Below are 115,343 nucleotides of genomic sequence, written 5' to 3'. Positions count from 1 at the left end.
GGCCAGATGAGCGTGCAGGAAGCGCTGCCGCTCGCCGCCGCGCCGTTTCGCCATTTCATGCTCGAACAGACCCGCGACCCGGACCTGCAGCTGTTCACCAAGCTCGCCGGCGAGCAGCCATACGCTGACAGGGATGGCGTGCCTTACCGCGTGGCGTTGCCGGCGTTCGTGACGAGCGAACTGAAAACGGCTTTCCAGATGGGCTTCCTGCTGTTTATCCCGTTCCTCATCATCGACCTCGTCGTCGCCTCGGTGCTGATGTCGATGGGCATGATGATGGTTTCGCCGATGATCATCTCGCTGCCGTTCAAGATCATGCTGTTCGTGCTGGTCGATGGTTGGACACTGCTGCTGGGGACGCTTGCGGGGAGCTTTTTCCAATGACTCCGGAAACGGTCATCGGCTTCGGCCAGCAGGCCCTGCACATCGCGATGCTGATCGGCGCGCCGCTGCTGCTCACCGCGCTGGCGGTGGGCCTCCTCATCGGCATGATCCAGGCCGCGACGCAGATCAACGAGCAGACGCTGAGCTTCATCCCGAAGCTCATCTCCATGGCGCTGGTGATGATCATCGCCGGCCCCTGGATGCTGCGTACGCTCGTGCAGTTCACCCGCACGCTGATCGAAAACCTGCCCCAGGCGGTGCGTTGATGCCGATCGACCTCGGCCAGCTCGAAGCATGGGTCGGCGGGGCGTCGTGGGCGCTCGCCCGGGTCTCGGGCCTCCTGCTCGTCGCGCCGGTGCTTAGCGCGACGATGATCCCGGTGCGCATCCGTCTCGGCCTGGCGCTGCTGCTGACCATGGTCCTGGCCCCCTTGGCGCCGCTGGACATCGCGCCGATGTCCGCGCAGGGCGTGGCCACGCTGGCGCAGCAGATCCTGGTCGGCGCCTCGCTGGGCTTCGTCCTCAAGCTGGTGTTCGAAGCGGTGTCGTTCGGTGGGCAGCTCGTGTCGCAGGCGATGAGCCTGGGTTTCGCCGAGACGGTGAACCCGGGCGTCGGCGGCACCACGCCGGTGCTGAGCCAGTTCTACACGATGCTCGTGACCTTGCTGTTCCTGGTGATGAATGGCCACCTGCAACTCGTTTCACTGCTCGCCGACAGCTTCCGCACGCTGCCGGTGGGTGAGCAGGGCATCGGCGCGAACGGTATCTGGGGTGTGCTGACCTTCGCCAGCCACCTGTTCGGCGGCGCCGTGCGCGTGGCGCTGCCCGCGCTCACCGCGACCCTCGTGGTCAACCTGGGCTTCGGCGCGATCAGCCGTTCGGCACCGTCGATGAACCTCTTCGCGGTGGGCTTCCCCATCACGATCTGCCTCGGCCTGCTGGCCGTATGGCTTGCGCTGCGCGCCCTGCCGGGTGCGTTCGATTCGCTGCAAACGGCCGCATGGGACACCATGCGCCAGCTCATGGGGAGGTGACACGCCCATGAGCGAGACCGACAAGGAAGACCGCACCGAAGCGCCTAGTGAAAAGCGCCTTCGCGAAGCGCGCGAGAAGGGCGACCTGCCGCGTTCGCGTGATCTTTCCACCGCCGTGGTGGTGCTCGCGGGCGTGACCACCCTGATCGCCGCGCGCGACCAGATGTCCGTGCACGCGGCCAACATCATGCACGTGGGCCTGCGCTACAGCCGTGACGACCTCTTCGCCAGCAATGGCGTGTATCGCGCACTGGCCACGGCCGCCCTGGAAGGGTTCAAGCTGCTCGGTCCCGTGTTCGCCGTGACCGCGGTCGCCGCGATCGCCGCGCCGGCCCTCATGGGCGGATTGAATTTTTCCACCCAGGCGCTCGCTCCAAAATTCGACCGGCTCGATCCGATCAAGGGATTTTCGCGCCTGGTCTCGGTGAACGGCCTGGTGGAGCTGGGCAAGTCGCTGCTCAAGCTCGTGCTTATCGGCGGCGCGCTGGTCTGGTTCCTGCTTCGCTCGACGAGGGACATGTACACCGTGGGCACCGGTCCGGTCAGCGTCGGCATCGCGCAGGCCTTCTCCATCTTCGGCCAGGCCTCGCTCGTCTTCGCCTGTGCGCTCGGTGCCATCGCGCTGGTCGATGCGCCATGGCAGAAGTTCAGCTTCACCAAGAAGATGAAGATGAGCAAGCAGGAAGTGAAGGACGAGCACAAGGAAAGCGAGGGTAGCCCCGAGTTGAAGTCGAAAATCCGTCAGATGCAGCACCAGATGGCGCGCCGGCGGATGATGGAAGACGTCCCCACGGCGGACGTGATCGTGACCAACCCGACCCACTTCGCCGTGGCCCTGAAATACGACGAAAACCGCATGGGAGCGCCCCGCGTGGTGGCCAAGGGCGTGGACGTGATCGCCCAGCAGATCCGCGATGTGGCGGGTGGGGCGAAGGTTCCGGTGGTGGAAGCCCCTCCGTTGGCACGCGCCTTGTATCACACGACGGAAATCGGACGCGAGATCCCCGCGGCGCTGTACATCGCCGTGGCCCAGATCCTGGCTTACGTGTTCCGGCTGAAGCAGGCGATCGCCGTCGGCGACCTCCCGCCCGATCTACCCGAGCAGGACATCGATCCGGATTTGCTCGGCCCTTACCGCATGGATAACTGACGATGGCAGCTTCCTCCAACTTCATGGGCACGTTCCGGCAGATCGGCCGGCGCGGCATCGCCGCGCCGGTGGCGATGCTGATCATGCTCGGCATGATGATGCTGCCCCTGCCGCCGTTCATGCTGGACCTGCTGTTCACCTTCAACATCGCGTTGTCGCTGGTGATCCTGCTGGCCACGATGTACGTCATGCGGCCGCTGGAACTGGCCTCGTTTCCGACCGTGGTGCTGTTCGCCACCTTGCTCCGCCTGGCCCTGAACATCGCCTCCACGCGCGTGGTGCTGCTGCATGGGCACAACGGACCGGGCGCGGCGGGCAAGGTGATCGAGGCCTTCGGCGAATTCGTCATCGGGGGCAACTTCGCCGTCGGCTTCGTCGTGTTCGCCATCCTCACCATCATCAACTTCGTGGTGGTGACCAAGGGCGCCACGCGCGTCTCCGAGGTGACCGCCCGCTTCACCCTCGATGCCATGCCCGGCAAGCAGATGGCGATCGACGCCGACCTCAACGCCGGCCTGTTGACGCAGGAGCAGGCCCGCGAGCGGCGCCAGGAAGTGCGCGAGGAAGCGGATTTCTACGGTTCGATGGACGGTGCCTCGAAGTTCGTCCGTGGCGACGCCACCGCCGGCATGCTGATCCTCGCGATCAACATCATCGGTGGCTTCTTCATCGGCATGTTGCAGCACGGGCTTTCCGCCGCCGAAGCCGCGCGCACCTACACGCTGCTGACCATCGGTGACGGCCTGGTCGCCCAGGTGCCGGGACTGATGCTCTCGATCGCCACCGCGGTGATCGTCACCCGCGTGTCGAAGTCCCAGGAAATGGGCAAGCACGTGATGGGGCAGTTGTTCGGCCAGCCGAAGGCGCTCGGCGTCGCGGCGGCCGTGCTGGGCACGATGGGCCTGATCCCGGGCATGCCGAACATCCCGTTCCTCATCCTGGCGGCGCTCGCGGGCTTCGCCGCATGGAAGTTGAGCCAGGCAAAGCAGGAGCGCACCGCCGCCGCGGCCGGCACGGGCGCACCCGGCACCGAGCTGGCGCTGGAGTCGGCGCCGCCGGCGGAACGCCTGGAGCTCTCGTGGGAAGACGTGGCCCAGGTGGACACGATCGGCCTCGAAGTGGGCTACCGGCTCATCCCGCTGGTGGACAAGGCCCAGGGTGGCGAACTGATGGCGCGGATCAAGTCCGTGCGCCGCAAGCTTTCGCAGGAACTCGGTTTCCTGGTTCCCTCGGTGCACATCCGCGACAACCTGGACTTGGCCCCACACGGCTATCGCATCTCCCTGATGGGCGTGCCGATGGGCGAAGCGGAGATCCACACCGAGCGCATGCTCGCGATCGACCCGGGCCGCGTGCACGGCACGATCAACGGCATCGCCACGCGCGACCCCGCCTTCGGGCTGGATGCGGTCTGGATCGAGCCGGGCATGCGCGAGCATGCGCAGACCCTGGGCTACACCGTGGTCGATCCGGCCACGGTGATCGCCACCCATCTTTCGCACATCCTGCAGAACCACGCCCACGAACTCATCGGCCACCAGGACGTGCAGCAGTTGCTCGATCGTCTCGCGCAGCAGACGCCCAAGCTCGTCGAGGACCTGGTACCCAAGCGTCTCTCGCTGGGCGTCGTGGTCAAGGTCCTGCAGAACCTGCTCGCCGAACGCGTGCCCATCCGCAACTTCCGGGGCATCGTCGAATCGCTGGCGGAGCACGCGGGCCAGAGCCAGGACCCCGGTGTCCTCGCCGCCGCGGTACGCGTCACCCTCGGCCGACAGATCGTGCAGGAGATCGCCGGCCTCGGTACGGAAGTGCCTGTCATTACTTTGGCGCCGGAACTCGAGCAGATCCTGCTGCAATCCCTGCAAGGTGGCGGTCCCGCCGGCGCTGCGGTCGAGCCGGGTCTCGCGGACCGCCTGCAGCAGAGCGTCGCCGACGCGGCGCGCCGCCAGGAAGCGGCGGGTGAACCGGCCGTCCTGCTGGTGTCGCCGGCACTTCGTCCGTGGCTTTCGCGCTTCACCCGGCATGTGGCCCAAAACCTGCATGTACTTGCGTACAACGAGGTTCCGGACAACCGACGCGTCAAGCTGGTGACGGCCCTCGGGCGATAGGAACGAGATACCGCGCGGGGAATCGCCGTGTGGACCGAACGAACGAAGACAGGATCGAACGCATGAAAATCAAACGATTCGTTGCTCCGGATATGCGCCAGGCCATGCGCCAGGTCCGCGACGAACAGGGTCCGGACGCCGTGATCCTGTCCACGCGCCGGCTGGACGACGGTATCGAGATCATCGCCGCGCTGGATTACGACGAAGCGCTGGTGCGCGAGGCCGGTTTCGGCTTCGACACCCCGGCCCGCGAGGAAGCGCCGATCCGCGCCACGCGCGATGAAGCCGAACGCGCCGCCCGCATCGACCAGGCACGCGCCGCCACCGCCGCCGCGGTGGAGCGCGCGACGAAATCGGGCACGCCGCCGAACACGAACGCGCCGCAGCGCCAGTCGAGCGCCGCGCTCGCCGCCAGCGTCGCCGACGTGGTGCGCGCCGCCACCGCGACGCCGGCCAACGATGCCGCCGTAAATGGCGTGCGCGCCGAGATCAACAACCTGCGCGAGATGCTCGAAGTCCAGCTCTCGACCCTCGCATGGAACCAGATGGACCGCGAGCAGCCGCTGCGTGCCCGCGTGCTGCGCGAGATGACCCGCCTGGGCATCGACGGCGACGTGGCCCGTGCGCTGTGCGCGGAACTGCCCGCCGACATGAACGCCGAACAGGCGCGCTACCTGCCGCTGGGCATGCTTTCGCGCAACATCCGCACCAGCGGACGCAATTTCGACACGGTCGGCGGCGGCACCACCGCCCTGGTCGGCACCACGGGCGTGGGCAAGACCACCACCATCGCCAAGCTCGCCGCCCGCGCCGTGCTGCGCCATGGGGCATCGAACGTCGCCTTGATCAGCGCCGACCAGTACCGCATCGGCGCCGGGGCGCAGCTGGAACATTACGGCCGCCTGCTCGGCGTGCGCGTGTTCAACGCGCATGACGCGACGAGCCTGCGCAACGTGCTGCTCCAGTTGCGCGGCAAGCACACCGTGCTGGTCGACACGGCGGGCCTCGCCGGCAACGACCCGAAGCTGCAGCAGCAGTTCGAGACGCTGCGCGCCACCTCGGACGTGCGCGTGTGCCTGGTGCTGGCCGCCAACGCGCAGGCCCAGGCCATCGACAACGCGATCCGCGCCTACGCGCCGCTGGCGCCGCAGAGCGCCATTCTGACCAAGCTCGACGAGGCGCCGCTGATCGGCGGCGCGCTCTCGGCCCTTATCCGGCACCGGATGCCGCTGGACTACACCACGGATGGGCAGCGCGTGCCCGAGGACATCGCCTCGGCCGATGCGCGCAAGCTGGTCTGCCTCGCGGCCCAGTTGCTCAAGCAGCGCAATGATGAACCCGACGACGCCCTGCTTGCCGAGCGCTTCGGCATCGCCGCGCCGGCCCTGGCCTGACCACGCACGCACCCCTTCCCGGCAACCGCAACCGCAAACACTTACGGCAGTGACTTCCTTCATGAGCACACACGTCGATTCCACCCAGGCCGCCGGACTCAACTGGCTCGCCGATCGCCGCCCCACCCGAAGCATCGCCGTCGCCGGCGGGAAGGGTGGCGTGGGCAAGACCACGGTGGCGGTCAATCTCGGCATGGCGCTCGCGATGGGCGGCCGTGACGTCGTCCTCCTCGACGCCGACCTCGCCATGGCGAACATCGACGTCCTGCTCGGCCTCCAGCCGACGCGCCACCTCGGCCACATGCTGGAGGGCGAGTGCGGCATCGAGGACCTGATCCTCCAGGCCGCCCATGGCCTCAAGGTGATCCCCGCCACCTCGGGCACGCGCCGGATGGCGCAGTTGCCGAACATCGAGCACGCGGCCGTGATCCGCGCCTTCGACGAATATCCGTTGCCGCCCGAGTACCTGATCGTGGATACGGCCGCCGGCATCTCGGACAGCGTGTCGATGTTCGCCGCCGCCTCGGACGACGTCGTGGTCGTGGTCTGCGACGAGCCGGCCTCGCTGACCGATGCCTACGCGCTGATCAAGGTCATGAGCCGCGAGTTCGGGGTGAACCGTTTTCGTATCGTCGCCAACATGGTCCGGCACGCCCAGGAGGGCCGCCAGCTGTTCGAGAAGCTGTCACGGGTGACAAACCGCTTCCTCGACGTGTCCCTGGATTTCATGGGCATGGTTCCGCACGACGAGTACCTGCGCCAGGCCATCCGCCGCCAGTCGGCGGTGGTCGATGCCTGGCCGAGCAGCCGGTCGGCCGTCGGATTCAAGAATCTGGCCAGGTCGGTCGATACATGGGGTGAACCCGAACCCCGGGCACAGGGACGCATCGGCTTTTTCGCCGAACGGTCCCATCTGGGGGGAGGGCTGCCACTGTGAGCGTCGCGACCGAATATCTCGAGATCACGCGTATCCCGGCGGATCAATTAGTCAAGAACCACGCGCCGCTGGTGCGCCGGATCGCCTATCACCTGATGGGCCGGCTCCCGCCAAGCGTGGATGCGAACGACCTCATGCAGGCCGGGATGATCGGACTGCTGGAGGCGGCAAGGAATTACTCGCCGACTCGCGCGGCCAGCTTCGAAACCTATGCGGGCATCCGCATTCGTGGCGCCATGCTGGACGAACTGCGCAAGACGGACTGGACCCCGCGCTCCGTCCACCGGAAGTTGCGCGAGGTCGCGGAGGTGACGAGGCAGATCGAAAACGAGACGGGTGGCGACGCCGAAGACGCGGAAGTGATGAAGCGGCTGGGCATCGACGCCATGGAATACAACCAGATCCTGGCCGACGCGGCGAGCGCGCGGTTGCTGAGCCTCACGGCGCCGGAAGGCGACGAGGGCGCCGCGATCGACGTGGTCGACCCGGATGCCGCGGGCCCGGACGGATTGTTCGAGCAGCAAGGCCTGCGTGACGCGCTGGCGCAGTCCATCGACGGACTGCCCGAGCGGGAGAAGCTGGTCATGTCGCTGTACTACGATGAAGAGCTCAACCTGAAAGAAATCGGTGCGGTGCTGGGGGTGAGCGAATCGCGGGTGTGCCAGATCCATGGCCAGGCCCTCATTCGACTCCGCGCACGCATGTCGGGTTGGAAAGACAAGCATTGACGAACGCGCGGTAGCAAGGCGGAGACGAGTTTTGGACAAGAACATGAAGATCCTCGTGGTGGACGATTTCTCCACCATGCGACGCATCGTGAGGAACCTCCTGGTGGAGTTGGGATTCACCAACACCCTCATCCAGGAGGCCGAGGACGGCAACGCGGCGCTCGTGCTGCTGCGCGCGCAGCCGTTCGACCTCGTCGTGACGGACTGGAACATGCCGAACATGACCGGCATCGACCTGCTCCGGGCGATCCGCGCCGACGCGGCGCTGAAGGCCATGCCGGTACTGATGGTCACGGCGGAGAACAACCGCGACCAGATCATCGCGGCGGCGCAGAGTGGCGTGAACGGCTATGTCGTCAAGCCATTCACGGCGGTCACGCTGAAGGAAAAACTCGACAAGATCTTCGAACGACTCGCCGCGGCCGCGGGCTAAGGAACGACGATGAACACCATGCTTTCCAGCGGCCACGACGTGGCCCCCGAGTTGCGCGCACTGCTCGACGCCGACGACAGCGTCTCCTTCGAGCAGGCGCTCGACCAGCTGCTGCGCAACCGCGAGCAACACCTGTTCATGGCGCTCGGCCACCTCGCGCGCGACCTGCACGAGTCCGCCCGCCGCCTCGCCGCCGATATTTCGCACGACGGCGTGCCAGGCAACATGAGCGACGCGCGCAAGCACCTGCGCGACGTGCTCGAGATGAGTTCGCAGGCCGCGCACCGCACGCTCGATTTCAGCGAGAAGCTGCGTCCGCAGGCACAGGCCCTCGCCCGCCAGGCGGACGAGGTGCTGGTGCTCGACCACGCCGATCCGGCCTTCGCCACCCATGCCACCGCGCTGGCCGTGCGCGTGGGCGACTTCGCGCAGAGCTGCGATATCGGCTTCGGCGAGATGGTCGAGGCACAATCCTGGCAGGATCTCTCCGGCCAGCGCGTGGCCCAGGTCGAGGCCTTCATGGCCAAGGTCGAGTCCTCGCTGGTGGAACTGGTTCGCCTGACCGGCTCACTGGCGGGCGGTGCCGCGCCGGCCGCCGACAAGGTCAGCCAGGACGAAGTGGATCGCCTCCTCAGCGAATTCGGGTTCTGAGCGCCGTATGAGCGTGGAGCTGGACAACGAGCTGCTCAACGTCTTCCTGATCGAGGCGCGGGAGTTGCTCGAGAGCCTGGGCGAACAGCTCGTGGACCTCGAGGCCTCGCCGAACGACATGGAACTGTTGAACGCGGTCTTCCGCGCGTTCCACACCGTGAAGGGCGGTGCGGGCTTCCTCGGTCTCAATCCGATGGTCGAGCTCTGCCATCGGGGCGAGGACCTCCTCAACGAGGCCCGCAACGGCTCGATCGTGCTCGACGCCGGCTTCATGGACGCGTTGCTGGAGTCGCTCGACCTCCTTAACGACATGATGCGCGCCGCCGACGGCGGTTTGCCGATCGAGGCGGCGCCCCGTTCGCTGCTCGACCGCCTGCTGATTCCCGGTCGTGCGGTCTCCGCGCCACCCGCGGCCTTGGCCATGCCTGCCAGCGCGCCCGCCGCCGCTACCGCGCAGGCGCGGCCGCACGACCCGATCGAAGACGAATTCGAAGCGATGCTCGACGCCGCGCGCAGCGATCGCGAGCCTGCTTCCGTGCCGTCGGGCACGATATCCGACGACGAGTTCGAGGCCCTGCTCGATTCACTCTATGGCACGGGCGCCCCCGGTGCCGAGGCGTCCGCCGACACCTCGTCCGCCTCCGAGATAGTCGCGTCGGCCGCCGCGAACCCCCCGCCGGTGGTGGCCGCCGCGCCCGCCGACGGAAACGCGATCAGCGACGACGAATTCGAAGCGCTGCTCGACAGCCTCCATGGCACGGCCGCCCCCGGTGTCGCGAGCGGTCCCGCCGTGGTGGGCTCGACGTCCTCCGCGCCGGTTTCGCCGTCTGTCACACCGATTGCGCTTTCCGCCGCCTCATCCGGGCCCGCCCCGGCAGTGTCCGCGGCGCAGGCCACAGCGAAGCCGGCCCCGGCGGCCGCCGAGAAACGCGGCGCCTCCACCGCCGACACCACGGTCCGCGTCGATACCCATCGCCTCGATGGCCTGGTCGATGCCGCGGGCGAGCTGGTGCTCGTGCGCAACCGTCTCACCAGCCTCGCCCCGCGCGGCACGAACGATCCGATGGAACGTGCCATCGGCGAACTCGAGCGGGTGGCGGAAGACCTGCAAAACGCCGTGCTGCGCATGCGCATGCAGCCGGTAGGCAAGTTGTTCTCGCGTTTTCCGCGCATCGTCCGTGACCTCGCCCGTCAACTCGGCAAGGAAATCGAACTCGTCACCGAGGGCGAGGAAACCGATATCGACCGCACGGTGGTGGAAGCCCTGGCCGATCCGCTGGTGCACCTGCTGCGCAACGCCGTGGACCATGGCATCGAGATGCCCGACGTCCGCACCGGCGAAGGCAAATCCCGCGCGGGTACCGTGCGCCTGGCGGCCGGACAGTACGGCGACCGAATCGTCATCACCGTCACCGACGACGGCAAGGGCATGGACCCCGAGGTCCTGCGCCGCAAGGCCGTCGAGAAGGGCCTGATGGACGAGGACCAGGCCGCGCGCCTGGACGAGCGCGAATGCTACGAGATCGTGTTCCGACCGGGTTTCTCCACCGCCAGCCAGGTCTCGGACATTTCCGGCCGCGGCGTCGGCATGGACGTGGTGAAAACCAAGATCGTCGAACTCGGTGGCACGCTGTCGATCGATTCGCACGTGGGCCATGGCAGCACCGTGCGCCTGTCGGTGCCATTGACGCTGGCCATCCTGCGCGTGTTGATGGTGCGCGTGGGCAACCGGTTGCTGTCGCTGCCGCTGTCCAACGTGGCCGAGGTATTCGAACTCGTTCCCGGCCAGGTCCAGGAGCTCGACGGTCGCATCGTCGCGGCGCATCGCCAGCGCGCGCTGCCGCTGGTCGATCTGGGCCGTTGGGCCGGCACGGCGGGGAAGGGCGGTCACGTGGTCGTGGTGCAGATCGGCCACCAGACGCTCGGCTGCCTCGTCGACGAAGTGCTTGGCCGTGAAGACGTCATGGCCAAGCCGCTCGGGCCTTTCCTGAAGGATGTTCCGGGCGTGGCGGGCGCCACGATCACCGGTGACGGGCGGATCTCGCTCGTGCTCGACCTCGCCGGCCTCGCCGACGACAGCGGGCAGGTGTTGCCTACACTGAGGATGGCGGTCTGACATGGATATCGTGAGCGTCGTCGGAACGATCCTGGCCTTCGTGGTCATCATCGTGGGCACCATCCTGAAGGGCTCGAGCCTCGATGCCCTGTGGAACCCGGCCGCGTTCGTCATCGTCTTCCTCGGCACGTTCGCCGCCTTGCTGGTGCAGACGCCCGGCGCCGTGCTCAAGCGCGCCTTGAGCATGTTGCCCTGGGTCTACCGTCCCCCCGACATCGAATCGGAAAACCTCGTCAGCCGTATCGTCGGCTGGAGCGAGATCTCCCGCCGCACCGGCTTGCTCGGCCTGGAGCCCGCGATCGAACGCGAATCCGATCCCTTCATCCGCAAGGGGTTGCAATTGTTGGTGGACGGCACCGAGCCGGACGCGATGCGTTCGGTGCTCGAAGTGGAAGTGCTGGCGCGTGAGCACACCGATATCGAGGCCGCGAAGGTATTCGAGAACGCCGGCGCCTATTCGCCGACCATGGGCATCATCGGCGCGGTGATGGGCCTGATGTCCGTGATGCAGAACCTCGCCGAGCCGAGCAAGCTCGGCCACGGCATCGCCGCGGCCTTCGTCGCGACGATCTACGGCATCGGCCTGGCCAACCTGCTGGCGCTGCCGATGGCGTCGCGCCTGAAGGGCCTGGCCCGTCGCCGCTCGCAGATGCGCGAGATCCTGGTGGAAGGCCTCGTCTCGATCGCCCAGGGCGACAACCCGCGGCACATCGAGAGCAAGCTTCAGGGATTCCTGTCGTGAAGCGGCGGCATCACGAAGAACACATCAACCACGAACGCTGGGCGATACCGTACGGCGACCTGATCACCTTGCTGCTCGCGCTGTTCGTGGTGATGTACGCCGTCTCCGCCGTGAACGAGACCAAGTTCCGGGTGATGGCGCAGTCGATCAACGAAGCGTTCAACGGCACCGGCAAGGTCATCGAACCGATCCGAGAAGCCACGCCCGCCGCCCAGGTGCCGCTGCCGAACCAGTCGCGCGCGCCCGCGGCGGCGCCGATCGCCAAGATCGACGTGCCCATCCCGCCGCGCAACCTCCCACTTCCCGGCCACGAGGGAGCGGCACCGGATCGCCAGGAAGCGGCGAGCGTCAACACGGCCGCGGCGGCCAACACGGCCATCGGCAAGACCGAGGCCGCGAGCCTCAGCCAGATCGCCGACGAAGTGCAGCGTGCGATGAAACCGCTGATCGACAAGAACATGGTCAGCGTGCGCAAGACCCCGGACTGGCTCGAGATCGAAGTCCGCACGGATATCCTGTTCCCCGTCGGCGTGGCGAAGTTGCAGGCGCCCGCGGAGGATGTCCTGCGCAAGCTCGCCGGCATCCTCTCGCCTTTCCCGAACGCCATGCGCGTGGAAGGCTATACGGACAACACCCCGATCGCGACGGCCACGTTCCCCTCCAACTGGGAGCTGTCGGCCGCCCGCGCGGCCACCGTGGCGCGCTTGCTCACCACGACCGGTGTCGACCCGCATCGTGTCGGCATCATCGGCTGGGGAGAATTCCGTCCCACGGCCGACAACGCGACGGACGAGGGGCGCAATCGCAATCGTCGCGTACTCATCGTGGTCATGAGCGACAAGGCCGCGCCGGCGCGTTTCTATAGCGACGCCGACCGTGTCGATCTTTCCGCCGCGGGAGGCCCGTGATGCGCGTCTGGGCCATATCCAACCAGAAAGGCGGCGTGGGCAAGACGACCACCACCGTCGCGTTGGGCAGTCTGCTGGCGGAGTCCGGCAAGCGCACGCTGCTTGTCGACATGGACCCGCATGCGTCGTTGTCGGGATATATCGGCGTCGAGAGCGGAGCACACGGCAGTGTTTACGACCTCTTCGGCATCGGTGGCAATCCGCTCCCCGTACGCACGCTGGTGCATGCGACACAGTGGGATCGCCTCAGCGTATTGCCCGCATCGGCCGCGATGATCACCCTCGACCGGCAGATCGGCACGCGCCCCGGCATGGGTCTTGTCCTCACCCACGCGCTGGCCGAACTGGCCCCGGATTTCGATCACGTGCTGCTCGATTGCCCGCCGACGCTCGGCGTGTTGATGGTCAACGCGTTGGCGGCCAGCGATCGCCTGCTCGTGCCGACGCAGACCGAGGCTTTGGCGCTCGCCGGCCTGGAGCGCATGCTGCGCAGCCTGTCGATGATCGAGCGCTCGCGTGGGAAGCCGATGCTGCGCACGATCGTTCCGACACTGTACGACGCGCGCACGCATGCCTCGCGCGCCTGCCTTGCGCAGTTGCGCGAGCAGTACGGCGATGCCGTGAGCGAGGCCGTGATTCCGACCGACACGCAGATTCGCGAGGCCAGCGCAGCGGGTGTCCCGCTGGCGTCGTGGCCGGCGGCGCGGCGTGGTGGACTGGCCTACCGCCGGTTGCTCGACGAGTTGCTGGCCCTGCCCGTGTCGTCGATGACGGGAGCCGCCGCATGATGCGCGCCACACAGGAAGCGGAGCAGATCGTCGCCGATTACCTGGCGGACCTGCTGACCCCCGCGCCTGCCAGCGCGGTGGCACCGGCGGGCGCGGTGCAGGTCGTGGCCTTCGAGCCTTGGCGCACCATGCCCGGCTCCGATGCCTCGCGCGCGAGCGATCTTCGGTACCTGCTGTGCGTGGCCGCAGGCGTGAGGCTGGCCGTGCCCATGGCCGACGTCACCCACGTGTTGCCGATGCCACCGCTGACCCCGCCCAATACGAGCAACCCGATCTGCCTCGGCCGCTGGCGCCATCCCAGCGGCGAGGCGCGCGTGGCCGATCTCGCAGCGATCCTCTCGCCCGACATGGCCGGCGCGACGACCACCACCCTGGTCATCCTGCGTGACCGCACCTGGGCGCTCGCTTGCGTGGTCGACGAGGAACCGGTCGAGCTCCAGGCGGAGGCGATCCAATGGCGCACGGGCGCCGCGACACGTCCGTGGCTGGCCGGCATGTCGTTTGAACCCAAATGCGGCGTGGTAGGCACCACGGCGCTGATCGAATGGCTGGAAAAGGAACTGGGCACATGACCGATACCCCCCGCGACGGGCGAGGCGCCTGGCTCGGCTTTTCATTGAAGGGACAGCGCTACGCGCTGTCGCTCACCAGCGTCCGCGAAGTGATCCGCCCGGGCGACATCACGCCGGTGCCCGGCGCCCCGGACGATGTCCTGGGTATCGTGAACCTGCGCGGGCAGATCGTTCCCGTACTGGATGGCCGTCGCCGCTTCGGCCTCGATGGCGTCGCCAGCGCCGACGAGGAAGACGCACAGCGTGTCATCGTCTTCGACGACGGCGGCACGGTGGTCGGGATGCGCATCGACGTCATCGGCGACATGCTCACGTTCAACCCCGACGAGGTCGATCCTCCGCCCCCCGGCCGCGCCGAACGCCGCGACGATCCCGTCAGCGGCGTGATCACCCGCGACGATGGATTCATCGCCCTGGTCGACGTGCAGAAGCTCTGCCGCGCCTGAACCCCGGCGTCGAACGGGCAACCGGGAGAAGCTGAGGACATGTGGGAGCCGCTTCAGCGGCGATCCCGCGCCAGCGGGCAAGCTTGCCGCAACCATCCATCGCCGCTACCGTGTAGCGCGAACCCACGGAGCCATCCCGCATGAACGCCGCCATCGGATACGTGCTGATCGCCTTGGCCATCCTCAACCTGGCTGGCCTGCTGTTCCTGTTCCGCCGTTTCGGCGTGGCACCGAAGGTGCCGAAGCAGCAGGCCCCCGTCCCCACCGCCGAGGCAACGCAGCCTTCACCGGCCGTGTCGTCCGAGCCGGCTATCCCGAGCGAAGCGCTTGCCAGCATGCTCCGCCGCCTCGAAAACCGGCTTGGCGACATCGAGGACCAGGTCCGACGCGGCCCGACGGTGACGATGCCGAACGAGCCGGGCGGCAATACGGATCGTGCGCTTGCCCTGGCGCAGCGACTCGCCCGCCAAGGGGCATCGGCCAAGGACATCGCGGAGACCTGTGGTATTTCGCTTACTGAAGCCGAGCTGTTGCATCGATTGCACGCATCGCGCTGATACCCACTCACGGCGACCCACCAAATTCCGTGACCTACGTCTCAATGGATGAGGACGTGGCCCAAACTCAGAATGCTTCCATTTCTATCCCGGCGGAGGGCGCTTAGCCTTCCTGACCTTTTGGAAGGAATGGAAGATTCATGTCTGCAATGAATAAAGGTGCCTTGTCCGCAAAGCGCTTGGTTACTCTTGTGTTCTTCGCCGCGATGGCCTGTCTCTCGGAAAATACAAAAGCAGAGCAAAAATTAACGGTGAAGCTCGATACGCCTTATCCGTCTGACGCGTCGAGATCGTCTATCGTGCACGTCATTATTGCGAACGAAGGCGACGAGGACGTTGCCATCTATGAATGGAATACGCCGTTCGTGCAATCGGACAACCGGCTTGCCAAGCCTCTGTTCGAAGTCACCGATACGAGTGGAGCGAAGGTCCGTTACATAGGCCGGTGGGTGAACACAGGGCGCGTTCTCGCCAACCAATTCATCATCCTTCACCCCGGAGAACGGAGGGAGGCCGATGTCGATCTTCGCCTGGAATACGACTACGGTCCAGGCGGCGCCTTTGCCGTCAGTTATGTCCTGTCTCTGGAGCAGGGCCCGGACAGCGACGTGGTAACGCCCGAGGAATATGCTGCTTTTCGTCGTAACCGACAGAAAGAGAGCGAATCCAACGTCACGGCGATTTATATCAATTCGCCCGTCGAGCGTGTCAGCTCCATCGGCGAAGCTGATTGTGATGGCGGACAATTGGGTGTCATCAAGTCAGCGGACTCGAAGCTCTTCGACCCGATCTATGGTGCATGGGTCCATATGTCATCTCGCTATAAGAAGGAGTACGCGGAAGATGGAACGTTGCACAACGTTTTTGTCCCGCACCCCAGGTACACGCGATGGTTCGGGCAGAAGGCCTCCGCAGACCCCAATCTAGGGGAGGAAGGTTTTGCAGCGAGCAATGATGGTCACGCGTACTCGATCGTGAGAGCGCTCTTTCGTCGCCTCTTGGACCCAGTGAGCAGAAATCCTGTTCTGAAGTGCGGTTGCCCGGACTACCCGGAGACGACGCCTGCATGGAGTGAAGCGGACGCACCCTATGTAATTCACTTCTGTGACAGCTTTTTTAAGCTGCAGGAGGTAGGTCTGCCGTCTTCCCGTGTCGGCACGTTGGTGCATGAAATGTCGCATTTCAATGACGACGTAGAAGGCACTGCTGACTACCTCTACGGACGGCAATTAGCTGAGGGTCTTGCAAAAAGTGATAGATGGAAAGCCGTCAGGAACGCTGATAACGTCGAATTCTTCGTTGTAGACACCACTCCGTACGAGGAGCCCAATGTCCGGGGCGATGGTGATTCAATGCAGACGACACACGAAGCGGAAAAGTGAAACGACGATGCCGCTGAGGTTGATTCTCAACCTACCGACCGTAACGATGCCGAACGGGCCGAACGGGCCGAACGACAACACTGTACGTGCGACATGATTCTAGTCATGCCATGAAGTCAGTCATCCGGTAGAGAGCAAGAGTCGTGGCAACGGTGATGGCGACGCGTTGCAGCTTCGCGCTACCTAACATGCCGCATGCACAGGCGAAGCCAGTGGCTAAGGAAATTAGTTCTCGGGTCTCGCACATGCGGTTCTTCCGATGACCTCTTGCTAATGAAGCGGTGTTTCTTCGGGAATGGTGCGATGTTTACGAGCATTTAGCCTTGTACTAATGCCTGCCGATCCCAACGCCCAGAATCCCGCGAGGATTCCACTTACGAGTGCACTCGAAACAAGATTGGTCATTCGAGCGAACGTAAATTCGAGCCCGTCATGCTTCGTGAAGTAGCACGCCAGTGCAAATTGCGACCCGCCGTACCACAGTACGCCAACGCGAAGTACGTACCCGATCCAGCTGTCATGGCGGCAGAAGAAATTCCGTGTCAATCGGCAGGTCTTCTTCCAGAGGATGTTTAGTATGCGCATCGGCGGACTTGCAGTACCTTTGTAGCGACAATTCTTTGAGCGGTATTCTCGGGTAACGGCGATATCGCATTTCGTGTGGAAGCACATGCGTGTGTTCGCCAACTATTGGACCATCCGAGCATTTTCAACGTCAACGCGCCTGGTCCGATAACGGCGTAGGCGGTGACCCTCGTTGCTGCCTGGCATTCGCCGTCGCTTTCCTAGTCGACAGCGGAACTCAGGGGGCGCTCACTGTCGACATGCGGGCAGTGGCGGCGCTACCGCTCCAATCGATAATTGAAACTCGCCCGGCTGAAGTCGGTCGCGTTCTGCGCTTCGAAGTTCCACTTGCGGCTGAACAGGTAGCGCAGCGTGATGACCTGGCCGGGATCGAACAGGCCGACGCCATAGCTCAGGTACAGGCGCGGCGACAGGTACTTGCCAACGGTGAAGGCGGAAGTTCCGCCAAGGGCGTCGTTGTTGCTGACGCCGATGTCGTCCACGCCGATCTTCGAGCCCACGCTCTTCGCGAGCAGGTCGCCCGCCGCGGAGCCGAGCGCCTGGGCCGCGGCGCCGACCATGTTGCCTTCGCCACCCTTTACCTGTGAAAGCGGTTTGCCGGTGACGAGGTAGGAGAGGGCGTCGGACTGTTCCATCACCGGGTTCGAGAAAACGGTGAGGATGGGGCGGCGCGCCGTACCGGAAACGTAGAGACCCACTTTCTGGCCGTCGTCGATGGTGGCGTTGGGATTCAACGTGCGTGCGGCACGGATGTTGAGTCCCGGGTTGTCGATCGGCGTGCTGGCGAACAGCAGCTGACCTTGTTCGATACGCAGGTCCTGCCCGTAGGCCTTGTAGGTACCGTCCACGCCGATCTGGCCCTGGCCGGTCGTGGCGCGGCCGGGGCGTTCGCGAACATCGAGTTGACCGGTGATGCGGCCATCGATGCCGAACCCGACCAGGTGCACCTTGTTGCCGAGGTCGACGCGGATATCGGCGGTGATCGGTGCCGATTCCTCCGCGGCTTCGCGCTGCTTGTCGTCGATCACGACAATGTCGGGCGAGGCCTTGGTCGCGCCGGCACCGGGCAGGCGCTCGACATCGACGTCGGCCATGTCGACATTGAGCTTGCCGCTGACGTTCATGCCCTTGGCATCCTGCAGGATGGTCAGGTCGGGCGAGATGACGGCCTTCGCGGCGGGAATGTCCACGGCGGTGAACTTCGATCCCTCGATGCCGAGGCGCATCTGCGCGCCCGTGCCGAGTGCCGCGTTGCCCTTGATCGACAAGGTGCCGTCGCCGGAACGGATCGTGCCGTCGACGAGATAGTTCTTCGCATCGGTGGTGTCGATGCTGATCCGGCCGTCCTTGAGCTTGAGCCCCACGCTGGGCACTTCCGCCGCGAACCCGCCGACGACGGCCTGGCCGGTGATCGCGGGCGCCGCCACGGTGCCGCCGAGATTGAAGTTGGCATCCAGCGCACCTTTCACCTCGGCGAGTTCGGCGGTGAACAGCTCGATGACGGAGAGATCCTTCAGGTGCAGGGCGACCGAGCCGCCGAGCGCCTGTTGTGCCCCGCTGAGCGACACGTTGCCGTCGAGCGATCCACCGCCGTTCAACGAAGCACGCAAGGTCACGCGCTGGTTGTCGGGTGCGAGTTGGGCGTTGGCGGAGAGATTGTCGTAGACGAGCAGCGGACGGTCGCTTCGATCCGCATAGGCTATCGAACCATGGGCGGACGTGACGTTGGCCTGGCCCGATAGCGCTCCAGCCGCCGTGCGCCGGACGTTGCCGTCGCCTTCGATGATGCCCTCGGCTCGCATGGGACTGTTCGAGGCCTCGGCCGCCGTCATCAACAAGGCGAGGGGCACGCGGCGCAGGCGATAGCTCGCATCGAGGTTGCCGGCCTTGTCCTGTTTAGCAGCGACACAGAGGAGGGGATCGCCGGCGGTGAGGCAGAGATCGCTCATGCTCGCCGCGCCATCCTTCCAGGCCAGCGCGCTGGGATTTTGCAGGTGCCAGGGTGGCAGTCCCTGGTAGTCGATGTTCAACGTGGACAGCGTGCCGTTCCAGCCGCCGTTCTTGAGCGATCCGGAGAGCAGCAAGTTGGCGGCGAGCGGACGGCCCTTCGCGTCGATGCTGAGTTGATGGCGTTCCTGACTGCCTTGGGCAGCGACGTCCACCCGGCTGAAGACCAGCCCACCACTGACCAGCCCCGTGCCGACGACGTCGAGCTTTCCGCCCGGCGTGCTGATATCCGGTATGTCCGCGTCGATGGTTGCCGCCTCGATTTTCTGGTCGGCATAGACGATGGTGCTGCCGCGCAGCTTCGCCTTCACCGCCAGCTTCGGCAGGTTGCCCTTGGCCGAGATGTCACCGGTGACCTTGCCACCCGCATCGGGCAACCAGTCTCCGAGCGAAGCGATGGCGAGTTTCAACGTGGCGTCGTTGGCGGTGTCGCCCTTGGCGTCCAGGCGGATGGTGCTGCCGCCGGAGGCGAGATCGAGGTTGCCGTTGACCACTTCGCCGGGCTTCAGCGTCAGCTTGCCGCCGCCACGCAGTGGACGCTTCCGGAGCGTGCCGTCGAGCTTGCGCAGTTCGAGCGAGCCCAGCGGCTTGTCGTTCTCGAGCTTGCCTTCGGTCGAGAGATCGAGATCCAGGGCGCCCGGCCACTCGGCGAGGACCTGGCCCGGATCAAAGCGATCGCCCTTGATGTCGAGCTTCCACGCTAGCGCCGGGCGCAGCGTGAGCACACCACCCGCGGTGAGGCTGCCGTTGCGCTGTTTCAGCTGCACGGAGTGGAGGGTCACCCGATCCGGCGTTCCGTCGACATCGAGGGTGAACTTGCCGATATGGTCGGGTGGCCCGATGTCGACATCGCCTTCCGCGCTATAAGACTCGGCACTGCCCTTGAAGGTGAGCCGGCCGGTGCTGGCGAGGTCCTGGCCGGCGACGGTGGCGGGGACGAGCACGTCCTTCCAGTCGAGGGCGAGGTCCGCCGACAACGGTTGCGCGGCGATTTCGACCGTCCCCCTGGCGGTGAGAGATCCCTTGACCTGGGGCGACGCGATCGTCAGCTCGTCGAGTGTCAGGCGCTTGTACTCGTGGTCGAACGCCGCCTCGATCGGCGCAAGCCGCACCCGGTAATCGCCAAGGTCGACGTCACCGACAAGCCGGGCACTGTACCGGTCGCCCGTCCCTTGTAGCGCAAGGCCGAGCGATTCCAGGCTTCCATCGCCCAGCAGCGGCTTGGGATCGAAGCGTGGCGCGTCGATCTTCGCCTTCCATGCGTAGTCATCGCTTTGCACCAGGTCGGCATCGACCTGGGCCACGAAAGGCAGCCGCAGTTTCACCATCGCGTGGGCTTTCGCGCCATCGCTATGCGCCTCGATCTCCCCCGCATAGTCCACGTCGCCGACCTTCCATGCGAACGAAGCTTTCCCATCGCCCTTGTAGCCGTCGCCGACGGCGAGCGTGCCACCGAGGTCGGCCTGGCCATCGGGCGCTCGCAAGGCGAGGGACTTCAGCGCGATGCCCTTGGTGGTCCACGAGCCGGCCAGATCGAGCGAGTTGGACTCGAACAAGGGCTTGCCTTCCTGCGTGACACGCACGTGGCCGACCTTCACCTTGTCCAGCACGATATCCAGTGGCGGCTTCAGGGAGAACGGCTCCGACGGCGTATCCGGTTCCGGTTCGGAAGGACCGAGGGCGACATCGATACCGTCGGCGCGTAGCTCATGGACATGGGCACGCTTGCGCAGCAAGGCGCCGAAGGAAAAGTCCAGGTGTGCCGTGGCGACGCGAATGTCCATGCCCTTGCCGTCGCGATAGCGAAGCCCGGCGATATCCAGCGGACCGGCGAGCCGGCCTTCGGCCTTCTCCACCGTGAGCGCGTTGTCGGTGAATGCCTGGGCACGGGCGAGTGCGAAACGAAGGCCGGATGCACTGCCGACCAGCCACCACACGCCGAGCATGACGACGACGAGCAGGACAGCCAACGCGGCACCGATGCGGATCAACCATTTCATGCCGGTGCTCCTCACAGGTCGGGCCCGATGACGACATGCAGATGAATGCCGTGTTCGTTCTTGTCGCCGACGGGGACGGCGATATCGGCGCGGATCATCCCGACCGGCGACAACCAGCGTACGCCGAGGCCCGCGCCGACGCGCGGGCTGTAGTCGGTTCCCGTGAACGCGTTGCCGGCGTCGACGAAGGCGGCCATGCCCCAGTTGCGTGTGAAGTAGTGCTCGACCTCGGTGCTGCCGACCAGCAGGCCTTCGCCGCCGATCACGCGGTCATAGGCGTTGCGCGGGCCGATGCTCTGGTAGTCGTAGCCGCGCACGGAGCGATCGCCACCGGCGAAGAAGCGCAGCTGCGGGGGCAGGTCGCTGAAGTCGCTCGTCCACAGCTTGCCGGCGCTGCCGCGCAGGATCAGGCGGTTGCGGCCCCAGAACGACTTGATCCATTTCACGTCGCCGATCACCTGGGAGAAGCTGGCATCCGACAGGAGCGGTCCCGCAGTAGTGCGGGCGGTAACCGTGAGGGACCAGCCGTTGCGGACGAAGGTGGGGTTGTCGCCCTTCTTCCGGCTGAGCGTGATCTCGGGATACAAGAGGGTGCTGCGGCCGCGTTCGAGGCCCTCCGCGTTGTCGCCTTCACCACCGCGCTTGCCGACGGTGAACGTGCCCGACAAGGCATTGATGCCGATGGTGCGCTGCCAGCCATGCCACAGGCGCGTTTCGTTAGCGACGAGTTGCAGCGTGCGCGACTGCGAGGTGACGGTGTCGGCATCGCGGAAGTTGGCGCCGAAGTTGAAACTGCGCTGGTTGGGGCCGGGCATCGGGATCTGGTACAGCGTGGAGAGTGTTTTCAGGCGCTGCGCGAGGACCAGCTCGTTCTTCCACTTGTGTCCGCGGTCGTTGATCCAGCGTTTCTCGATGCCGCCGCGCAGGCCCGCGCCCGTGTCGGTACCGAAGAAGGGACCTCCGGTGTAGATCGTCCGCTTGGCCGGCGCCAGTTCCACCGCGATGTCGATGGTGCCGTCCTTCGCGTTGTCGGTATCGGGTATGACGTTGACCACGGCGAAATAGTCGGCGCCGTTCAATGCCTGCTGCAGTTCGAGCAACTGGTTCTGCGAGAAATAGTCGCCGCTCTTGAACGGCACGTAGCGGTCGAGGAAACCGTCGCGGAACTGCGAGTTCTTAAACACGATGTGGCCATAGCGATAACGCCGGCCCGCGTCCCACTCGAGATTCACCACGGCCGAATGTTCGGCACGGTTCACTTCCACCGTGCGGGTGACGAGGCGTGCGTCGAGGAAACCGGTGGCGGTGAGCGCGCCGCTGACCGTATCGCGCGCACCGTCGTAGACACCATCGTTGAGCACCTTGCCCTTGAGGTTTTCCACCCCACGCAGGGCACGGCGGATGGCCGGGAGCTTCGCCGCGTCCTGGTCGACCTCGACGTTGACCGCGGTCACCTGCACGGGCGTGCCGGTCACGACGTGCAAGGTCACTTGCCAGTCGTTGCCGACCTGCTTCAGGTCGCCGGTGGCCGTGGCTTCGTAGTAGCCATAGGGCCGCAGGGCCGCCTGGACTTCGTCGGGTGCTTTTTCGTAAAGCCGGCGCACTTGCGCCGCGGTGACGTCGCGCTTGGCGTACTGGCTCAGTTCGACACCGGCGACGACGGCGTTCCCGAGGTTCTCGTCGACTCCGTCGACATGGAGCACGATCCCGGCATGGGCGATCGAGGGCATGAGGAACCACGGCAGAAGCAGCAGTCCATGGCGTCTGGTAAGGCGCATGAGCGTCCCGTCCGGTCGTGATCCAAGGCCGTGTGACACGGCCGCTAGCGGAGATGCGTCCCGCACCTCCTGACGTCAGGTCTTGGCGTAACTTACCTCGCGAGGCGTGTAAGGTCGATAAGCAAACGTGAACGATTGCCCGGCTCAGCCGGCTTCGTCGCCCGCGCGATGCGCGATCCAGGCACCCGCCAGCGCCGATACATAAGGGATCGATTGCGCGCCGAGGATGAACATCCACAGGACGCTCTCGACGTAGCTGGTGCCGTAATGCAGGCCCATGCCGATCACCGCCAGGAGCAGGGCGATGGCCATGAGGCCTTCCTCGCGCACCGGCGCGAAGGCCGCGAAGCTGCTGCCGCCCATGCGGCGGCTCTTCGCGGTGACGACGAAGGCCGTCTTTTCGCGCGTGAGGCCGTGCAGGATGCCGCGGGCGATGGCATGCGACAGGCCCATGCTGGCCACCGACGCCATCAAGGTGTCGTACCAGCTGCACGGCACGCGCGCACGGTAGAGCACGATGCCGAAGATGGCCTTGGCGAAGAAGAAGCCGATCACGGGGATCAGGAACAGCTGCATCGGCAGGTTGAAGTATTCGGGCGCGTAGATCATGCCCGCGGTCCAGAGCAGGCCCATCATCGTGAAGACGAAGTGCAGGGCATCGGCGAACCAGCTGAACCAGCCGGTGAGGAAATGGAAGCGCTGACCGGCCGAGAGCGGGCCCTTCCGGGTCATCCAGCTCCAGCGACCCTTGAGGATCTGCATGGCGCCGAAGGCCCAGCGATAGCGCTGGCTCTTGTAGGCCTTGAAGTCCGCAGGGGTGAGGCCCTTGCCCATCAGTTCGTCGACGTAGACCAGCTCGTAGCCCGCGTGCATCAGGCGCAGCCCGAGTTCGGCGTCCTCGCAGATGGTCCACTCGGACCATCCACCGGTGCCTTCCAGCGCGGAACGGCGGACCATCGTCATGGTGCCGTGCTGGATGATCGCGTTGCGCTCGTTGCGATGGTGCATGCCGATGCGGAAGAAGCCGTCGTATTCCCAGGCCGTCATCCGGCGGAAACGGTTCTTCTCGAAGTCACGGTGCGCCTGCGGGCACTGCACCACGGCCACCTTCGAATCGTGGAAGTAGCCGGTGAGGGAGGCCAGCCAATCTTCGCGCACGACATAATCGGCGTCGATCACGGCCACGACGTCGGCGCGCTCGTCCGTGGCGGTGAGGCCGAAATTCAGCGCGCCCGCCTTGTAGCCCGGCCATGGCTCCAGGTGGAAGAAGCGGAACTTCGGCCCCAGCTTCTTGCAGTATTCCTCGACCGGCTGCCACACCGCCGGGTCCTTCGTGTTGTTGTCCAGCACCAGGACTTCGAAGTTCTCGTAGTTCAGCGCCGCGAGCGAATCGAGCGTGATCTGGACCATCTCCGGCGGCTCGTTGTGGCAGGCCAGGTGGATGGAGACGAACGGCTGCTTCTCCACCGGGTCGTGCGGCAGCATGCCGGCGTGACGCACCCAACTGCGCCGCCACAGCACTTCGGTGAACTCGAAGCCGTTGATCAGCAGGATGCCCAGGATGGCGATCTGCGCGGGGAACAGCAGGATCAGCATCGCCCAGTCGAACGGGCTGAGATAGAAATTGAAGGGCAGGGTGGCCGACCAGACGATCAGGCCGCAGGCGAGCTGGATCAGCGCCATGAAGAAGAGGCGGCCCATCAGCTTGAAGCGGTTGAAGCGGATGCCGAACCAGAGCATCGGGAAGAAGGCCAGGACAGAAGCGGCCAGCGCCTTCCACGGCCAGCCCACGTCCTCGGTGACGGGACCGGTGAAGGGGAACTTCAACTGGCGGTCGGCGTTGAACATGCCCCAGTACGCGCCGGTGCGCCCTTCGCCGAGGTTTTCCTTCCAGGGCTGGTCGATGGCCTCGAGCACGTAGTAATCGTCGATGCCGTCGGCTTTCGCGGCATTGAAGAAGGTACGCAGGAAGATCGCCTCGTTGGAGACGCTCGGATACGCGTATTTGAAGCGATCGCCGTTGGAAGGCCAGCCGATCTCGCCGATGACGATGTGCTTGCCCGGGAACTGCGCGCGCAGGGCCTTGTAGCTTTCGATGGAATCGTTGACGCCGGCGCGTGCCTCGATACCGTTCCAGTAAGGGAACAGATGGACGGTGATGAAGTCGACGTGGTCGGCGAGCTCCGGGTTCTGCAGCCAGATATGAAATGGCTCGGCCACGGAGACCGGCTGGCGCACGGCGGCCCGCACACGGTCGAGGTAGGACATGACCTGCTCGGGCTTGAGGTCGCCGCGGAAGAGCACCTCGTTGCCGACGATCACCCGCGTCACGGTTTTCGGGAAGCGGTGGGCCTGCGCGACCAGGGCTTCGATCTCGCGCTCGTTGTTCTCGAGGCGTGCATCGATCAGTGCACCGGCCATCACGTCGAGGCCTTCCTTGTCCGCCAGACGTATGACCTGGGGATTTTCCAGCATCGAGTAGGTACGGATGCGCGGTGAGTAACGCTTGATCAGGCGCAGGTCCGCGTCGATTTCCGGGTCCGTGGAGACGTCGCCCTTGATCGGGTTCTGGTAGCGCTGGTACGCGGTGAACGCGAAGCCGGGAATGGGACCGTGCCAGTCACTGGGACCGTTGGGCAGGTTGGCGACGAACCACAGCCCGAAATTCAGGGCCGCCACGAGGATCGCCAGGATCAGCGCGGCAAGGATCGGGTGGCTTCGTTCGGTCGTCGTGGCAGCGCTCAAAACAATCCCCGGACCGGCTGGCCCCCGAGTGGTATCAGTGAGGTAACCCGGGGAGCTTAACGAACGGTGCGTTGCGGCTCAACGCATGGCGGGCCGACCGGTCAGGCTGAACTCAGAGTAGGGGGCTGTGGCGGAAGCGTGACCCACGGAATCGAGCGGTCCGAAATGGGGCAAAACCTCAAGTTGGAAGCGATCCGGGTGGGAAGCGGCCTTGGCCGCGATGGATCTGGCCGGGAAGCCGATCGCGCGCGAGCGCGCTTCCCACCCAACCCGGGTTTCTCACCCGGGCGGGGCTTCCCACCAAAACCTCTCTTCCTGGTGGGAGGCGGTAGTCCGGACTTACTTCAGCAGCGAGCGCAGCATCCAGGCGGTCTTCTCGTGGTCTTTCAGGCGGCCGGTGACCATGTCGGCCGTGCCTTCGTCACCCACGGCCTCGGCGGCCTTGATGGTGTCGCGGGAGGTGGCGGCGGCGATCTCGTGGCCGTCCACGAGCTGGGCGACCATGTCCTTCCACTCCGGCACGCCGGCCTCTTCCTTGATCGAGGTGAGCTTGGAGAACTGGCTGTAGGAGCCCGGGGCGAAGACGTCGAGGATGCGGATGCGTTCCGCGACCTCGTCGGCGGCCAGCCACAGGGCGTTGTACTGGACCTCGAACATGGCGTGCAGGCTGTTGAACTGGGGGCCCGTGACGTTCCAGTGGAAGTTGTGGGTCTTCAGGTAGAGCGAATAAGTGTCGGCCAGAAGCTTTGAAAGGTGCTTGGCGACCGCTTCGCGGTCTTTCTTGGCGATACCGATATCGATGGCCATGTCACGACTCTCCTTGGGGTTTCTTCGATCGTTGGAGCGAAATTTTAACGGCCTGTCCGGTGCACGTGAAATGAAACCTTCCGATCCCGTCGATAGGCCCACGCTATCATTGGCGTTCCCATGAGCACCTCCACACGCCCCGCACGACCTTCTTCCCCCGATCCGCGCCTGCGAGAGTTGCGCGACGCGCTGGCGCAGGTGACCAGCCGCGACTTCGGCCGCCTGCTCGGCCGCTGGCGCGCACTTTCGCGCAAGCCCGATCCGGCCAGGGTCGAGGCGCTGGCGGCCGACATCGCGACTTCGACGGCTCGCCGGGCCGCACGGGCCGCCTCCAAGCCGCCGGTCACGGTGGACGCCTCGCTGCCGATCGCCGCGCGCGCCGACGACATCGTCAAGTTGATCCGCGAGCACCAGGTGGTGGTGATCGCGGGCGAGACCGGTTCGGGCAAGACCACCCAGTTGCCGAAGCTGTGCCTTGCCGCCGGTCGCGGCGAGGCAGGGCTGATCGGCTGCACGCAACCGCGCCGCCTCGCCGCCCGTTCGGTCGCCGTGCGCGTGGCCGAGGAACTGGGTACGCCGATCGGCGACAAGGTGGGCTTCCAGGTCCGGTTCACGGAAAAGGTCTCCGACCAGGCCCTGGTCAAGTTCATGACCGACGGCATCCTGCTCGCCGAGACGCAGTCCGATCCCTGGCTGTCCGCCTACGACACCATCATCATCGACGAGGCGCACGAGCGCAGCCTCAACATCGATTTCCTGCTCGGCTACCTCAAGCGCCTCGCCGCTCGCCGGCCCGAGCTGAAGATCATCGTCACCTCGGCGACGATCGACACGGAGCGCTTCGCGGAGCATTTCGGCGGCGCGCCGATCGTGACGGTCGAGGGACGCACGTATCCGGTCGAGGTCCGCTACCGTCCGCCGGGTGAGCGCGGCGAGGGCAACATCTCGCAGCAGATCGCCGATGCGATGGACGAGATCACCCGGGAGGACCCGCGCGGCGACGTGCTCGTGTTCCTTCCCGGTGAACGCGAGATCCGCGACACGCACTTGTTGCTGTCGCGCAAGCCGTATCGCGAGACCGAAGTGCTGGCGCTGTACGCGAGGTTGTCGGCGAACGAGCAGGACCGGGTGTTCCGGCCGGGAACGAAGCGGCGCATCGTGCTGGCCACCAATGTGGCGGAAACCTCGCTCACGGTGCCGCGCATCCGCTATGTCGTCGATTCGGGCACGGCGCGCGTGAAGCGCTACAGCCAGCGCGGGCAACTAGAGCGCCTGCACGTCGAACCGATCTCGCAAGCGGCGGCCAACCAGCGCAAAGGCCGCTGCGGGCGTGTCGGCCCCGGCATCTGCTACCGCCTTTACGACGAGGCGGAGTTCACCCTGCGTCCCGAATACACCGATCCCGAGCTGCTGCGTTCCTCGCTCGCCAACGTCATCCTGCGCATGCTCGCGCTCGACCTGGGCGAGGTGGAGGATTTCCCGTTCCTCGACGCGCCCGATCCGCGCATCGTGGCCGACGGCTACCGCCGCCTGGCGGAGATCGGGGCCATCGACGACGGCCGCCACCTGACCGAGGTGGGACGCACCGTGGCGCGCCTGCCGATCGACGTGCAACTGGCGCGGATGCTGGTCGAGGCACGACGCCTGGGCAGCCTCGCCGAGATCACGACCATCGTGGCGTTCCTGAGCATCCAGGACCCGCGCGAACGCCCACCGGAGGCACGCGGCCAGGCCGATGCCGCCCATGCGCAGTTCGCCGATCCGAAATCCGACTTCGTCGGCGTGCTGAACCTGTGGAAGGGCTACCTCGACAGCGCCGAGGAACTCACCTCGTCCAAGCTGCGCGACTGGTGTTCGCGGCACTTCCTGAGTTTCATGCGCATGCGCGAATGGCGGGAGCTGCATCGCCAGCTGGTGCTCGTCATCCGCGACCTCGGCTGGTCGACCGCCACGGCGCAAGCCGATTCGCAGGGCCAGGCCCGCTCCCGCCAGAGCACCTCCCGCGTGGCTGGAAAGCCTGAAAAGGGAAAAGTCACACCCGCGCCGTCCCCCCAGGGCGACGCTTTGTTCGAAGCGGTCCACCGCAGCCTGCTCGCCGGCATGCCCACCCAGGTCGGGCACAAGGACGAGAAGGGCGTGTTCCGCGGCACGCGCGAGCGGCGTTTCCAGGTCTTTCCGGGATCGGCACTGGCCAAGGCTCCCCCGGCCTGGGTGTTCGCCGCGCAGATCATCGATATCGGTGGCCGCATCTGGGCCATGATGTGCGCGCGTATCGATCCTTCATGGGTCGAGACGCAGGCAGCCCATCTGGTGAGGGCGACGGCACGCGATGCCCATTGGTCGCGCAAGCGCGGCACGGTGATCGCGTATGAACAGGTCACCCTGTTCGGACTCGTACTGGTCGAGCGCCGGCCGGTGACCTTCCATAAGCAGGACCCCCGGCTGGCCCACGAGATCTTCGTGCGCGAGGCACTCGTGCGCGCGGATATCGACAGTCGTGCCGACTTCGTCCGCGCCAACGCGCGCGTGCTGGAACAGGCCCACGACATCGAGGCGAAGCAGCGCCGCGCCGGCCTGCTGCGCGCGGACGAGGCATTGGCCGCCTTCTTCGACGGCAAATTGCCGGAAGAGATCGCCGATGCGCGAGCGCTGGATGCCTGGTATCGCAAGGCCTCGCCCGGCGAGCAGGCGGCGTTGCGCTGGACTCTTTCCGACGTGATGGACAATGGCGCCGGCCTGGACCCGAAGGCTTTTCCGGCCTCGCTCGACATCGGCCAGCATCGCTATCGTCTCGAATACCGCTTCGTGCCGGGCGATCCCGCCGACGGCGTCACGATCCAGGTGCCCCTGGCCTTCCTCAACGCCTTGCCGGCGGCACGGGGCGAATGGCTGGTGGGTGGATTGCTGGCGGACAAGGTGGCGGAACTGATTCGTTCCTTGCCCAAGGCGCTGCGCCGCAACTTCGTCCCCGCCCCCGATTTCGCGCGTGCCTTCGCCGAGGCTGAGAGTCCCCGCGACGAGCCACTGGCGAAGGCCTTGGCAACCTTCCTCAAGCGCACCACGGGCGTGGATGTGGACGCCGCCGCGTTCGCCGATGCCGAACTGCCGCCGCACCTGCTCATGCGGTACCGGGTGCACGACGAGGATGGCCGAGCGGTCGCCGAAGGACGCGACCTGGGCGAGATACGGGCCCGGTGGGAAGGCAAGGCGCGCGAAGCCTTTTCGCGAAAGACCGACGTCGAACTGACCCGCGAAGATATCGTCGCCTGGGATTTCGAGGCGATCCCGAGGGAAGTCCGGTCGGAAGCGGGCCTGAAGGCTTACCCCGCGCTCGTCGATCTGGGCGAGGCCGTGGCGTTGCGTGTGTTCGAACGCGCGGACGAGGCCGCCGAGGCGCACCTCGCCGGCGTGGAGCGATTGCTCCGGCAGGCCCTCGCACCCGAGTTCAAGCGTGCACGGAGGCAACTTCCCATCGCGAACGCATTGTCGTTGAAGTACGCCCCCCTGGGCAGCATCGACGGCTTGCGCGAAGACCTGGTCGAAGGAGGATTCGAGGATCTCGTCGCGGACCGCCGTCTGGACGCGCGAACGCAAGGGGAGTTCGAAGCCTTGCGCGTGGAGCTCGGACGTGAGCTGTTCGGTGCGGCCATGGCGCGGCAGAAGCTGGCCGAGCCGATCATCGAGGCACAGGCCGAACTCAAGCCGTGGATGGACCCGCCGCTGATGGGCTTCGCCAAGGCCAGCTACGACGACCTGCGCGAACAACTGGCCGCCTTGTTGCAGCCGGGATTCCTCCGCGAGTTGCCGCTGGCACGGCTGGTCCATTACCCGCGCTACCTCAAGGCCATGCGATTGCGCGGCGAGCGCCTTCGCCAGGACCCGGCACGCGACCAGTCGCGTATGCTGCAGGTGCTGCCGTACTGGCGTGCGCTGCTCAACGCGGGCGGGACCGCATTGAACGACGAGACCTGGGATGAACTGCGCTGGCTGCTGGAGGAATGGCGGGTTTCGTTGTTCGCCCAGGAATTGAAGACGGCCGAGCCGGTGTCGGCCAAGCGACTGGCACGCGCGCTGGAAACCGCACAGGCCGCCACACGATGAGGACCCCTGAGGACAGGCGATGAGCGACACCCGCTCCCCCGAGGCGAAAGCCAGCGCGATGCCGCTGACCGAGCGTGCGCGCGAGGCTTGCGCCGCGCTGTCCGCGTCGGCCCGGGCCGAGGGCGAAACGGTGATCGAGTTGCTCCGCCAGCTGGGATGCGACGACGAGACCTGCGCCTCGGCGTTGTGGTTCTCGCTGCTCAAGGCCAGCCCGGACGCCGCCGGGGAAGCGGCGAAGCATTGGGCGCCGGCGCTGCGCCGTCTTGTCGACGGCCAGGGCGAAGCGGAGAAGGTCTGGGCGCTGCATGCACAACGCGGGCCGGCCAGTGGTGCGGAAGGGCTGCGCCGGCTGCTCCTCGCGATCATCCGCGACCTGCGCGTCGTCTTCGTACTCCTGGCACGCCAACTGGCGGCGATGCGCAGCGCCATGGCCTTGCCCGACCACGAGCGGCGCGAACTGGCCCAGCTCACATCGGACATCCACGCCCCGCTGGCCAACCGCCTGGGCATCTGGCAGCTGAAATGGGAGCTGGAAGACCTCGCCTTCCGTTATCTCGAACCGGATACCTACCGGCGCATCGCGCGCCTGCTCGACGAGCGCCGCGCCGACCGCGAGCACTTCATCGCGCAGAGCCTGGCGCAGTTGCACGCGGTGTTGGAGGGTGCCGGCATCAAGGCCGACCTGGCCGGGCGTCCGAAGCATATCTTCTCGATCTGGAAGAAGATGAAGAAGAAGGGGCTCGAGTTCTCCGACCTCTACGACATCCGCGCGGTACGCATCCTGGTCGACAGCGTGGCCGATTGCTATGCCGCGCTCGGGCTCGTGCACAGCCTGTGGCCGCACTTGCCCGGCGAGTTCGACGATTACGTCGCGCGCCCGAAGGGCAACGGCTATCGCTCCCTGCATACCGCCGTGCTCGGCCCCGAGGGCAAGACGCTCGAAGTGCAGATCCGTACGCACGAGATGCACCGCGCCAACGAACTCGGCGTGGCCGCCCACTGGCGCTATAAGGAGGGTGGCAGCGCCGATTCCGAATTCGAGGCGAAGATCGCCTGGATGCGCAAGCTGCTGGAGCCGCGCGGGGAGGACGAGGCCGAACTGGCGGCCGGATTCGAAACCGAGTTGATGGAAGATCGCGTGTACGTGCTTTCGCCCAAGGGCGAAGTCATCGACATGCCGCGCGGCGCGACCGTGCTCGATTTCGCGTACCACATCCATACCGATGTGGGTCACCGTTGCCGCGGCGCGAAGATCAACGGCCGCATCGTTCCCTTGACCACCCAGCCGCGCAGCGGCGACCGCGTGGAAATCCTCACGACGAAGGTATCCGAGCCGAGTCGTGACTGGCTCTCCGTGCATCACGGTTACCTCAACACCTCGCGTGCGAAGGAGAAGGTGCGCGCGTGGTTCCGCCGCGAGGCGCACGAGGCGAACATCCTGGCTGGCAAGGCGAACCTGGAAAAGGAGTTGCGCCGCCTCGCCCTGGACGATGTCGACCTGTCGAAGCTGGCGGCGCATTTCCGCCTGAAGAACGTGGAAGAACTCTACGTGACGGTGGCCCTGGGCGAGGTCACCCTTGGCCAGGTCGCGCGCTCGTTGCAGGAGCCCGTCGAGACGGAGATCACGCAGTCGGGCAACCCGGTCGCTTCCCGTGGCGCGCAGCACGATCGGGGTGCCTTGTCGATCGAGGGCGTGGGCAACCTGCTGACGACGCTGGCGCGCTGCTGCCAGCCGCTTCCGGGCGATCCCGTCCGCGGTTTCATCACGCGCGGGCGTGGCGTGTCGGTCCATCGCTCCGACTGCGCATCGCTGGCGCGGTTGGCGCGGCGCAACCCGGAGCGTGTGATCGACGTGAGCTGGGGCAGGGTCGACGTGCAGAACTACGAAGTCGACGTGGAACTGCGTGGCTACGATCGCAAGGGCCTGCAAAAGGATGTCGCCACGACGATCAACAACGTGGGGCCGCACATCGTGGCGTCTTCCAGCCGCGTGCACGTGCGCACGGGCGAGGTGGAGATGCGCTTCACGCTACGCGTGAAGGATTACGAGCAGCTGTCGACCCTGCTGGGCCGGTTGGGGGCGCTGCCGAATGTGACGGATGCCCGGCGGTTGGGGGGGAGGTGACCCTCAACCCCCCAGCAGCAACCGCGTACCCCAATCCGAAAGCGGCTGGGCGATGAGGATGCGCGCCAGGAACAATCCCAGCAGCACCGCCGTGGGCGAAAAATCCAGCCCGCCGATGGTCAACTTGCCACGCAAGGGGCGCACCAGCGGTTCCGCCAGGCTCGACACCAGGCGAGCCACGGGGTGGTAGCGGTCGGTCGAGAGCATGCTCATCAGCGACCACACGAACACCAGCACGATCCACGTCAGCAGGAAGAAATCGAGGGTTTCGGCCACGCCGGCCACGAGGATGCCCAGCGGCGCCGGTGCGATTCCCGCCAGCGCGACGATCAGCACCACCTTTAGGCATTCCAGCACCAGCACGATGACCAGCGCGGCGGTGTTGATCCGGCGCACGGGCGGCAGCACCTTGCGCAGCGGGCGCACCGCGGGATTGGTGAAGCGATAGAGGAACTGGCAGATGGGATTGTGGAAGTCCGCCCGGTGCGCCTCGGCCAGCAGTCGCAGGACGAACAGGGTGACGAGGGCGCCGAAGGCGAACTGGAGGATCAGGGCGCCTGCGTTGGTCAGGTAGTTCACGTCTTCGATTCCATGTCTTCTGAAAGTTCGATGCCACGGCGGCGCGCGGCGTCGACCGCGCGCGCCACGATGGCGGGGAAATGGTCGGCCTGGAAACTCTCCAATGCCGCCTGGGTGGTGCCATGGGGCGAGGTGACGCGCTGGCGCAGGGTGGCGGCGCTTTCGCCGCTTTCGATCAGCATGCGGCCGGCGCCGAGGGCGGTCTGTGCCGCCAGCGCCCGCGCCGTCTCGCGGGAAAGCCCCTGGGAAAACGCGGCGTTTTCCAGTGCTTCCACCAGCAGGAAGAAATACGCCGGGCCGGAGCCCGAAAGGGCGGTGACGATGTCCAGCTGGTCCTCGTCGGGCACCCAAACGGTCAGCCCGGCGGCATCGAGCACGTGCTGTGCCTGGGCCCTTTGGGGTGCGCTCACCCGGGCGTTGGCGAACAACGCCGTGGCTCCGGCACCGATCATGGCCGGGGTGTTGGGCATGCAGCGGACGACGGGCAGGGCGGCATCGAGCCAGCGTTCGATCTGCTGGATACGGATGCCGGCGGCGATGGAAATCACCACCGGGCGATACTTCTGCACCGCGGCGCGCAGGTTGCGGCATACCTCGGCCATCATCTGCGGCTTTACCGCCAGCACCAGGATCGAGGCGCCTTCGGCGGCATCGCGGTTGTCGGTGTAGGTGGCCACGCCGTATTCGCGGGACAGCTCGTGAAGGGCCTCGGCACGGGGCTCGGCCACGGCGATTCCGCCGGGCTGGGCGCCGTGGCGGATCATTCCGGCGATCAACGCGGTGGCCATGTTGCCGCCGCCGATGAAGGCGATCCGATTCATGGGGGTATTCGCTCCGTTGGCGACGAGGTTCACATACACCGAAGCATATACGGTGCCGCGCCTTGCCGCCGACCCCCGGGCATGGTTACCTATGCCCACCAAGATAGGGGACCTCAATGGATATCGCCGAACTCCTTGCCTTCTCCGTGAAGAACAAGGCCTCAGACCTGCACCTTTCCGCGGGTCTTCCGCCGATGATCCGTGTCGACGGCGACGTCCGGCGAATCAACATCCCGGCGCTGGAGCACAAGCAGGTCCATTCGCTGATCTACGACATCATGTCGGACAAGCAGCGCCGCGACTATGAGGAATTCCTTGAGGTCGACTTCTCGTTCGAGATTCCGGGGCTGGCGCGCTTCCGCGTCAACGCCTTCAACCACAACCGTGGCGCGGGCGGCGTGTTCCGTACCATTCCTTCCGAGGTGCTCACCCTGGAAGACCTCGGCGCCCCGAAGATCTTCCGGGAGCTGATCGAGCAACCGCAGGGCCTGATCCTGGTCACCGGTCCTACCGGCTCGGGTAAGTCGACGACGCTGGCGGCCATGGTCGACCACGTCAACAAGAACGAATACGGCCATATCCTCACCGTCGAGGACCCGATCGAATTCGTGCACACCTCGCAGAAGTGCCTGATCAACCAGCGCGAGGTGCACCGCGATACGCACGGATTCAACGAGGCCTTGCGTTCGGCACTGCGCGAGGACCCCGACTACATCCTGGTGGGCGAGTTGCGCGACCTGGAAACCATCCGCCTGGCGCTCACCGCCGCGGAAACCGGCCACCTGGTCTTCGGCACGCTGCATACGTCGTCGGCGGCCAAGACCATCGACCGCATCATCGACGTGTTCCCCGCGGGCGAGAAACCCATGGTCCGCTCGATGTTGTCCGAGTCGCTGCGCGCGGTCATCTCGCAGTCCCTGCTGAAGAAGGTCGGCGGCGGGCGCATCGCCGCCCACGAGATCATGGTGGGCATCCCGGCCATCCGTAACCTCATCCGCGAGGACAAGGTGGCCCAGATGTACTCGTCCATCCAGACCGGCCAGCAGTACGGCATGCAGACCCTCGACCAGAATCTCGCGGACCTGGTCAAGCGCGGCCTCATCACGCGCCAGGAAGCCTCGACCTACGCGAAGAACAAGGAAGGCTTCCGCTAGGCAGCCTGCGTTCCATCTGGCGGGCCGTCTCCCGGGTGGGAAGCGGCCTGGGCCGCGATGGGGGCTTGCGGCAAGCACCCATCGCGCGCCAGCGCGCTTCCCACCCATCAGCTTCCCACCCATCGGCTTTCCGCCAGCCTGCTTTCAGCCCGAAGGGAGCGAAGGCCTTTAGCGTGAGGGGCGTCTCTACAGGCTCCCATCCACGGGTATATGATCACCCATAGGGGCGCCGGCCCGGTCCGGCAATGGGAATACCAGGCCATGAGCGACTTCGATTTCACCTCCTTCCTCAAGCTGATGGTGCACAAGCAGGCCTCCGACCTGTTCATCACCGCCGGCGTCGCACCGTCCATGAAGGTGCAGGGGCGCATCGTCCCGATCACCCAGAGCCCCCTTTCCGCGCAGCAGTCGCGCGACATGGTGCTCAACGTGATGACCCCGGCCCAGCGCGAGGAGTTCGAGAAGACGCACGAGTGCCAGTTCGCGATCAGCGCGTCGGGCATCGGCCGTTTTCGCGTCTCCTGCTTCTACCAGCGCAACTGCGTGGGCATGGTCCTGCGCCGGATCGAATCGAAGATCCCGACGCCCGAGGAGCTCAACCTGCCGCCGGTCATCAAGCAGCTGGCGATGACCAAGCGCGGCATCATCATCTTCGTCGGCGGCACGGGTACGGGTAAGTCGACCTCGCTCGCATCGATGATCGGCTACCGCAACCAGAATTCGACCGGCCACATCATCACCATCGAAGACCCGATCGAATACGTGCACAAGCACGAGGGTTGCATCATCACGCAGCGCGAACTCGGCATCGATACCGACAGCTGGGAAAACGCCCTGAAGAACACGCTGCGCCAGGCACCGGACGTGATCATGATCGGCGAAGTGCGTACGCGCGAGACGATGGAACACGCGATCAACTTCTCGGAAACGGGCCACCTGTGCCTGTGCACGCTGCATGCGAACAACGCCAACCAGGCGCTCGACCGCATCCTGCACTTCTTCCCCGAGGACCGTCGCCAGCAGCTCTTCATGGACCTCTCGCTGAACCTGAAAGGCATCGTCGCCCAGCAGCTCATCCCCACGCCCGACGGCAAGGCACGTCGCGTCGCGGTGGAAGTGTTGCTCGGTACGCCGCTGGCGCAGGACTACATCCGCCAGGGCGAGGTGCACAAGCTCAAGGAACTCATGCGCGATTCCAACCAGTTGGGCATGCGCACCTTCGACCAGAGCCTGGTCGAGCTCTACCACGCCGGCGAAATCTCCTACGAGGACGCGCTGCGCCACGCCGACAGTTCCAACGAAGTGCGCCTGCGTATCAAGCTCGCCCAGGGTGGCGATGCCCATACCCTGTCGCAGGGCCTGGAAGGGGTGGAGATCGACAAGAGCAACGATCGCAATACCTTCGGCGGCATGCTGCACCGCTGAACGCGGGGCACCGGAGCCGTTTTCTTCGAGGAAGCTCGCGTCGGGCGGAGACCGGAACACGATGACAAAAAGAGGGAGCCTTGCGGCTCCCTCTTCGTTTTCAGTGATGTCGCGTGGTTACTTCGCCGCGCTGGAGGAAACGGTCAGGCCGCTGGCATCGACGCTCTTCACGCCCTTGATGCCCTTGGCGATCTTCTCGGCGTGGCTCTTTTCCTTCGCCGTGGCGACCGTACCGGTCAGGGTGACGACGCCGTCGCTGGTGCTCACCGAAATATCGGTGGCCTTCACGCTCTTGTTGGCGGCGAACTCGGATTTGACCTTCGTGGTGATCCACGTGTCGTCGGCTTTGCCGGCGACGGTCTGGTTATCGGCCTTCGAGGAAGCCGCGGCGGAGTCCTGGGCATACACCTGCGCGAACGGCACCGTGCCGAGACCGGCAACGAGAGCGGCAGCGAACAGGGCCTTACGGAGGTTGGCATGGTTCATGGGTGACTCCTTCATCTCGCACTGAATGGGGCTGGCGATGGCGCCACGCACTGTGGCTGCCGTTTCGCGGGACCTATGGAAACAGTGCATCCGTGAACGATTCGTGCCGGGGAAATCGGGCCGTTCAGGTTAAGAAAGAGGTGCCGCACCAGGGTGGGAAGCGGGCTGGCCCGCGAGTCCTCAATCTCTCCGCTGGCGAAGGAGGCGTTGCGGTGATCGGGCGAGGCTTGTCACCGCTTGCTTGATGCGATGCATCGCCTCGTTCGCTTGAAACAGGGTGACGGATCGCGGGCCAGCCCGCTTCCCACCGGGGGATTTACCAAAAAAAAGCGCCCCACCAGGGGGCGCTCGTTTTTCTTCGGTGACGATCGCTTACTTGTATTCGACGGCGCCCGAGATCACCAGGCCCTTCTCATCCATGTGCGCTTCGCCGCCGACCTGCACGATGCGTGCTGCCTGCGCTTTCATCGCATCGAACTGGGCCTTGGAGCGCTGGGCGGTCGAGGTCTGCGTGGCCTGATCGTCCGGCGCGCCGTCGGCGCCCGAGGCATCGTTCATCGCATTGGCGTAGGCGGTTGCCTTCTCGGCCATCACGTCGACCCATGCGCGATACATGTCGCCATTGAGGTGCAGGCGGTTGAGCCGGCCGGCGTCGCCGATCGGGCCCATCAGCATCTCGTCGAGCTTGGCGTCTTCGCCTTCGCCCAGGCCCACCACGATCGCCTGTCCGTTCATCGCCGCCCAGCCCGGCATGCCGAGCATGGTGCCGATGTTCGGCGGCAGCGGCGCGGGCTTGCCATCGCCGGCGAGCTTGAAGTCGCCGCCGAGCATCGCCTGGCCCATCGCCAGGAGGCCGGCGGGGTTGCGCGTGGCAAGCAGGACACGACCGGTGAAGGTCGGCATCTGCTGACCCGCCGCGGCCGGCTTGAACGAATCCAGCACGATGCGCACGCCACGGATGTCGCCGAACGGGGGAATCGCCGCCTGCTGCATGGTCGAGCCGAGCTTGGCGAAACTGTCGTTCATGTTGACGAAGGCCGGGCATTCGAACGGCTTGGCCGCCACGGCCTCGGACTGCGCCGTGAAGAACGTGCGGATCTGTTCGACCGGCAGCGCGAGGCTGATGTCGAACGGTGCGCTGGCATCCTTGCCCAGACCCGGCAGTTCCACCTTCAGGCCCGAGAAGGCCTTGGCGATGTCGTCGGCCAGCGCCACGTCCACGCGCTGCTCCTGGTGGTGCAGGTCCAGTCGCGTGTAGCCGAAGCTGAGCGACGGCACGCGCGCCGCGATGCGCGAGGCTTCGGCCTGGCAACTCGGGGGCAGTTCGGGCACGGGCTCGCCGGTCTTGGCGGACTGGTGCTTCAGGAACGAGGAGAACAGGGGATCCTTGCCCGCGGCCACCAGCGGCAACAGGCGGACGAGGTCGACCTGGCCGACCGCGTAGTCCTTGTATCCCTTGTCCTTGGCGAGGTCGGCGAGGCGGCCATCGTCCTGCAGGCTCTTTTCCGGGCGATCGACGCCCAGCGCCTGGCGGACCAGCGGCTGCGCGGCATCGGCGGGGAGCAGGGAGACGACGGCCTGCTTGCCCACGGTCGCGATCACCAGCTGCACGCCGGAATCGGACAGGGTCACGTGGCGATAGGCCTGGCCGCCTGCGTCGGCGGTTTCCAGCTTCTTGCCGTAGGCGGTTTCGAGGCGGCCCACGAAGGCCTCCCAGGCCGACGGATCGGCCAACGCCACGCGAGCCACGGGGCTGAGGCCGAGGCCATAGATGGCCGAGCCGGTCTTCACGTCCAGGCCCATGTTCTTCAGCGCGGCCTCGGCGGTCTTGCCGTCGAACTCGGCGGCGAAGGCCTTGAGCAGGCGGGCGCCTTCGGCGTTGCCCTTGGTTTCGAGGTCCTGCGCGACGGATTTCATCTGCGCGACCTGGGTCGGCAGTTCGCTGTTGGCCTGCGAGATCATGGCCTCGTAGGCATCGTCGTCGAGCTTGTCGAGGTTCGACAGCACATAGGGCGTATCGGCCGGCACGAAGGCCAGCGGGGCGTCCTTGTCCTTGTGGCCGCAGGCCGCCAGCAGCACGCTGGCGACGCCGAGCGCGATGAGTCGCTTCGTCGGTCGCATTCTGTATCCCGTTGTTTGGTTGGTCCCTTGGTGCGGCCATTATGCCGGAACCGCGGCGCCGTCACGCGCCCCCGCGGCCGCCGCGGCGCAAATTCCTACGAGCCTATCGGCCCATGACTTCGGCCAGCACCGCCATCCGCACGAAGACGCCGTTGCCGACCTGCTCGAGGATGCGCGACTGCGCCCCGTCGGCGACCTCCGGGGCGATCTCGATCCCCCGGTTGATCGGGCCGGGGTGCATGACCAGGCAGCCCTTGGCGGCCAGGGCGAGGCGCCGGGTGTCGAGGCCGAAGCGCTCGAAGTAAGCGGCCTCGTCGGGCAGGTCGGTCGCGGCCATGCGCTCCTTCTGCAGGCGCAGCATGATGATGACGTTCGCCCCTTCGATGGCCTCGTCGAAGTCCTCGTGGTAGGTGACGTTGTCCAGTTCGCCTTCGGTCGGCAGCAGCGAGGACGGTCCGACGAGGCGTATCTCCTTGGCACCCAGGGCGGTGAAGGCATGGACATCCGATCGCGCCACGCGCGAATGGCGCACGTCGCCGCAGATGGCGATGCGCAGCTTGCGGAAGTCCGGGTGATGGTTGCGGATGGTCAGCGCGTCGAGCAGGCCCTGGGTGGGATGGGCCCGGTTGCCGTCGCCGGCATTGACCACCGCGACGCCACTCATCGCGTGGCGGACCAGCGATTCCGGCGTGCCCGACTCCTTGTGCCGGACGATGATCGTGTCCAGGTGCATGGCCTCGAGCGTATGCAGCGTGTCGAACAGTTCCTCGCCCTTGGCAGTCGAGGAGAAGCCGATGTCGAAGTTGATCACGTCGGCACCGAGGCGGCGCGCGGCGAGTTCGAACGACGTGCGCGTACGCGTGGAAGGCTCGAAGAAAAGATTGAGTACCGTGCGGCCGGTGAGCAGGTCGAGCTTTCGCGTTCCGTGCGCGGTGGCTTCGCGCATGCTGTTGGCGCGGTCGAGGATGCGCTCGATGTTTTCGCGCGGCAGGTTCTCGAGGGTGGTCAGGTGGCGCAGGCGTTGTGTCATGACATCCCCAAGGTGGTTATTAGATAGGACTCGAGGATGACCGCCGCCGCCTCGGCATCGATCGACTTCGCGTCCGAACGTTTGCGCGTGCCCGCGGCGCGGCCGGCGGCGAAGCGCCGGGCAGCCTCCTGCGAACTCATGCGCTCGTCGGCGAACGCCACCGGGAGATCGTACCGTTGGCCGATGCGTTCGGCGAAGCGCCGGGCCGTGCGGGTCATCGGTTGCTCCTTGCCGTCGTTGTCGAGCGGCAGCCCGACGACCAGTTCCGCCGGCAACCATTCGCGACGCAAGGTGTCCAGCGCATGCCAGTCGGGTTCGCCATCACGCACGGGCACGGCCGCCAACGCACGGGCGGTGCCGGTGAGGCGATTGCCGACGGCGACACCCACGATCTTCGTTCCGACATCGAAGCCGAACAGGCAGCTCATCGTGCCCTTGGCTCAGGCGTGACCGGCGTAGCCGGCCAACTGGGAGGGATCTTGCACGCCGAGCTTGCGTGCGGCGGCGACCCAGCGTTCGTCGATGGGAGTGTCGAAGACGATGTGTTCGTCCGCGCGCGTGGTGAGCCACGCGTTGTCCATCACTTCCTGCTCCAGCTGGCCGGCGTCCCAGCCGGCGTAGCCCAGCGTGACGACGGCGCGGCGCGGGCCTTCGCCCGCGGCCATGGCCACCAGGATGTCGCGCGAGGTGGTGACCGACCAGTCGTCGTTCACGCGATAGCTGGAGTCCCAGTTGCCGGGTTCGCGATGGAGGACGAAGCCACGTTCCTGCTGGACGGGGCCGCCGATGAGGACGGGGTAGTCGGCGATCTCCGGATCGTCGCAATGGAGTTTCATCTGGGCGAGGACGTCGCCCAGGCGGTATTCGGATATCTGGTTGATCAGCAGGCCGACCGCGCCGTCTTCACCATGCTGGCAGAGGAAGGCGACGCCGCGCGCGAAGGGCGGCTCGGCCAGCATGGGCATGGCGATGAGGAATTGCCCCGCGAAGGTGTTGGCGATCGTCATGGCCGCATTGTAGCCGCTACGAACATGAGCCGTGTGCGAATGTTCAGTGCGTCTGGCTTACCGTGTGCGCACGATCACAAGGAGATGGCATCGTGCGGAAAGTAATGTTTATCAAGGGTTTCGTGTTGATTTCCGCCGGCTTCGCGGGGGGCGCGGCGGCCTCCGCGCCGGGTGCCTGGAAGGACTACGACCAACGGCTGACCAGCGCCTGCCTCGCAGCCAGCGGCTTGAAGGACGCGAAGCCGGTGGGCGGTCCGATCCGGTACGACGACCGGGTGCCGGTCACGGCGCTGGTGCTGGCCGGGCGTTACCCGCAGAAGCACATGAACAACCGGCCCGGGCGGGAATTGTGCGTGTGGGACCGGAAGGCGGGAAAGGCGTACGTGAGTGAGGCGGACCAGTTGTTGCCGGCGATGGCTCAGTAGTTGCGCAGCACATTCCCCGGCAGGAACTGCCAGGTACGCGTGATGTACAACTCGTCCACCCGGGTCTTGTCCGAAGGCAGGGCGGGGAAGGGCGCGGCGAGGCGGACGATACGCTGGGCGGCGTCGTCGAGCAGCTTCTGCCCGGAACTCTTGATCACGTCCATACTCTTGATCGATCCATCGCGGTTCAGGCCCACGGTGAGCACCAGTTCGCCATGCAGCCCCTGGCGCCGCGCCTCGTCGGGGTAGTTGAGGTTGCCCACGCGTTCCACGCGGCCGACCCAGCCCTTCATGTAGGCGGCATAGACATACTCGCGCGTGTTCGAGGAGATGAATTTCTTCTTCGGGCGCTTCGCGTACGCCTGCGACTGGTCACGGACCTCGGCCGCCAGCTTGGCCATTTCCAGCTTGCGCTGCACCTCGTCGTCGGAGACGGGCAGGGGCCGTTCCTTTTGCTCGGTCTGCTCGTGCTTGGTATCGACCGCGAAAGCCGTTTCGCCCGAGGTGGTGAGGAGTTGGTCCGGCGTGGCCTCGCGTGGCGTGGGCGCACGGGCCTCGGTGGGCTCGGCCGCATCGCCGGGATTGCGCGTGGGCAGCGGGCCGGACGCGCGTTCCGACGGGCGTGCGGCCTTGTCCCGGTCGCCACCGCCCGAATTGTTGGCCTGGGCGAGGAAGTCCGCCTTGTCCGGTGCTTCCTGGTTGGCGACGTCCACGAGGGTGACATCGAGCGTGGGAACGCTCGGTTTGGGCTTCTCCGCCTCGAAGGTGATGCCGAGGATGACGACACCGTGCAGCAGCAGCGAGAACAGCAGGGTCGCGCCGAACAGGTCGGCGCCGGTGGTGCGGGTCGTCATCGGGCCTCGATCGCGTCGAACATCAGCCCCGCGATGTTAATGCCGAAGCGGGCGTCCAGCTCGCGCACGCCTGTCGGAGATGTGACGTTGATCTCGGTCAGGTAGTCGCCGATCACGTCCAGGCCCACGAAGCGCAGCCCCCGGCGGACCAGTTCCGGCCCGACCTGGGCGGCGATCCAGCGGTCGCGGTCGGAGAGGGCGATGCCCTCGCCCTTGCCGCCGGCGGCGAGGTTGCCGCGGAACTCGTCGCCTTGCGGGATGCGGGCCAGCGCGTAGGGGACCGGTTCGCCGTCGATCAGCAGGATGCGCTTGTCACCGGCGGTGATCTCGGGGATGTACTTCTGCGCGATGGCGAAATGGCGGGAGCCGTCCAGCAGGGTCTCGAGCATGGAATTGAGGTTGCTGTCACCGGCCTTGACCCGGAATATCCCGCGCCCGCCCATGCCGTCCAGGGGTTTCAGCACGGCCTCGCCATGGCGGGCGACGAACCGCTTCAGTTCGTCCCGGTCGCGCGAGACCAGGGTCGGCACGATGCACTGCGGGAAATCGAGGGCGAACAGCTTCTCGTTGCAGTCGCGCAGCGAGCGCGGGTCGTTCACCACCTTGCAGCCCGCCCGCTGGGCGCGCTCCAGCACCATGGTGTCGTAGATGAACTGGGGGTCGACCGGGGGGTCCTTGCGGGCCAGGACGATGTCGATCTCCCCCAGCGGGCGCCACACCGGTTCGCCGAGGGTGAACCAGCCGGACGGGTCTTCCTTCACGGTGAGCGGGCGCAGGCGTGCCCATGCCTCGCCATCGCGCAGGGCGAGGTCGCCCTGTTCCATGTACAGCAGGGCGTGCCCGCGGCGGGAGGCCTCCAGCAGCATGGCGAAGGTGGTGTCCTTGGCGATCTTGATGGCGCGGATGGGGTCCATCAGGACGGCGACGGAGAGCGGCATGGAGGTGTCCCGGTAGGCAGGAAAGGTGCCAAGTCTAGTCAAGGCGGGCAGAATTGGGGCGAATTCGGCAGGCGGAACTTTTCCTTTAAGAACAATTCATCTTGACGGCGCCCCGGCCAACCATTAAACAGCGGACGGGAGGAACGCCGAAGAGCGGACCGCTGGAGCCATGGGTTCCGGACATCGACCTGGCGCACGGAATAGTCGGCACGAAACCGGCTATCCTGCGACGGGATTTGCGGTTTTTTTGCGTGGCACGGGGGCGCAGTGAACGAAAACGGACGTGGTAACGACCTGACCGGATTGCGGGTCATGGTCATCGACGATTCGAAAACCATCCGACGCACGGCCGAGACCCTGCTGAAGAAGGAAGGCTGCGACGTACTCACCGCAGTCGACGGTTTCGAGGCCCTGGCCAAGATTTCCGACCAGAAGCCGAACATCATCTTCGTCGACATCATGATGCCGCGCCTGGATGGCTACCAGACCTGCGCACTGATCAAGAACAACGCCCAGTTCCGCGGTACGCCGGTGATCATGCTGTCCTCCAAGGACGGCCTGTTCGACAAGGCCCGTGGCCGCATCGTTGGCGCGGAGCAGTACCTCACCAAGCCGTTCACCCGCGACGAGCTACTCGGCGCGATCCATCGGTACGCGAAGGCGAACTGACCGAACACCACCGCTAGACGACGTCCAGGGGGACGTGTGGCAAACATTCTCATCATCGACGACTCGCCCACCGACGTCCGCGTGTTCACCACGCTGCTCGAGAAGGCGGGTTTCTCCGTTTCCAGCGTCGACAACGCCGAGGCCGGCCTCGATCGCATCCGTGCGAACAAGCCCGACCTGGTGATCATGGACGTGATCATGCCGGGCATGAACGGCTTCCAGGCCACCCGCACGCTGAGCCGGGACCCGGCGACGGCGGACGTGCCCGTGGTGATGATCACGACCAAGTCGATGGAAACCGACAGGGTGTGGGGCCTGCGCCAGGGCGCCAAGGCGTTCATCACCAAGCCGGTGAACGAAAAGGAGCTGCTCTCGACCATCGCCAGCCTCCTGCCGAACAAGACGCATTGAGGGCGCCATGAGCGAGAACGCCTCCCTTACGCCTTTCGAACTCCTCGCCCGCTACGAGAGGGCATGTCTCGCCCACACGGCGGACGCGCCCGAGCGCGTGGACACCCTGGGCCTGTGGCGAGGCATCGGTTTTCGCGTGGGCCGCCGCGCCTTCGTCAGTGGCATCGAGGAAATCAACGAATTGCTGGCCGTTCCGCCGCTCACCAACGTGCCCGGTACGCAACCGTGGCTGATGGGCGTGGCCAACGTGCGTGGCAACCTGGTGCCGGCGATCGATCTCGGCCGGTTCCTGTTCGACGAACGCACGCCGTCGTCGGAGCGCACGCGCTTGCTGCTCGTGCGCCAGCATGGCGGCACGGTGGGTCTGCTGGTGGATGAAGTGTTCGGCCAGCGTACGATGGACGAGGCACAGCGGGGCATGGGCGAGGAAGAGCACGATCCGCGGCTGGCGCGCTTCGTCGCGGAGAACGTGCAACTGGGTGAGCAGACCTTCGGCTTGTTCAGCATGAGCCGGTTGGTTCGTGCGCCGGATTTCAGGCAAGCGGCGTTGTAAGGCGCCTCATTGGGGGAGGGGGACGGCCGGGTGGCTGGCCCCTGACAGGACAGGCGGAGACGGCATGGCCGGCTTCGCGATGGGAACGGAGGGGCGGTCAGCGCGACCGCTTCGTCTTGCCGGCGGCCTCGTCGAGGCGCCGGTGGCTAGCTTTGCCAGGTTTGGGTGAGGTGGATATGAGTACGACAGCAGGCGGCGCAGGCCGGGAACGCGGGTACACGATCGTCATCGTGTTCCTTCTCCTGGCGATCGGTTTGGCGTCGGTCGACTTCTGGTGGCTGAACAACAAGAACGGCGAGGACCGCGAGGCCATCGCGCTGACGACCCAGGTGCAGGTGCTCTCGCAGCAGACCGCGAAGTACGCACTGGAGGCGTCGGACGGCAATCGCGATTCGTTCCGTGAGTTGTCGGCCACGCGAAACACCATCGATTCGGCCGTGCAGCGCCTGGTCAAGGGCGACGACAAGACCGGCATGCCGGCCTATGCCGACGCCAGCGCCAACGCCGCGCCCGCCGGCCGCGCGATCGGCGCGCTGGCCAACGCCTGGCACCAGCTCGACGCGGACATCGGCAAGATCCTTTCCAACAAGGACCTCGTGCTGTCCTCGGGCGAACGCGCCGACCTGTTCTCCAAGCAGATGCCGCTGTTGAACGCGCGCACCGACGAGGTGCTGAACATCGTCCAGCAGAAGAACGCCTCGGTGGAGCAGACCTTCACCATCGCGCGCTGGATGCTGATGGCCGACCGCATGATCCGCCGCGTGCAGGAGATCCTGCAGGGTGGCGACGGCGCCCAGTCGGCCGCGGATGGCCTGTCCCGCGACGCGCAGCTCTACGGCGCGGTGTTGAAGGGCCTCATCGACGGCAATCCGGACGGCGGCGTGCGTGCCATCAGCGACGCCAACGCGCGCAAGATCCTCGAAGGCATGCAGACCTCCTGGACGGAGCTGGTCGATCCGGTCGGCCAGCTGGTCACCGCCTCGCCGAACCTGCAGGACGTGAAGCGCGCCGGCAACCAGGCTTCCCTCGATTCCCAGACGGTGCTGCTCCGCGCCAACGAGTCGGCCGAGCAGATCGCCAAGCTGCCGCTGACCCGCCTGTTCCCGAACGTGTGGTGGGGCCTGCTCGGCGCCATCGGCGCGGTGCTCTTCGCCCTGCTGCTGGTCTACAACCTCGTGCGCGACCAGCGCCGCCGCTTCGAGACCACCTCCGACCTGAACCAGCGTAACCAGACCGCGATCATGCGCTTGCTGGACGAGATGGGCACGCTCGCCGAAGGCGACCTGACCATCAAGGCCACCGTCACCGAGGACATCACGGGCGCCATCGCGGACGCCATGAACTCCGCCGTCGACGAGATGCGCAACCTCGTCACCACGATCAACGAGACCGCGGTGCGCGTCTCCGCGGCGGCGCAGGAAACCCAGGCCACCGCCATGCATCTCGCCGACGCGGCGGAGCAGCAGGCGCAGCAGATCACCTCGGCCACCTCCGCGATCAACCAGATCGCCACCTCGATGGATACGGTGTCGAAGGACTCCGCCGAATCGGCCGACGTGGCCCAGCGCTCGGTGCAGATCGCTTCGCGCGGCGCGGAAGTGGTGCGCGAGACGATCCAGGGCATGGACTCCATTCGCGACCAGATCCAGGAGACGTCCAAGCGCATCAAACGCCTGGGTGAGTCGTCGCAGGAAATCGGCTCGATCGTGGAACTCATCAACGACATCGCCGAGCAGACCAACATCCTCGCCTTGAACGCGGCCATCCAGGCGGCGTCGGCCGGTGAGGCGGGCCGCGGCTTCGCGGTGGTCGCGGACGAAGTGCAGCGCCTCGCCGAGCGATCGGCGAGCGCGACCAAGCGAATCGAGACCCTGGTCCAGACCATTCAGTCCGATACCAACGAAGCGGTGAGCTCGATGGAACAGACCACCGCCGAGGTGGTCGCGGGCGCACGACTGGCCGAGGACGCGGGTACCGCGCTGGGCGACATCGAACGCGTGTCGAACGACCTGTCGGCGCTGATTCAGAACATCTCCGCGGCGGCACGCCAGCAGTCCGCGGCGGCGACCGACACCTCGGCGACGATGAACGTCATCCAGGAGATCACCTCGCAGACATCGCTGGGTGCCAGCCAGACCGCCGAGTCGATCGGAAACCTGGCCCAGCTCGCGAACGACCTGCGCCTGTCCGTCGCGAACTTCAAGCTGCCGGGCTAATGCAGTGAGACTTCAAGACCATACCGATTTCACCACGCTGCACTGGGTCAAGGCCGAGCTCGACGACGCCTTGTCCAAGGCACGCCAGGCCCTCGAGTCCTACGTCGAGGACTCGCGCGACGCCTATGTCATGCACACCTGCGCGGCGGACCTGCACCAGGTCCACGGCACGTTGCGTATGGTCGAGCTCTATGGCGCCGCGATGGTCGTCGGCGAAATGGAGCAGCTGGTCGCCGCGCTGATCGATGACCGCGTCGCCCATCGCGACGACGCCTATGCCGCCCTGATGCGCGGCATGATGCAGATGCCCGATTACCTGGAGCGTTTGCAGAGCGGTCACCGCGACGTGCCCATCGTGCTGTTGCCGCTGCTCAACGACCTGCGCGAAAGCCGGGGCGAGCAGTCGCTTCACGAGTCCGCCCTGTTCACGCCCAATCTCGACACCATGCTTCCGGCGACGGCGCCCGGCGCGGCCCATCCGGGCGTGGCCGAGGCCCATCGCGCCGAACTGGGCGACCTGCGCGTGAGGTTCCAGCAGCAGTTGCTGGCCTGGTTCCGCGGACAGGGCAACGAACGCCAGCTGCTCGGCATGCGCGCGACGCTCGACAGCCTCGCCGCGCGTTGCTACACGATCACCGGACGGCGCCTGTGGTGGATCGCCGCCGGCGTGCTGGAGGGCCTGGAGCGCGGCGTGTTGCGCGCCCACGAAAAGGACGTGCGCCAGCTCATCGGTCGCGTCGACCGCTCCATCCGCGAGCTCGTCGATGGCGGTGAGGAAGCGCTGCAGAACGGCGATTCCGACGAACTCGCGCGCAAGCTCCTGTATTACGTCGCCCAGGCCAAGCCGGGCAGCGAACGCATCGAGGAACTGCGCCAGACCTATCGTCTCGACGGCTTGTTGCCGCAGGCCGCCGAGCTCGAGCATGCCCGTGGCTCGATGTCCGGGCATAACCGTGCCCTGCTCGACACCGTATCGGCGGCGATCAAGGATGACTTGCTGCGGGTGAAGGAAGCGCTCGACCTGTTCCTGCGCCGTCCCGATGGCGATCCAGCCCAACTGGGTTTGCAGACCGACGTGCTCGACCGCGTGGGCGACACGCTGGGCATGCTCGCACTGGGCGTGCCGCGCCGTGTCGTGGGCGAGCAGCGCCGCATCCTCGGCGAGATCGCCACGGGCGCGCGTGCGCCGGACGAGGAATCGTTGCTCGACGTCGCCGGCGCGCTTCTTTATGTCGAGGCGTCGCTGGACGACCATATCGAACGCCTCGGCGCGGAGGGCGAACATCCTTCGTCGTCGAGCGATCTCGGCCCGGCGCCGCTGCCGCGCAGCGAGGCGCGGCACATCCTGGCCACGCTCATGCGCGAAGCCACCGCGAATACGTCCCGGGTGAAGGACGCGATCGTCGGTTTCGTCGAATCATCGTGGGACCACGAGCAACTCGCTGGCGCGCCCGAATTGATGGCCGAGATCGGCGGTGCGATGCGCATGCTGGGTGCGGCCCGTCCGGCCGAGTTGGCCGACGGCATCGGCCTGTTCATCCATCGTGAGTTGCTTGGCGACCGCCGCGTGCCGAACGGTACGCAGATGGATCGCCTGGCCGATGCGCTGGCCGCGCTCGAGTACTACCTCGAAGCCGCACGCGAACATCGCGGCGGCCTGGAACACATCCTCGACGTCACCCAGCAAAGCCTGGCCGAACTCGGTTACTGGCCGGTGCCGGTGGACGGCGAGGGCAACGAGGCGCTCGGCGAGGATGCGCTCGAAGGCATCGAGGCAGCCGCGATCGAGCATATCGCCGTGCCGTCGACCAGCGTCGACACGGGCGAGACGGTATCCAGCTTCGCCGACAGCTTCGATCTCGTGGACGAGCCACCCACCGACGAAGAGGTCGCCAACGCGTCCCGCGACGTCGACGCCGTGCCCGCGCCTGTCGCGGCCGCTGGCGAGGAAGACTGGATCGAGATCGAGGAAGAAGTCGAGCAGGACGTAGGCGGCCACGGCATGGCCGAGTTCGCTGGCTTCCAGATCACCGTGGACGGGATCGACGACGAGATTCGCGAGATCTTCCTCGAAGAAACCGATGAGGAAATCGCCAATCTCCGCGCCGGCCTGGGTCACTGGTTGACCGACCCCGAGCGCAGCGACGCGCTGGTGCCCATCCGTCGTTCGTTCCACACGCTGAAGGGCTCGGGCCGCCTGGTCGGCGCACGCCTGCTGGGCGAGTTCGCCTGGAAGGTCGAGAACATGCTCAACCGCGTGCTCGACGGTTCGATCGGGCCGCATGAAGGCGTGCAGGCGCTCGTGCGTCATGCCGTCGAGGCGTTGCCGCAACTCAAGGCCGCGCTCGAGGGCGACGCCACGCCCGGCGCGCCGATCGCCGCGATCATGGAAACGGCCGACCGCCTGGCCATGGGCGACGTCGCCTTCGTCGAGGACGTCGCGCGCAGTTCCATCCACCGCGTTCGCAGCAAGGTCAAGCGCCGCGTGCCGCGCGACACCATCGCCGCGGTGCCGACGGCCGGTTTCGCCGCCTATGGCCAGACGCCGGCGCCGGTGGAAGACAGCGCGGCGTCGGTGGAGGCAGCCTTCAGCGAGCCCGCCTATGTCGCGCCGCCGCTGCCTCCGGTGGATTCGGTCCTGCTGGACATCCTGCGTACCGAAGTGGCGCAGTATCTCAACGTGATCCGCGCCAACCTGGCTCGCGCCGGCGATGGCGAGCTTCATGTGGACGATGCCCTGCTGCGGGCCGTGCATACGTTGCACGGCGCGATCGGCATGGTCGACATCCCGGTGTTGATCCAGGTGCTCGCGCCTCTGGAAGGCCTGGTCAAGCGCGTGCGCGCGACGGGCTTGCCGTTGAGCAAGGACGGTGTCGACGCGCTGACCGACACGGCCGACCTGGTCGATCACGTGATGGAGCAGTTCGACGCGCCCGATCCACGCGTGCCGGACGTCGCGTCGCTGGCCGCGCGTATCGTCGCCCTGCGCGACGAGCAGCCGGAAGCGACGGTCGCGCACATCCTGTACGAGCCCGATCCGCTGCCGCTCGAGGACGAACTCGCCGAAGGCTCGCAGCCCGACGGCGCGGGTGCGGTCGACGCGTTCACGGAAACGGCGGAATCCTATCTGCCGGAGTCGGTGGAAGCCACGAGCGTTCCCACGCTCGACGAGGCGTTGATCGCGGAAGAGATCGCTGAAGACGAAGGCGAGCTTCCGGGGATCGAGTTGGCACCAGTCGAGCCGGTCGGTGGCGACGACGACTTCACCGCCGAACTGCTGGCTTCGCTCGAGAACTTCGAAAACTTCGAGATCGACAAGCCGGAAGGCGAGGTCAAGCCGATCCTGGCGTTCGACGCCGAGGAAGACGCCGCGTGGCGTGCGCTGGTGGGCGAGGGCTCGGAAGAGCCATCGTTGCCGCAGCCGATGACGCATGACGGTGAGGTGTTGCATACGGACGATGGGTTGGTCGAACCGCTCGTCGTCGAGGAAGAGATCGACGAGACGGTGTCGGAAGAGGAGGGGTTCGTTGCGGACGAGCTGCTCGCTTCGCGGGAATCGCCGACAGGGTCGGCTCCCACCGAGCCGGAACCGGTGGTTATCGAGGACCAGTCGCACGAGGCGTTGGCGGAGCCGGTGCATACGCCGGCCGACGATCCGGTCGTGGCGCTGGTACCGGAGTTGTCGCCTTACGCCGATATCGATCCCGATTTGCTCGAGGTCTTCATCGAGGAAGGGCGCGAGATCCTGGATCACGCCGATGCCGCGCTGGCGTCGTGGCGCGCCGAGCCGGAACAGGCCGAGCACGTGACCGCGCTGCAACGCGACCTGCATACCTTGAAGGGCAGTGCGCGCATGGCAGGCATGGCCGCGGTCGGCGACCTGTCGCATGCGATGGAAGCGCTGCTCGACGCGGTGGCCGGTGGCCAGCGCGAGAGCGATCGTCCCGCCATCGAGGCGACCGAGGCCGGCTTCGACCGTCTGCACGGCATGATCCAGAGCATCGCCCTGGGCAAGCCGATCTTCTTGACCGACGCCGACATCGAACCGTTCGCCCGCCTCGCCGGTGCGCCGATCGCACCCGACACGGTCACGGCCGAGACCTACCGCGAGGAACGCGAAGCCGCGATCGTCGAGTACGCGCCGATCCCCGAGCCGTCGCACGAGCCCGAGCCGGCGCACGCGATCGAACGCGACCTGCCCGACCTCCTGCCCGAGTTCGAGGAAGAGGAACTCCAGCGTGCCTCGCAGGAACAGATCCGCGTGCGAGCCGACATGCTCGACACGCTGGTCAACCATGCGGGCGAAGTGTCGATCTACCGCTCGCGCCTGGAGCAGCAGACGGCGAGCTTCCGTTCGGCGCTCACCGAGCACGAGCAGACGGTCAGCCGCCTGCGCAGCCAGTTGCGCATGCTCGAAATCGAGACCGAGGCGCAGATCATCGCGCGCTACCACCAGGAGCACCGCGATACGGGCGTGGCGGCTTTCGATCCGCTCGAGCTCGACCGCTTCTCGCAATTGCAGCAGTACTCGCGAGCACTCGCCGAGTCGGTGTCCGACCTCGTGTCGCTGCAGACGATCCTCGACGAATTGACCCGCCAGTCCGAGAACCTCCTGCTCCAGCAGCAGCGGGTGAACGCGGAATTGCAGGAAGGCCTCATGCAGACGCGCATGTTGCCGTTCGACGCGATGGTGCCGAACCTGCGCCGTACCCTGCGCCAGGCGGCCTCGGATGTGGGCAAGCGCGCGCAGCTGGTGGTGGAGGGTGCCAACGGCGAAATGGACCGCAACATGCTCGACCGCATCAAGGCGCCGTTCGAGCACATGCTGCGCAATGCCGTCGCACACGGTATCGAGCCGCCGGAGGCACGCGAGGCCGCGGGCAAGAATCCGGAAGGCACGGTACGCATCCAGGTGGCCCGCGAAGCCACCGAAGTGGTGGTGCGGCTTTCCGACGACGGTGCCGGCATGGATCGCGACGCGATCCGGGCCAAGGCGATCGAGCGTGGCCTGCTGCGTCCGGACGCCCGTGTATCCGACGACCAGATCTTCCAGCTCACCCAGGTTCCCGGTTTCTCCACGGCCGAGAAGGTCACCCAGGTGGCCGGTCGCGGCGTCGGCATGGACGTGGTCGCCAACGAGATCAAGCAGCTTGGCGGCACCCTGGGCATCGAGTCGCAGAAGGGCGCGGGTACCACCTTCGTCATGCGCCTGCCGTTCACCCTCGCGGTGACCCAGGCGTTGATCGTGCGCATCGGCGAGACCAACTTCGCCATCCCGATGACCTCGGTCCATGGCGTGGCCCGCGTGGCGCCCAATGAACTGGCCCACCGCATGGCCGACGACCAGCCCAGCTTCGAGTACGTGGGCGAGGACTACGGTATCCACGACTTGCCGCAATTGCTCGGCGTGCACGTGGTCTCGACCCCGGACGAGGGCGACATTCCGCTGCTGCTCGCACGGTCGGGCGACCTGCGTGCCGCGATCCGTGTCGATGCCGTGCTCGGTTCGCGCGAAATCGTGGTCAAGCCGGTCGGTCCGCAGGTGAGTTCGGTGCCGGGCATCCTCGGCGCGACGATCATGGGCGACGGTTCGGTGCTGATGATTCTCGACCTCGCGCCTCTGGTCCGTCACGGCGTGGCGCGCCGCGCGTTCGAAGCCGAGGCACTGGTGCCGCACGCACCGCGCGCGCAGGACGAAGTGCGCGTGAAGCCACTGGTGATGGTGGTCGACGATTCGATCACCATGCGCAAGGTGACCGGTCGTGTGCTCGAGCGCCACGAGTTCGAGGTGATGACGGCGAAGGATGGCGTGGACGCGCTCGAAAAGCTCAATGAGCGCGTGCCCGACCTGATGCTGCTCGACATCGAGATGCCACGCATGGACGGCTATGAACTGGCGACGCAGATGAAGGCGGACGAACGCCTCGCGGGCGTGCCGATCATCATGATCACCTCGCGTACCGGCGACAAGCACCGCCAGCGTGCCTTCGATATCGGCGTGGACCGCTATATCGGCAAGCCATACCAGGAGAACGACCTCATCGTGCAGATCAACGACGTGCTCGGAGTCCATCATGGGTGATCGCGAGTCGCGGGTGGCGTTGTTGTTCGATGACGGAAACCTCTCCGCCCACCTGCGTGACGCGCTCGTCGAGCAGGGGGCACGGATCGTCTATGAATCGGATCTCGGTTCGTTCGCGCCCGCCGAGCTGGTCGGCTCATCGGCGAACGTCGTGGTCGTCGATCTGGACGATCCCAGCGACGCCGACCTCGATCGTCTCTACGACACGGTGGAAGGGGGACATCCGCGCCTCGTCTTCAACGACGCGGACGTCAGCCGCAAGCTGGAAGGCTGGGACCGCGCCCGCTGGGCCCGTCACCTCGCCGCCAAGCTCGTTGGCGAAATGGCCCAGGACCCGCCGCGTCCTGAAGATGCGCGCGAGATCGAACCTCGCGTGACCGCCATGGCCGGTGTCGCCGCGCCCGTGGAGGTCGTGCTCGACGAACCGCTGGTGGACGACCTGGCGATCACCGGCAGCCATGGCTATCCGGAAACGCCGATGGCCGAGCCCGACGTGGCCACCGCCGTCCCGTCCTACGAGACAGCGGGCATCGCCGATGAATTCACCGACGAACTGACGTTCTCCACGCCTTTGTCCGATGCCGATGTGGAAGACCTGGGCGCCGACCCGGCCGACCTCGCGGCGGAGCTCGAAGCGCTGCTCGCCGATACGGACGGTGCCTCGCTCGATGAGTCCGATGGCCTCGATAGCCTGCCGTCCACGCCGGTCGAGCTGACCGAACTGGCGTCGCTCGACCTGTCCGGTTTCGAAGTGATCGAGGAAGCACCGGCCCCGGCCCCCGCGCCCGAGAACGAATTCGACGCCGGCCGTTTCAGTCTCGAATCCATGGGCGAGACACCGTCGGCGACGGTTGGGGAAGATCCCGCGCCCTTGCAGATCGAAGGGCGCGCGACCGAATACGTGCCGCCACCGGTGCCGGAATGGGACCTCGTCGATCACGACACCATCGTGGCCGAGCCGGTGGCACGCGTTGCGCCGGCCGACTTCGGCATCGAGACCATCAGCGCCGCCGAATACCTCGCACAGGATGTCGTCGACGACGGCACGCACGGGGTCGAAGCGGGCTTCACCCTCGAGCTGGTGTCGATGGAAGAAGCGGTGGCTCCATCCACCGACGGACAGTTCTCGCACGAAATGTTCCTCGAGGCGGCACCACGCGCCGTGCGCCGGGTGATCGCACTGGCCGGTGCGCGGGAAAGCGAAAGTTCGATCGCGGCCTTCCTCGCCGCGCTGCCCGAGCGCCTGCCCGGGGTCTTGCTCGTGGTGGCGCATCACGACGGCGATTCGCGGGCGTTCGCTTCGCGCCTTGGCCGCGCGCATGTCGCCGGCGACCGGCCGTACACCGCGCACGGCGAATGCCTCGTCGTGCCACGCGGTGCACACGTGCAGATCCGCCGCGACGGTAGCGTCACCGTACGCGAAGATGGCAGCGCCGCCAGCGCGACGGGGCCTTCGATCGACGGCATCCTGAGCACCATCGCCGGTGGTTTCGGCGCCGACGCGCTGGCGATCGTGTTCGCCGGGCGCGGCAACGACGCCGTGGCCGGTGCGCAGGCGGTGTACGACGCCGGCGGCCGCGTATGGGTCGAGACCGTGCCGCCGGAAGACGAGGCGGGGCACATGGTCGCCGGCATTCGCGAAGAACGCGTGGCGGGCTATGCCGGCGATGTGCACGCGCTGGCGCAGAAACTGATCGAGGAATTCCCATGAGCGAGCCGTTACCGCGTGAAATCCGCTGCGTCCTGATTCCCAGCGGTGGCGTCCGCTTGCTGCTGCCCAATGCGGCGGTGGCCGAAGTGATCACCCTCGCGGGCGTGGAGCCGGTGGCCGATGCGCCGTCATGGCTGCTCGGCCGTATCGCCTGGCGTGGCTGGAGCATCCCGCTGGTGAATTTCGACCACGTCGCGAGCCTTGCCGACGATGCACCGCCCCAGGCATCACGCGTGGCCGTGCTCAAGGCCGTCGGCCATCGCCCGGACATGCCTTACATCGCGGTGCTCACGCACGGCTTCCCGCGCCTGACCACGCTCAACGCGGAACTGCTCCTGCCCACGCACGATGGCCACGACCTGCCGTTCGGCGTTCGCGCTCGCGTGCTGGTGCGCGACGATACGGCCGTGATTCCGGACCTGGATCAGTTGGAAGAAACCCTGTCGGAAATGCTGGCGGAAGCCTGAGCCGACTCTGCTCGAGCCTACCCTGTGGGAGCCGCTTCAGCGGCGATCCCGCGGTAGCGGGCCAGGTCGAGGCAAGCACCCATCGCCGCTGAAGCGGCTCCCACAACAGCAAGACTCGTTGCCATCAAGGTTGAGTAGACCTGGTGGGAGAACGACTCCCACAAAAGCCGCCATAGGGCTTGACGTGTAATTGAGAATCATTATCATCAACTCCGCACCCTCAATCGCGGAGTCCCGATCATGCTGCTTCGAACGCTCCCCCTTTCCGATAACGGCGGCCGCGAAAAGGTCGTCCCGCTTCGTGCCGCGCCGGTGGCTACCCGCCGCATCGAGAGCACGAACCTGCTCGACGGCTCGCGCGAGCTCGTCATCGAGCACCAGGGCAGTGAGTACCACCTGCGCCTGACCCGCAACGACAAGCTGATCCTGACCAAGTAAGCGCTGCTTCTCCCCGACGCCGAGCCACGCGGGTTCTCCCCGGACCGCCCAGCCAGGCATCCCTCGACCGCTTTCGTCACCGGGAGACGCCATGTTCGGCTGGCTCGCATCCTTCGGCGTGCAATCGCGCGCCCGATCCACCGCCACCACGCGCTGGTTGGCGCTCGCGCCGCTCACCCTGTTCGAAGGGCTGGGGCAGCTTGGAGGCGTGCTCTTCCTCGCGCCGCGGATGGTGTCCTGTCCTGGTGCCGGCCAGATCGTGCATGGATGCCTCGTCGAGTCGATGGATCTCGCCCCACTCCTGGCGACGAGTCACGTCGGCCTCACCTGCGCCGTCACGGCCGAAGGCCCGCGCGAGTGGATCGACTGCGTCGACGGGCAGGGCGACACGGTAGCCCGCGTGTACCTGCTTCCCGACACCGATTACCTCGCCTGGGACGGTCTGTTCGCGGATGCCTCGCCTGTCGATGAACCCGCGCGCCGGGCTCCGGACCGGGAATGGCTGCGTGCTTCCCGTGCCCGCATCCTGTCCTTTACCCGGCGGCGCGTCGCTGGTTTCACGCTGCTGGGCGCCTGCGATGCGCCGATTTCGTCTTTGGGAAGGGGCGTCGCGCGCGACATCGCGGTATCCGAATCGGTGGGCATCGCCGTCTGAGCGGCGGCCCCCGTCCGGATCTGTCCGCGGGCCCGGGTGTCCGGACATTCTGTCCGCGGACACATGTCGTTCGACAGCGAGACATTATAAGTCGCTGATCGAACGACGAATTATGGCTTGGCACGCTGTTTGCCTGATATCCCCGCAAGCAGCCCAGGGAAGCCACCATGATCCGCGATACCTCCGCCCAGGACCGTCTCGTCGAAGTCCGTCCGAACCATCGTCGCAAGCTCATCTACGCCGCGGCCGGCCTGGCGGCGGTCGTCGCCATCGTGCTGGCGGTGCCCCGGATGGCCACGATGTTCTCGGCGGACTCTTCGGTCAGCGCGTCGCGCCTGTCCTTCGGCACCGTGACACGCGGTCCTTTCGTCCGTGACATCGCGGCGGAAGGCAAGGTGGTCGCGGCGGTGAGCCCCACGATGTACGCCGCTTCGGCGGGTGCCGTGGTGCTGAAGGTGCACGCGGGCGACGTGGTGAAGAAGGACCAGTTACTGGCCGTCATCACCAGTCCCGAACTGACCAGCAAGCTCGCCCAGGAAAAATCCGCGGCGGATGCCATGGAGGTCGAGTTCCTTCGCGCCCAGATCGATGCGAAGAAGAAGCGCTCCGAGCTGCAGAAGGCCTTCGACAACGCCACCATCGACCAGACCGCCGCCGAGCGCGACCTCAAGCGCTACCAGACGGCGTTCGACAAGGGCGCCGTGCCGGTCGCCGACGTCGACAAGGCGAAGTCCACCCTGGACAAGGCGGCCGTGACGGCCAAGCACGCGAAATCCGACCTCGCGATGGACAACGACAGCCTCACCTTCGACGTGCAGGCGAAGAAGCTCGCGCACGATCGCCAGGTGTTGCTGGTGACGGACCTGGAACGCCAGGTGGAAGACCTCAACGTGAAATCGCCGGTGGATGGCCAGGTAGGCCAGCTGTTCATCGCCGAGCGCGCGACGGTCGCCAAGGACGCGCAGCTACTCAGCGTTATCGACCTCTCCGCGCTGGAAGTGGAGATGAAGGTGCCCGAGAGCTTCGCCCGCGACCTCGCCATCGGCATGCCTGGTGAGATTTCCGGCAACGGCAAGACCTGGAACGGCAAGGTCAGCGCCGTGTCGCCGGAAGTGGTCAACGGCGAAGTCGCCGCACGCCTGCGCTTCGATGGCGAGACGCCGCAGCAGCTGCGCCAGAGCCAGCGCCTTTCGGTGCGCATCCTGCTCGACAAGCGCGACAGCGTACTCACCGTGCAGCGCGGTTCCTTCGTCGATGAAAGCGCGGGGCGCTATGCCTACGTGGTCAACGACGGCATGGCCGATCGCCGTGACATCCGCGTCGGTGCGAGCAGCATCGACAAGGTCGAGATACTCGACGGCCTGAAGGAGGGCGACAAGATCGTCATCTCCGGCGCCGACACCTTCGGTGACGCCAAGCACGTCGCCATCAGCCGCTAACAGAGGGAAAACCCATGCTCAAGATGACCCATCTCGCCAAGGTCTACCGCACGGAAGTCGTCGAGACCTACGCCCTGCGCGACTTCAACATCGACGTGAAGGAAGGCGAGTTCGTCGCCGTGACGGGCCCCTCCGGCTCGGGCAAGACCACCTTCCTCACCATCGCGGGCTTGCTGGAGACCTTCACCGGTGGCCAGTACCACCTCGACGGCGTCGAAGTGAGCCAGCTCGACGACAATGCCCGCTCGCGCATCCGCAACGAGAAGATCGGTTTCATCTTCCAGGCCTTCAACCTGATTCCCGACCTGAACGTGTTCGACAACGTGGAAGTGCCTTTGCGCTATCGCGGCATGAAGGCGGCCGAACGCAAGCAGCGGATCATGGACGCGCTCGAACGCGTGGGCCTGGCCTCCCGCGCCAAGCATTACCCGGCGGAACTCTCGGGCGGCCAGCAGCAGCGCGTGGCCATCGCCCGCGCGCTCGCCGGTTCGCCGCGCCTGCTCCTGGCGGACGAACCCACCGGCAACCTGGATACGCAGATGGCCCGAGGCGTAATGGAACTGCTGGAGGAAATCCATCGCGAGGGCGCCACCATCGTGATGGTCACGCACGATCCGGAGCTCGCCGCCCGCGCACAGCGCAACGTGCACGTGATCGACGGCCAGGTGGTGGACCTCGCCGAAGAACCGCGCTTCCACGCCCACGCCCACGTCGCCAATTCCTGATCCAGCGTCCGCCGTTCCGGGGGGAGTCCCATGTTCAGTTACTACCTGCAACTCGGCCTGCGCAGCCTGCGTCGCAACCCGATGCTTACCGCCCTGATGGTGATGGCGATCGGCTTCGGCGTCGCCGCGTCCATGACAACGTATTCGGTGTTCCGCGCCACGGCGCGCGACCCGATCCCGCAGAAGTCCAGCGTGCTCTTCAATACGCAGCTGGATGCCTTCGGCCCGGAGAATATCGAGAAAGGCGAACCGGCGGGAGCGTTGACCTACAAGGACGCCACGGCGTTGTTCCGTGCGCACAAGGCCAAGCGCCAGACCATCATCTACCCGGTGAGCGTATCGGTCATTCCCGATGATCCGGCGCGTTTGCCCAGCCGTGAAGCTGCCTATGCCGCGGGTTCGGACTTCTTCCCCATGTTCGACGTGCCCTTCATCCAGGGTGGCGGCTGGACGACGGACGACGACGAGAAGCACGCCAGCGTCGCCGTGATCACGAAGTCCACGAACGACAAGTTGTTCAATGGCGCCCCGAGCGTGGGCAGGCAGATCAACCTGGATGGCCGCCTGTTCCGCATCACCGGCGTGATCGAGGACTGGGCGCCGCAACCCTTGTTCTTCGACGTATGGAATACGGGCGGTTTCGATGAAGGCGCCTCGGTCTACATTCCGTTCACCCGCGCGGTCGACTTGCAGATGAGCACCAACGGCAATAACAACTGCGTGGCCGAGCCGGCCGAGGGCTGGGCCAATTATCTCCAGTCGGAATGCATCTGGCTGTCGTTGTGGAGCGAACTGCCCACGAAGGCCGATGTCGATGCGTATCGTGACTATGTGGCGGGCTATGCCGCCGAGCAGCAGCGTGCCGGGCGGTTCCGCTGGGCGCCGAACGTGAGGGTCCGCGACGTCGTGGATTGGCTGGACGCGGAACACGTGGTGCCGCCGGAATCGCAGGTGTCGTTGGTGGTCTCGCTGGGTTTCCTGGTGATCTGCCTGGTCAACACCGTGGGCTTGTTGCTGGCGAAGTTCATGCGCCGCGCCCCGGAGATCGGCGTACGCCGCGCGCTCGGTGCCTCCCGCAGGGACATCTATGCGCAGTTCCTCATCGAGGCGGGCACCATCGGCGTCGCCGGAGGCATCCTCGGGCTGTTGCTGACCGGCCTGGGCGTGCTGGGCGTCGGCCTGGTCTTCCCCGAAGAGATCGCCCGCCTGGCGACGCTGGATCCGGTCCTGATCCTGCTGACGCTCGTCGTCGCGATCGTGGCCTCCGTCGTCGCCGCCTTCTATCCCACATGGCGCGCCGCCCAGGTCCAGCCGGCCTGGCAGCTGAAATCCAACTGAGGACATGATCATGCAGATCAAGCCCATTCTCGCCGCCCTGCGCCGGCACAAGGCAGGCACGATCCTCATCGCCTTGCAGATCGCCCTTACCCTCGCCATCGTATGCAACGCGCTGTTCATCGTGCACGAGCGCATCGACCGCGTGAACCGGCCAACCGGTATGGACGAGTCGAACGTCGTCGTCGTGCAGAACAGGTACGTCGGCTCGCCGCCGAACTTCGTGCCGCTGATCAAGACCGACGTGCAGGCGCTGCGTTCGATCCCCGGCGTCGAGGCAGCCTATACGACCAACTCGTTTCCGCTACGCCGGGGCGGCTGGTCGACAGGCATCCAGACCAAGCCCGATGGAACCAAGGACGGCCTGCCGACCGCCCTCTACTTCGGCGACGAGCAAACCTTGAAAGCCCTCGGGGTGCGCCTCATCGCGGGGCGTAACTTCAATCCTGGCGAGGTCGTCATCGTACAGCCGCAGCAGCGGCCCGCGCCGCCGCAAGTCATCGTGACCAAGGCGATCGTCGACAAGCTGTTCCCGAATGGCGATGGACTCGGCAAGACCATCTATCTGTCGAAGGGCAAGCCGTCCACGATCATCGGCATCGTCGACAAGCTCACCGTGCCGTGGATCGATTTCGACCACATGGACAACGTGACGATCATGCCGCTGATCTTCAACAGCGGTTACCAGCACTTCGTGATTCGTACGCGTCCCGGCGAGCAGGATGCCGTCTTCAAGGCCACGGCGAAGACCTTGTACGGGGTCAACCGCATGCGTGTCCTGTCGGAAAAGACGGGTGTGCGGACGTTCGACATGGTCCGCAGCAGCGCCTACGAGACCGACCGCGGCATGGCGATCCTGATGAGCGTGGTCTGCGGCGTGTTGCTCGCGATCACCGCCGCCGGCATCGTCGGCCTGTCCAGTTTCTGGGTGGGGCAGCGACGCAAGCAGATCGGTGTGCGTCGTGCATTGGGTGCCCGGCGCAGCGATATCCTCAGTTACTTCATGACCGAGAATTTCCTGATCGCGCTGGCCGGCGTGGTATTGGGCGTCATCCTCGCGGTGGGCCTCAGCCAATGGATGTTCACGCACTTCGAAATGAAGAGGCTTTCCTTCACCTACGTGCTGGTCGGTGTCGTCGTGCTGCTTGGCCTCGGCCAGGTCGCGGTGTTCGCGCCGGCGCTGCGTGCGTCGAAGGTGTCGCCCGTGGAAGCCACGCGCAGCGTCTGATACTGGGAAATCCGATGTTCGGTTATTACCTGGAGCTCGCCTTGCGCAGTCTCCGGCGGAGCAGGGCGCTCACGGCGCTCATGATCCTCGCCATCGCCCTGGGGATCGGGGCGAGCATGACCACCCTGACCGTACTGCACGTGCTGTCGGGGGATCCGCTGCCGGGACGCAGCGGATCGATCTTCATGCCGCGTCTCGATCCGCGCGGCCTGAGGGGCTTCGATCTCTCGGCGGACTTGCCTGCCCAGGTGACCTGGACGGACGGCGTGAACCTGCTGAATGCCCGCCGCGCGCACCGGCAGGCGTTGATGACGGGAGGCGCCCTGCCGATCCAGCCGGACGACCCGTCGATCGATCCTTTCTTCGTCTCCGCCCGCTACACCAGCGCGGATTTTTTCGGCATGTTCGATACGCCGTTCCGCTACGGGCAGGCATGGAGCGCCACCGAGGACGAACAGCGCGCGCATATCGCGGTGATCGGTTCCGAATTGAACGACCGGCTCTTCCATGGCGAAAACAGCATCGGCAGGACGATCCACGCCAACGGCGCGGACCTGCGTATCGTCGGCGTGCTCAAGCCCTGGAGGCCGGTTCCCCACTTCTATGACCTGAACACCACCAACTACGGGGCGGCGGAACAGGTGTTCGTGCCCTTGACCACCTCGCGGGCGATGCGACTGACCCGCAACGGCGGCGTCGAATGCTGGGGCATGGGGTCCGGCGACGAAGATCACATGGAGTCGGCGAGTTGCGTGTGGTTGCAGCTCTGGGTGGAGCTGGACGATGCGGCTGCCGTCGCTTCCTACCGTAGGTTCCTGGAGGGCTATGCGCGTGAGCAAGTCGCGTCGGGCCGGTACGATCGTCCTGCGCGCGCCGAGCTTACCAACGTGATGCACCTTCTCGACGAGCAAGGAGTCGTTCCCGGTGACGTTCGTCTGCAGGTGTGGCTTTCGCTCGGCTTCTTCGTCGTTTGCCTGGTCAACACCGTGGGCCTGATGCTGGCGAAGTTCATGCGCCGGGCGGGTGAGGTGAGCGTGCGCCGTGCCCTGGGTGCGTCTCGGCGCAGCGTGTTCACGCAACTGCTGACCGAGGCGGGCATCGTGGGATTGGCCGGCGGTTTCGGCGGCCTGGCGGTGGCCTTGCTCGGGCTCGCGATCGTGCGCATGCAACCGAACCCGGCGGCGGAACTGGCCCACCTCGACCTGACCATGCTGGCGGCGACCTTCCTGGTCTCGCTGTTCGCTGCGCTCGCCGCCGGCCTGGTGCCGGCGTGGCGCGCATGCCGGATTCCCCCGGCATTGCAATTGAAGAGCCAATGATGCGCCTGGATATCGGACCCATCCTTTCGACGCTCGGCCGGCATAAGCTCACGGCGACGCTGATCGTGCTGCAGATCGCATTGACTTGCGCGATCCTCTGCAACGCGACCTTCCTGATCGGCGACCGGCTGCGCTGGATGCAATCGGCCAGCGGGATCGACGATGACCGTATCGTTCGCCTCATGGTCTCCGACATCGGTCCGCGCACCGACACGCACGCCCGGATCGAGGCGGACCTCGCGGCGCTGCGTGCCGTCCCGGGCGTGGAAGCGGCGACCGTGACCAACTCCCTGCCGTTCGGTCCGTCTTCCTGGAGCACTCCGGTGAGACTCACGCGCGACCAGTCGATGCCGTCCGTGGAAGCCGGCGCGTATTACGGTGAAGCGGTGGGCGAAACGCTGGGCCTTCGCCTCGTCGCCGGACGCTTCATCCGTTCCGACGAATACGTCTGGGTGGACGATCACGCCGCGAAGCAGGTGCGGGGAAGCCCGGTGGTCGTCGTGACACAGGCGCTTGCGCAACGCCTGTTCCCCGGCCAGCCAGCCGTCGGCCGGACCATCGTCATCGGCGACGAGGAGTTCCGGATCGTGGGCGTCGTCGAACGGCTGGCTCGCGCCGGCGACCAGAACCGAGCGGGTGTATACGAAACCCTGTTGCTTCCCTGGCGCATGGTCACCGCCTATGGCGGCGGTTTCGCGGTCCGCGCGCGTCCCGGCGAAGCCGGCAAGGTATTGCAATCCGCGGCGGCGGCACTCAAGGCCGTGGACCCGCGCCGTGTCATCGTCGAAAAGCGGCTGTACACGGAGGTGCGCGACCGTTACTTCGCCACGGACCGGGCGACGACCGTCCTGCTCGTCGGCGTATGCGTGGCCTTGCTCGTCGTCACCGCGCTGGGCATCGTCGGGCTGGCCAGCTTCTGGGTGGCCCAGCGCCGTCGCCAGATCGGCATTCGTCGCGCCCTTGGTGCGAGCCGCACCGATGTGCTGCGTTATTTCCAGACCGAGAACTTCCTTCTCGCCAGCATGGGCATCGTCCTGGGCATGGTGCTCGCCTATGCGATCAACCTGCTGTTGATGCGCGAGTACGCGCTCCCGCGCCTTCCGCTCGGTTACCTGCCGGTGGGTGCGTTGGTGCTCTGGCTATTGGGCCAGGCCGCCGTGCTGGCCCCGGCCCGACGGGCGGCGTCCGTGCCCCCGGTGGTGGCCACCCGTGGATAGAATGGGAAAGAGTGCCGGCGGGGATGCAACCTTTTCGCCGGGAGAGGCATCCATGGCTGCATGCGAAGGGACCAGATGCGCTGCGTATTGATCATCGACGACAACCCCGCCGTGGGCGAGGCGCTTTCACTTGCGCTCAGCTTGCGCGATATCCGCCCGCTGGTGGCCCTCACGCCCGACGACGGGCTGGCCACGCTGGCGCGCGAACGCGTTGACGTCGTCATCCAGGACATGAACTTCACCGCGGATACCACCTCGGGCGAGGAAGGCGTGGCGCTGTTCAAGGCGATCCGTGCCCGTCATACCGATCTTCCGGTGATCCTGCTCACGGCCTGGACCCACCTGGAGGCCGCCGTGGAACTGGTGAAGGCCGGTGCCGCGGACTACCTGGCCAAGCCCTGGGACGACACCAAGCTTCTCGCCACGGTGGAGAACCTGCTCGAACTGTCCGAGTCGACCCGTGAAGTGACCCGCGCGCGGGTGGAACGCCGCCGCCGCCGCGAAGCGCTGGAAAGCCGCTACGAACTCGATGGCCTGGTCTTCGCGTCGGAGGCGATGAGCCGCACGATCGAACTCGCCTGCCAGGTCGCGCGCTCGGACGTGCCGGTGCTCATCACCGGCCCGAACGGTGCCGGCAAGGAACGCATAGCGGCCATCGTGCATGCCAATTCCGCGGTGCGTCGCGGTCCCTTCGTGGCGGTGAACTGCGGCGCGCTGCCGGGCGAACTGATCGAGGCCGAGTTGTTCGGTGCCGAGGCGGGCGCATACACCGGCGCGAACAAGGCACGCGAAGGCCGCTTCGAGATGGCCGATGGCGGCACCTTGTTCCTCGACGAGATCGGCAACCTGCCGCTGCCGGGCCAGATGAAATTGCTGCGCGTGCTCGAGACCGGCCAGTTCGAACGGTTGGGATCGGGACGCACGCGACACGCCAAGGTTCGCGTGGTGAGCGCCACGAACGCCGACCTGAAGGCGATGATCGCATCCGGTACCTTCCGTGAAGACCTCTACTACCGGCTCAACGTGATCGATGTGAACCTGCCGCCGCTGTCGGAACGCAGCGACGACATTCTTCCCCTCGCTGAATTCTTCCTCGATGGGCGGGCCACGCTGAGCGAGGATGCGCGGGAAGCGTTGCTGGCCCACACCTGGCCGGGCAACGTCCGCGAACTGAAGAACGCCATCGCGCGTGCGGCACTGCTGGCCGCGGACGGCAGGATCGAGCCGGTCCACCTCAATCTTCCGCCACCGCCGGCCGCGGCCAGCCGCAACCTCGACGAGCCCAGCCGAGAGTCGGTCGAGGCGGCGCTGGCGTCGGCGGGTGGGGTGGTGAGCCGTGCCGCGAGCACCCTGGGACTTTCACGACAGGCGCTTTACCGGCGCATGGAGCGCTACGGGCTGGCGGTCTGATACGTTCACCCGCATGAAGACCCTCTCGCTCGAAGGACGCATGACCCTCGTCGTGGCCGGCTCGGCCATCGTCGGCGCGCTGGTCTTCGCCGGCGTGTCGATCTGGCCGTTCCCGCAGGTGCTGGCCTGGATACGCGCCGTGCCGGACAAGGTGGGCAAGCTGCCGGCGGTCACCCCCATCGAGCCGTTCGACGGCGGCACGGCGCTGATCATCTGCCTGCTGGTGCTCCTGCCCTTGTCGGCATGGGTGGCGCACGCGCTGGTGGAACCGTTGAGGCGCCTGATGCGCGCGCTGGAAAGCGCGGTGGCGAGCTATAAGGACGGCGATTTCAGCATGTCCATCGGTACCTCGCGGCGCGATGAACTGGGTGACCTGATCCGCATGCACAACGCGCTGGGCCAGACCCTGCGCGACCAACGCCAACATCTCGCCCAGCGCGAGCTGCTGCTCGACACGGTGGTGCAGAACACGCCGGTGGCGCTGGTCCTCACCGACCCGAGCGGCAAGGTCACCTACGCGAACATCGCGGCGCGGCACCTGTTCAACGAGGGGCGCGCGCTCGCGGGCCTGGATTTCGACACCGTGCTGGCGGCGATGCCCGAGAGCCTGCGCGAAGCGGCGGCCGGTGGCGAGGACGCCTTGTTCTCCGTCGAAATGGACGGCAGCGAGGAAACCTTCCACCTGTCCCAGCGTGGCTTTCGCCTGCAGGGGCGTCCGCACCGCCTGCAGCTCTATCGTCGTATGACGCGCGAGTTGTCGCGCCAGGAAGTGCACACCTGGAAGCGGGTGATCCGGGTGATCAGCCATGAACTCAATAACTCGCTGGCGCCGATCTCGTCGTTGTCGCATTCGGGCGCCGAGCTGGCTCGCCGTGGCGATCTCGCACGATTGCCCGGCGTGTTCGCCTCGATCGGCGACCGCGCGAAACACCTGCACAGTTTCATCGCCGGCTACGCCAGTTTCGCCAAGCTGCCGGCGCCGCAATCCCGGCCCGTCCCATGGGTTCCCTTCCTCGACGCGCTGGCGCTGCACGCGCAGTTCCGCCTCGCCTCGCCGCCGCCCGAGCAGTCCGGCTGGTTCGACCCGACCCAGGTGGAGCAGGTCCTCATCAACCTGATCAAGAACGCCCACGAGGCGGGTGGGGATGCCAACGAGGTGTCCGTGGCCGTGCACCAGGTCGGGCGCGACACACTGATCGAAGTGGCCGACCGTGGCCCGGGCATGAGCGAGACGGTGCTCGCCCAGGCCCTCCTGCCGTTCTATTCCACCAAGCGTTCGGGTACCGGCCTCGGCCTGGCCCTGGCCCGCGAAATTTCGGAAGCCCATGGCGGGCGTATCGCGCTGGCCAATCGCGAGGGTGGCGGCCTGCGCGTCACCCTGGTGTTGCCCGCCGGTTCGCCCTGAGGCGCTTCGCCTATACTCCCGGGACATACCGGGAGAGGGAGAGACAAGGCCATGGGAAATATCGTCGTCGCGCTGGTCGTGGTGGTCGTCGCCATCATCGTGCTGGCCAAGCTCATTCGTATCGTGCCGCAAGGCTACGAGTGGACGGTGGAGATGTTCGGCAAGTACACGGGCACGCTCACCCCGGGCCTGCATTTCCTCATCCCGTTCGTCTACGCGATCGGGCGCAAGATGAACATGATGGAGCAGGTGCTCGAAGTCCCCTCGCAGGACGTCATCACCAAGGACAACGCCGTGGTCCGCGTGGACGGCGTGGTGTTCTACCAGGTGCTCGACGCGGCCAAGGCCGCCTATGAGGTGGCGAACCTCGAAATGGCGGCGCTCGCGCTGATCATGACCAATATCCGTACCGTGCTCGGCTCGATGGACCTGGACGAAAGCCTGAGCCAGCGCGATGCGATCAATGCCAAGCTGCTCGGCGTGATCGACGAGGCCACGCACCCCTGGGGCGTCAAGGTGACGCGCATCGAGATCAAGGACATCTCGCCGCCACGCGATCTCGTCGACGCCATGGCGCGGCAGATGAAGGCCGAGCGCGAGAAGCGCGCGAACATCCTCGATGCCGAGGGCTTCCGCCAGGCGGCCATCCTCAAGGCCGAGGGTGAGAAGCAATCGGCGATCCTGGAAGCCGAAGGAAAGAAGGAAGCCGCGTTCCGCGAGGCGGAAGCACGCGAGCGCCTTGCCGAGGCCGAAGCCAAGGCCACCACGATGGTCTCGCAGGCCATCGCCAGTGGCGACGTGAACGCCCTGAATTACTTCGTCGCCAACAACTACGTCGAGGCCCTGAAGGAAATGGCCAAGTCGCCCAACCAGAAGACGCTGCTGCTGCCCATGGAGACCACGGGCATCCTCGGTTCGCTGGCGGGTATCGCGGAGCTCGCGCGCGACTCGCTCGCCTCGCAACAACGCGCGCCGGCGGAGACCTCCAACCGCACGCCGCCGCTGCCGCGCTGATCGCCATGGACCAGATCGCCGTGCATTACCTCTGGTGGATCGTCGCGCTGCTCTTGATCGGTGGCGAGGTGATCCTGCCGGGTTACTTCATGTTGTGGATCGGTATCGCCGCCGCGGCCATGGGCGTGGTGTTGCTGCTATTCCCGGAGATGACCGCGCTGGCCCAGGCGGTGCTGTTCGTGGTCTTCGCCTTCGTCTCGTGCTTCGTCTACTGGAAGGTGGTCAGGCCGCGCCTGGAACGGATTCCCGCCGGCAACGAGCGCCTCAATCGCCGGGGCGAGCAGTTGCTCGGACAGCGCTACACGCTGTGTGAGCCGATCGTGCAGGGGCGTGGCAAGGCCAGGGTGGGCGATGGCATGTGGCTGGTCACCGGTCCGGACCTGCCCCTCGGCGCGACGGTGGAGGTGGTCGGCATCGACGGCACGACCCTGCGCGTCAAGGCGGTGGATGTTGGCTGATGCCACGCCGCTGACCGTGCCGGTGGGTTTCGCCACCACCGCGATCAATACCCGCATCGCCTTCCTCACCGAGCTGGCGCGGCGGCTGCACCAGTACGGCACCACGGCGCCTCGGCTGGAGACGGCGATCAGCCGGTCGGCGCAACGGCTGGGCCTGTCGGCCGAGGTGTGGTCCAGCCCGACCGCGATCATCGTTTCCTTCGCCGACCTGGGGCAGGGCGAGGAAAGCGTCGCCCAGGTCACCCAGGTCATGCGGCTTCCGCCGGGTGACGTGAATCTTGGACGCCTCTGCGAGGCAGACCGCATCGCCGACGCGGTGATCGATGGCCAGATGGAGCTACGCGAGGGCTTTCACCTCTTGCGCAAGCTTGGCGCGCCGGAGACCTTCCGCGCCGAACTGGGTGTGATCGCGAGCTACGGCCTGTGTGCCGCCAGCGTCGTGGCCTTGTTGTTGCACAGCGCGTGGCCCGACCTCGTCACCGCCGGCGTCATCGGCGTGATCATCGGCCTCATCACCGTCGCCTCCGGCAGTCGCCCTCGGCTGGCCGCGGCGAGCGAAGCCATCAGCGCGATGGTGGCCACGATCATCGCGACCGTCGTCAGCGCTTACATCGTGCCGTTGGCGTTGAAGTCGGTCATCCTCGGCAGCCTGATCGTCCTGCTGCCGGGCATGGCATTGACGACGGCGGTACGCGAGATTTCCAGCCAACACCTGGTGGCCGGCGTCGCGCGCATGGGCGGCGCGGTGGCGACCCTTCTCAAGCTCACGTTCGGCACCGTCGCGGCCAGCCAGTTGTGCGAAGCCTTCGGCATCGAACCGCGCAACTACGCACTCCCTCCGCTGCCGGGCTGGGCGGATTGGCCTTCGTTGATCCTCGGCGCGTTCTCGTTCGCCATCCTCTTCCGTGCCGCCCGGCGTGACTGGCTGGTGGTGATGGGCGCGGTGGTGCTTGGCTATCTCGCCACGCGGTGGGGCGGCAGCATTTCCGGTTCGTTGCCGGGAGCGCCGTTCGGTGTCTTCGTCGGCGGCTTGCTGTTGGGCTCGTTGAGCAACGTATATGCGCGTTACGCGCAGCAACCCGGAGCGGTGGTGCGCGAGCCCGGGATCATCCTGCTGGTGCCGGGGTCGGTCAGTTTCCGCAGTGTGTCGTACCTGCTGGATCGCGACGCCTCGTTAGGCATGGACACGGGACTGCTCGGCGTGACGCTGCTCGTCTCGCTGGTGGCCGGCCTGCTGTTCGGCGACCTCATCGTGGCCCCCCGCCGTTCACTCTGACCAAGTGGTGTGCTGCCGGGTGGTTGTGGGACAGCTTAGGTGGGAGCCGACCCTGTCGGCGATGGGTGCTTGCCTCGACCTGGCCCGCTGCCGCGGGATCGCCGCTGAAGCGGCTTCCCACCCGGTAGCTGTTTCCCCCGGTAGGGGTTTCCCCAATGGGGGCCCCGCAGGTCGGGGCCCCACAAGCCGTCAGCTTGCGTATTGCGCTACGCCATCGCCGAACGACCAGTTTTCCTTCTTCACCTCCACCAGGCTCACGAAGACGTCGCCAGGCTTCACGCCGGGCGACTTGCCGAGGTTCTCGGCGATGGCCTTGTACAGTGCCTTCTTCTGCTCGAGCGTACGCGTGTCGTTGAAGGTGATCTGTACGATCACGATGTCGTCGCTGCGCTCGATGCCCAGGTAATGGGCGTCGTAAACGAGGCCTTCGGTGTCATGTTCGGCGATGACCTGAAAACGGTCGTCGGCCGGTACGCCGATACCGACGAGGGCATCGTGGACGGCATTGCCCAGGGCGGTACGGTAAGCGGCATCCTTGCCGCGACGCAGATCGATTCGGACGAGAGGCATGTGCGGCTCCTGGCGGTGAACGCGGGGTTAGACCAGCAGGTCCTTTTCCTTCTTGCCGGCCTTCAGCGCTTCGTTGAACCAATTCGGACGCTTGCCACGACCCGACCAGGTCTGGGTGGGGTCGGCGGGATTGCGATACTTGGCGGCTACGGTGGTACCGGCACGCTTCGACTTGGGCGCGCGTGCGCCGAATACGTCGTCGAAGGTGAAACCTTCAGCCTTGATGAGCGCGTTGATTTTCTCGCGCAACTTGCTGACCTTTTCCTTGCGCAGTTCGTTCTGGCGAACCTGTGCCTTGGTGATCAACTCGTTGAGCTGGTTGTGATTGAGGCTCTTGATATCGACGGCCATGGGCATCTCCGGGTTATTGCAGGATTAAGGGTTTCGCATTGGGCCATTGGCCCTTCTTGATAATGCGAACGCCGGAATTGTGACCCAATTGGCGAGATAATGGCAGTGCGACGAGGGATGTGTCGGCTAATAGGAAGCGATTATCGGATTAGCCTTACAGCGGTGAACACATATCGATCCGTGGAACTGCTCAAAGGTGGGAACTGCTCAGGGTGGGACCTGCTTCGGTGGGAGCCGACCTTGTCGGCGATCCCGCGGTAGCGGGCCGGGTTGCAGCAAGCCCCCATCGCCGCTGAAGCGGCTCCCACAACAGCATCGGGTGGACCGATCTGGAATAAACCTGGTGGGAGCCGACTTTGTCGGCGATCCCGCGGCAGCGGGCCAGGTCGAGGCAAGCACCCATCGCCGACAGGGTCGGCTCCCACCGAAGCCGGTCCTATCTCAACCTAGCAGGGCGATCAGTTCTTCGCGGGTGACATTGCGGGCTTCGCTGTCGGTGCGCGCGCGGTATTCGAAGGTACCGGCTTCCAGGCCGCGGCCGCTCACCACCACCCGGTGCGGTACGCCGATGAGTTCCATGTCGGCGAACATCGAGCCCGGGCGCAGGCCGCGGTCGTCGAGGACGGTTTCGATGCCGGCCTGCGACAGTTGCTGGTAGATCGATTCGGCGGCTTCCGTGACGGTCGCGTCGTTCTTCGGGTTGATCACGCAGACGACCACGCGCCAGGGCGCCATGGCCTCGGGCAAGATCATGCCTGCGTCGTCGTGGCGCTGCTCGATGGCGGCGGCCACGATGCGGCTGACGCCGATGCCGTAGCAGCCCATGTACATCGTGCGCATCTTGCCCTGCTCGTCGAGTACGCCGGCGCCCATGGACTCGGCGTACTTCTGGCCGAGCTGGAAGATATGGCCGACCTCGATGCCACGGCCGAGGCGGATCGTGCCCTTGCCATCCGGCGAGGCATCGCCATCGACGACCTTGCGGAGGTCGGCGACACGGTTGATCCGCGCATCGCGCTGCCAGTTGGCGCCGGTGTAATGCGTGCCGTCCTGGTTGCCGCCGCAAACGAAGTCGGCGAGTACGGCCGCGCTGCGGTCGACGATGACCGGGATCGACTCGGGCAGCCCCACCGGGCCGATGAAGCCGGGACGCGTGCCGGTGGCGGCGATGATTTCCGCTTCGCTGGCCAGTTCGGATTCGTCCGGGAGTTCGGGAAGGTGGGCGGCCTTCACCTCGTTGAGTTCGTGGTCGCCGCGCACGCACAGGGCGACGAGTCCTTCGCGGCCGCGGACCAGGATGGTCTTCACCACCTGCGACGCGGGGACGCCGAGAAAGGCCGTGATTTCCCCGACCGTGCGCTCCTTCGGCGTATCGACACGGGTGAGTTCCGCCGATGGCGCGGGACGCTCGGTGGAAGGCGCGACGGCTTCGGCCAGCTCGATGTTGGCCGCGTAGCTGGAGGCGTCCGAGAAGGCGAGGGCGTCCTCGCCCGAATCGGCGAGCACCTGGAATTCGTGGCTGGCACTGCCGCCGATCGCGCCCGTGTCGGCGTCCACCGCGCGGAATTCGAGGCCGAGGCGGGTGAATATGCGCGAGTACGCCTCGTACATCACCTTATAGGTTTCGCCGAGCGATTCCTGGGTCAGGTGGAAGGAATAGGCATCCTTCATGAGGAACTCGCGCGCGCGCATCACGCCGAAACGCGGGCGGATCTCGTCGCGGAACTTGGTCTGGATCTGGAAGAAATTGAGTGGAAGCTGCTTGTAGCTCTTCAGCTCGTTACGCGCGAAGTCGGTGATGACCTCTTCGTGCGTGGGGCCGTAGCAGAACTCCTGTTCCTTGCGGTCCTTGATCTTCAGCAGCTGGCCGCCGAACTTTTCCCAACGGCCGGTCTCTTCCCAGAGTTCGCGCGGCTGCACGGAGGGCATCAGCATCTCGACGGCGCCCGCGCGGACCATTTCCTCGCGGACGACCTTTTCCACCTTGCGCAGCACGCGCAGGCCCAGCGGCGACCAGGTGTACAGGCCCGAGGCGAGCTTGCGGATCATGCCCGCGCGAAGCATCAGCTGGTGGCTGACGACTTCCGCGTCGGCGGGGACTTCCTTGACGGTGGCGAGGTGGAACTGGCTGAGGCGCATCTGCAAGCGATCCCGACGGCAAAGCCAGGATTATAGGGGTTTCCAGCGTGCCGCCGCTTCAGCCCTGGCAGTAAAGCGTCATCTGCGCCTGGGCGGTCTTGATCTGGCTCTGCCGCGTGGCGTCGTCGACCTGCTTCACGCCACCCTTGCCGTCGTCCATGGTGACGACCTTCTCGTTGTTGAGGATGTCGAGGTTCTTACGCAACTGGTCGCAGAGCTTCTGCCGGTTGGCCGGCGTGTCGTCTGCACTGGCCGGCGCCTTCGTTCCGCTCGCGGCGGCCGTCGCGCTCGCCGCCGGAGCGGGGGCAGGAGCCTCGGCGGTGCCCGAGGTCTTGATCTTCTCGTATTTCATGCCGCCCGGCGGGGGCGCGTCGGCGTAATGGGTGACGCCCTGGGCGTCCTTCCACTTGTAGGCCTGGGCCAGGGCCAGGGGGCAGACCGACACGAGGAGTGCGAGAGCTAGGCAACGGCGCATGTGGGTTTCCGGCTGGCTGGATGAGTGGCGCAAACAAGTATCACCCGGCGTGGGGGTGCGCAAGCGACGTGGGTCGCGGTTCCCGTCAACGGCCCCGGGACGCCCCTCCGCCGGTGCCGGACTGACGCTTCACGGCGCCTGGGATACACTGTCCGCCCATGTCACGGAATGGCCCATGAGCGATCCGATCCAAGCCCGGGGGCCGCGTCACCGCGGTATCTACCTGCTTCCGAACCTGTTCACGACGGGCGCCATGTTCGCCGGTTTCTACGCGATCGTGTCCGCGATCAACGGGCACTACGGCGTGGCAGCCCTGGCCGTCTTCGTGGCGGGCATCCTCGACGGCATGGATGGCCGCGTGGCGCGCATGACCAATTCGCAGAGCGAGTTCGGCGTGCAGTACGACTCCCTCTCCGACCTGGTCAGCTTCGGCCTCGCGCCCGCGCTGGTCATGTACACGTGGGCGTTGTCGTCGCTGGTGGCCTACGGTCCCGTCTGGGGCAAGATCGGCTGGGCAGCGGCCTTCATCTACGCGGTCTGCGCCGCTTTGCGCCTGGCCCGTTTCAACACCCAGGTCGGCGTTGCCGACAAGCGCTATTTCCAGGGCCTGGCCAGCCCCGCCGCCGCCGGGCTGTGCATGTCCTTCGTCTGGACGATGGAAAAGTTCGACATTCCCGGCCCGTCCGTGGCGTTCTTCGCCATGCCGCTGGCGGTGGTCGCCGGGCTGCTCATGGTCAGCAACGTGCGGTACTACAGCTTCAAGGCCTGGCCCAAGGGTGATCGCGTGCCCTTCATCTGGCTGATCGCCGCGGTGCTGATCGTGGTGCTGCTGTTGATCGACACGGCCCGCGTGCTGTTCGCCGTGGCGGTGATCTACACCGTTTCCGGTCCCGTGATGACGCTGTGGGGCCGTGCCGCGCATCGCCGGCGCACGCGCCGCCACGCCAAGGCGTCGGAGTAAGCGCGATGTCCGCCATGCCCGAACGCCGCGAACGCCTGCTCAAGGTGATGGGCGTGACGCCCTGGCGCCTGCGGCTCGGCGGGGCATCGTCCGGATCGGCCGGCCAGCCCGCGAACGACGGGCCGGCGCCGGCAGGAGACCGCGTGTCCTGCGTGGTGATCCTTCCGGCCGGGGCGAGCGGACGTGAATTGGACCTGCTGGGCCGAGCGTTGCGCGCCTTCGGTCCGGTGACGGCACGCGCCGCACGGCTCGAAGTGGGTGAACGCGGGTTGGGCGACGTGCCCGCGGCGTCGGCGTATCTCGTCTTCGGAGAGGCGCAGGCCCGTGCCCTGGGTCACGACCTTCCTGCTGCGGTGATGAGCGCGGCGCACATCGTGCTGGTGGATACACCGGCGGCGATCGTCACCGATCCGGCCGCGAAGCGCCGGCTCTGGAATGGCTTGCGCGCCCTTGGACGTGCCCTGCGCGGAGCCTGAACCCATGGTCGCCGTGGCTCGCCCCTCCACCGAAGTACGCGCGATGCGCCGCGAAGATCTCGACGCCGTCGTGGCGATCGAGCACGCGTCATACGAATTTCCCTGGAGCGCGGGCATCTTCCGCGACTGCATGCAGGCGGGACACAACTGCTGGGTGATCGTCCATGAGGGCGACATCGCTGGCTACGGCATCCTTTCCGTGGCGGCGGGCGAAGCCCATGTGTTGAATGTCTGCATCGCCGCCGCCCATCGCGGTCTCGGTTACGGGCGGCGGATGATGCGCCGGCTGATCGACCTCGCCCGCTGGTATGGCGCCGAGCGGATCTTCCTCGAGGTGCGGCCGTCGAATCCCGTGGCGAAGGACCTGTACGATTCGCTGGGTTTCGCCGAGATCGGGAGGCGTCCTTCGTATTACCCGGCGAGGGGTGGGCGTGAGGATGCGATCGTGATGGCGTTGGACATGTTGTCTGGGGAATGAGGTGACCGGGGAGGATGAGGTAGCCGGGATCGCGGCCCAGGCCGCTTCCCACCCCTCTCCCGCAACATCGCCTACCGTCCAACATCGCCTACCGTCGGGTGGGAAGCGGCCTGGGCCGCGATCCCGCTCACCTCATTCCCACCAAACCCTCCCTCTCGACTCACCCCTCCCGCAACAACGCCATCGGCGAGGTGCGCAACACTTTCCGCGTGCCGAACAGGCCGATCGCCATCACGACGAGTGCGGCAAGCGCCGCCGCGCCGACGAGCGGCCATATCGGCGGTACGAAATTTTCGATGCGGAAGACGGCGTTGCCGAGCCACAGGCCGGCGCCTGTCGCGCCGAGCGCGGCGGTGAGGCCGGCGACCAGGCCGAGCAAGGCGAACTCGCACGCCGCCGCCGCGCGCAGTTGGGCGCGCGTCGCGCCCAGCGTGCGCAGGAGCGCGGCTTCCTTGCGCCGCTCCTGCGCGCTGGCCGCGAGCGCCGCGGCGAGCACGAGCGCGCCGGCGAGCAGGCTGAAGCCGAGGACCCAGCGCACGGCGCCGCCCACGCGATCCACGATCTCGCGCACGCGGTCGAGCAGGGCGTCGACGTCGATCAGGCTCAGGTTCCCGAAGTCGCGGGAAACCTTCGCCAGCTGGTCGGCATGGCCGCGCGGGAGGTAGAAGCTCGTGAGCCACGTATGTGGAAGCGTGTCCGCGTGCGCGGGATCGAGCATGAGGAAGAAGTTCACCCTGAACGAACTCCAGTCGACCTTGCGCACGCTGCTCACCTTCGCGTCGATCGTGCCTTCGCCGACCTCGAAGCTGAGCGTGTCGCCGATCTTCAACTGGTAGCGGTCGCGCCACGACGTGTCGACGGATACTTCCGCCTGCGCGGGCGAGGGTCCTGCCCACGTGCCTTGCACGACTTCATTGGACGGCGGCAATGCGGCGGCCCACGAAAGGCGTAGCTGGCGGTCCGCCGATTCCTTCGCGTCCTCGTTGGTGAAGGCGATGCTGTCGACGGGCTTGCCGTTGATCGCGGTGAGCTTGCCCACGGCGAGTGGCATCATGTTCGTGCGTGACGCTCCCATGCCCTCCAGCGCCCGCGCGAAGGCGTCGCGCTGGTCGTCCTGCAGGTTGAGCGCGAACCAGTTGGGCGTATCGACGGGAAGCTCGCGCCGCCAGCCTTCCAGCAGCGAGGGTGCGATCACCGCGAGCAATAGCAGGGCGCAGAGCCCCAGCGAGAGTGCCGTGGCCTGCACGAGGGAGAGGCCGCGGCGGCGGGCCAGTGCCGCGAGCCCGAGGCGCAGGGCGGGGTGCGCACCGGGCGCCACGCGCCGCGCGATCACCAGCAGCAGCGCCGAAAGCAGCGCGGCGACGACGGCCACGCCGGCGAGGGTGGCGGCGAGGATGCCCGCCAGCTTCGCCGAATCGCTCTGCACCCAGACCAGCAGCACGGCCGTGACCAGCGGCACGAGGTAGAGCGCATCGAAGCGGCGCACGCGGCGCTGCATCGATTCGCGGAACACCGCGACCGGGGGCACCTCGGCCAGCCGAACCAGCGGTGGCAGCGCGAAGCCGGCGAGCACCGCCAGACCCATCGCCGCGGCCGCGAACGCGGGTCCGAGCGGAAGGGTGGTGGGGATGTTGTCGAACAGCTGGCGCGCGAAGTACCACGCGCCCTGGGCGAGACCCAGCGCGATCGCCATGCCGAGGGCGGCGGCGGGCAACGCGAGCGCCGCCAGCGTCGTCACGAGCAGCGCGGCGATGCGCCGCCTCGGGGTGCCCAGGGCGCGTAGCAGGGCGACCTCGCCGGCCTTGCGCCGCGCATACCGCGCCGAGGCGAGGGCGATGGCCACGCCGGCCAGCAATGCCGAAAGCAGGGCGGTGAGGCGCAGGAAAGCGCTGGCACGGTCGAACGCCGTGCGCATGCGCTCCTGCATCTTTTCCGGCGTGATGAGGTCGGCGCCCGCAGGCAAGGCGCTTCCTTCGAGGCGGGTCCGCCACGCCGCGACGGCGGCCGGCGGGCCGGAGACCAGCAGGCGATGCCGCGCGCGGCTGCCCACCGAGAGCAGCCCCGCCTCGCTGGCGTCGTCCAGGTTCATCAACGCGCGCGGGGCGAGTGCGAAGAGTTCGCCGCCGTCGGGCTGGCGAAGGAGTTCGGCGGCGACGGTGAGGTCGCGTCCGCCGACCTGGATCGCCTGTCCGGCGCGTATCCCGAGGCCGACCATGGCGCGATGGTCGAGGAAGACCTGGCCGCGCGCGGGACCGTGCGCGACGCGATCGCGCCCGTCCGCCCCGCGCACTTCCAGCGTGCCGCGCAGGGGGTAGGCCCCGTCGGTGGCGAGCACGTCGAGCAACTGGCTGCGTTCGCCGACGAAGGCCACGCTGCGGAACGACGCGCCACGCGTCGCGGCCAGTCCATCGGTCCGCGCCGACCGCAGCATCGGCTCGGGCAAGGGCGCGGGTGCGGACACACCGAGATCGCCACCGATCAGTTCGGCCGCGCTGGCTAGGATGCCGCGTTCGATCCGGGTAGAGAGTGTCGCCACCACGCCCAGGGCGATGACCGCCAGGACCAGCGAGGCCGCCAGGGTGCGGAGCTCCACCAGGTGCCATTCACGCCGCAGCGTGCGCAGGGCCAGCCGGAAGACGTTCACGCGGGCACCCCGAGGCGGCCTTCGTGCAATTCCGCGGAGCGAGCGCAGCGGGCTGCCAGGCGCGCGTCGTGGGTGACGAGGATGAGCGTGGTGGCATGTTGCCGGTTCATTTCGAAGAGCAGGTCGCCGATATGTTCGCCGGTGTGCTGGTCGAGGTTGCCGGTGGGTTCGTCGGCGAACAGGATGCGCGGACGGTGGACGAAGGCGCGGGCCAGGGCGACGCGTTGCTGTTCGCCGCCGGACAGCTGGGCCGGGTAGTGCCGGCGCCGTGCGCCCAGGCCGACCGACTCCAATGCCGCGTGGGCACGCTCGCGTGCGCGGTTGTCACCCTCCAGTTCCAGGGGGAGCATCACGTTTTCCTCGGCCGTCAGCGCCGGGAGCAGGTGGAACGACTGGAAGACGAAGCCGACCAGGCGCCGCCGGATCGCCGCGCGGGCCTCCTCGTCGATGCTTTCCAGCGGCTGGCCGTCGAGGCGGATGCTGCCGGCGCTGGGAACATCCAGGCCGGCCAGCAGTCCGAGCAGGGTCGTCTTGCCCGACCCGGATGCCCCCACGATGGCGAAGCTCTCGCCCTCCGCGACGCGCAGGTTCACCCCCGAGAGGATGTCCAGCTGGCCCTCCGGGCCGAAAACCGACTTGCTAACATCCGCTACTTCGAGAAGAACACGGGAAGAATCGCTCATGCGTCGTTGCCTGGTCCTGTTGCTGTTCGTCTGGTGCGCCATCGCCTCCGCGGCGGATACGCCGCGCAAGGTGCTGGTGCTCGGGGACTCGTTGTCGGCGGCGCACAACATCCCGGTGGAGGCCGGCTGGGTGCGTTTGCTGGACGCGCGCACTTCGAAGATGGCGACGCCATGGGCGATGGTCAATGCCAGCATCAGTGGGGAAACGTCCCTGAGCGGGCGCAATCGGCTGCCCGGGCTGCTGGAGAAGCAGCGGCCGGGGGTGGTCGTGATCGAGTTGGGTGCGAATGACGGCCTGCAAGGCCTCCCCTTGGGCAAGCTCGCCGACAACCTCGATGCGATGATCGGCGCAGCCACGCGCGCGGGAGCGAAGGTGCTCCTCCTCGGCATCGAATTACCGGTGAACTACGGTCCCCAATACCGCGACGGGTTGCGCAAGGTCTACATCGACGCGGCGAAGAAACACGGCGTGGCGCTGGTGCCATTCCTGCTCGACGGCGTGGCCCTGGACCCGGCCCTCATGCAGGACGATGGACTGCACCCGACCGCTGCCGGCGAGCCTCGCGTCGCCGAGAATGTATGGAAGGCGCTAAGCCCGATGCTCCGCTAGACGACGCGGTCTCCACGTTGCGTTACCCACAATGAATCCTTGTTTTCGGTCTTCACGCTGTTCTCACCGGTCCGACCGTTAACTCTTCACATTTGTGAATCACCAGAGGAGTGGAGCGATGAGCAACGACGTACAGGCGGGTCTGATCCTTCTCGTCGAGGACAATCGCCAGATCGCCGAGATGGTCGGTGAGTTCCTCGAACGCAGGGGATATTCCGTCGACTATGCCGCCGATGGCGTCAGTGGCCTGCATCTGGCGGTTTCCAACAGCTATGACGTCATCGTGCTGGATCTCATGCTGCCGGGCATGGACGGCCTGGATGTTTGCCGCAAGCTGCGCAAGGACGGCAAGAAGTCCACGCCGGTGCTGATGCTCACGGCGCGCGACACGCTCGAAGACAAGCTGGTGGGCCTCGAGGCCGGCGCCGACGACTACCTCGTGAAACCCTTCGAGGTACGCGAACTGGAAGCGCGCCTGCGTGCCCTGATCCGGCGCGACCGTCGTCAGGTCTCGTCCGAGGTCCTCAACGTGGGCGACATGACCCTCGACACGGCCACCTTGCGTCTCACCCGCGGTGGCCAGGAACTCACCGTTTCGCCGATCGGTCTGAAGCTTCTCGCCATCCTCATGCGCGAATCCCCGCGGGTCGTAAGCCGCCGCGATATCGAACGGGAGATCTGGGGCGACACGCTGCCCGATTCCGACACGCTGCGCTCGCACCTGTACAACCTGCGCCGCGTGATCGACAAGCCGTTCGACCGGCCGTTGCTGCACACGATCCACTCCGCGGGGTACCGGCTGGCCGACCTCGATTCCGAAGTCGCCGCGTCGCAGACGGCATGAAGCGGGGGCGGGTTCGGAACTGATCGATGGAAGGCAGGGCACCGCAGGGGACCAGGCGCCGGCGCGGATCGTTCCGCGCACGTGTCGCGATCGTCTTCGCATTGCAGACGGCCGTCGTCGTCATCGCGTCGTTGATGGCGGCGAACAACGTCGCGCCCATCGGTGCGGCGATCGCGATCATGCTTTGTTCCGGGGGACTCGCCTGGCTCGCGGTGTCGCGGGAATGGATTCCCGTGGCGGCGCTGGCGCGCCTGCTGGAAGGCTGGGACCCCGACCGTCCCGACATGGAAGGCCTGGATCGCGAGAACGGGAGGCGTGCCGATGGTGACGTCTCGTCGCTGATCCATGGGCTGCATGGGCTCGCCGCGCGTATCGAGGGCTTCGGCGAGCGCGAGCGCAACTTCACCCGGGACGCCAGCCACGAGTTGCGCAGCCCTCTCACCGTCATCAAGATGTCTTCCGACATGCTTGCCGACGAGACCGAGCTTTCGGATTTCGGGCATCGTTCGCTGGAGCGCATTCGCCGCTCCACGCGCGAACTGGAAGCGCTGGTCGAGGCTTTCCTCATCCTCTCGCGCGAGTCCGACCAGGGCCTCGCGGAAGAAGACTTCGTGGTGAACAATGTGTTGCGCCAGGAAGTGGATTACGCGCGCGAACTGATCGCGGGACGTCCGGTGGAGCTGATCCTCGACGAACCGGCGAGTTTCGCGTTGCATGCTTCGCCGCGCGTCTTCGCGGTGCTTTGCGGCCAGTTGATCCGTCATGCCTTGCAGCAGACCGACCAGGGCACGATCGTCGTCACCGTGATGCCCGGCAGCGTAAGCGTGATCAACCCCGCGCTCGATACGCCCGAAGCCGGCAGCCGCCGGCACGCGTCGGTGGACCGGCATGGATTCGACCTGGCGATCGCGCGACGGCTGTCGGATCGGTTCCAGTGGCCGCTGGAGTTGCGCTCCTTGCCCGGCGCCAGCCGCATCGCCAGCGTGCGGTTTCCGCATCCGCAGCCGGTGGAGGCCTGAGGCCAGGCCGTATCGCCGACAGGGTCGGCTCCCACCAGGGTGAGGCGAGCACCCATCGCCGACAAAGTCGGCTCCCACTAGGGCGAGGCGAGCACCCATCGCCGACAGCGTCGGCTCCCACCGGGTTAGCCGTGATCGGGTGGGAAGCCGGCTAGCCGGCGATGCTCTTTGCCCTGGCCGGTGAGGCTCTTCGCTCTGGTGGGAGCCGACCCTGTCGGCGATGGGTTTGCCTCAATCCACCAGCGTCGCGATACGCCCCGCATCCAACGCCCCACTCACCGCCTCACGCGTCCCATCCGCCTTGATCGCCAGCGTGCGCGGCGTTTCCCCTCCCCATGTCGGATCGATGAGGAAATTGAGCCGCTCCGGCGTCGCATCCGCATAGGCTCGCGACGGCACGGCATCGAGCTTCGCCGCCTTCAACCGTGCCTCCAGCGCTTCCTTTTCGCCGATGGGATCGGTGGCGACGAAGACCAGTTCCACATCCGCATGGCTGCGTTGGAACGCAAGCAGCGCCGTGAGGTTCTCTTCGCAGTAGGCGCAATCCAGCGACCATAGCGCCACGATGCGCACGCCCCTGCCAGGTGGGGCGATGAGCGCCTTCGTATCGGCTGGGGTCAACACGGTGGGTTCGGCGGCGGATGTCGCCGCCGCGGCGAACAGGCAGATGAATGCGGTGAGCCAGTACTTCATAGCAGTTCCGTCGGCACCAGCCGGAAGTGCCCGTCGGGATTCCAGCCGACGAAGGCGCGGTGTCGCCATAGCAGCAGTTTCGGCCAACCCGACCCGCCATCGACATGGGCGATGGCGCGCGCCTCCGTGAAAGTCGTGCCGCCATCGGACGACTCGCGCAGCATCAGTTCCAGCCCCTTCGCCGACACCTGGTGGTAGGCGATCCACACGTGCTTCCCATCCACCGCGATATCGGCGTGGGAGGCCCCCGCTGCCGCGACCGTGGCGAGATGCGTGGGCTTGTCGCCGGGATGCAGCTGGCCGTACCAGATCGTCGCCTTGCCATCGGCTGCGCTGAACCAGACGGCGTGGCGCGTTCCCGCCGCATCGATCGCGAGCGAGGGGCCGTGGTGCGGGCAGCCTTCGATATGCCACTGGGTGAAGGTGGCACGTTCCACCTTCGGCATGTCCTTGCCGACGGAGAGGTTGGCGAAGGCATGGTCGCGGATGTTGTCACCGTAGATCGCGCGGAAGAACGCTTCGATCGTGCCATCAGGCGCACGCGCCAGGGCGATCCGGCAGCACTCGCAACTTTCGTCGACGATCTTGCGCTCGTGCGCGAACGTGGCGCCGCGGTCGTTCGACCAGCTGTAATACGTAGCGGCGCCCAGATAGGGCTTGCCGCTCGCCTTGGCCGCTTCGACATCGCGCTTGTCGATCCAGGCGACGACCACGTTGCCCTTGCCGTCGACGGCCAGCGAATCGAAGCGATGAGTGATCTCGGCGCGATCGGCATGCACCGTCATCGGCGCGTCGAAGTGCGCGCCGCCGTCGAGGGATCGCGAAAAGCGTACGAACCCCGTCCACGGAAGCTTGCGTGGCTGCGACCAGCTGACGTAAAGCTCGCCCTTGGGACCCAGGGCGATCTTCGGCCGGTTCTCTCCCTCGGCGTAGATCGGTTCGCCGGTGGGATTGACGATGGTGGACATGGCGAAGCTTCGGCCCATGTCATCGGATCGCCGCGCGCGGACATGCTCACCGACGGTGTCGACGACCCAGAGATGGCCCGTCGCATCGAACGTCGCATCGAACCCCAAGGGCGCCTCGTGGCCCATCGCCATGCCGGCCATGCCGTCGTGCGTCTGCGCCATGCTCGCGCAGGAAAAAATCGAAGCGAATACGAGGGCGAGGAACGGGCGCATGCTCAATGCTCGTCGGGACGTTCGCGCACCGGATGCTTGCTGAGCTTGCGCTGCAGCGTGCGGCGGTGCATGCCGAGACGACGTGCCGTTTCGGAGATGTTGCCTTCGCATTCGGTCAGGACGCGCTGGATGTGTTCCCACTCGAGCCGGCGCAGCGGCAACGGGGCATCGGGTGCGTCGACCAGGTCGTCGAGGTCGGCCGGACCGGCATCGCCGTCGAGCAGGGCACGGACCACGGCGTCCGCATCCACCGGCTTCGCGAGGTAATCGTGCGCACCGCGCTTGATGGCCTCCACGGCGGTGGCGATCGACGCGTAGCCGGTGAGCAGCAGCACGCGCATGTCCGGCACCAGCGACTGCAACTCCGGGATGAGGCGCAACCCGTTCTCGTCGCCGAGTTTCAGGTCGAGCACGCAGTACCGCGGCTGGTGACGGCGGGCGAGGGCCCGCGCATCGTCGGCGTTGTCGCAGCTGATCACGTCGAATCCGCGCGAGGTGAGGGCGCGGCCTAGTACCCGGGCGAAGGTGGCGTCGTCATCGACGATCAGCAGCGGGCGCCCGCCGGGTGGAGCGAGGTCGTTCATGCATGGTCTCCAATGACCGGAAGGGGCAGGCGCAGGCGCATTTGTGCGCCGTGGCCGGTATTGCTCGCGGAGAGTTCGCCATCGAGGCGTTCGGCGGTGGCTTCGGCCAAGGCGAGGCCGATGCCGAGACCGGTCGCTTTCTGCGACAGCCCGAGCGTTCCCATCTCGTCGAATTCGTCGAAGCCCGGGCCCTCGTCGGTGACCACCAGCTCGAGCCACGGCCCGACGATGCCGACCCCGAGGGTGACGGCGGTGCTTTCGTTCAGCGCGGACGCATCGGCGGCATTGTTGAGCAGGTTGATCAGGGCGTGACGCAATCCCGGCGGCGAACGGAGCGGGATACGACCGGCGCCGGGTTCGAGCTGGAGGGACACGTCGGCCTCGGGCCTGAGCAACTGGAAGCGCTCCAGGCAGCCGTGGACGAACTCGTCCAGGGTGACCTTCTCGGGTACCTGCGACAGCTGCGCCTGGCCGAAGGCGACCATCTCGCGGAGGATCGTACGGCAGCGTTCGACCTGGCCCTGGAGCAGGTCGAGGTCCTCGCCCAGGGCGTTGTCGGTGGCGTGCTCGCGGCGTATCTCCGGCAGGAGCGTGCGCATCGTCGACAGCGGCGTGTTCAGTTCGTGCGCGGCGCCGGCCGCCTGCGTGGCGATGGCCAGGATGCCCTCGTCGCGCAACGCGCGCTCGCGTACGCGCTGGACTTCACCCTGCTGCACGCGGATCGCCTTGGCGAGGTTGCTGATGAAGACGCCGAGCAGGATCGCCATGATGACGAAGTTGACCCCCATGCCCGCGACGTACAGGTCGAAGTCCAGGCTCTTGTCGCCAAGCGTCGGCAGCGGCAAGTGGTAGGGCACGAGCAGCACGTAGGCGACGCCGGTGAGGATCGCCACGAGCGACACACCGGCGATCGACAGCGCCGCCGCCGACAACGCGATCGGCACCAGCAAGAGGGTGACGAAGGGGTTCGCCGCGCCCCCGGTGAAATAGAGCAGGTAGCCGAGGACCAGGGTATCGGCGGCGATATGCACGATGGCCTCGCCCTCGCTGACCTTCCACGGCATCCCCAACCGGAACGACGCCGCCGCGGCGAACACCGCGAGCACGCACACGCCGATCATCAGCGGCAGGAGGGGGATATCCAGCTTGAGCAGGGTGACGCAGGAAAGGATCGCCACGCTCTGGCCGGCGATGGCGCAAAGACGGAGCCAGGCGAGCGTGCGCGCGAGCGCGAAGGGACCGGAGCGGGACGATGGCATGCGCAGATTGTCGCTCACGGTAAGTCTCTTCGTGGCGAAAGGGCCGCTCCGCGAGGGAGCGGCCCTTCACCGCGTCACAGGTCTTCGTTATGTACGGGCGGCACCGGCGGCACGTTGGCCAGTGCGTGGTTCAGCGACAGCTTCTTCATCAACGGCAGCATGGCCACGGCGATGGCGGTGCAGGCCAGGCCCACGAAGCCGAGCTTGTTGAACAGGCTGGTGTAGATCGTCAGCGACTCGAGCGGGTTCGTGATGTTGTCCGGGATCGCGGCGTAGTTGGCGACGACGCTGCCCATGTACTGCGAAACGCCGGACGCCACGTAGTAGGCACCCATCATGAAGCCGCCCATGCGCGCCGGCACGTAGCGGGCGATCATGGCCAGGCCGAGGCCGCTCACCAGCACTTCGCCCAGCGAATACAGGCCATAGCCCCAGACCATGTACCACGACGAGATGGCGCCATTGATGGCGGTGGTCGCACCCAGCCCGTACATGAAGAAGCCGGCGGCGACGGCGGCGAAACCGAGCGCGAACTTCGCCGCGACCGGGAAGTCCTTGCCGTGCTTGCCCAGGGAGTTGTAGATCCAGACCAGGATTGGCGAGAGGATGACGATCCAGATCGCGTTGAGCGACTGGAACTGTTCCGGAATCCAGCGGAACAGCTGGAAGCCGAACAGGTTGAAGTCGAGGTCGACGTTGCGCTGGGCGAACAGGTTCAGCGAGGTCGACATCTGCTGGTAGAAAATGAAGAAGAAGATCGTCTGCACCGTCAGCACCAGCGCGGCGATGAGCCCGGCGCGTTCGCCCGGTTCGCTGGAGCGGATCAGATGCACGAAGATGCCGAGGATCACGATGCCGGCGGCGTAGACGCAGGCCTCCGCCACGCCCTGGTTCTGCAGGATGTACGCCGAGGCGGCGATGATGACCAGGCCTCCCACGATCACGCCGAGCACGTTCTTCAGTACCGGCGGCCGCTCGTCGCAGTCCGAGCCGATGTGGGCCAGGGTACGGCGCATGAAGAAGTAGTTGACCAGGCCGAGGATCAGGCCGATCGAGCAGACGCCGAAGGCGGTGTGCCAGCCCAGCGCATCGCCGTAGTGCGCGCCGACATAGTCACGGATCCACGGGGTGAGCAGCATCGAGATCGTCGAGCCGATGTTCACCGCCATGTAGTAGATGGTGAACGCGCTGTCGATGCGGACTTCGTCGCCCTCGTAGATCTTGCGCACGAGGTTGCCGGCGTTGGGCTTGAACAGGCCGTTGCCGAGGATGATCACGCCCAGGGCGAGATACAGGAAATAGGTGTTGTTGGTCGGTATCCAGAGCAGGGCGTAACCGAACATCAGGACCACGGCGCCGGAGAGCATCGTGCGGCGCGTGCCGAGGAACTTGTCGCCGATCCAGCCGCCGATGGCCGGCGTGGCGTAGATCAGGGCGGAAGCCGCACCCCAGACGAGGTTGGCGTCGACGTCGGCGAAGCCGAGCTTCTTCACCATGTAGGTGACCATCAGCACCTGCATGCCGTAGAAGCCGAATCGCTCCCACATCTCGATGAGGAAGACCGTGCTGAAGGACTTGGTCTGTGAAACGGGCGGGTTCTGGATGGCCATGTATTTTCCGGACACATTGGAAACAGCGAACCGGGCTTTCGCCCGGTTCCCATCGCCGTGACCCTGAACGGATCACAACCGTTCAAGCGTAATACAAATGGTCCGCCCGGTTGTGCTGCGGCGCCAGAGGGGCGCGTCGATTCGCCACGGCCACCTGCCATAAGCCGGACCCAAGGTGGCCTGTGGCATGATACCGGGCTATTCCAGCCGCCAAACCCGAGCCAATGCCGCAGCGCACGCAAAATCCTGTCGTCCGGACCCCGCGTCCGGCCCTGTCCCGGGTGGCCTGACCGCCCATGGCAACGACGGAGCGGCGTGGGCCGCGGCAGATCTATGCGGCGTTCCTGTGGTCCATGAAGGGCCTGAAGGCGGCTTTCCGGCACGAAGCCTCGTTCCGGCTTGAGGTTTTTCTCGCCATCGTGGTCGTCCCGCTCGGCCTCTGGCTGGGCCAGGGAGCGGTCGAGAAGATCATCCTCATCACCTTTCCGGTCCTGGTCCTCTCGGCCGAGTTGCTCAATTCGGCGATCGAGGCGGTGGTGGACAAGGTCAGCCCGGAATTCCACGAGTTGGCCGGCCGGGCCAAGGACATGGGTTCCGCCGCGGTTTTCCTGCTGCTGACCATGGTCGTGGTGACCTGGGGCCTGATCCTCGGTCCTCGATTCCTGGGCTGAGGCCGGCGGCCCCTTTGCGGCCCCGGTCGTCCGCAAGCGCGGGCTTTAGGGTAAGTTGTTGCGGGCACACTCCAAGGAACCGTCCGCCATGAAGACACTCGTCCGCGCTTTCGCCCTCGTACTTATCGCCGGGTTCCTTTCCGGCTGCGGCTACAACGCCATCCAGCGCGAGGACGAGGGGGTCAAGGCCGCCTGGTCCGAAGTGCTGAACCAGTACCAGCGCCGCGCCGACCTGGTGCCCAACCTGGTCAATACCGTGAAGGGCTACGCCCAGCACGAGGAGCGCGTGCTCACCGAGGTGACCAATGCCCGCGCCAAGGTCGGCCAGACCCAGATCACCCCCGAACTGCTCAACGATCCGGAGGCGCTGGCCAAGTTCCAGGCCGCCCAGGGCCAGCTGACCAGCGCGCTCTCGCGCCTGATGGTCGTGAGCGAGAACTACCCGCAGCTCAAGGCGGATGGCTCCTTCCGCGACCTGCAGGCCCAGCTGGAAGGCACGGAAAACCGCATCACGGTCGCGCGTAACCGTTATGTCGCCGCCGTGCAGTCGTACAACACGCTGATCCGCTCGTTCCCGAACAACCTGACCGCCAAGGTCATGGGTTACCAGGTGAAGCCGAACTTCAGCGTCGAGAACGAGAAGGCCATCTCGACCGCGCCGACCGTCGATTTCGGCAGCAATCCGGCCCCGGCTTCCTCGGCCGGCCACTGATGCGCCGTTTCGCGGCGGGGCTGCTGTTCGCCATCGCCCTGCTGGTGCCGCCCATGGCGGCACTGGCGGACGACGCCGTCGTGCCGAAGCTCACCCGCCACGTCACCGACCTCACCGGCACCCTGACGCCCCAGCAGGTCGACCAGCTGGATGCCCGGCTGGTCGCGCTGGAGAAGGCGAAGGGATCGCAGGTGGTGGTCGTGATGGTGCCGACCATCCAGCCCGACGACCTCGAGGGCTATTCGCTCAAGGTCGCGGAGACGAACAAGGTGGGCCGCGAAGGGCCGGACGATGGCGTGCTGCTCCTGCTGGCAAAGAACGACCGGCGAGTTCGCATCGAAGTCGGCTATGGCCTGGAAGGTGCGCTGCCCGACGCCATCGCCTCGCGGATTATTCGCGAGTACATGGCGCCGAAGCTGCGCGCCAACGACTATTACGGCGGTATCGACGAGGCGCTGAATGCGATCACCCAGATCGTGCAAGGCGAAGCGCTGCCCGCGCCGGTCGCTCCCGATGAAAGCCACGAGAAGCGGCGTGGTGGCGGAAGCGGACTGCTCCTGCCGCTCATCTTCGGCGTGATCTTCCTGCGCGGCATCCTCGGTCGAGCTCCCCTGGGCGTGCGCATGCCGCTGGGTGGGGCGATCACGGGCGGCCTCGGCTGGCTGTTCCTGCATTCCATCCTCGGCGGCGTGCTCGGCCTCGTCGCCGGGGCCGTCCTGATGGCCATTCCCTTTGGCGCCGGCCGTTCGATCGGCGGTGGTGGCTGGGGTGGATTCGGCGGCGGCGGTTTTGGTGGTGGTGGATTCGGCGGCGGTGGATTCGGCGGTGGCGGCGGTGGCGGCTTCAGCGGAGGCGGCGGCAGTTTCGGTGGCGGCGGCGCGTCGGGGAGTTGGTGATGGACATGCAACGTATCGCGGCCAACCTGTTCGGAGCGTGGTTCCAGATCGGGCGGCATTTCCCGCCGGCGACGCTCGACACCATCGCAAAAACGGTGGCGGCCGGCGAGGACAGGCACCGTGGTGAACTGCGCGTGGCGATCGAATCGCGCCTGCCGTTCTCGTCGGTCGCCGCGGGCGTCACCGCACGCGATCGCGCGGCGATGTTGTTTTCCCATCTGCGCGTCTGGGATACCGACGACAACTGCGGCGTGCTGCTTTATGTGCTGCTCGCCGAACACCGCATCGAGATCGTCGCCGATCGCGGTATCGCGAAGGTGGTGACGCCGGCCGAGTGGGAAGCGATCACCACGCACATGCGCGATGAATTTATCCAGGGACGCTTCCGCGAAGGCTTGCAAACCGGGGTATCCGAGGCGGGTGACCTGCTGGCACGGCACTTCCCCGGCGACGGCAAGCCACGCGAGAACCAACTGCCGGACCGTCCCCTGGTTCTCTGAAGCCAAGCGGCTCCCACAGAGGCTCCTACAGGGGTGAGGCGACAAAAAAAGGGCCGCCCGAATGGGCGGCCCTTTTCGCGTTCGCGTCGCCGGGGCGACGCTCGGCGGGTCTTACAGGCTGAAGTCGTACTGCACCATCAGACGCAGGTAGCGCGGCGTCTGGTAGTACGTCGGCACGCGGTAGGTCGTGCTGTAGTACGTCTGGTCCGCACCGTTCTCGGCGATTTCGCTGATCGCGGTGGGCTTGTCGTTGTTGAACAGGTTGATCAGGTCGAGCTGAACGGTCAGGCCCTTGGCGTAAGCCGGGGTGTAGACGACGTTCGGGCTGACCGACCAGGTCCACGGCAGGCGCTTGGCACGGCCACGACCCGAGATCTTGCCTTCACAGTAGAAGAACTCGGAGTTGTAGCTCGGGATGCCACCAACCGTCTCGTCACCGCCGCCGAAGCAGCTGGTCGGACGACCCGATTCGAGCAAGCCGTTCACACCGACCGACCATTCCGGCGTGATCTTGTAGCCGCCGTAGATCTTGAAGCTGTGGCGACGGTCGTTCGGCAGGTAGCCGGTCGCGCCGACCATCAGTTCCGGATAGTCGAACGCACTGGTGGTGCCGGTGTCGTCCTGGCCGTTGTCCGACTTCACGAGGCCTTCGGTGTTGCCGCGGTTCTTCGACCAGGTGTACGACGCATTGACGTACCACTTGTCGGTCGCCTTCTCGGCCGAGAGCGTGACGGCTTCGTACGTGCGCTTGGCCTTCTCGCCGAACGCGGTGCCCGGGATGGACACGTTGCGCAGGACGCCGCTGCCATCGAGGTCGACGTCGATGTTGACCTTGCTGCCCGGGTTGTAGATGAAGCAGCCCGGCATGGTCGACGGCGGGGTGAACTGGTCGCCATTGGCGTCCATGTCCAGGCCGATCGACTTGCCATAGGCGTAGAACGGACGCCAGTCGCAGGTATCGTCGATGGCGTTGTTGAGCTTGCGGTACGTCGCCTTCGCGCCGACGACCCAGTCGTTGAGGAACTCGTTGTCGCTGGTGATGCGATGCTGGAAGCCGAGGATGAATTCATCCTGCGAGTACGGCTTGAGGTCCTTGGTCGCGACCGAGCGCGGGTCCGGCGTGCTGCCGTTCTCGCCGTTCACGATGGACTGGCCGCTGAGCGGCGCGCCCAGGGTCGGGACGCCCGTGACCGGATCGATCGACGAGTACGAGAAGTTCTGGATCGTGTAGTACGAGGCGGTCGCGGCGCGCAGGGCGACGTTCGCGGCGATCGGCAGCGAGTAGCGGCCGGCCGTACCGAAGATCTTCGTGGTGGAGTCGCCGAACAGGTCCCACGAGAAGCCGAGGCGCGGCTGCCAGATGTTGCCCTGGCGGACGAAGTTCTCGGCGGCGCCGTTCTTGTTGTTGAACGAGTCGTTGCGCACGCCGATGTAGGCGAGGAACTTGTCGGTCACCTGCCAGTTGTCCTGCAGGTACCAGGACTTCTGGTCGATCGCGACCGAACCGCCCGTGCGGTAGTTGTACTGCGACACGTAATCGGTGCCCGCGGCGTTCGTGCGGTAGTAGTACAGCGCGCCACCGGCGTAGCTCTGGCCGGAGTCGGACTTCCACTTCTCACGCGAGTAACCACCGGCGATGTCGTGGTCGCCGATCTTCCAGTCGAGGTCGACGCGGTAGGCCGTGCGCTGGTCTTCGCCGTTGAAACGGTCGATGGTGCTGGCCAGGTAGCACGAATGGACCGGGTCGGTCACGCCGCTGAGCGTGCTGGAGCGACGGTCGATCACGTACGGGCAACCGGAGTTGGCGCCGTTGATGTCACCGTTGTACTTGGTGACGGTGCCGTCCGCGCTGACATAGTCCGAAGAGTTCTTGCTCTTCATCTTGCCCCACTGGGCGGACAGGGTCAGGTCGTCGGTGAGATAGCTGGTGTACTTGAAGATGTTGACGTCGCCGCCGGTCTTCACATGGCGACGGCCGAGGTAATCGTCGGTGAAGGGCTTGCCTTCGCCGTCGATCTCGGAGTTGTAGTAACGATTCGTCGTGTGCTTGGTGTTGTTCATCCCCGTCCACTCGAGGATGTTCGAATCGTTGATGTTCCAGTCCAGCTTGATCAGGTAGAACGGATCGCTGTACGTGTTGCGCTGCGCGGCGGCCGAGCTGGTGGCGCCCGGATAGGCGGTCTCGGTTTCGCGGTGCGACTGGAAGATGCCGTAGAAGAACAGCTTGTCCTTCACCAGCGCGCCACCGAGCCACGCCGAATAGACGTTGTCGTTGTCGTTGTTCTTCTGGTAGGTGCGGTAGAGGTTGCCGTCCTTGGTGTGCGTGGTCGGCTGCTGCTCACGGCCCCAGGCCGGGGTGTAGACCCAGCTCGCGCCACCCTTCCACTCGTTGGTGCCGCGCTTGGTGATGACCGAGGTCACGCCGCCGGTGGAGAAACCGTACTGCGCGCCATAGCCGCCGGTCTGCACGTCGAGCTGCTGGATGGCCTGGAACGGCACTTCCGAGAACGACAGGTTGTTGTAGAGGTTGGTGACGTTGAAGCCGTTGACGTAGTAGCTGTTCTCGGCGACCGAGGCGCCACCGAACGACGGCAGGTTGCCGAAGGCGGAATCGCCCTTGACCGTGCCCGGGGTGAGCGCGGCGACGTCGACGACGTTGCGCGGCACGGGCAGGCTGTTGAGCTGGTCGGCGGTGAAGCTGGTGCGCGACTCGACGGAAGCGACGTCGATCGCGGCGAGGGCGTTGGCCGACACGGTGACGGTGTCGAGCGCCTGCGCGCTGGCGTCGGACGTGGCCGGCGCGGCGAAGTTCACCTGTGCGGACTGGCCGGCGACGATGTTGATGTCGCGGGTGGAGACGGTCTGGCCGTTCTGCTGCACGTTGATGCGGTAGCTGCCGATCGGCAGCGACGAGGCGCGGTAGCGGCCGTCTTCGCCGACGGTGACGGTGCGCGAGGCGCCCGAGCCGAGGTTCTGGATCTGGATGGTCTGCGAAGCGGCGGCGCTGCCGTAGAGGTCGCCGACGGTGCTCTGCGCATAGGCGGTGCCGGCCAGCAGGCAGGCGCCAAGTGCCGAGACGAGCGCAGTGCGCTTGAACACGCGAGAGCGCGCGAACAGGGTGGTGCTTGTCATGAGGTCAAAGTCTCCCTGGCCCTGCTTTGCGGCAAGGCTGAACAGCTTGTGTTAGCGCCGCTAGCGGCACTCGTTTGTGGGGTGAATCCGGGTCTGGGGTGTGGGGACACCCACGTCGCGCCAACCCAATAGCGCGAAGCGACGTAACGCGAACATAACGCGACCATCATGCTACTGCAAGAGTTTGAGACCGATTCCTATCCGGTCTTTCGGAAATGCGCTGGATCGTGCGAAGTAGGGAAGATCCTGCGCGCTCAGAACTTTTGCTGGTAACCCAGGTAGAAGTAGCGGTCGATGTCGAACGCCGGGTTGTAGGGCGGGCTGCCGCCGCCCGCGCTGGACACGTTGTAGTAGAACGGTCCCTTGCGGCCGAACACGTTGTTCACGCCCAGCCGGATGTTGCCGTTCCATGGCGCCTGCCAGCGAAGCTGAAGGTCGTGGAAGGCGACGCCGCCTTTCCGACTGACGCCGGTGACGCCGGTCAGCGCGTTGAGTTCGTCGGGACGGTTGCATTCCACGTCCGCCGACCAGCACGAATCCTTCAATCCGGAAAAGTAGCGTGTCGTCCACGTGGCGCCGAAGCGGCGCCACGACCAGTCGAGCGAAAGGTTCGAACGCACGCGGTAGAGCCCCTGTACGCCACTCATGTAGCCGGCAAGATGACGCGGTGCGGCGCCCGGGCTGCTGACCTGCGTGTAATCCTTCAGGTAAGTGCTGTCTGAGAGCAACGTGAACTCGCCGTAGCGGGTTTCAGGGAATCGATAGTGCAGGCCGAGATCGTAGCCCTCGGTGCGTAGCGTGCCGAGGTTGGCGAGGCTTTCGTCGAGCGCGGCGACGTGGTCGTCGGCGGCGCGCGTGAAGCGGCCGCACCAGGTGGGATCGTTGCGCACGTAGCAGAAATTGAGGATGTCGCCCGCGAGGATGGGCGTGATGACATCGCTGATGTCGATCTTGTAGTAGTCGAGCGTGACGTCGAGCCCATCGAGATATCCCGGGCTGTAGACCAGGCCGGCGGTACGCGTGATCGACGATTCCGGTTTCAGCGCCGGGTTCGCGCCGGTGCGGAAGGCGGTCGCGCTCTGCCCGCCCGTCGCCGAGCCGATCTGCGCGCCGGACTGGTCGATCTGCCGGTAGTTGGCGGGCACGCCCGCCGCGCCACAGCGTGCACGCACGGCGGCATCGGTGGCCGAGGCGCCGAAGGCGCTGTCACAGGGATCGAGGAAGCTCTCGAAGCTCTCGCTCGATCCGGCGTAGAGATCCGCCACGGTGGGTGCCCGGAATCCCTGGGCGTAGGTTCCACGCAACAGCAAGTCGTCGAACGGCTTCCAGCGGAAGCTGTACTTGTTATTCGTGCGTCCGCCGAACGCGGAGTAGTGCGAATACCGGGTGGATGCATTCACCGCGAGCTCGCGTGCCATCGGCAGGTCCGTGAGCAGGGGGACGTCGAATTCGAGGTAGGCCTCGTTGACGATGTAGCCGCCGTCGGTGGGATCGCTCGCGAGTTGCGTGGTCAGGCCGGCGGAATCCGCGGGATCGGGCGTATAGCGGCCATTCTCACGCCGGTGTTCCACGCCTCCGGCGGCGCGCAGCATGCCGGCGGGAAGGTCGAACAGGCCTCCGGTGAGGTTGGCGACGAGATCGTTGGTGCGGGTGACCTGGCGGGCCGTGGTGGTGGAGGCCACGTAGTTCCACACCGCGTCCGGCGTGCCACCCGGGCCGGCGAGGATGTTCCACGGCACGCAGCCCGCGGCACGATCGGCGGCGTCGGCGCAGGCGGTTCGACCGTCGATCGTGGTCGTGGGGCCCAGCGCCTTGCGTGCGTTCACCAGGTTGATATTGCCGCTGGTGGTCCGGCTGGCGCGTGTCTCGGCATAGGCGTAGGTGACATCCCAGTTCCAGGCGTGATCCCTCCACTGGAACGTGCCCTCGGCACCGGCATCCGCATGCAGGGTCTTGCTCCTGGCCCAGGTCATGCGTGGAAGCTCGGTGGTGCGCCGGAAGAACGATGTGGCGTAGCCGGGGAAGGGGTTGTATGCGTTCGCCGGATCGATGAACAACCCTTGCTGCCGCCCCGCGCCGCTCTCCAGCGGATAGCCGGCGGCCTGGCTGCGCGTATCGCGCACGCCATAGCTGGCCATGCCACGCAGGGTGATATCGTCGGTGAGGTTATAGCGGCCCGTGCCGAACAGGTTGCGCAACTTGCTGCCGGCGCGGAAGGTCATGTCCTGGGCGGTGGAGTACTTGTCCACGTTGCTGGCGACATCGTACGGATGGTAATTGGCGAAGTTCGCCGTATCGCCCACCACGCCGCCGGGATGGTCGATGACGTAGCGATCGGCCGGCGCACGTGGATCGACCACGCCACCGTAAGGTCCCATGCCGAAACCATCGTCCGCATGCCGCGGGCCATAGGCGCTACGGGTGATGGACCGCTTGTCGTCGCGCAGGGCATCGCCATCCTCGTAGCTCGCGCCGAGGATGATCGATCCGCGCTGGCCGCTCTTGCCCCAGGTGAACGTGCCGTTCTTCTGCGCGCCGTCGCCCTTGCCATTCACGCCGTAGAAGACGTCGGCGGAAGCGCCTTCGAAGCGATCGGTGGTGATGATGTTCACCACGCCGCCGATGGCGTCCGATCCATAGATGGACGACGCGCCATCCTTGAGCACCTCGATGCGTTCCACGATCGAGACGGGGATGGTCGATAGGTCGGTCAGGCCGCCCAGGCTGGTGGTCCAGCGGCGCCCGTTCACCAGGACCAGCGTGCGCACCGCTCCCAGGTTGCGCAGGTTGGCGTAACGGCCTCCGGCGTCATTGCTGGAAGACAACGTGTCCTGCGGTGTGACCTCCGGCATGGAGGCGGACGGCATGCGGGCGACGATGTCGCCCAGGCTGGTGAGGCCCGTGGCGCGGATGGCCTGGCGGTCCATCGTGAAGACCGGCTGGGCGGTTTCCACGTCGATCCCGCGGATACGCGAGCCGGTGACCGTGACATTGACTGGAGCCAGCATCTCGGCGGACGAAGGTGCCGTTTGCTGCGCCTTCGCGGTGGCTAGGGGCAGCGCAGCCAGGAGTGAGGTCGCGAGCACCATGCGTCGCAGCGCGACGTGGCGCCGGTGCTCCGAGCTGACGTACATACCCCGTAACCTCCCAAGCCCCGCCATACCCCATCCGGGCGCGACGATCTCGCGACCATAACGCCTGGGGTATGGCGGGCGCAACCGCCGGAAGCAACGGGTGGGCCGAATCGTTTACGGCGCGGCGGAGACCGCCGGTGCTTGTCCGCTGCCGATATTCTTCTCGAGGAACGCCTGCAGGCGGTTGTAGAACTCCTCGATATTCTCCGGCTTCACGAAGCCATGCCGTTCGTCGGGCTTGGTCAGCGTTTCATAGGGCTTGTGCGCGGCATCGAGCGCGGCGCGCATGGCCTTGAACTGGGCGAAGGGAGCTCGTTCATCGTCCTCGCCGTGGACCAGGAAGACGGGAACGCCGATCTTGTCGGCGAGGTGCGTGGGCGAGTTCGCCGCGAGGTCCGCCTGGTCCTTGCCGATCACGGTGGTGAGGTAGCTGCGTCCCGACTTCCTGTCCTTGATGTCGCCCTTGTTGTACATCATGTCCAGATCGTAGATGCCGTCGTAACCCACCGCGCACTTGAACATGCCCGGTGCGCGCACCGTGGTCATCATCGCCGCGTAACCGCCGAAGCTGGCGCCGAAGACACAGACGCGGGCGGGATCGGCGAAGTTCTCGGCGATCGCCCATTTCACGCCGTCGATGAGGTCCTCCTGGACGCGCGTGCCCCACTTCAGGTAACCGGCCCGCTCGAACTTGCTCCCACGCCCGCCCGAGCCGCGGTAGTTCACCTGCAACACGAGGTAGCCGCGGTTGGCCAGGAATTGCGCATCCCTGTCGAAGAACCAGTCGTCCGACACACCGTGCGGGCCACCGTGGGGAAGGAGCACCATCGGCAGGTTGGCCTCGCTCCGGCCCTTGGGGAAGGTGAGGATGGCTTCCAGTTCCATGCCGTCGCTGGCCTTGAAGCGCATGGGCCGGCGTTCGGCCATCTGCTTGGGATCGATCCAGGGTTGCGCGTCGAACAGCTTGCTCACCTTATAGGTCTTGGTGTCGATGAGCATGTAACGTCCCGGTTCGCGATCGCTCGCCACCTTGAACATCAGCAGGCCGCCGTCTTCGCTGAAGTCGACGAAGCTGAGGAAGTTGCCGGGGAATTTCTGCGACAAGGCCATGTGCAGTTTCGAGATCGGCGCCTGCGGATCGATGTACGTGGCCTGGGGCACGCCGGTCGTCGCGACGGTGCCGAACGGACGCAATGGCGCCGGCGTCCAGAGACCGGACGAGGCGACCTCGCTGAAGTCGTCCTTGCGGATCACACGCACATTGCCGCCATCCTCGTCCTGCTCGACGAACTCGCCGCCCTTGCCGTCCGGGCTGGAGACCGCATAGATGCGATTGCCGTTTCCGGCGACCGTCGCGACCGGCGTGAAGTTCTGGCGTTCTTCGCTTTCCGGCACCTTGGCCCAGCCGCTGCCCTCGCGGTGGAACACCACCCACTTGAAATCGTCGTCGGTACCGAAGGCGAAGCGGGGCGTCCCATCCGGCGCGATCATGAAGCTCATGCGGCCGAGGCCGATGTCGGCCATCTGCCTGCGCGCGCTCGTCTTGGCGTCGACGTCGTAGAGCGTGCTGCGGTCCTGGTCGGCCCAGGCGGTGGCACGCATGTAGAAATGGCCGTTGCTCTGCACGGGGGTGCCTTCGATCGTGCCCCAGCCGCGATCGAGCGCACGGGTGGCCGCGCGCTTGCCGAAGCTCTCGAAACCATAGAGATAGTCGGGATTCTTGCCGTCCACGTCGATCGCCATGAGCTCGCCGGTGTACGAGGCGGCGCCGATCGAGCCATCGACCTTGCCGCGCGCCACCACGAGGCGGGTGGGACTGGCCCAGACCATGTCGGCCGGCATCTCGTACGGTGGCATGCGGATCAGGGTGGCGGGTTTGCTCATGTCGCCCACGCGGTAGATCGCCAGGCCGTGGTTCTTGCCGTCGGGATCGTGGTAGGCGAGCGAGACATATTGCCCGTCCGGGGACAGGCGTGGACTGGTCAGCGGCATGCGCCGGGCGAAGTCGCTGACCGGGATGAGGTCGGTGGCGGCGGCGGTGGCCGAGGCAAGACAAAGCGCGGCCACGATGGGCCGCACGAAGCGGTACGTCATGAATTCCCCCTGGTTCGATGGATCCGTATCGTGCCGTCCCCCCGGACGGCCTCCGATGGCCGATATAGCCGATCGGTGGCTCGACGGCAAGCCGACCTTCGGTCGTGGCGGGGCGTTACACTTGGCGCTGATTTCGATCCGGGCACCCCATGGCCACTCCGTTCATCGTAAAAATCGACCCCGTCGCGTTCTCCCTGGGTCCTGTCCATGTCCACTGGTATGGCCTGATGTACCTGGGCGGGTTCCTCGGCGGGTGGGCGCTGGGTGAGTACCGCCGCCGCCAGGGCCGCCTGCCGGTGAACGCGGATCGCTTCGGCGACCTCATGTTCTACGCGATGATGGGTGTGGTGATCGGTGGCCGCGTCGGCTACATGCTGTTCTACACGGCGATCAACTGGATATGGACCGATCCCCTGGCGATCTTCCGCATCTGGGATGGCGGCATGTCCTTCCACGGCGGCCTGCTCGGCGTCCTGGTCGCCGGCTTGTGGTGGTCTCGCCGCAACGGGGTGAAGTTCTTCGACACCGTGGACTTCGTCGCACCGCTGGTGCCGGTCGGCCTCGGACTCGGCCGCCTGGGCAACTTCATCAATGGCGAACTCTGGGGCAAGCCGACCGACCTGCCGATCGGCATGATTTTCCCGAACGCTCCCGATGCCTTGCCCCGGCATCCGAATCCGCTCTACGAGTTCGCGCTCGAAGGCGTGGTGATGTTCACCGTGCTGTGGCTGTTCTCGATGAAGCCGCGTCCGCGCTACGCGGTATCGGGCCTGTTCGGGCTGCTGTACGGTTGCTTCCGCTTCGCCGTCGAATTCGTCCGCGTGCCCGACGCGCAGTTGGGCTACATCGCCTTCGGCTGGCTCACGATGGGCCAGATCCTGTCGTTGCCACTGATCGCCGTGGGCATCTTCCTTTTGCTGCTCTCGCGCCGCGCGCCCTACGCGCCGGTGGAGATCACGCCCGTCAACGCCAGCTGATATCGTCTTCGCCATGCAGCCCTATCTCGATCTCCTTCGTCACGTCCTCGAGCACGGCGCCGAGAAATCCGACCGCACCGGCACCGGCACGCGCAGCGTATTCGGCTGGCAGATGCGCTACGACCTCTCCAAGGGCTTCCCGCTGGTCACCACCAAGAAGCTGCACCTGAAGTCGATCGTCCACGAGCTGATCTGGTTCCTGCAGGGCGACACCAACACGGCCTACCTGAAGGAGCACGGAGTCAGCATCTGGGACGAATGGGCCGACGCGAAGGGCGATCTCGGCCCCGTCTATGGCGCCCAATGGCGCGCATGGCCCACCGCCGACGGCAAGACCGTCGACCAGATCGCCTGGTTGGTGGACGAGATCAAGCGCAATCCGGATTCCCGCCGCATGATCGTCTCCGCATGGAACGTCGGCGAATTGCCGAAGATGGCGCTGATGCCGTGCCATACGATGTTCCAGTTCTACGTCGCGAACGGGAAGTTGTCGTGCCAGCTGTACCAGCGCTCCGGCGACATCTTCCTCGGCGTGCCGTTCAACATCGCCAGCTATGCCTTGCTGACCCACATGGTCGCGCAGGTGACGGGCCTGGAACCGGGCGATTTCATCCACACCCTGGGCGATGCGCACCTTTACTCGAACCACGTCGAGCAAGCGACGAAGCAGCTCGCGCGCGAGCCTCGACCCTTGCCGAAACTGGTGCTGAACCCCGACGTGCGCTCCCTCTTCGACTTCCGTTTCGAAGACGTCGCGATCGCCGGCTACGACCCGCACCCTGCGATCAAGGCGCCCGTGGCGGTGTAAGTCAAACGGTCGTTAGTTCCACCCCAACCCGCGGAGGACTACTATCCGCTGCGCATGGGCCACAGGCCCGATCGTTTCCGTCTTTGACTCGCGAAGGAAGTTCCATGGCCGTTCACCTGGTTGCCGCGCTCGATGAAAACTTTGCCATCGGCAAGCAGGGAGGGCTCCCCTGGCACCTTCCCGACGACCTGAAGTACTTCAAGCGCCTGACGATGGACAAGTCGGTGCTGATGGGTCGCAAGACCGCCGAGTCGATCGGCCGGGCGCTGCCGGGGCGGGTGAACTACGTGCTCTCGCGCAAGGGCGTGGCGCCTTTCCCGGGACAGATCACGGTGCGCTCGGTGACCGAGGCCCAGGCCAGCTGCGGCCACACCGGCCTCATGGTGATCGGCGGCGGTGAAGTGTTCCGCGAGGCGCTGCCGTATGCGCGCAGCTTGTACCTCACGTGGGTCTATGCGGCCGTGGAAGGCGCGGACGTCTTCTTCCCCGGGATCGATTTCAAGGAATGGACCGAGGTGTCGCGCGTGCACCACGCGGCCGATAAGGAACACCCGCATCCGTTCGACATGGTCGAATACGTCCGGAACGTTTGATGCACGTCGCCGCCGGCGTCCTCGTCGACGACAGCGGACGGGTCCTCATCGCCCAGCGGCCCCCGGGCAAGCACCTGGCGGGCCTGTGGGAGTTTCCCGGCGGGAAACTGGAGCCGGGTGAGACCGCCGGGGCCGCGCTGGAGCGCGAACTCGACGAGGAACTGGGTATCGTCGTCGACCCGCATTCGTTCAAAGCGCTGATCCGCGTGCCGTGGAACTACGGCGAGCGCCAGATGGTGCTGGAGGCCATGGTGGTTCGCGCCTGGAGCGGGGAGCCCAAGGCGCTGGATGCCGCAGCGATCGCTTGGTGCGAGCCGTGGGCGATCGATCCGGCCATCCTCGCCCCCGCCGATCGGCCGATCCTGGCGGCGGCGCGCTTGCCGGGGCACTACGCGGTCACACCGGCCCTGGCGACGCCGGACGAGGCCATCGGCGGATTGCTCGCCGCCCTGGATCGCGGCGAACGTCTCCTGCAGCTACGCCTTCCCGCACAGCCCGTCGAGGCCGTGCGTGCGGTGGCTTCGCGCGTGCTGCCCCATGTGCGGCGTTTCGGGGCGCATCTGCTGCTCAACCGCGATATCGAAGGCGCACTGTCGTTGGGCGCTGGCGTGGGAGTGCATCTGAGCGCGTCGCAACTGCGCGACCTGGCGGAGAGACCGCTCCCGTTCTCCGGTGTCGTCGGCGCCTCTTGTCACGATGCGGAAGAACTTGCGCTCGCTTCACGGCTTGGTTGCGATTTCGCGACCTTGTCGCCCGTCCTGCCGACGGCAAGCCATCCCGATGCCGAGCCGCTGGGTTGGCCGCGCTTCGCGCGTTTGACCGAGGCGGCGTCGCTCCCCGTCTATGCGTTGGGTGGGCTTGGGCCCGGGGATATGGCCGAGGCGCGGATGCACGCGGGGCAGGGCGTGGCGGGGATTCGAGGGTTCTTTTGAGGTTCGCGATGCTCTTGTGGGAGCCGCTTCAGCGGCGATGCTTCTACTTGGACTTCAGCCGGGCCACCAACGCCTGCAAGACGGCCTGGGTTTCTTCGCCGAAGAAGTCGTCGATGAAACCGGGATCGAGCAGGTTCGACGTGTCGCCCCATACCGCGACGAGGTCGGCGCGTGCGATGGCGCGCGTGCGCAGCATCGCCTTCGGCGGCAGCTTGAGCAGGTCGGCCAACCAGTTCACGGCGCGCGTGACCACTTGTTCGACCGTGGCCAGTTCATCGACCAGTCCGATCGCATGGGCCTGCTCGGCATCGACCATCGCACCAGCCACCAGCAAGCGCTCGGCACGGTACGAGCCGACGATGCGCCGCATCGCGAACTGTATGGGTTCCGGAACCGACAGGCCCACCTGCACCTCGTTGAGGCCGATCTTGTACGGACCGTGCGCCATCACGCGGTAATCGCAGAACAGCGAAACCACCGCACCGCCTGCCGGGCTGTGACCGGTGATGGCGGCCACCGTCGGAACACGCGAGGCGGCGATGGCGCCGCACAGGGCGAAGAACTCGTCCCAGAATTCGCGCACCCCCGCGCGGTCCCGCTGGAGCAGGGCGGGGACGTCCACGCCCGCGGAAAACATGCCCTGCGCGCCCGACAGCACGATGCCGCGCGCGCCGTTGGAAGGCGCCTCGGCGATCGCGTCACGCAGTGCCCGGACCAGGGCGATGTCGAACGCGTTGACCGGCGCGCGGGCCATGCGGATCTCGTGGATGTCGCCGTCGTGCAGGAGGATGTCGAGCATGTCGTTGTCCGTGGTGTGGATGGGGCGATCGGGCCGTGTTACTTGGGCAGGTCGGCGTCGGTCCAGGTGTAGCGCACCGCGTAGTCGAGATCCGTGCTGCCGTTGGCTGGTACCTCGACCTTGAACTCCAGCAGTTCCGGCGAGACCTTCGACGGCTTCACGGAGGACGACGTCACCGTCCATGCGCGCCAGCGGCCGGGATGCTCGCGCACGACGATGGTGCGAGCGGTGTCACCGGCGTTGGTCAGGTGGATGCGCATGCCCTCGTCGATGCGGTGCGCGGCGGCATCGGCGGTGAAGGCCGTTTGCTCGCGCGTCGCGCCGAGGTCGAAGGCGTTGCCTAGCGAGATGGTGGTGTCCTTGTTCTTCGGCGTGTCGTCGAGGCGTCCCTCGCCGAGGAGTTCGGCATTGCCGTCGCGGTCGGTGGTGAGCACGCGTACGTAACCGGCGGGAAGGGCGTCGAAGGCCTTGAAACGCAGGTTCGAGACGACCGGGACGCCGTTCGTCGGGAGGCCGATGTCGCGCTCCATGCGCGGCTGTGGCGGCTGGTAGGCCATGCCGGTGTCGTAGACGGCCTCGCGCTGGCAGTCCAGCGTCCGGCTGTCGTACAACGGCGTTTGCGTGACGCTGCCATCGGGCAGGTCGACGGCCGTGGGCAGGGTATACGTGCGCAGGTCGCCGAGCGTGGCCTGACGCGGTTCCGCTGGTGCCATGTCCATGGCAGCCATGGGTGCCGGGGCGCGGGCCATGAACATCTTTTCCCGCTGCGGCGGTGCCTTCGCGCGGCGTGCGTCGCCCGCGACGAGTTTCAGGGACACGTCCTTCCAGTCGCGCCCGCTGCGGTTGGCGATGCTGGCGGCGGCGTCGAAGGCCATGCGGCAGGTGTTGCCCGGGGCGAGCGTGGCGACATAGGCGCCGCGCCAGCCGAGCCCGGAGGTGGGATAGTCGAGCTGCGCGGTGGTCGATCCGGCCGAGCCGCCATTGACGCGCACTTGCAGGGTCGAGCCACGGGCGAAGTCCGTGGCGTCCGCCGCACGCAGGGCGGCGTATTGACGGATCAGGCTGGCCTGGCCGTTCGCCTCGCGCACGACGAGCACGTCGCCGCCGCGGACCAGGGTGCCGGTAGCGATCGGCTGGCCGTTCTCGCCGATCACGCTGACGTTGCGGCCGACGAGTCCAGCCACGGCTCCGTCGAAACCCTGCCCGAGCAAAAGGCGTTGGGAGACGACACGCGTGTTCTTGCCGGGAAAGCGCAGCGACATGGCTTCGCTGTCCAGCGCGGAGGGAAGGCCGTCGATGGAAAGGTCTTGCACGCCGCCTTTCAGGTCGAACGCGCGACGCTCATGGACGACGGCGTAACCGTCTCCGGACACGGCATCGCCGCCAGTGGAAAAGAGTTGGTCGCCATCGGCGCGGTAGAGCGTGAGCGCGGTGCGCTCATCGGCGGCAAGGGCGGGCAGGGCGACGGCGCAGGCGATCGCGAGTACGAGGGAACGGCGCAACATGATTCACTCTCTCCGTGGGTGACCCTGACGGATCATACCGGTCGGATCTGAATCCGCGCGATCTTGCGAAGTGCGGCAGGCCTCACTTTCGAGACCTGCCGGCTTGACTCAGGCGTTTTCGGCTGCCTTCACCGCGTCGCGGATCACCTGCGGCACCTCGACCGGGCGACCGTTCTGCGGGTTGACCCAGACCATGGTGACGCTGCCGTCGCAATGGATCTTCGTGGCGTCGTCGCTGGTCACGATGCGGTGGCCGATGGTCATGGAACTCGTGCCGATGCGATCGACGAAAAGCTCGATCTGGATGTCCGCCGGGTATCCGATGGGCATGCGGTAGTTCAACTCGCTGCGCGCCATCACCGGTGCGCTGTTCTTGCCGTACCACTCGCCCGGCAGCTGTTGCAACCACTTGATGCGTGCCTCCTGCAGGTAGACCAGGTAGTTCGCGTTGTTGACGTGGTTGTAGGCGTCGAGGTCCTGCCAGCGCACGTCCATCGGCGTGATGAACAACGGAACGGGCGTCGGGGTGTTCGAGGCTTCAGTGGTCATGCAGTCCTTTTTTTCTTCGCGTCCGGGGCCGCTTTCGCGGCCGGTTTCTTCGTGGCGACCTTGCTGGCCGCCTTCGTCGTCGCCTTCGTCGCCACCTTGGCCACGGGCTTGGATGGTTTCAGGTGCGGGAGGAGGAAACGGCCGGTATGCGATGCCTTCGTCGCGGCCACCGTTTCCGGCGTGCCGCTGACGAGGATGCGGCCGCCACCCGCTCCGCCCTCGGGGCCGAGGTCGATCAACCAGTCGGCCGTCTTGATGACGTCGAGGTTGTGCTCGATCACGACCACGGTGTTGCCGTGCTCCACGAGTTTGTGCAGTACCTCGAGCAACTGCTCGATGTCGTGGAAATGCAGGCCCGTGGTGGGCTCGTCGAGGATGTAGAGCGTGCTTCCCGTGTCGCGCTTGGACAATTCCTTCGACAGTTTCACGCGCTGCGCTTCACCGCCGGACAGCGTGGTGGCGCTCTGTCCGAGCTTGATGTAGTCGAGGCCGACGGCACGCAGCGTTTCCAGCTTGCGCGCGATCACCGGCACGTTCTCGAACAGCTTGAAGGCGTCTTCCACCGTCATGTCGAGCACGTCCGCGATGGTGTGTCCCTTGTAGAGCACTTCCAGCGTTTCGCGGTTGTAGCGCTTGCCGTGGCACACGTCGCAGGGCACGTACACATCGGGGAGGAAATGCATCTCCACCTTGATCATGCCGTCGCCCTCGCAGGCTTCGCAACGGCCGCCGCGCACGTTGAAGCTGAAACGGCCGGGCGTGTAGCCACGCTGGCGCGATTCGGGCACCTGTGCGTAGAGCTCGCGCAAGGGCGTGAACAGGCCGGTATAGGTGGCCGGATTCGAACGCGGCGTGCGGCCGATCGGCGACTGGTCGATATCGACCACCTTGTCGAACAGTTCCAGGCCCTCGATCGACTCGTACGGGGCGGGTTGCTCGCTGGCGCCGTTGAGTTCCATCGCGGCGAGGCGATAGAAGGTGTCGTTGATCAGGGTGGATTTGCCCGAGCCGGACACGCCCGTGACACAGGTGAACGTGCCCACCGGGATACGGACGTCGACGTCCTTGAGGTTGTTCCCGGTCGCGCCCTTGAGTTCGATCCACTGGTCGTCGCGGGGCTGACGGCGCTTGGCCGGTACCTGGATGCCGCGCTCTCCGCTGAGATACTTCGCCGTGACCGACCGTGGCGACGCCAGCACCTGCTCGAGCGTGCCCTCGGCGACGATGTGGCCGCCGTGCACGCCGGCGCCGGGACCGATATCGAGGATGTGATCGGCGGCGCGGATGGCGTCCTCGTCGTGTTCCACCACGATCACGGTGTTGCCGAGGTCGCGCAGGCGCGTGAGGGTGCCGAGCAGGCGCTCGTTGTCGCGCTGGTGCAAGCCGATGGACGGCTCGTCCAGCACGTACATGACGCCGACGAGGCCGGCGCCGATCTGGCTGGCCAGGCGGATGCGCTGCGCCTCGCCACCCGACAAGGAGTCGGCCTGGCGGTCGAGCGTGAGGTAATTGAGACCGACGTCGTTGAGGAAGGTGAGGCGCTCGCGAATCTCCTTCACGATCTTCACCGCGATCTCGCCACGCCAGCCCGGCAACTTCAGCTTTTCGAAGAAGGCCAGGGCGTTGTCGATCGCCAGCGACGTCAATTCGGGGATGGCGCGATCGGCCACGAACACGTTGCGTGCCGATGGGTTGAGACGTTGCCCGCCGCAGTCCGGGCACGGATGGTCGGCGATGTAGCGAGCCAGTTCCTCGCGTACCGCGGCGGATTCCGTTTCGCGGTAGCGGCGCTCCAGGTTCGGCAGGATGCCTTCGAACTTGTGCTCGCGGGTCACCTTGCCGCCGCGCTCGGTGATGTAGCGGAACGGGATGAGTTCGCGACCGGAACCATTGAGCACGGCGTTCTGCACCGACTTCGGCAGCTCGCGCCAGGGCGTCTCCGGATCGAAGCCATAGTGCTTCGCCAGTGAAACGATCATCTGATGGTAGTAGGCATTGCGGCGATCCCAGCCGCGAATGGCGCCACCGGCGAGACTTAGCTCGGGGTGTCCGACCACGCGCGACGGATCGAAGACCTGGGTGACGCCCAGGCCGTCGCAGGTCGGGCAGGCGCCGACCGGGGAATTGAACGAGAACAGGCGCGGCTCGAGTTCCGGTAGCGAGTAATCGCACATGGGGCACGAGAAGCGCGAGGAGAACAGCTGTTCCGTCGCCTTCTTGTCGTCCATGTCGACCAGGATCACGATGCCGTCGCCAAGGCGCAGGGCGGTCTCGAACGACTCGGCCAGGCGCTGCTTGATGTCCTCGCGCGGACGGAAGCGGTCGATCACCGCCTCGATGGTGTGCTTCTGGCGCAGCGTCAGCGGCGGCACGGCATCGAGGTCGTACACCTCGCCGTCGACACGCGCGCGTACGAAACCCTGGGCGCGCAACTGTTCGAAGACCTGTACGTGCTCGCCCTTGCGCTCCCGGATGACCGGCGCGAGGAGCATCCACCGCTTGTCCGGGTCCAGCGCCATGGCCGTATCGACCATCTGGCTGACGGTCTGTGCTTCCAGGGCGATGCCGTGGGTCGGGCAACGGGGGGTTCCGACGCGCGCGTAGAGCAGGCGCAGGTAGTCGTACACCTCGGTGATCGTACCGACGGTGGAGCGGGGATTATGCGACGTCGACTTCTGCTCGATCGAGATGGCCGGCGAGAGGCCTTCGATCGTGTCCACGTCCGGCTTTTCCATCATCGAGAGGAACTGCCGCGCATAGGCGGACAACGACTCGACGTAGCGACGCTGGCCTTCGGCGTAGATCGTGTCGAAGGCGAGCGAGGATTTGCCGGACCCGGACAGTCCCGTGATCACGATCAGGCGATCGCGGGGCAGGTCGAGGTCGATATTCTTGAGATTGTGCGTGCGGGCGCCGCGGATGCGAATGCTGTCCATGTGCCGACGTAAATGGGGGAAGTCGCTGACTATACCAAGGGTTTTCGGCCTTCATTCCGTCTCGACCTTTGACAGGTCATCACATTTGTTATGCGGGACCGGAACCCTGCCGGATGTGGGTGACCCCGGTGGCCGGGCGCGGCTACCATGGCCCGGCCCCGGGGAGGGGTCGAAGCCACCCATTCGAAGAGGAAGACACGCATGCGTAAGTGGACAGGGATCGCTGCCGGCCTGGTGCTGGCGGGTTGTGCGGGCCAGGCGCTGGCGGCGCCGCCCTCCGAGCAGCAGGTGCGCCAGCTGATGGATGCCGTCGGCATGGGCCGCATGCTCAGCCAGATGAACAGCCAGATGGCGGGCGTGATGCAGAACGCGTTGCCTTGCGTGCCGGCCAGCTACTGGCAGGGTTTCGTGGACGCCAACGCCACCAACCAGCTGATCGGACGGATGGTTCCGGTCTACCAGAAGCATTTCACGGCCGAGGATATCGACGGCCTGCTCAAGTTCTACCGTTCACCCCTGGGCCAGAAGGTGATCACGCAGATGCCGGCGACCATGGCCGAAGGCATGCAGATCGGCAAGCAGTGGGGCCAGGAGCGCGGCCAGCAGATGATCGCCCAGCTGCAGAGCCAGGGCACGCTGAACCAGCAGGGCCAGTGTCCGGCGGCCGGCGCGGCGGCCAAGCCGGCCCCTGCACCCGCCCCGGCGGCGCCTGCGAAGAAGAAATAGTCCAAGCCGGCCGGTTCCCATCGAGGCCCATGCCCGGTGGGAGCCGACCCTGTCGGCGATGCCGGTCCGCCGGATGGAAGCTAAGGCCATGTTTTCAAACCAATGTCTTCCCAGGGGCCTCGCCAGGGCCCATCCCGGCATTCGGGCCTTAACCAACTGATTGACCTTGCCTTTTAGGCCCAGCTATAATTCGCGATTCGCAACACCCGCAAGACCCTAAAAAGAACTACATAATCAGCAACAGGAAACAACCATGAGCTACGCAGTCATCAAGACCGGTGGCAAGCAGTATCGTGTGATGGCAGGCGAAATCCTGCGCGTCGAGCTGCTCCCCGCCGAAGTCGATTCCACCGTCCAGTTCGACCAGGTCCTCCTGGTGGGCGAGGGTGAGTCGATCACCGTTGGCGCCCCGCTGGTCGCCGGTGCCACCGTCAGCGCGAAGGTTCGCGCCCACGGCCGCGCCGATAAGATCCGCATCGTCAAGTTCCGTCGTCGCAAGCACTACAAGCGCACGCAGGGACACCGTCAGCATTACACCGAAATCGAGATCACGGGCATCAACGCCTGAGTCGCCGGAGGATATAAGTCATGGCACATAAAAAAGGCGTAGGTTCCAGCCGTAACGGCCGCGATTCGAACCCGAAGTACCTCGGCGTGAAGATCTACGGTGGCCAGGCTGTCGAAGCCGGTAACATCATCGTTCGCCAGCGTGGCACCAAGTTCCACGCCGGCGTGGGCGTCGGCCTCGGCCGCGACCACACCTTGTTCGCGCTGGTCGACGGCACCGTGTCGTTCAAGACCCGCGGCGAAAAGGGCCGCAAGTTCGTCGACGTCGTCCAGGCGTAAGCCTCTTTCGACGCGATAGCGAAGGCCCCGCCATAGGCGGGGCTTTTCGTTTGTACGGCGGCATCACTTCTACCCAGGTCATCTTCCATGAAATTCGTCGACGAAGCGCAAATCAGGGTCTCGGCCGGTGACGGCGGCAACGGCTGCGTGAGCTTCCGTCGTGAAAAATTCATCCCGTTCGGCGGTCCCGACGGCGGCGACGGCGGCAACGGCGGGTCGGTGTGGCTGGTGGCCGACGAGGGGCTCAACACCCTCGTGGATTTCCGCCACATGCGCTCGTTCAAGGCGGCGCGCGGGCAGGGCGGCATGGGTAGCCAGATGTACGGCAAGGGTGGCGAAGACACCGAAGTCCGCGTTCCCGTCGGCACCGTGGTGACCAATGTCGACACCGACGAGGTCATCGGCGACCTCACCATGCACGGCCAGCGCCTGAAGGTGGCGCAGGGCGGGCGCGGTGGCCTGGGCAATATCCACTTCAAGAGCTCGGTGAACCGGGCGCCGCGCAAGTCCACGCCGGGTACGCCGGGCGAGGTGCGCGACCTGAAACTCGAGCTCCGCCTGCTGGCCGACGTGGGCCTGCTGGGCTTCCCCAATGCCGGCAAGAGCACCTTCATCCGTGCCGTATCGGCGGCGACGCCTCGCGTGGCGGATTATCCGTTCACGACCCTGCACCCGAACCTGGGTGTGGTGCGCATCGGTACGGACCAGAGTTTCGTGATCGCCGATATCCCCGGGATCATCGAGGGGGCGGCCGAGGGCGCGGGCCTGGGCATCCAGTTCCTGCGCCATGTGTCGCGCACCAGCCTGTTGTTGCACGTGGTCGATATCCAGCCGATCGACGGCTCCGATCCCGTGGAGCAGGTGCGTGCCATCGAGCACGAACTGCAGCAGTTCGATACCGAACTGGTCGAACGGCCGCGTTGGCTGGTCATCAACAAGTCCGACGTGATCGACGATGAGGACGAGCTCAAGCGTGTGGTCGACGATATCGTCGCGCGGCTGGAATGGACCGCGCCGTGGTTCGTCGTTTCCGCCGCGGGCGAGATCGGTACGTGGGACGTGTGCCTGAAGGTGCAGCAGTTCTTCGACGCCGAGCGCATCGCGCGCCGTGAGCGTACGGAAGCGGTCGACGATGTCCGCATGCGCGGCGAAGACTGAGAGGGTGGCAACAAAAAAGCCGGCGTAAGCCGGCTTTTTTGCGAACGGCGATGTCGCGCAGGCTTACGCCAGGTCGCGGATCTTCGCGTTCAGGCGGCTCTTGTGACGAGCGGCCTTGTTCTTGTGGATGAGGCCACGGGCAGCGTAACGATCCATCACCGGCACGGCGACGGCGTACGCGCTGACCGCGCCAGCCTTATCCTTGGCGTCGATCGCCTTGACGACCTTCTTCAGTGCGGAACGCACCATGGAACGCGCGCTGACGTTGCGCAGACGGCGCTGCTCCGACTGACGCGCACGCTTCTTCGCGGACTTGATGTTGGCCAAGGTAAAGCTCCAGAGTTCGGTTGGTTTTAAAAAAGACGCTCATTTTGAAGCCAAAGACGGGTTGCGTCAATAGCTTAGCCCCCGTACGGGCGGGTCGGCGGACGGGCGGGGCGGACTGCCCCGCAAATTCCAGATGGCGGACTGTCCTCCGCCCCGGCGCCGCTGTCAAACTAGGGGTTTGTTCCAGGTATCCCTCGTCCGGATGAAAACCCCCAGTCTCCTTCGCGGCATGCTCAGCTTCAGCGGCATGACCATGGTGTCCCGCGTGCTCGGCCTGGTCCGCGACATGGCGATCAACGCCTCGTTCGGCGCCAATGCGGCCACCGACGCGTTCTGGGTGGCTTTCCGCATTCCCAACTTCATGCGCCGGCTGTTCGCCGAAGGCTCGTTCTCGACGGCCTTCGTGCCCGTCTTCACGGAAGTGAAGGAGACCCGCCCGCACGAGGACCTGAAGCGGTTGATGTCGCTGACCGCCGGCACCCTTGGCGGCGTCCTGCTGGTGGTCGTGGCCCTGGGCGTGATCTTCGCGCCACAGGTGACGGCCATCTTTTCGCCGGGCGCCGTCGAGACACCGGAGAAATTCGGACTCACCGTCGACCTGTTGCGGCTGACCTTCCCCTTCCTCCTGTTCGTTTCACTCACGGCCCTGAGCGGCGGCGCGCTGAACAGCTTCCACCGGTTCGGCCTGCCGGCGCTGACGCCGGTGATCCTCAACCTCTGCATGATCGCCGGGGCGCTGTGGCTCGCGCCGAAGTTGCACACGCCGATCATGGCGATGGGCTGGGCCATCCTCGTGGCCGGCGCGCTGCAACTGGTTTTCCAGATGCCCGCGTTGAAGCAGCTGGACCTGCTCACGCTGCCGCGCTGGGGTTGGAGTTCGCCGGACGTGCGCCGGATCATGCGGCTGATGGTGCCGACCCTGTTCGGTTCGTCGGTGGCGCAGATCAACCTGCTACTCGACACGGTGATCGCCTCGCTGCTTATCGCCGGTTCGCAAAGCTGGCTGTCGCAGGCCGACCGCTTCCTGGAGCTGCCGCTGGGCGTGTTCGGCGTGGCGTTGGGCACGGTGATCCTGCCTTCGCTTTCGCGTCACCACGTGACCACCGACAAGGAAGGTTTCTCGCGCGCGCTGGACTGGGGCCTGCGCACGACGCTGCTGATCGCCGTGCCGGCGATGTTCGGCCTGATGATCCTTTCGGTGCCGCTGGTGGCCACGATCTTCCAGCATGGCCGGTTCACCGCCTTCGATACGAAGATGGCGTCCCTGTCGATCTCGGCGTTGAGTTTCGGGCTGCCCGCCTTCGCCCTGGTCAAGGTCGTGTTGCCGGCCTTCTATGCACGCAAGGACACGAAGACCCCGGTCCGTGCCGGCGTGGCTTCGCTGGTGGCCAACATGGTCTTCAACGTGGCCTTCCTGGCATTGCTGTTCTTCCTCTGGGCGAGTCCGGCGCAGAAGGCGGGCTCGTGGATGGAGGCGATCGCCACGATCCCGGGATTGCACATGGCCCTGGGCATGGCCAGCGCCCTGGCCAGCTATCTCAACCTGCTGCTGCTCTGGCGATGGTTGGGCAAGGCCGGCGTGTATGCCCGCCAGCCGGGCTGGAGCCGTCACCTGGTCCGCCTGGGCGTGGCCTGCGCGGTGATGGTTTCGGTGTTGCTCGCCGGCCTGTATGTCTGGCCGGAATGGAGCGCGGTCGAGAAATGGGAGCGGGTATGGCGCCTGGCGGCGCTGGTCGGTGCCGGTGGCGGCGCCTACGTGGGTACGCTGTTCGCGATGGGTTTCCGCCTGCGCGATCTGCGCGCGCAGTGAGGGGCCGGGCGTCGCATTGTGCGGCGCAATGGGGCGGCTATACTGGCCCGATGGCTTTTATTCCGTATCGATCCAAGGGCATCCCGGCATGACGTTGCGACTCCATCGCGACGTCGACGGTCCATGCCTCACACCCGAAGGCAGCGTGGTCGCGATCGGTGCTTTCGACGGCCTGCACCTCGGCCACCAGGCGATCCTGTCCGAGGTGCGCCAGCGGGCCGAGGCGCGTGGCCTGGCCCCCGCGGTGATCACCTTCGAACCCTTGCCCCGCGCCTTCTTCTCGAAGGAGCCGGTGCCGCGCCTTTCAGGCGTGCGCGAAAAAGCCGAGGGCATGACGGCCGCCGGCATCCGCGAGTTGCTCTCGTTGCGCTTCGACCAGGCCTTGACCGCGATGTCCGCCGAGGACTTCGTTCGCAAGGTGATCGTCGGCCGCATGGCCGCGCGCGAGGTGTGGGTGGGTGAGGATTTCCGCTTTGGCCATCGTCGCGGCGGCGATTTCGCCCTCCTGCAGGCGATGGGCGCCGACCTGGGCTTCACCGCGCATGCGGTGCCGCCGGTCCTGGTCGACGGCGAACGGGTCTCGTCGTCGCGGGTGCGCACGCTGCTGGCCGAAGGCCGTTTCGGCGAGGCCGCGCGTCTGCTGGGCCGGCCGTTCGTCATCGATGGCCATGTGGAACACGGCCAGCAGTTGGGCCGCACCCTTGGATATCCCACCGCCAACGTCCATCTCAGTGAACGGGTGAGCCCGATCCATGGCATCTTCGCCGTGCGTATCGGCATCGGCGACGGTCCCTGCAGTTGGCCCGGCGTGGCCAGCCTCGGTTACCGGCCGACGGTGAACGAGGTGCGCGAGCCGCTGCTCGAGGCCCACCTTTTCGATTTCTCCGGCGATCTCTACGGCCAGCGCATCGGCGTGGAGTTCGTCCGGAAACTGCGCGACGAAGAAAAATTCGACGGCCTCGACGCCCTGACCGCGCAAATGCGCCAGGACGAGATCGCCGCCCGGCAGGCCCTTGGGATGAACCCCATACTTGTCGATGCCCCAGAAACCCACGGTTCCCAGCGATGACCCAGGATTACAAGAACACCATCAACCTGCCGCAGACGGATTTCCCGATGCGTGGCGACCTGCCCAAGCGCGAGCCCGGCTGGCTGGCCACGTGGGAGCGCGTGGGCCGCTATGCGCAGATCCAGGCGCACACGGCGGGGCGAGACAAGGTGTTCGTGCTGCACGACGGCCCTCCCTATGCCAACGGCATGATCCATCTCGGACATGCGGTCAACAAGGTGCTCAAGGACGTCGTCGTCAAGTCGAAGCTGATGGCCGGTTACCGCGCGCCTTACGTGCCGGGCTGGGATTGCCATGGCTTGCCGATCGAGATCGCGATCGAGAAGAAATTCGGCAAGGCGGGCGACAAGCTCGACGCCGCCGCGTTCCGGCAGAAGTGCCGCGAGTACGCGATGGCGCAGATCGATCTCCAGCGTACGGATTTCAAGCGCCTGGGCGTCCTTGGCGATTGGGAGAAGCCGTACCGCACGCTCGATTTCACCTACGAGGCCGACATGATCCGTGCACTGGCACGCATCGTCGCCAACGGGCACGTCGTGCGTGGCGCCAAGCCGGTGTACTGGTGTTTCGATTGCGGTTCGGCGCTGGCCGAGGCCGAGATCGAATACGCCGACAAGACCTCGCCGGCGGTGGACGTCGCCTATGACGCGGTCGATCCGGTGTCCTTCGGCGCCTTGTTCGGTATCGCCACGGGTGAAGCGAACATCGCCGTCCCCATCTGGACGACCACGCCCTGGACGCTTCCCTCCAGCCAGGCCGTGTCGCTGGGTGGCGAGATCGAATACGCCCTCGTCGAGGGACCTGCGCGCGGCGGCAAGCCGCTGCTGCTGGTGATCGCCTCGGCGCTGGTCGAGAAGGCGCTGGCCCGCTATGGCGTGGACACGGTGAACGTGCTCGCGCGTGTGCAGGGCGCGGTGCTGGAAAACCAGCCGCTGCGTCATCCGTTCTACGACAAGCATGTGCCGATCATCCTCGGTGACCACGTGTCCGACGAGGACGGCACCGGTGCCGTGCATACCGCGCCCGACCACGGCGCGGAAGATTTCGTCGTCGGCCAGAACTATGGCATCGGCACGCTCAACTACGTCGACGGCCGCGGTGTCTATCGCGCCGACCTGCCCCTGGCGGGCGATGTCTCGTTCGCCGGCGTGCACATCTGGAAGGCGAACGACCAGATCGTCGACCTGCTGCGCGATCGCGGCGTGCTGCTCGCCTCGGCGAAGCTCACGCACAGCTATCCGCATTGCTGGCGGCACAAGACGCCGGTGATCTTCCGCGCCACGCCGCAGTGGTTCATCGGCATGGAGCAGGCCGACCTGCGCCGTACCGCACTTACATCGATCAAGGCCGTGCGCTGGGTGCCCGGCTGGGGCGAAGAGCGCATCGCGGGCATGGTCGATGGCCGTCCCGACTGGTGCATCTCGCGCCAGCGCACCTGGGGCGTGCCGATCACGCTGTTCGTCGACAAGAACACGCACGATCCGCATCCGGATTCCGTCGAACTGATGGAGAAGGTGGCGCGGAAAGTCGCGCTGGAAGGCATCGACAGCTGGTTCTCGCTCGACCCGCGTGAACTGCTGGGTGACGATGCGGACAAGTACGAGAAAGTCACCGACGTCCTCGACGTGTGGTTCGATTCCGGCGTCAGTCATTTCGCCGTGGTCGGCGCGCGTCCTGAACTGCAGGCAGGGGACGCCAGCGAATACAAGGTGATGTACCTGGAAGGCTCCGACCAGCATCGCGGCTGGTTCCAGTCCTCGCTGCTCACCTCGGCGGCGATCCACGGCCGCGCACCTTACGACCACGTGCTGACCCACGGTTTCACTGTGGACGCGCAGGGTCGCAAGATGTCCAAGTCGCTGGGCAACGGCATCGAGCCGCAGGACATCATGAAGACCCTGGGCGCGGACATCCTGCGCCTGTGGATCTGTTCGACCGACTACCGCAACGAGATGTCGCTTTCGGACGAGATCCTGAAGCGCGTGGCGGACACCTATCGACGCATCCGTAACACGGCGCGCTTCCTGCTCGGCAACCTCGATGGTTTCGATCCGGACAAGCACCTGCTCGCCACCGACGCCTGCCTCGATCTCGATCGATGGGCGGTGCGCCAGGCGGCGGACACGCAGGCGGCGATCGTGGCCGCGTACGAGCGCTACGACTTCCCCGAGATCGTCCAGCGCGTGCAGAACTTCTGCACCAACGAACTCGGCGCGCTGTACCTCGACATCACGAAGGACCGCCTCTACACGATGCCGACGGACAGCCGCGGCCGGCGCAGCGCGCAGAGCGCGATGTACCGGATTCTCGAGGCCATGGCCCGCTGGTTGGCGCCGATCGTCAGCTTCACCGCCGAGGAAATCTGGGCGCACATGCCGGGCTCGCGCAGCGAATCGGTGCTGTTCGAGACCTTCTATGAAGGGCTCGACGTGCGCCAGGACGCCGACGCGCGTGGCTGGTGGTCGACCTTGCTTACGATTCGCGAGACGGCGTCGCGTGTGTTGGAAGGGATGCGCAAGGACGGCAAGATCGGCGCCTCTCTCGACGCCACCCTGACGATCCACGCCGACCTCGCCACCCAGGCGGCGCTGGCCGAATCGGCTTCCGAACTGCGCTTCTTCTTCATCACCTCGGAAGTGACCCTCGCGCCGCTGGAAGGTCGTCCGGCCTCGGCCGAGCGGGTGGAACTGGACGGAGCCGAGGTGTATGTCTCGGCCGCGGTCAGCGAGGCGGTCAAGTGCATCCGTTGCTGGCACCATCGTCCCGATGTCGGTGTCGACCCGTCCCATCCGGAGATCTGCGGCCGCTGCGTGGAGAACGTGACGGGGCAGGGCGAGGACCGCCGCTGGTTCTGACCAGCGGCCCCGCCACCTCAACCCTCCGACTCGAATGGCTCCCGACGCATGACCGTACGCCCCAAACCCAACGCGCTGTCCTGGCTCTGGCTCGCCGCCGTCATGATCGTGCTCGACCAGTTGACCAAGTGGTGGGCGCTCACGGCCTTGCAGCCGGCCGAGACGCCGCATCCGGTGATTCCGGGCATCCTCAACTGGACGCTCACCTTCAATACCGGCGCCGCGTTCAGCTTCCTGGCCGATAGCGCCGGCTGGCAGCGCTGGTTCTTCGTCCTGCTGGCGGCCGTCATCAGCGGCACACTGAGCGTGTGGCTCTCGCGCACGCCGCGCCACGACTGGCGTACCGCCGTGCCCCTGGCGTTGATCGTGGGCGGCGCGCTGGGCAACGTGAT

97 protein-coding genes (2 of these 97 cut by a window edge) are annotated in these 115,343 nt (G+C 66.2%); 65 read left to right on the top strand and 32 right to left on the bottom strand.

Annotation, left to right across the window (positions count from 1 at the left end; genetic code table 11):
- The 18 genes from fliP to AB6730_RS02750 all read left to right on the top strand — a co-directional run.
- Positions 1–384 carry the 3' portion of a flagellar type III secretion system pore protein FliP gene (fliP, locus tag AB6730_RS02835; RefSeq protein ID WP_371022145.1) on the top strand. 405 nt of this gene lie to the left of the window's left edge, so only the last 384 of its 789 coding nucleotides appear in the window; its start codon lies beyond the left edge, outside the window; it ends in the stop codon at positions 382–384.
- Complete coding sequence (gene fliQ, locus AB6730_RS02830; protein ID WP_306851675.1) at positions 381–650, top strand: flagellar biosynthesis protein FliQ; 270 nt, start codon at positions 381–383, stop codon at positions 648–650. Before fliP ends, fliQ begins: the two co-directional genes overlap by 4 nt.
- On the top strand, positions 650–1,417 hold the full coding sequence (fliR, locus tag AB6730_RS02825; protein WP_371022144.1) for a flagellar biosynthetic protein FliR: 768 nt from the start codon (positions 650–652) through the stop codon (positions 1,415–1,417). The genes fliQ and fliR overlap by 1 nt, the downstream gene beginning before the upstream one ends.
- Positions 1,418–1,424: 7 nt before the next feature.
- A complete protein-coding gene (gene flhB / locus AB6730_RS02820; protein ID WP_371022143.1) occupies positions 1,425–2,567 on the top strand; it encodes a flagellar biosynthesis protein FlhB in 1,143 nt (380 codons plus the stop codon).
- Between the two features lie 2 nt (positions 2,568–2,569).
- Positions 2,570–4,675 (top strand): flagellar biosynthesis protein FlhA, encoded by a 2,106-nt coding sequence (gene flhA, locus AB6730_RS02815; RefSeq protein ID WP_371022142.1) that lies wholly within the window; start codon positions 2,570–2,572, stop codon positions 4,673–4,675.
- A 62-nt stretch (positions 4,676–4,737) separates the two neighbouring features.
- Positions 4,738–6,069: a flagellar biosynthesis protein FlhF gene (gene flhF, locus AB6730_RS02810; RefSeq protein WP_371022141.1), complete on the top strand. Its 1,332-nt coding sequence runs from the start codon at positions 4,738–4,740 to the stop codon at positions 6,067–6,069.
- A gap of 61 nt (positions 6,070–6,130) precedes the next feature.
- The gene (locus tag AB6730_RS02805; RefSeq protein WP_371022140.1) at positions 6,131–7,006 is read left to right on the top strand and encodes a MinD/ParA family protein; all 876 of its coding nucleotides are present in this window, start codon (positions 6,131–6,133) and stop codon (positions 7,004–7,006) included.
- Positions 7,003–7,734, top strand: coding sequence for an RNA polymerase sigma factor FliA (locus AB6730_RS02800; RefSeq protein WP_371022139.1), 732 nt, complete (start codon positions 7,003–7,005; stop codon positions 7,732–7,734). Before AB6730_RS02805 ends, AB6730_RS02800 begins: the two co-directional genes overlap by 4 nt.
- A 31-nt stretch (positions 7,735–7,765) precedes the next feature.
- Positions 7,766–8,167 (top strand): chemotaxis response regulator CheY, encoded by a 402-nt coding sequence (gene cheY, locus AB6730_RS02795; protein WP_371022138.1) that lies wholly within the window; start codon positions 7,766–7,768, stop codon positions 8,165–8,167.
- A gap of 9 nt (positions 8,168–8,176) precedes the next feature.
- The gene (locus AB6730_RS02790; RefSeq protein ID WP_371022137.1) at positions 8,177–8,818 is read left to right on the top strand and encodes a protein phosphatase CheZ; all 642 of its coding nucleotides are present in this window, start codon (positions 8,177–8,179) and stop codon (positions 8,816–8,818) included.
- A 7-nt stretch (positions 8,819–8,825) separates the two neighbouring features.
- Positions 8,826–10,934 carry a chemotaxis protein CheA gene (locus AB6730_RS02785; protein ID WP_371022136.1) on the top strand — a complete coding sequence of 703 codons (2,109 nt, stop codon included), beginning with the start codon at positions 8,826–8,828 and terminating at the stop codon, positions 10,932–10,934.
- Position 10,935: 1 nt separating this feature from the next.
- Positions 10,936–11,676, top strand: a complete 741-nt coding sequence (locus AB6730_RS02780) for a flagellar motor protein (RefSeq protein ID WP_306851662.1) — start codon at positions 10,936–10,938, stop codon at positions 11,674–11,676.
- Complete coding sequence (gene motD, locus AB6730_RS02775; protein ID WP_371022135.1) at positions 11,673–12,584, top strand: flagellar motor protein MotD; 912 nt, start codon at positions 11,673–11,675, stop codon at positions 12,582–12,584. Before AB6730_RS02780 ends, motD begins: the two co-directional genes overlap by 4 nt.
- The gene (locus AB6730_RS02770) at positions 12,584–13,372 is read left to right on the top strand and encodes a ParA family protein (RefSeq protein WP_371022134.1); all 789 of its coding nucleotides are present in this window, start codon (positions 12,584–12,586) and stop codon (positions 13,370–13,372) included. Before motD ends, AB6730_RS02770 begins: the two co-directional genes overlap by 1 nt.
- The gene (locus tag AB6730_RS02765) at positions 13,369–13,944 is read left to right on the top strand and encodes a chemotaxis protein CheW (RefSeq protein WP_371022133.1); all 576 of its coding nucleotides are present in this window, start codon (positions 13,369–13,371) and stop codon (positions 13,942–13,944) included. Before AB6730_RS02770 ends, AB6730_RS02765 begins: the two co-directional genes overlap by 4 nt.
- Entirely contained in the window at positions 13,941–14,390 is a 450-nt protein-coding gene (locus AB6730_RS02760) for a chemotaxis protein CheW (RefSeq protein WP_371022132.1), read from the top strand. Before AB6730_RS02765 ends, AB6730_RS02760 begins: the two co-directional genes overlap by 4 nt.
- A 140-nt stretch (positions 14,391–14,530) precedes the next feature.
- Positions 14,531–14,947: a DUF2802 domain-containing protein gene (locus AB6730_RS02755; RefSeq protein WP_371022131.1), complete on the top strand. Its 417-nt coding sequence runs from the start codon at positions 14,531–14,533 to the stop codon at positions 14,945–14,947.
- A gap of 140 nt (positions 14,948–15,087) precedes the next feature.
- On the top strand, positions 15,088–16,329 hold the full coding sequence (locus AB6730_RS02750) for a M35 family metallo-endopeptidase (protein WP_371022130.1): 1,242 nt from the start codon (positions 15,088–15,090) through the stop codon (positions 16,327–16,329).
- 842 nt (positions 16,330–17,171) lie between these two features.
- On the opposite strand, the gene AB6730_RS02745 is transcribed toward AB6730_RS02750, so the two are convergent.
- The 4 genes from AB6730_RS02745 to AB6730_RS02730 all read right to left on the bottom strand — a co-directional run bounded on the left by AB6730_RS02745 (position 17,172) and on the right by AB6730_RS02730 (position 26,251).
- Complete coding sequence (locus AB6730_RS02745; protein ID WP_371022129.1) at positions 17,172–20,921, bottom strand: translocation/assembly module TamB domain-containing protein; 3,750 nt, start codon at positions 20,919–20,921, stop codon at positions 17,172–17,174.
- Between the two features lie 11 nt (positions 20,922–20,932).
- Positions 20,933–22,699 (bottom strand): autotransporter assembly complex family protein, encoded by a 1,767-nt coding sequence (locus tag AB6730_RS02740; RefSeq protein WP_371022128.1) that lies wholly within the window; start codon positions 22,697–22,699, stop codon positions 20,933–20,935.
- A gap of 144 nt (positions 22,700–22,843) precedes the next feature.
- Positions 22,844–25,444, bottom strand: coding sequence for a glycosyltransferase (locus tag AB6730_RS02735; protein WP_371022127.1), 2,601 nt, complete (start codon positions 25,442–25,444; stop codon positions 22,844–22,846).
- Between the two features lie 339 nt (positions 25,445–25,783).
- Positions 25,784–26,251: a Dps family protein gene (locus AB6730_RS02730; protein ID WP_306851646.1), complete on the bottom strand. Its 468-nt coding sequence runs from the start codon at positions 26,249–26,251 to the stop codon at positions 25,784–25,786.
- A 120-nt stretch (positions 26,252–26,371) separates the two neighbouring features.
- Between AB6730_RS02730 and hrpA the strand changes: the two genes are divergently transcribed.
- Together hrpA and AB6730_RS02720 are read left to right on the top strand one after the other, a co-directional pair.
- Complete coding sequence (hrpA, locus tag AB6730_RS02725) at positions 26,372–30,352, top strand: ATP-dependent RNA helicase HrpA (protein ID WP_371022126.1); 3,981 nt, start codon at positions 26,372–26,374, stop codon at positions 30,350–30,352.
- 19 nt (positions 30,353–30,371) lie between these two features.
- Positions 30,372–32,477, top strand: a complete 2,106-nt coding sequence (locus tag AB6730_RS02720; protein WP_371022125.1) for a bifunctional (p)ppGpp synthetase/guanosine-3',5'-bis(diphosphate) 3'-pyrophosphohydrolase — start codon at positions 30,372–30,374, stop codon at positions 32,475–32,477.
- Positions 32,478–32,480: 3 nt separating this feature from the next.
- On the opposite strand, the gene AB6730_RS02715 is transcribed toward AB6730_RS02720, so the two are convergent.
- Together AB6730_RS02715 and proC are read right to left on the bottom strand one after the other, a co-directional pair.
- Positions 32,481–33,056, bottom strand: a complete 576-nt coding sequence (locus AB6730_RS02715; RefSeq protein ID WP_371022124.1) for a YggT family protein — start codon at positions 33,054–33,056, stop codon at positions 32,481–32,483.
- Positions 33,053–33,877 carry a pyrroline-5-carboxylate reductase gene (proC, locus tag AB6730_RS02710; protein ID WP_371022123.1) on the bottom strand — a complete coding sequence of 275 codons (825 nt, stop codon included), beginning with the start codon at positions 33,875–33,877 and terminating at the stop codon, positions 33,053–33,055. Before proC ends, AB6730_RS02715 begins: the two co-directional genes overlap by 4 nt.
- A gap of 116 nt (positions 33,878–33,993) precedes the next feature.
- Here proC and AB6730_RS02705 point away from each other — a divergent pair, with 116 nt between their 5' ends.
- Together AB6730_RS02705 and AB6730_RS02700 are read left to right on the top strand one after the other, a co-directional pair.
- On the top strand, positions 33,994–35,031 hold the full coding sequence (locus AB6730_RS02705; protein WP_371022122.1) for a type IV pilus twitching motility protein PilT: 1,038 nt from the start codon (positions 33,994–33,996) through the stop codon (positions 35,029–35,031).
- Between the two features lie 261 nt (positions 35,032–35,292).
- Positions 35,293–36,456, top strand: coding sequence for a PilT/PilU family type 4a pilus ATPase (locus tag AB6730_RS02700; protein ID WP_371022121.1), 1,164 nt, complete (start codon positions 35,293–35,295; stop codon positions 36,454–36,456).
- Positions 36,457–36,573: 117 nt separating this feature from the next.
- Here AB6730_RS02700 and AB6730_RS02695 read toward each other — a convergent pair whose 3' ends face one another.
- From AB6730_RS02695 to AB6730_RS02675, 5 genes are all read right to left on the bottom strand, one after another.
- Positions 36,574–36,942 (bottom strand): BON domain-containing protein, encoded by a 369-nt coding sequence (locus tag AB6730_RS02695; protein ID WP_371022120.1) that lies wholly within the window; start codon positions 36,940–36,942, stop codon positions 36,574–36,576.
- A 372-nt stretch (positions 36,943–37,314) separates the two neighbouring features.
- Positions 37,315–39,063 carry a hypothetical protein gene (locus AB6730_RS02690; RefSeq protein ID WP_371022119.1) on the bottom strand — a complete coding sequence of 583 codons (1,749 nt, stop codon included), beginning with the start codon at positions 39,061–39,063 and terminating at the stop codon, positions 37,315–37,317.
- Between the two features lie 103 nt (positions 39,064–39,166).
- Complete coding sequence (locus AB6730_RS02685; protein ID WP_371022118.1) at positions 39,167–40,093, bottom strand: aspartate carbamoyltransferase catalytic subunit; 927 nt, start codon at positions 40,091–40,093, stop codon at positions 39,167–39,169.
- Positions 40,090–40,521, bottom strand: a complete 432-nt coding sequence (ruvX, locus tag AB6730_RS02680) for a Holliday junction resolvase RuvX (RefSeq protein WP_371022117.1) — start codon at positions 40,519–40,521, stop codon at positions 40,090–40,092. Before ruvX ends, AB6730_RS02685 begins: the two co-directional genes overlap by 4 nt.
- A 12-nt stretch (positions 40,522–40,533) precedes the next feature.
- The gene (locus AB6730_RS02675) at positions 40,534–41,100 is read right to left on the bottom strand and encodes a YqgE/AlgH family protein (protein ID WP_371022116.1); all 567 of its coding nucleotides are present in this window, start codon (positions 41,098–41,100) and stop codon (positions 40,534–40,536) included.
- A gap of 104 nt (positions 41,101–41,204) precedes the next feature.
- Between AB6730_RS02675 and AB6730_RS02670 the strand changes: the two genes are divergently transcribed.
- Positions 41,205–41,525 carry a hypothetical protein gene (locus tag AB6730_RS02670; protein WP_371022115.1) on the top strand — a complete coding sequence of 107 codons (321 nt, stop codon included), beginning with the start codon at positions 41,205–41,207 and terminating at the stop codon, positions 41,523–41,525.
- Here the strand turns inward: AB6730_RS02670 and AB6730_RS02665 are convergent.
- Complete coding sequence (locus AB6730_RS02665) at positions 41,519–42,379, bottom strand: energy transducer TonB (protein WP_371022114.1); 861 nt, start codon at positions 42,377–42,379, stop codon at positions 41,519–41,521. The two genes, AB6730_RS02670 and AB6730_RS02665, sit on opposite strands and share 7 nt — an antisense overlap.
- Positions 42,376–43,317, bottom strand: coding sequence for a glutathione synthase (gene gshB / locus AB6730_RS02660; protein WP_371022113.1), 942 nt, complete (start codon positions 43,315–43,317; stop codon positions 42,376–42,378). Before gshB ends, AB6730_RS02665 begins: the two co-directional genes overlap by 4 nt.
- A gap of 312 nt (positions 43,318–43,629) precedes the next feature.
- On the opposite strand from gshB, the gene pilG reads away from it, so the two are divergent.
- From pilG to AB6730_RS02560, 20 genes are all read left to right on the top strand, one after another.
- Complete coding sequence (gene pilG, locus AB6730_RS02655) at positions 43,630–43,986, top strand: twitching motility response regulator PilG (protein ID WP_371022263.1); 357 nt, start codon at positions 43,630–43,632, stop codon at positions 43,984–43,986.
- Between the two features lie 36 nt (positions 43,987–44,022).
- Complete coding sequence (locus tag AB6730_RS02650) at positions 44,023–44,397, top strand: response regulator (protein WP_306851614.1); 375 nt, start codon at positions 44,023–44,025, stop codon at positions 44,395–44,397.
- 7 nt (positions 44,398–44,404) lie between these two features.
- On the top strand, positions 44,405–44,950 hold the full coding sequence (locus AB6730_RS02645) for a chemotaxis protein CheW (protein ID WP_371022112.1): 546 nt from the start codon (positions 44,405–44,407) through the stop codon (positions 44,948–44,950).
- A gap of 176 nt (positions 44,951–45,126) precedes the next feature.
- Positions 45,127–47,166 (top strand): methyl-accepting chemotaxis protein, encoded by a 2,040-nt coding sequence (locus tag AB6730_RS02640; RefSeq protein WP_371022111.1) that lies wholly within the window; start codon positions 45,127–45,129, stop codon positions 47,164–47,166.
- Between the two features lie 4 nt (positions 47,167–47,170).
- Positions 47,171–53,248 carry an Hpt domain-containing protein gene (locus AB6730_RS02635; RefSeq protein ID WP_371022110.1) on the top strand — a complete coding sequence of 2,026 codons (6,078 nt, stop codon included), beginning with the start codon at positions 47,171–47,173 and terminating at the stop codon, positions 53,246–53,248.
- Positions 53,241–54,959: a chemotaxis protein CheB gene (locus AB6730_RS02630; protein ID WP_371022109.1), complete on the top strand. Its 1,719-nt coding sequence runs from the start codon at positions 53,241–53,243 to the stop codon at positions 54,957–54,959. Before AB6730_RS02635 ends, AB6730_RS02630 begins: the two co-directional genes overlap by 8 nt.
- Positions 54,956–55,426 (top strand): chemotaxis protein CheW, encoded by a 471-nt coding sequence (locus AB6730_RS02625; protein WP_371022108.1) that lies wholly within the window; start codon positions 54,956–54,958, stop codon positions 55,424–55,426. Before AB6730_RS02630 ends, AB6730_RS02625 begins: the two co-directional genes overlap by 4 nt.
- A gap of 240 nt (positions 55,427–55,666) precedes the next feature.
- Positions 55,667–55,864 carry a hemin uptake protein HemP gene (gene hemP / locus AB6730_RS02620; protein ID WP_306851602.1) on the top strand — a complete coding sequence of 66 codons (198 nt, stop codon included), beginning with the start codon at positions 55,667–55,669 and terminating at the stop codon, positions 55,862–55,864.
- A gap of 91 nt (positions 55,865–55,955) precedes the next feature.
- Positions 55,956–56,519: a hypothetical protein gene (locus AB6730_RS02615; RefSeq protein ID WP_371022107.1), complete on the top strand. Its 564-nt coding sequence runs from the start codon at positions 55,956–55,958 to the stop codon at positions 56,517–56,519.
- Between the two features lie 167 nt (positions 56,520–56,686).
- Positions 56,687–57,958, top strand: coding sequence for an efflux RND transporter periplasmic adaptor subunit (locus AB6730_RS02610; protein ID WP_371022106.1), 1,272 nt, complete (start codon positions 56,687–56,689; stop codon positions 57,956–57,958).
- Between the two features lie 14 nt (positions 57,959–57,972).
- Positions 57,973–58,683 carry an ABC transporter ATP-binding protein gene (locus AB6730_RS02605; protein WP_371022105.1) on the top strand — a complete coding sequence of 237 codons (711 nt, stop codon included), beginning with the start codon at positions 57,973–57,975 and terminating at the stop codon, positions 58,681–58,683.
- Positions 58,684–58,713: 30 nt separating this feature from the next.
- Positions 58,714–60,021: an ABC transporter permease gene (locus AB6730_RS02600; RefSeq protein ID WP_371022104.1), complete on the top strand. Its 1,308-nt coding sequence runs from the start codon at positions 58,714–58,716 to the stop codon at positions 60,019–60,021.
- 10 nt (positions 60,022–60,031) lie between these two features.
- Positions 60,032–61,246, top strand: a complete 1,215-nt coding sequence (locus tag AB6730_RS02595) for an ABC transporter permease (protein WP_371022103.1) — start codon at positions 60,032–60,034, stop codon at positions 61,244–61,246.
- A 14-nt stretch (positions 61,247–61,260) separates the two neighbouring features.
- Complete coding sequence (locus AB6730_RS02590) at positions 61,261–62,565, top strand: ABC transporter permease (RefSeq protein WP_371022102.1); 1,305 nt, start codon at positions 61,261–61,263, stop codon at positions 62,563–62,565.
- A complete protein-coding gene (locus AB6730_RS02585) occupies positions 62,565–63,782 on the top strand; it encodes an ABC transporter permease (protein ID WP_371022101.1) in 1,218 nt (405 codons plus the stop codon). Before AB6730_RS02590 ends, AB6730_RS02585 begins: the two co-directional genes overlap by 1 nt.
- A 75-nt stretch (positions 63,783–63,857) precedes the next feature.
- Complete coding sequence (locus AB6730_RS02580) at positions 63,858–65,192, top strand: sigma-54-dependent transcriptional regulator (protein WP_371022100.1); 1,335 nt, start codon at positions 63,858–63,860, stop codon at positions 65,190–65,192.
- A gap of 13 nt (positions 65,193–65,205) precedes the next feature.
- Positions 65,206–66,597 carry a PAS domain-containing sensor histidine kinase gene (locus AB6730_RS02575; RefSeq protein WP_371022099.1) on the top strand — a complete coding sequence of 464 codons (1,392 nt, stop codon included), beginning with the start codon at positions 65,206–65,208 and terminating at the stop codon, positions 66,595–66,597.
- A gap of 51 nt (positions 66,598–66,648) precedes the next feature.
- Positions 66,649–67,611, top strand: coding sequence for an SPFH domain-containing protein (locus AB6730_RS02570; RefSeq protein WP_371022098.1), 963 nt, complete (start codon positions 66,649–66,651; stop codon positions 67,609–67,611).
- A 5-nt stretch (positions 67,612–67,616) separates the two neighbouring features.
- Positions 67,617–68,069: an NfeD family protein gene (locus tag AB6730_RS02565; protein WP_371022097.1), complete on the top strand. Its 453-nt coding sequence runs from the start codon at positions 67,617–67,619 to the stop codon at positions 68,067–68,069.
- A complete protein-coding gene (locus tag AB6730_RS02560) occupies positions 68,059–69,345 on the top strand; it encodes a threonine/serine exporter ThrE family protein (RefSeq protein WP_371022096.1) in 1,287 nt (428 codons plus the stop codon). Before AB6730_RS02565 ends, AB6730_RS02560 begins: the two co-directional genes overlap by 11 nt.
- Before the next feature lie 189 nt (positions 69,346–69,534).
- Here the strand turns inward: AB6730_RS02560 and AB6730_RS02555 are convergent, their stop codons facing one another.
- From AB6730_RS02555 to AB6730_RS02540, 4 genes are all read right to left on the bottom strand, one after another.
- Positions 69,535–69,915, bottom strand: coding sequence for a tautomerase family protein (locus AB6730_RS02555; protein WP_371022095.1), 381 nt, complete (start codon positions 69,913–69,915; stop codon positions 69,535–69,537).
- A 27-nt stretch (positions 69,916–69,942) separates the two neighbouring features.
- Positions 69,943–70,266 (bottom strand): H-NS family nucleoid-associated regulatory protein, encoded by a 324-nt coding sequence (locus tag AB6730_RS02550; RefSeq protein ID WP_371022094.1) that lies wholly within the window; start codon positions 70,264–70,266, stop codon positions 69,943–69,945.
- A gap of 441 nt (positions 70,267–70,707) precedes the next feature.
- Positions 70,708–72,405 (bottom strand): proline--tRNA ligase, encoded by a 1,698-nt coding sequence (locus AB6730_RS02545; RefSeq protein WP_371022093.1) that lies wholly within the window; start codon positions 72,403–72,405, stop codon positions 70,708–70,710.
- 58 nt (positions 72,406–72,463) lie between these two features.
- On the bottom strand, positions 72,464–72,880 hold the full coding sequence (locus tag AB6730_RS02540) for a DUF4124 domain-containing protein (RefSeq protein ID WP_371022092.1): 417 nt from the start codon (positions 72,878–72,880) through the stop codon (positions 72,464–72,466).
- A gap of 175 nt (positions 72,881–73,055) precedes the next feature.
- On the opposite strand from AB6730_RS02540, the gene pssA reads away from it, so the two are divergent.
- The 3 genes from pssA to rimI are packed head-to-tail and all read left to right on the top strand — an operon-like array spanning position 73,056 to position 74,795.
- Positions 73,056–73,841: a CDP-diacylglycerol--serine O-phosphatidyltransferase gene (pssA, locus tag AB6730_RS02535; protein WP_371022091.1), complete on the top strand. Its 786-nt coding sequence runs from the start codon at positions 73,056–73,058 to the stop codon at positions 73,839–73,841.
- A 5-nt stretch (positions 73,842–73,846) separates the two neighbouring features.
- A complete protein-coding gene (locus AB6730_RS02530) occupies positions 73,847–74,317 on the top strand; it encodes a hypothetical protein (RefSeq protein WP_371022090.1) in 471 nt (156 codons plus the stop codon).
- Positions 74,318–74,321: 4 nt separating this feature from the next.
- The gene (gene rimI / locus AB6730_RS02525) at positions 74,322–74,795 is read left to right on the top strand and encodes a ribosomal protein S18-alanine N-acetyltransferase (protein ID WP_371022089.1); all 474 of its coding nucleotides are present in this window, start codon (positions 74,322–74,324) and stop codon (positions 74,793–74,795) included.
- Positions 74,796–74,955: 160 nt separating this feature from the next.
- Here the strand turns inward: rimI and AB6730_RS02520 are convergent, their stop codons facing one another.
- Both AB6730_RS02520 and AB6730_RS02515 read right to left on the bottom strand, forming a co-directional pair.
- Positions 74,956–77,439: an ABC transporter permease gene (locus AB6730_RS02520; RefSeq protein ID WP_371022088.1), complete on the bottom strand. Its 2,484-nt coding sequence runs from the start codon at positions 77,437–77,439 to the stop codon at positions 74,956–74,958.
- Positions 77,436–78,122, bottom strand: coding sequence for an ABC transporter ATP-binding protein (locus tag AB6730_RS02515; protein WP_371022087.1), 687 nt, complete (start codon positions 78,120–78,122; stop codon positions 77,436–77,438). Before AB6730_RS02515 ends, AB6730_RS02520 begins: the two co-directional genes overlap by 4 nt.
- On the opposite strand from AB6730_RS02515, the gene AB6730_RS02510 reads away from it, so the two are divergent.
- From AB6730_RS02510 to AB6730_RS02500, 3 genes are all read left to right on the top strand, one after another.
- A complete protein-coding gene (locus AB6730_RS02510; RefSeq protein ID WP_371022086.1) occupies positions 78,121–78,732 on the top strand; it encodes an arylesterase in 612 nt (203 codons plus the stop codon). The two genes, AB6730_RS02515 and AB6730_RS02510, sit on opposite strands and share 2 nt — an antisense overlap.
- A 118-nt stretch (positions 78,733–78,850) precedes the next feature.
- Complete coding sequence (locus tag AB6730_RS02505; protein ID WP_306851562.1) at positions 78,851–79,576, top strand: response regulator transcription factor; 726 nt, start codon at positions 78,851–78,853, stop codon at positions 79,574–79,576.
- 26 nt (positions 79,577–79,602) lie between these two features.
- Positions 79,603–80,595: a sensor histidine kinase gene (locus AB6730_RS02500; RefSeq protein ID WP_371022085.1), complete on the top strand. Its 993-nt coding sequence runs from the start codon at positions 79,603–79,605 to the stop codon at positions 80,593–80,595.
- A 231-nt stretch (positions 80,596–80,826) separates the two neighbouring features.
- Here the strand turns inward: AB6730_RS02500 and AB6730_RS02495 are convergent, their stop codons facing one another.
- The 5 genes from AB6730_RS02495 to AB6730_RS02475 all read right to left on the bottom strand — a co-directional run bounded on the left by AB6730_RS02495 (position 80,827) and on the right by AB6730_RS02475 (position 85,922).
- Entirely contained in the window at positions 80,827–81,288 is a 462-nt protein-coding gene (locus tag AB6730_RS02495; protein WP_371022084.1) for a hypothetical protein, read from the bottom strand.
- A complete protein-coding gene (locus AB6730_RS02490) occupies positions 81,285–82,469 on the bottom strand; it encodes a sialidase family protein (protein ID WP_371022083.1) in 1,185 nt (394 codons plus the stop codon). The genes AB6730_RS02495 and AB6730_RS02490 overlap by 4 nt, the downstream gene beginning before the upstream one ends.
- A gap of 2 nt (positions 82,470–82,471) precedes the next feature.
- A complete protein-coding gene (locus AB6730_RS02485) occupies positions 82,472–83,053 on the bottom strand; it encodes a response regulator transcription factor (RefSeq protein WP_371022082.1) in 582 nt (193 codons plus the stop codon).
- A complete protein-coding gene (locus AB6730_RS02480) occupies positions 83,050–84,312 on the bottom strand; it encodes an ATP-binding protein (RefSeq protein ID WP_371022262.1) in 1,263 nt (420 codons plus the stop codon). The genes AB6730_RS02485 and AB6730_RS02480 overlap by 4 nt, the downstream gene beginning before the upstream one ends.
- Positions 84,313–84,386: 74 nt before the next feature.
- Positions 84,387–85,922 carry a peptide MFS transporter gene (locus tag AB6730_RS02475; protein WP_371022081.1) on the bottom strand — a complete coding sequence of 512 codons (1,536 nt, stop codon included), beginning with the start codon at positions 85,920–85,922 and terminating at the stop codon, positions 84,387–84,389.
- 296 nt (positions 85,923–86,218) lie between these two features.
- Between AB6730_RS02475 and AB6730_RS02470 the strand changes: the two genes are divergently transcribed.
- From AB6730_RS02470 to AB6730_RS02455, 4 genes are all read left to right on the top strand, one after another.
- On the top strand, positions 86,219–86,593 hold the full coding sequence (locus AB6730_RS02470) for a diacylglycerol kinase (RefSeq protein ID WP_371022080.1): 375 nt from the start codon (positions 86,219–86,221) through the stop codon (positions 86,591–86,593).
- Positions 86,594–86,681: 88 nt separating this feature from the next.
- Positions 86,682–87,305 (top strand): LemA family protein, encoded by a 624-nt coding sequence (locus AB6730_RS02465; RefSeq protein ID WP_371022079.1) that lies wholly within the window; start codon positions 86,682–86,684, stop codon positions 87,303–87,305.
- Positions 87,305–88,201 (top strand): YgcG family protein, encoded by an 897-nt coding sequence (locus AB6730_RS02460; protein WP_371022078.1) that lies wholly within the window; start codon positions 87,305–87,307, stop codon positions 88,199–88,201. The genes AB6730_RS02465 and AB6730_RS02460 overlap by 1 nt, the downstream gene beginning before the upstream one ends.
- Positions 88,201–88,701 (top strand): TPM domain-containing protein, encoded by a 501-nt coding sequence (locus AB6730_RS02455; protein ID WP_371022077.1) that lies wholly within the window; start codon positions 88,201–88,203, stop codon positions 88,699–88,701. Before AB6730_RS02460 ends, AB6730_RS02455 begins: the two co-directional genes overlap by 1 nt.
- A 111-nt stretch (positions 88,702–88,812) precedes the next feature.
- Here the strand turns inward: AB6730_RS02455 and AB6730_RS02450 are convergent, their stop codons facing one another.
- The 3 genes from AB6730_RS02450 to AB6730_RS02440 form a co-directional block, all read right to left on the bottom strand.
- Positions 88,813–91,833 (bottom strand): carboxypeptidase regulatory-like domain-containing protein, encoded by a 3,021-nt coding sequence (locus AB6730_RS02450; protein WP_371022076.1) that lies wholly within the window; start codon positions 91,831–91,833, stop codon positions 88,813–88,815.
- A gap of 254 nt (positions 91,834–92,087) precedes the next feature.
- Positions 92,088–94,967 (bottom strand): TonB-dependent receptor domain-containing protein, encoded by a 2,880-nt coding sequence (locus tag AB6730_RS02445; protein WP_371022075.1) that lies wholly within the window; start codon positions 94,965–94,967, stop codon positions 92,088–92,090.
- Positions 94,968–95,081: 114 nt separating this feature from the next.
- Positions 95,082–97,061: an alpha/beta hydrolase family protein gene (locus AB6730_RS02440; protein ID WP_371022074.1), complete on the bottom strand. Its 1,980-nt coding sequence runs from the start codon at positions 97,059–97,061 to the stop codon at positions 95,082–95,084.
- Between the two features lie 149 nt (positions 97,062–97,210).
- On the opposite strand from AB6730_RS02440, the gene lgt reads away from it, so the two are divergent.
- The 4 genes from lgt (at position 97,211) to AB6730_RS02420 (ending at position 100,371) form a co-directional block, all read left to right on the top strand.
- Positions 97,211–98,038: a prolipoprotein diacylglyceryl transferase gene (gene lgt, locus AB6730_RS02435; RefSeq protein WP_371022073.1), complete on the top strand. Its 828-nt coding sequence runs from the start codon at positions 97,211–97,213 to the stop codon at positions 98,036–98,038.
- A gap of 13 nt (positions 98,039–98,051) precedes the next feature.
- Positions 98,052–98,846: a thymidylate synthase gene (locus tag AB6730_RS02430; RefSeq protein ID WP_371022072.1), complete on the top strand. Its 795-nt coding sequence runs from the start codon at positions 98,052–98,054 to the stop codon at positions 98,844–98,846.
- A gap of 104 nt (positions 98,847–98,950) precedes the next feature.
- Entirely contained in the window at positions 98,951–99,439 is a 489-nt protein-coding gene (locus tag AB6730_RS02425) for a dihydrofolate reductase (protein WP_371022071.1), read from the top strand.
- A complete protein-coding gene (locus AB6730_RS02420) occupies positions 99,439–100,371 on the top strand; it encodes a Nudix family hydrolase (protein ID WP_371022070.1) in 933 nt (310 codons plus the stop codon). The genes AB6730_RS02425 and AB6730_RS02420 overlap by 1 nt, the downstream gene beginning before the upstream one ends.
- Positions 100,372–100,414: 43 nt before the next feature.
- On the opposite strand, the gene AB6730_RS02415 is transcribed toward AB6730_RS02420, so the two are convergent.
- The 4 genes from AB6730_RS02415 to uvrA form a co-directional block, all read right to left on the bottom strand.
- Positions 100,415–101,170, bottom strand: coding sequence for an enoyl-CoA hydratase/isomerase family protein (locus AB6730_RS02415; RefSeq protein WP_371022069.1), 756 nt, complete (start codon positions 101,168–101,170; stop codon positions 100,415–100,417).
- Between the two features lie 38 nt (positions 101,171–101,208).
- Positions 101,209–102,675, bottom strand: coding sequence for a DUF4139 domain-containing protein (locus AB6730_RS02410; RefSeq protein ID WP_371022068.1), 1,467 nt, complete (start codon positions 102,673–102,675; stop codon positions 101,209–101,211).
- Positions 102,676–102,783: 108 nt separating this feature from the next.
- Positions 102,784–103,224, bottom strand: coding sequence for an acyl-CoA thioesterase (locus AB6730_RS02405; RefSeq protein ID WP_371022067.1), 441 nt, complete (start codon positions 103,222–103,224; stop codon positions 102,784–102,786).
- Complete coding sequence (gene uvrA / locus AB6730_RS02400; protein WP_371022066.1) at positions 103,221–106,160, bottom strand: excinuclease ABC subunit UvrA; 2,940 nt, start codon at positions 106,158–106,160, stop codon at positions 103,221–103,223. The genes AB6730_RS02405 and uvrA overlap by 4 nt, the downstream gene beginning before the upstream one ends.
- Before the next feature lie 201 nt (positions 106,161–106,361).
- On the opposite strand from uvrA, the gene AB6730_RS02395 reads away from it, so the two are divergent.
- The 4 genes from AB6730_RS02395 (at position 106,362) to cgtA (ending at position 108,890) form a co-directional block, all read left to right on the top strand.
- A complete protein-coding gene (locus tag AB6730_RS02395; RefSeq protein WP_371022065.1) occupies positions 106,362–106,886 on the top strand; it encodes a DUF2059 domain-containing protein in 525 nt (174 codons plus the stop codon).
- Positions 106,887–107,139: 253 nt separating this feature from the next.
- Positions 107,140–107,454, top strand: coding sequence for a 50S ribosomal protein L21 (rplU, locus tag AB6730_RS02390; RefSeq protein ID WP_371022064.1), 315 nt, complete (start codon positions 107,140–107,142; stop codon positions 107,452–107,454).
- Between the two features lie 20 nt (positions 107,455–107,474).
- Complete coding sequence (rpmA, locus tag AB6730_RS02385; protein WP_144911162.1) at positions 107,475–107,732, top strand: 50S ribosomal protein L27; 258 nt, start codon at positions 107,475–107,477, stop codon at positions 107,730–107,732.
- 87 nt (positions 107,733–107,819) lie between these two features.
- Positions 107,820–108,890 carry an Obg family GTPase CgtA gene (cgtA, locus tag AB6730_RS02380; RefSeq protein ID WP_371022063.1) on the top strand — a complete coding sequence of 357 codons (1,071 nt, stop codon included), beginning with the start codon at positions 107,820–107,822 and terminating at the stop codon, positions 108,888–108,890.
- 63 nt (positions 108,891–108,953) lie between these two features.
- On the opposite strand, the gene rpsT is transcribed toward cgtA, so the two are convergent.
- A complete protein-coding gene (gene rpsT, locus AB6730_RS02375) occupies positions 108,954–109,217 on the bottom strand; it encodes a 30S ribosomal protein S20 (protein WP_072321609.1) in 264 nt (87 codons plus the stop codon).
- A 202-nt stretch (positions 109,218–109,419) separates the two neighbouring features.
- On the opposite strand from rpsT, the gene murJ reads away from it, so the two are divergent.
- The 4 genes from murJ to lspA all read left to right on the top strand — a co-directional run.
- Complete coding sequence (gene murJ, locus AB6730_RS02370; RefSeq protein WP_371022062.1) at positions 109,420–111,027, top strand: murein biosynthesis integral membrane protein MurJ; 1,608 nt, start codon at positions 109,420–109,422, stop codon at positions 111,025–111,027.
- A gap of 88 nt (positions 111,028–111,115) precedes the next feature.
- A complete protein-coding gene (locus tag AB6730_RS02365; protein ID WP_371022061.1) occupies positions 111,116–112,096 on the top strand; it encodes a bifunctional riboflavin kinase/FAD synthetase in 981 nt (326 codons plus the stop codon).
- Positions 112,093–114,951: an isoleucine--tRNA ligase gene (gene ileS, locus AB6730_RS02360; protein ID WP_371022060.1), complete on the top strand. Its 2,859-nt coding sequence runs from the start codon at positions 112,093–112,095 to the stop codon at positions 114,949–114,951. Before AB6730_RS02365 ends, ileS begins: the two co-directional genes overlap by 4 nt.
- Positions 114,952–114,999: 48 nt before the next feature.
- Positions 115,000–115,343, top strand: the 5' portion of a protein-coding gene (gene lspA, locus AB6730_RS02355; protein ID WP_371022059.1) for a signal peptidase II. Its footprint extends 163 nt past the window's final position; the window shows 344 of its 507 coding nt (coding positions 1–344); its start codon is at positions 115,000–115,002; its stop codon lies off the right edge, out of view.

Origin of the sequence: Luteibacter sp. RCC_6_2, assembly GCF_041360655.1 — a bacterium.
Lineage (GTDB): Bacteria > Pseudomonadota > Gammaproteobacteria > Xanthomonadales > Rhodanobacteraceae > Luteibacter.
The sequence above is the reverse complement of the archived record's forward strand: the minus strand, read 5'-3'. Positions and strand labels throughout refer to the sequence as shown.

Bases quoted from the DNA above. Each gene is read 5' to 3' on its own strand.
- fliQ (WP_306851675.1), top strand. From the start codon at position 381: ATGACTCCGGAAACGGTCATCGGCTTCGGCCAGCAGGCCCTGCACATC.
- fliR (WP_371022144.1), top strand. From the start codon at position 650: ATGCCGATCGACCTCGGCCAGCTCGAAGCATGGGTCGGCGGGGCGTCG.
- flhB (WP_371022143.1), top strand. From the start codon at position 1,425: ATGAGCGAGACCGACAAGGAAGACCGCACCGAAGCGCCTAGTGAAAAG.
- flhA (WP_371022142.1), top strand. From the start codon at position 2,570: ATGGCAGCTTCCTCCAACTTCATGGGCACGTTCCGGCAGATCGGCCGG.
- flhF (WP_371022141.1), top strand. From the start codon at position 4,738: ATGAAAATCAAACGATTCGTTGCTCCGGATATGCGCCAGGCCATGCGC.
- AB6730_RS02805 (WP_371022140.1), top strand. From the start codon at position 6,131: ATGAGCACACACGTCGATTCCACCCAGGCCGCCGGACTCAACTGGCTC.
- AB6730_RS02790 (WP_371022137.1), top strand. From the start codon at position 8,177: ATGAACACCATGCTTTCCAGCGGCCACGACGTGGCCCCCGAGTTGCGC.
- AB6730_RS02785 (WP_371022136.1), top strand. From the start codon at position 8,826: ATGAGCGTGGAGCTGGACAACGAGCTGCTCAACGTCTTCCTGATCGAG.
- AB6730_RS02780 (WP_306851662.1), top strand. From the start codon at position 10,936: ATGGATATCGTGAGCGTCGTCGGAACGATCCTGGCCTTCGTGGTCATC.
- AB6730_RS02770 (WP_371022134.1), top strand. From the start codon at position 12,584: ATGCGCGTCTGGGCCATATCCAACCAGAAAGGCGGCGTGGGCAAGACG.
- AB6730_RS02765 (WP_371022133.1), top strand. From the start codon at position 13,369: ATGATGCGCGCCACACAGGAAGCGGAGCAGATCGTCGCCGATTACCTG.
- AB6730_RS02760 (WP_371022132.1), top strand. From the start codon at position 13,941: ATGACCGATACCCCCCGCGACGGGCGAGGCGCCTGGCTCGGCTTTTCA.
- AB6730_RS02755 (WP_371022131.1), top strand. From the start codon at position 14,531: ATGAACGCCGCCATCGGATACGTGCTGATCGCCTTGGCCATCCTCAAC.
- AB6730_RS02750 (WP_371022130.1), top strand. From the start codon at position 15,088: ATGTCTGCAATGAATAAAGGTGCCTTGTCCGCAAAGCGCTTGGTTACT.
- AB6730_RS02745 (WP_371022129.1), bottom strand. From the start codon at position 20,921: ATGAAATGGTTGATCCGCATCGGTGCCGCGTTGGCTGTCCTGCTCGTC.
- AB6730_RS02740 (WP_371022128.1), bottom strand. From the start codon at position 22,699: ATGCGCCTTACCAGACGCCATGGACTGCTGCTTCTGCCGTGGTTCCTC.
- AB6730_RS02730 (WP_306851646.1), bottom strand. From the start codon at position 26,251: ATGGCCATCGATATCGGTATCGCCAAGAAAGACCGCGAAGCGGTCGCC.
- hrpA (WP_371022126.1), top strand. From the start codon at position 26,372: ATGAGCACCTCCACACGCCCCGCACGACCTTCTTCCCCCGATCCGCGC.
- AB6730_RS02720 (WP_371022125.1), top strand. From the start codon at position 30,372: ATGAGCGACACCCGCTCCCCCGAGGCGAAAGCCAGCGCGATGCCGCTG.
- proC (WP_371022123.1), bottom strand. From the start codon at position 33,877: ATGAATCGGATCGCCTTCATCGGCGGCGGCAACATGGCCACCGCGTTG.
- AB6730_RS02705 (WP_371022122.1), top strand. From the start codon at position 33,994: ATGGATATCGCCGAACTCCTTGCCTTCTCCGTGAAGAACAAGGCCTCA.
- AB6730_RS02700 (WP_371022121.1), top strand. From the start codon at position 35,293: ATGAGCGACTTCGATTTCACCTCCTTCCTCAAGCTGATGGTGCACAAG.
- AB6730_RS02695 (WP_371022120.1), bottom strand. From the start codon at position 36,942: ATGAACCATGCCAACCTCCGTAAGGCCCTGTTCGCTGCCGCTCTCGTT.
- AB6730_RS02690 (WP_371022119.1), bottom strand. From the start codon at position 39,063: ATGCGACCGACGAAGCGACTCATCGCGCTCGGCGTCGCCAGCGTGCTG.
- AB6730_RS02685 (WP_371022118.1), bottom strand. From the start codon at position 40,093: ATGACACAACGCCTGCGCCACCTGACCACCCTCGAGAACCTGCCGCGC.
- ruvX (WP_371022117.1), bottom strand. From the start codon at position 40,521: ATGAGCTGCCTGTTCGGCTTCGATGTCGGAACGAAGATCGTGGGTGTC.
- AB6730_RS02675 (WP_371022116.1), bottom strand. From the start codon at position 41,100: ATGACGATCGCCAACACCTTCGCGGGGCAATTCCTCATCGCCATGCCC.
- AB6730_RS02670 (WP_371022115.1), top strand. From the start codon at position 41,205: ATGTTTATCAAGGGTTTCGTGTTGATTTCCGCCGGCTTCGCGGGGGGC.
- AB6730_RS02665 (WP_371022114.1), bottom strand. From the start codon at position 42,379: ATGACGACCCGCACCACCGGCGCCGACCTGTTCGGCGCGACCCTGCTG.
- gshB (WP_371022113.1), bottom strand. From the start codon at position 43,317: ATGCCGCTCTCCGTCGCCGTCCTGATGGACCCCATCCGCGCCATCAAG.
- pilG (WP_371022263.1), top strand. From the start codon at position 43,630: ATGGTCATCGACGATTCGAAAACCATCCGACGCACGGCCGAGACCCTG.
- AB6730_RS02645 (WP_371022112.1), top strand. From the start codon at position 44,405: ATGAGCGAGAACGCCTCCCTTACGCCTTTCGAACTCCTCGCCCGCTAC.
- AB6730_RS02640 (WP_371022111.1), top strand. From the start codon at position 45,127: ATGAGTACGACAGCAGGCGGCGCAGGCCGGGAACGCGGGTACACGATC.
- AB6730_RS02630 (WP_371022109.1), top strand. From the start codon at position 53,241: ATGGGTGATCGCGAGTCGCGGGTGGCGTTGTTGTTCGATGACGGAAAC.
- AB6730_RS02625 (WP_371022108.1), top strand. From the start codon at position 54,956: ATGAGCGAGCCGTTACCGCGTGAAATCCGCTGCGTCCTGATTCCCAGC.
- hemP (WP_306851602.1), top strand. From the start codon at position 55,667: ATGCTGCTTCGAACGCTCCCCCTTTCCGATAACGGCGGCCGCGAAAAG.
- AB6730_RS02615 (WP_371022107.1), top strand. From the start codon at position 55,956: ATGTTCGGCTGGCTCGCATCCTTCGGCGTGCAATCGCGCGCCCGATCC.
- AB6730_RS02610 (WP_371022106.1), top strand. From the start codon at position 56,687: ATGATCCGCGATACCTCCGCCCAGGACCGTCTCGTCGAAGTCCGTCCG.
- AB6730_RS02605 (WP_371022105.1), top strand. From the start codon at position 57,973: ATGCTCAAGATGACCCATCTCGCCAAGGTCTACCGCACGGAAGTCGTC.
- AB6730_RS02600 (WP_371022104.1), top strand. From the start codon at position 58,714: ATGTTCAGTTACTACCTGCAACTCGGCCTGCGCAGCCTGCGTCGCAAC.
- AB6730_RS02595 (WP_371022103.1), top strand. From the start codon at position 60,032: ATGCAGATCAAGCCCATTCTCGCCGCCCTGCGCCGGCACAAGGCAGGC.
- AB6730_RS02590 (WP_371022102.1), top strand. From the start codon at position 61,261: ATGTTCGGTTATTACCTGGAGCTCGCCTTGCGCAGTCTCCGGCGGAGC.
- AB6730_RS02585 (WP_371022101.1), top strand. From the start codon at position 62,565: ATGCGCCTGGATATCGGACCCATCCTTTCGACGCTCGGCCGGCATAAG.
- AB6730_RS02580 (WP_371022100.1), top strand. From the start codon at position 63,858: ATGCGCTGCGTATTGATCATCGACGACAACCCCGCCGTGGGCGAGGCG.
- AB6730_RS02575 (WP_371022099.1), top strand. From the start codon at position 65,206: ATGAAGACCCTCTCGCTCGAAGGACGCATGACCCTCGTCGTGGCCGGC.
- AB6730_RS02570 (WP_371022098.1), top strand. From the start codon at position 66,649: ATGGGAAATATCGTCGTCGCGCTGGTCGTGGTGGTCGTCGCCATCATC.
- AB6730_RS02565 (WP_371022097.1), top strand. From the start codon at position 67,617: ATGGACCAGATCGCCGTGCATTACCTCTGGTGGATCGTCGCGCTGCTC.
- AB6730_RS02560 (WP_371022096.1), top strand. From the start codon at position 68,059: ATGTTGGCTGATGCCACGCCGCTGACCGTGCCGGTGGGTTTCGCCACC.
- AB6730_RS02555 (WP_371022095.1), bottom strand. From the start codon at position 69,915: ATGCCTCTCGTCCGAATCGATCTGCGTCGCGGCAAGGATGCCGCTTAC.
- AB6730_RS02550 (WP_371022094.1), bottom strand. From the start codon at position 70,266: ATGGCCGTCGATATCAAGAGCCTCAATCACAACCAGCTCAACGAGTTG.
- AB6730_RS02545 (WP_371022093.1), bottom strand. From the start codon at position 72,405: ATGCGCCTCAGCCAGTTCCACCTCGCCACCGTCAAGGAAGTCCCCGCC.
- AB6730_RS02540 (WP_371022092.1), bottom strand. From the start codon at position 72,880: ATGCGCCGTTGCCTAGCTCTCGCACTCCTCGTGTCGGTCTGCCCCCTG.
- pssA (WP_371022091.1), top strand. From the start codon at position 73,056: ATGAGCGATCCGATCCAAGCCCGGGGGCCGCGTCACCGCGGTATCTAC.
- AB6730_RS02530 (WP_371022090.1), top strand. From the start codon at position 73,847: ATGTCCGCCATGCCCGAACGCCGCGAACGCCTGCTCAAGGTGATGGGC.
- rimI (WP_371022089.1), top strand. From the start codon at position 74,322: ATGGTCGCCGTGGCTCGCCCCTCCACCGAAGTACGCGCGATGCGCCGC.
- AB6730_RS02510 (WP_371022086.1), top strand. From the start codon at position 78,121: ATGCGTCGTTGCCTGGTCCTGTTGCTGTTCGTCTGGTGCGCCATCGCC.
- AB6730_RS02515 (WP_371022087.1), bottom strand. From the start codon at position 78,122: ATGAGCGATTCTTCCCGTGTTCTTCTCGAAGTAGCGGATGTTAGCAAG.
- AB6730_RS02505 (WP_306851562.1), top strand. From the start codon at position 78,851: ATGAGCAACGACGTACAGGCGGGTCTGATCCTTCTCGTCGAGGACAAT.
- AB6730_RS02500 (WP_371022085.1), top strand. From the start codon at position 79,603: ATGGAAGGCAGGGCACCGCAGGGGACCAGGCGCCGGCGCGGATCGTTC.
- AB6730_RS02495 (WP_371022084.1), bottom strand. From the start codon at position 81,288: ATGAAGTACTGGCTCACCGCATTCATCTGCCTGTTCGCCGCGGCGGCG.
- AB6730_RS02490 (WP_371022083.1), bottom strand. From the start codon at position 82,469: ATGCGCCCGTTCCTCGCCCTCGTATTCGCTTCGATTTTTTCCTGCGCG.
- AB6730_RS02485 (WP_371022082.1), bottom strand. From the start codon at position 83,053: ATGAACGACCTCGCTCCACCCGGCGGGCGCCCGCTGCTGATCGTCGAT.
- AB6730_RS02480 (WP_371022262.1), bottom strand. From the start codon at position 84,312: ATGCCATCGTCCCGCTCCGGTCCCTTCGCGCTCGCGCGCACGCTCGCC.
- AB6730_RS02475 (WP_371022081.1), bottom strand. From the start codon at position 85,922: ATGGCCATCCAGAACCCGCCCGTTTCACAGACCAAGTCCTTCAGCACG.
- AB6730_RS02470 (WP_371022080.1), top strand. From the start codon at position 86,219: ATGGCAACGACGGAGCGGCGTGGGCCGCGGCAGATCTATGCGGCGTTC.
- AB6730_RS02465 (WP_371022079.1), top strand. From the start codon at position 86,682: ATGAAGACACTCGTCCGCGCTTTCGCCCTCGTACTTATCGCCGGGTTC.
- AB6730_RS02460 (WP_371022078.1), top strand. From the start codon at position 87,305: ATGCGCCGTTTCGCGGCGGGGCTGCTGTTCGCCATCGCCCTGCTGGTG.
- AB6730_RS02455 (WP_371022077.1), top strand. From the start codon at position 88,201: ATGGACATGCAACGTATCGCGGCCAACCTGTTCGGAGCGTGGTTCCAG.
- AB6730_RS02450 (WP_371022076.1), bottom strand. From the start codon at position 91,833: ATGACAAGCACCACCCTGTTCGCGCGCTCTCGCGTGTTCAAGCGCACT.
- AB6730_RS02445 (WP_371022075.1), bottom strand. From the start codon at position 94,967: ATGTACGTCAGCTCGGAGCACCGGCGCCACGTCGCGCTGCGACGCATG.
- AB6730_RS02440 (WP_371022074.1), bottom strand. From the start codon at position 97,061: ATGACGTACCGCTTCGTGCGGCCCATCGTGGCCGCGCTTTGTCTTGCC.
- lgt (WP_371022073.1), top strand. From the start codon at position 97,211: ATGGCCACTCCGTTCATCGTAAAAATCGACCCCGTCGCGTTCTCCCTG.
- AB6730_RS02430 (WP_371022072.1), top strand. From the start codon at position 98,052: ATGCAGCCCTATCTCGATCTCCTTCGTCACGTCCTCGAGCACGGCGCC.
- AB6730_RS02425 (WP_371022071.1), top strand. From the start codon at position 98,951: ATGGCCGTTCACCTGGTTGCCGCGCTCGATGAAAACTTTGCCATCGGC.
- AB6730_RS02420 (WP_371022070.1), top strand. From the start codon at position 99,439: ATGCACGTCGCCGCCGGCGTCCTCGTCGACGACAGCGGACGGGTCCTC.
- AB6730_RS02415 (WP_371022069.1), bottom strand. From the start codon at position 101,170: ATGCTCGACATCCTCCTGCACGACGGCGACATCCACGAGATCCGCATG.
- AB6730_RS02410 (WP_371022068.1), bottom strand. From the start codon at position 102,675: ATGTTGCGCCGTTCCCTCGTACTCGCGATCGCCTGCGCCGTCGCCCTG.
- AB6730_RS02405 (WP_371022067.1), bottom strand. From the start codon at position 103,224: ATGACCACTGAAGCCTCGAACACCCCGACGCCCGTTCCGTTGTTCATC.
- uvrA (WP_371022066.1), bottom strand. From the start codon at position 106,160: ATGGACAGCATTCGCATCCGCGGCGCCCGCACGCACAATCTCAAGAAT.
- AB6730_RS02395 (WP_371022065.1), top strand. From the start codon at position 106,362: ATGCGTAAGTGGACAGGGATCGCTGCCGGCCTGGTGCTGGCGGGTTGT.
- rplU (WP_371022064.1), top strand. From the start codon at position 107,140: ATGAGCTACGCAGTCATCAAGACCGGTGGCAAGCAGTATCGTGTGATG.
- rpmA (WP_144911162.1), top strand. From the start codon at position 107,475: ATGGCACATAAAAAAGGCGTAGGTTCCAGCCGTAACGGCCGCGATTCG.
- cgtA (WP_371022063.1), top strand. From the start codon at position 107,820: ATGAAATTCGTCGACGAAGCGCAAATCAGGGTCTCGGCCGGTGACGGC.
- murJ (WP_371022062.1), top strand. From the start codon at position 109,420: ATGAAAACCCCCAGTCTCCTTCGCGGCATGCTCAGCTTCAGCGGCATG.
- AB6730_RS02365 (WP_371022061.1), top strand. From the start codon at position 111,116: ATGACGTTGCGACTCCATCGCGACGTCGACGGTCCATGCCTCACACCC.
- ileS (WP_371022060.1), top strand. From the start codon at position 112,093: ATGACCCAGGATTACAAGAACACCATCAACCTGCCGCAGACGGATTTC.